This window comes from Ruegeria sp. R8_1, from assembly GCF_017743815.1.
In the GTDB taxonomy this organism is placed as follows: Bacteria; Pseudomonadota; Alphaproteobacteria; order Rhodobacterales; family Rhodobacteraceae; genus Ruegeria; species Ruegeria lacuscaerulensis_A.
Genome location: NZ_JAGHRL010000004.1, coordinates 222,557 through 337,899, shown reverse-complemented (window position 1 = coordinate 337,899; position 115,343 = coordinate 222,557). Strand labels below are relative to the sequence as shown.

Annotated in this window: 109 protein-coding genes, 1 tRNA gene and 1 riboswitch (1 of these 111 cut by a window edge); of the genes, 67 read left to right on the top strand and 43 right to left on the bottom strand. The window is 58.0% G+C overall.

Annotated features, from left to right (window positions below):
* The 5 genes in view from J7380_RS11915 to trxA are tightly spaced (at most 60 nt apart) and all read left to right on the top strand, a layout consistent with a single transcriptional unit that may run on beyond the window.
* Positions 1-878, top strand: partial view of a phosphotransferase gene (locus tag J7380_RS11915; RefSeq protein WP_209196017.1) — the 3' portion only. It extends 127 nt beyond the left edge of the window; only the last 878 of its 1,005 coding nucleotides appear in the window; the start codon falls outside the window, past its left edge; it ends in the stop codon at positions 876-878.
* The gene (locus J7380_RS11910) at positions 875-1,561 is read left to right on the top strand and encodes a nucleotidyltransferase family protein (RefSeq protein WP_209196016.1); all 687 of its coding nucleotides are present in this window, start codon (positions 875-877) and stop codon (positions 1,559-1,561) included. Before J7380_RS11915 ends, J7380_RS11910 begins: the two co-directional genes overlap by 4 nt.
* The gene (gene addB / locus J7380_RS11905; protein ID WP_209196015.1) at positions 1,554-4,481 is read left to right on the top strand and encodes a double-strand break repair protein AddB; all 2,928 of its coding nucleotides are present in this window, start codon (positions 1,554-1,556) and stop codon (positions 4,479-4,481) included. The genes J7380_RS11910 and addB overlap by 8 nt, the downstream gene beginning before the upstream one ends.
* Positions 4,478-7,837, top strand: a complete 3,360-nt coding sequence (addA, locus tag J7380_RS11900; RefSeq protein WP_209196014.1) for a double-strand break repair helicase AddA — start codon at positions 4,478-4,480, stop codon at positions 7,835-7,837. Before addB ends, addA begins: the two co-directional genes overlap by 4 nt.
* A 60-nt stretch (positions 7,838-7,897) precedes the next feature.
* Entirely contained in the window at positions 7,898-8,218 is a 321-nt protein-coding gene (gene trxA / locus J7380_RS11895; RefSeq protein WP_209196013.1) for a thioredoxin, read from the top strand.
* Positions 8,219-8,915: 697 nt separating this feature from the next.
* Here the strand turns inward: trxA and J7380_RS11890 are convergent.
* On the bottom strand, positions 8,916-9,110 hold the full coding sequence (locus J7380_RS11890; protein WP_170355739.1) for a DUF1127 domain-containing protein: 195 nt from the start codon (positions 9,108-9,110) through the stop codon (positions 8,916-8,918).
* 197 nt (positions 9,111-9,307) lie between these two features.
* Between J7380_RS11890 and hslV the strand changes: the two genes are divergently transcribed.
* Positions 9,308-9,859 carry an ATP-dependent protease subunit HslV gene (gene hslV, locus J7380_RS11885; RefSeq protein ID WP_170755528.1) on the top strand — a complete coding sequence of 184 codons (552 nt, stop codon included), beginning with the start codon at positions 9,308-9,310 and terminating at the stop codon, positions 9,857-9,859.
* Positions 9,860-9,954: 95 nt separating this feature from the next.
* Here the strand turns inward: hslV and J7380_RS11880 are convergent, their stop codons facing one another.
* Positions 9,955-11,196, bottom strand: a complete 1,242-nt coding sequence (locus J7380_RS11880; protein WP_209196012.1) for an MFS transporter — start codon at positions 11,194-11,196, stop codon at positions 9,955-9,957.
* Between the two features lie 163 nt (positions 11,197-11,359).
* Between J7380_RS11880 and hslU the strand changes: the two genes are divergently transcribed.
* From hslU to J7380_RS11865, 3 genes are all read left to right on the top strand, one after another.
* Positions 11,360-12,667 carry an ATP-dependent protease ATPase subunit HslU gene (hslU, locus tag J7380_RS11875; RefSeq protein ID WP_209196011.1) on the top strand — a complete coding sequence of 436 codons (1,308 nt, stop codon included), beginning with the start codon at positions 11,360-11,362 and terminating at the stop codon, positions 12,665-12,667.
* A gap of 99 nt (positions 12,668-12,766) precedes the next feature.
* Positions 12,767-13,864 carry an alpha/beta fold hydrolase gene (locus J7380_RS11870; RefSeq protein WP_209196010.1) on the top strand — a complete coding sequence of 366 codons (1,098 nt, stop codon included), beginning with the start codon at positions 12,767-12,769 and terminating at the stop codon, positions 13,862-13,864.
* The gene (locus tag J7380_RS11865) at positions 13,861-15,081 is read left to right on the top strand and encodes an MFS transporter (RefSeq protein ID WP_209196009.1); all 1,221 of its coding nucleotides are present in this window, start codon (positions 13,861-13,863) and stop codon (positions 15,079-15,081) included. The genes J7380_RS11870 and J7380_RS11865 overlap by 4 nt, the downstream gene beginning before the upstream one ends.
* On the opposite strand, the gene J7380_RS11860 is transcribed toward J7380_RS11865, so the two are convergent.
* The 3 genes from J7380_RS11860 to J7380_RS11850 are packed head-to-tail and all read right to left on the bottom strand — an operon-like array spanning position 15,078 to position 17,355.
* Positions 15,078-15,665, bottom strand: a complete 588-nt coding sequence (locus J7380_RS11860; protein WP_209196008.1) for a Smr/MutS family protein — start codon at positions 15,663-15,665, stop codon at positions 15,078-15,080. The two genes, J7380_RS11865 and J7380_RS11860, sit on opposite strands and share 4 nt — an antisense overlap.
* On the bottom strand, positions 15,665-16,699 hold the full coding sequence (locus J7380_RS11855; RefSeq protein WP_209196006.1) for an MltA domain-containing protein: 1,035 nt from the start codon (positions 16,697-16,699) through the stop codon (positions 15,665-15,667). Before J7380_RS11855 ends, J7380_RS11860 begins: the two co-directional genes overlap by 1 nt.
* Positions 16,696-17,355, bottom strand: a complete 660-nt coding sequence (locus J7380_RS11850; protein WP_170355605.1) for a Tim44/TimA family putative adaptor protein — start codon at positions 17,353-17,355, stop codon at positions 16,696-16,698. Before J7380_RS11850 ends, J7380_RS11855 begins: the two co-directional genes overlap by 4 nt.
* Before the next feature lie 108 nt (positions 17,356-17,463).
* Between J7380_RS11850 and J7380_RS11845 the strand changes: the two genes are divergently transcribed.
* Together J7380_RS11845 and secB are read left to right on the top strand one after the other, a co-directional pair.
* Positions 17,464-17,952: an FxsA family protein gene (locus J7380_RS11845; RefSeq protein WP_170755521.1), complete on the top strand. Its 489-nt coding sequence runs from the start codon at positions 17,464-17,466 to the stop codon at positions 17,950-17,952.
* A 64-nt stretch (positions 17,953-18,016) separates the two neighbouring features.
* Positions 18,017-18,517 (top strand): protein-export chaperone SecB, encoded by a 501-nt coding sequence (gene secB, locus J7380_RS11840; RefSeq protein ID WP_170355607.1) that lies wholly within the window; start codon positions 18,017-18,019, stop codon positions 18,515-18,517.
* A 27-nt stretch (positions 18,518-18,544) separates the two neighbouring features.
* Here the strand turns inward: secB and dnaQ are convergent, their stop codons facing one another.
* From dnaQ to J7380_RS11820, 4 genes are read right to left on the bottom strand one after another with little or no spacing between them, the layout of a single operon-like run.
* A complete protein-coding gene (dnaQ, locus tag J7380_RS11835) occupies positions 18,545-19,267 on the bottom strand; it encodes a DNA polymerase III subunit epsilon (RefSeq protein ID WP_209196004.1) in 723 nt (240 codons plus the stop codon).
* The gene (gene coaE, locus J7380_RS11830; RefSeq protein ID WP_209196002.1) at positions 19,260-19,853 is read right to left on the bottom strand and encodes a dephospho-CoA kinase; all 594 of its coding nucleotides are present in this window, start codon (positions 19,851-19,853) and stop codon (positions 19,260-19,262) included. Before coaE ends, dnaQ begins: the two co-directional genes overlap by 8 nt.
* Positions 19,850-20,683: a shikimate dehydrogenase gene (locus J7380_RS11825; RefSeq protein WP_209195999.1), complete on the bottom strand. Its 834-nt coding sequence runs from the start codon at positions 20,681-20,683 to the stop codon at positions 19,850-19,852. The genes coaE and J7380_RS11825 overlap by 4 nt, the downstream gene beginning before the upstream one ends.
* A complete protein-coding gene (locus J7380_RS11820) occupies positions 20,680-21,279 on the bottom strand; it encodes a nucleoside triphosphate pyrophosphatase (RefSeq protein WP_209195997.1) in 600 nt (199 codons plus the stop codon). The genes J7380_RS11825 and J7380_RS11820 overlap by 4 nt, the downstream gene beginning before the upstream one ends.
* A 404-nt stretch (positions 21,280-21,683) precedes the next feature.
* On the opposite strand from J7380_RS11820, the gene J7380_RS11815 reads away from it, so the two are divergent.
* The 7 genes from J7380_RS11815 (at position 21,684) to J7380_RS11785 (ending at position 29,074) form a co-directional block, all read left to right on the top strand.
* Positions 21,684-22,133, top strand: a complete 450-nt coding sequence (locus J7380_RS11815; RefSeq protein WP_209195995.1) for a CopD family protein — start codon at positions 21,684-21,686, stop codon at positions 22,131-22,133.
* Between the two features lie 148 nt (positions 22,134-22,281).
* Positions 22,282-23,553: a transcription termination factor Rho gene (rho, locus tag J7380_RS11810; RefSeq protein ID WP_209195993.1), complete on the top strand. Its 1,272-nt coding sequence runs from the start codon at positions 22,282-22,284 to the stop codon at positions 23,551-23,553.
* 30 nt (positions 23,554-23,583) lie between these two features.
* Positions 23,584-24,870 (top strand): tRNA uridine-5-carboxymethylaminomethyl(34) synthesis GTPase MnmE, encoded by a 1,287-nt coding sequence (gene mnmE, locus J7380_RS11805; protein ID WP_209195991.1) that lies wholly within the window; start codon positions 23,584-23,586, stop codon positions 24,868-24,870.
* A 12-nt stretch (positions 24,871-24,882) separates the two neighbouring features.
* A complete protein-coding gene (gene mnmG, locus J7380_RS11800; protein ID WP_209195989.1) occupies positions 24,883-26,751 on the top strand; it encodes a tRNA uridine-5-carboxymethylaminomethyl(34) synthesis enzyme MnmG in 1,869 nt (622 codons plus the stop codon).
* The gene (rsmG, locus tag J7380_RS11795; protein WP_209195987.1) at positions 26,748-27,362 is read left to right on the top strand and encodes a 16S rRNA (guanine(527)-N(7))-methyltransferase RsmG; all 615 of its coding nucleotides are present in this window, start codon (positions 26,748-26,750) and stop codon (positions 27,360-27,362) included. The genes mnmG and rsmG overlap by 4 nt, the downstream gene beginning before the upstream one ends.
* A complete protein-coding gene (locus tag J7380_RS11790; RefSeq protein WP_209195985.1) occupies positions 27,355-28,158 on the top strand; it encodes an AAA family ATPase in 804 nt (267 codons plus the stop codon). Before rsmG ends, J7380_RS11790 begins: the two co-directional genes overlap by 8 nt.
* A gap of 19 nt (positions 28,159-28,177) precedes the next feature.
* Entirely contained in the window at positions 28,178-29,074 is an 897-nt protein-coding gene (locus tag J7380_RS11785) for a ParB/RepB/Spo0J family partition protein (RefSeq protein ID WP_209195983.1), read from the top strand.
* Here J7380_RS11785 and J7380_RS11780 read toward each other — a convergent pair.
* From J7380_RS11780 to rph, 4 genes are read right to left on the bottom strand one after another with little or no spacing between them, the layout of a single operon-like run.
* Positions 29,064-29,417 carry a YbaN family protein gene (locus J7380_RS11780; RefSeq protein WP_209195981.1) on the bottom strand — a complete coding sequence of 118 codons (354 nt, stop codon included), beginning with the start codon at positions 29,415-29,417 and terminating at the stop codon, positions 29,064-29,066. The genes J7380_RS11785 and J7380_RS11780 overlap by 11 nt on opposite strands.
* A 1-nt stretch (position 29,418) precedes the next feature.
* Positions 29,419-30,573: a radical SAM family heme chaperone HemW gene (gene hemW, locus J7380_RS11775; RefSeq protein WP_209195979.1), complete on the bottom strand. Its 1,155-nt coding sequence runs from the start codon at positions 30,571-30,573 to the stop codon at positions 29,419-29,421.
* Positions 30,563-31,177 carry an RdgB/HAM1 family non-canonical purine NTP pyrophosphatase gene (rdgB, locus tag J7380_RS11770; RefSeq protein WP_209195977.1) on the bottom strand — a complete coding sequence of 205 codons (615 nt, stop codon included), beginning with the start codon at positions 31,175-31,177 and terminating at the stop codon, positions 30,563-30,565. The genes hemW and rdgB overlap by 11 nt, the downstream gene beginning before the upstream one ends.
* The gene (gene rph, locus J7380_RS11765) at positions 31,174-31,887 is read right to left on the bottom strand and encodes a ribonuclease PH (RefSeq protein WP_209195975.1); all 714 of its coding nucleotides are present in this window, start codon (positions 31,885-31,887) and stop codon (positions 31,174-31,176) included. The genes rdgB and rph overlap by 4 nt, the downstream gene beginning before the upstream one ends.
* A 112-nt stretch (positions 31,888-31,999) precedes the next feature.
* On the opposite strand from rph, the gene hrcA reads away from it, so the two are divergent.
* Entirely contained in the window at positions 32,000-33,064 is a 1,065-nt protein-coding gene (hrcA, locus tag J7380_RS11760) for a heat-inducible transcriptional repressor HrcA (protein WP_209195973.1), read from the top strand.
* Positions 33,065-33,074: 10 nt separating this feature from the next.
* Positions 33,075-33,638, top strand: a complete 564-nt coding sequence (locus J7380_RS11755; RefSeq protein WP_209195971.1) for a nucleotide exchange factor GrpE — start codon at positions 33,075-33,077, stop codon at positions 33,636-33,638.
* Between the two features lie 28 nt (positions 33,639-33,666).
* Here the strand turns inward: J7380_RS11755 and mutS are convergent, their stop codons facing one another.
* Complete coding sequence (gene mutS, locus J7380_RS11750; RefSeq protein ID WP_209196086.1) at positions 33,667-36,282, bottom strand: DNA mismatch repair protein MutS; 2,616 nt, start codon at positions 36,280-36,282, stop codon at positions 33,667-33,669.
* 161 nt (positions 36,283-36,443) lie between these two features.
* Between mutS and J7380_RS11745 the strand changes: the two genes are divergently transcribed.
* Positions 36,444-38,708, top strand: a complete 2,265-nt coding sequence (locus tag J7380_RS11745) for an NADP-dependent malic enzyme (RefSeq protein WP_209195969.1) — start codon at positions 36,444-36,446, stop codon at positions 38,706-38,708.
* Positions 38,705-39,574, top strand: a complete 870-nt coding sequence (locus tag J7380_RS11740; protein ID WP_209195967.1) for a ribokinase — start codon at positions 38,705-38,707, stop codon at positions 39,572-39,574. Before J7380_RS11745 ends, J7380_RS11740 begins: the two co-directional genes overlap by 4 nt.
* Here the strand turns inward: J7380_RS11740 and msrA are convergent.
* The 5 genes from msrA to J7380_RS11715 form a co-directional block, all read right to left on the bottom strand.
* Entirely contained in the window at positions 39,571-40,242 is a 672-nt protein-coding gene (gene msrA / locus J7380_RS11735) for a peptide-methionine (S)-S-oxide reductase MsrA (RefSeq protein WP_209195965.1), read from the bottom strand. The genes J7380_RS11740 and msrA overlap by 4 nt on opposite strands.
* Before the next feature lie 88 nt (positions 40,243-40,330).
* The gene (locus tag J7380_RS11730) at positions 40,331-40,612 is read right to left on the bottom strand and encodes an SCP2 sterol-binding domain-containing protein (protein ID WP_170355627.1); all 282 of its coding nucleotides are present in this window, start codon (positions 40,610-40,612) and stop codon (positions 40,331-40,333) included.
* 114 nt (positions 40,613-40,726) lie between these two features.
* On the bottom strand, positions 40,727-41,770 hold the full coding sequence (locus J7380_RS11725; RefSeq protein ID WP_209195963.1) for a M48 family metallopeptidase: 1,044 nt from the start codon (positions 41,768-41,770) through the stop codon (positions 40,727-40,729).
* A gap of 3 nt (positions 41,771-41,773) precedes the next feature.
* The gene (locus J7380_RS11720) at positions 41,774-42,841 is read right to left on the bottom strand and encodes a YjgN family protein (RefSeq protein ID WP_209195961.1); all 1,068 of its coding nucleotides are present in this window, start codon (positions 42,839-42,841) and stop codon (positions 41,774-41,776) included.
* A 141-nt stretch (positions 42,842-42,982) separates the two neighbouring features.
* Entirely contained in the window at positions 42,983-44,206 is a 1,224-nt protein-coding gene (locus tag J7380_RS11715) for an argininosuccinate synthase (protein ID WP_209195959.1), read from the bottom strand.
* 141 nt (positions 44,207-44,347) lie between these two features.
* On the opposite strand from J7380_RS11715, the gene J7380_RS11710 reads away from it, so the two are divergent.
* The 3 genes from J7380_RS11710 (at position 44,348) to J7380_RS11700 (ending at position 47,354) form a co-directional block, all read left to right on the top strand.
* Positions 44,348-45,109, top strand: a complete 762-nt coding sequence (locus J7380_RS11710; protein WP_209195958.1) for a hypothetical protein — start codon at positions 44,348-44,350, stop codon at positions 45,107-45,109.
* 58 nt (positions 45,110-45,167) lie between these two features.
* Complete coding sequence (gene ilvA / locus J7380_RS11705) at positions 45,168-46,394, top strand: threonine ammonia-lyase IlvA (protein ID WP_209195956.1); 1,227 nt, start codon at positions 45,168-45,170, stop codon at positions 46,392-46,394.
* 81 nt (positions 46,395-46,475) lie between these two features.
* The gene (locus J7380_RS11700) at positions 46,476-47,354 is read left to right on the top strand and encodes a hypothetical protein (RefSeq protein ID WP_209195954.1); all 879 of its coding nucleotides are present in this window, start codon (positions 46,476-46,478) and stop codon (positions 47,352-47,354) included.
* Between the two features lie 2 nt (positions 47,355-47,356).
* Here the strand turns inward: J7380_RS11700 and J7380_RS11695 are convergent, their stop codons facing one another.
* Entirely contained in the window at positions 47,357-47,683 is a 327-nt protein-coding gene (locus J7380_RS11695; protein WP_170355634.1) for an Hpt domain-containing protein, read from the bottom strand.
* Between the two features lie 154 nt (positions 47,684-47,837).
* On the opposite strand from J7380_RS11695, the gene J7380_RS11690 reads away from it, so the two are divergent.
* Positions 47,838-49,109 (top strand): SpoIIE family protein phosphatase, encoded by a 1,272-nt coding sequence (locus tag J7380_RS11690; protein ID WP_209195952.1) that lies wholly within the window; start codon positions 47,838-47,840, stop codon positions 49,107-49,109.
* Here the strand turns inward: J7380_RS11690 and J7380_RS11685 are convergent.
* Complete coding sequence (locus tag J7380_RS11685) at positions 49,106-49,549, bottom strand: NUDIX hydrolase (RefSeq protein WP_209195950.1); 444 nt, start codon at positions 49,547-49,549, stop codon at positions 49,106-49,108. The genes J7380_RS11690 and J7380_RS11685 overlap by 4 nt on opposite strands.
* Positions 49,550-49,625: 76 nt before the next feature.
* Between J7380_RS11685 and J7380_RS11680 the strand changes: the two genes are divergently transcribed.
* The 8 genes from J7380_RS11680 (at position 49,626) to J7380_RS11645 (ending at position 58,860) form a co-directional block, all read left to right on the top strand.
* A complete protein-coding gene (locus J7380_RS11680; protein ID WP_170355637.1) occupies positions 49,626-50,603 on the top strand; it encodes an Hsp33 family molecular chaperone HslO in 978 nt (325 codons plus the stop codon).
* Entirely contained in the window at positions 50,593-51,192 is a 600-nt protein-coding gene (locus tag J7380_RS11675; protein ID WP_209195949.1) for a CoA pyrophosphatase, read from the top strand. Before J7380_RS11680 ends, J7380_RS11675 begins: the two co-directional genes overlap by 11 nt.
* A complete protein-coding gene (locus J7380_RS11670; protein ID WP_209195947.1) occupies positions 51,189-52,343 on the top strand; it encodes a CCA tRNA nucleotidyltransferase in 1,155 nt (384 codons plus the stop codon). Before J7380_RS11675 ends, J7380_RS11670 begins: the two co-directional genes overlap by 4 nt.
* Positions 52,344-52,534: 191 nt before the next feature.
* On the top strand, positions 52,535-54,373 hold the full coding sequence (locus J7380_RS11665; protein ID WP_209195945.1) for an ABC transporter ATP-binding protein: 1,839 nt from the start codon (positions 52,535-52,537) through the stop codon (positions 54,371-54,373).
* The gene (locus J7380_RS11660; RefSeq protein ID WP_209195943.1) at positions 54,370-56,202 is read left to right on the top strand and encodes an ABC transporter ATP-binding protein; all 1,833 of its coding nucleotides are present in this window, start codon (positions 54,370-54,372) and stop codon (positions 56,200-56,202) included. The genes J7380_RS11665 and J7380_RS11660 overlap by 4 nt, the downstream gene beginning before the upstream one ends.
* Before the next feature lie 48 nt (positions 56,203-56,250).
* Positions 56,251-57,474, top strand: coding sequence for a methyltransferase (locus tag J7380_RS11655; protein WP_209195941.1), 1,224 nt, complete (start codon positions 56,251-56,253; stop codon positions 57,472-57,474).
* A gap of 20 nt (positions 57,475-57,494) precedes the next feature.
* On the top strand, positions 57,495-58,280 hold the full coding sequence (locus J7380_RS11650) for an ion transporter (protein WP_209195939.1): 786 nt from the start codon (positions 57,495-57,497) through the stop codon (positions 58,278-58,280).
* A gap of 61 nt (positions 58,281-58,341) precedes the next feature.
* Entirely contained in the window at positions 58,342-58,860 is a 519-nt protein-coding gene (locus J7380_RS11645; protein WP_209195937.1) for a L,D-transpeptidase family protein, read from the top strand.
* On the opposite strand, the gene J7380_RS11640 is transcribed toward J7380_RS11645, so the two are convergent.
* The 7 genes from J7380_RS11640 to cysQ form a co-directional block, all read right to left on the bottom strand.
* A complete protein-coding gene (locus tag J7380_RS11640; protein WP_209195935.1) occupies positions 58,844-60,289 on the bottom strand; it encodes a nodulation protein NodH in 1,446 nt (481 codons plus the stop codon). The two genes, J7380_RS11645 and J7380_RS11640, sit on opposite strands and share 17 nt — an antisense overlap.
* Before the next feature lie 6 nt (positions 60,290-60,295).
* A complete protein-coding gene (locus J7380_RS11635) occupies positions 60,296-61,996 on the bottom strand; it encodes a beta-1,6-N-acetylglucosaminyltransferase (protein ID WP_209195933.1) in 1,701 nt (566 codons plus the stop codon).
* Positions 61,993-62,979, bottom strand: a complete 987-nt coding sequence (locus tag J7380_RS11630; RefSeq protein ID WP_209195932.1) for a glycosyltransferase family 2 protein — start codon at positions 62,977-62,979, stop codon at positions 61,993-61,995. The genes J7380_RS11635 and J7380_RS11630 overlap by 4 nt, the downstream gene beginning before the upstream one ends.
* A gap of 136 nt (positions 62,980-63,115) precedes the next feature.
* Complete coding sequence (locus tag J7380_RS11625; RefSeq protein WP_209195930.1) at positions 63,116-64,183, bottom strand: glycosyltransferase family 2 protein; 1,068 nt, start codon at positions 64,181-64,183, stop codon at positions 63,116-63,118.
* Between the two features lie 7 nt (positions 64,184-64,190).
* Complete coding sequence (gene galE, locus J7380_RS11620) at positions 64,191-65,174, bottom strand: UDP-glucose 4-epimerase GalE (RefSeq protein ID WP_209195928.1); 984 nt, start codon at positions 65,172-65,174, stop codon at positions 64,191-64,193.
* Positions 65,175-65,244: 70 nt separating this feature from the next.
* A complete protein-coding gene (locus J7380_RS11615) occupies positions 65,245-66,045 on the bottom strand; it encodes a manno-octulosonate cytidylyltransferase (protein ID WP_209195926.1) in 801 nt (266 codons plus the stop codon).
* On the bottom strand, positions 66,045-66,842 hold the full coding sequence (cysQ, locus tag J7380_RS11610; protein ID WP_209195924.1) for a 3'(2'),5'-bisphosphate nucleotidase CysQ: 798 nt from the start codon (positions 66,840-66,842) through the stop codon (positions 66,045-66,047). Before cysQ ends, J7380_RS11615 begins: the two co-directional genes overlap by 1 nt.
* A 122-nt stretch (positions 66,843-66,964) precedes the next feature.
* Between cysQ and J7380_RS11605 the strand changes: the two genes are divergently transcribed.
* Entirely contained in the window at positions 66,965-67,792 is an 828-nt protein-coding gene (locus J7380_RS11605; protein WP_209195922.1) for an ABC transporter permease, read from the top strand.
* Here the strand turns inward: J7380_RS11605 and J7380_RS11600 are convergent.
* The gene (locus tag J7380_RS11600; protein ID WP_209195920.1) at positions 67,789-68,391 is read right to left on the bottom strand and encodes an alpha-ketoglutarate-dependent dioxygenase AlkB; all 603 of its coding nucleotides are present in this window, start codon (positions 68,389-68,391) and stop codon (positions 67,789-67,791) included. The genes J7380_RS11605 and J7380_RS11600 overlap by 4 nt on opposite strands.
* 213 nt (positions 68,392-68,604) lie before the next feature.
* Here J7380_RS11600 and dnaK point away from each other — a divergent pair, with 213 nt between their 5' ends.
* The 13 genes from dnaK to radC all read left to right on the top strand — a co-directional run bounded on the left by dnaK (position 68,605) and on the right by radC (position 80,207).
* A complete protein-coding gene (dnaK, locus tag J7380_RS11595) occupies positions 68,605-70,512 on the top strand; it encodes a molecular chaperone DnaK (RefSeq protein ID WP_209195918.1) in 1,908 nt (635 codons plus the stop codon).
* A gap of 74 nt (positions 70,513-70,586) precedes the next feature.
* Positions 70,587-71,735 carry a molecular chaperone DnaJ gene (dnaJ, locus tag J7380_RS11590; RefSeq protein WP_170786125.1) on the top strand — a complete coding sequence of 383 codons (1,149 nt, stop codon included), beginning with the start codon at positions 70,587-70,589 and terminating at the stop codon, positions 71,733-71,735.
* A 173-nt stretch (positions 71,736-71,908) separates the two neighbouring features.
* A riboswitch (TPP riboswitch) is annotated at positions 71,909-72,015 on the top strand.
* Positions 72,016-72,061: 46 nt separating this feature from the next.
* Complete coding sequence (thiD, locus tag J7380_RS11585; RefSeq protein ID WP_209195916.1) at positions 72,062-72,865, top strand: bifunctional hydroxymethylpyrimidine kinase/phosphomethylpyrimidine kinase; 804 nt, start codon at positions 72,062-72,064, stop codon at positions 72,863-72,865.
* A complete protein-coding gene (locus tag J7380_RS11580; protein WP_209195914.1) occupies positions 72,862-73,839 on the top strand; it encodes an FAD-dependent oxidoreductase in 978 nt (325 codons plus the stop codon). The genes thiD and J7380_RS11580 overlap by 4 nt, the downstream gene beginning before the upstream one ends.
* Positions 73,823-74,017, top strand: coding sequence for a sulfur carrier protein ThiS (gene thiS, locus J7380_RS11575; protein ID WP_209195913.1), 195 nt, complete (start codon positions 73,823-73,825; stop codon positions 74,015-74,017). The genes J7380_RS11580 and thiS overlap by 17 nt, the downstream gene beginning before the upstream one ends.
* Positions 74,018-74,019: 2 nt before the next feature.
* Positions 74,020-74,784, top strand: coding sequence for a thiazole synthase (locus tag J7380_RS11570; RefSeq protein WP_209195911.1), 765 nt, complete (start codon positions 74,020-74,022; stop codon positions 74,782-74,784).
* Positions 74,781-75,377, top strand: coding sequence for a thiamine phosphate synthase (locus tag J7380_RS11565; protein WP_209195909.1), 597 nt, complete (start codon positions 74,781-74,783; stop codon positions 75,375-75,377). Before J7380_RS11570 ends, J7380_RS11565 begins: the two co-directional genes overlap by 4 nt.
* The gene (locus J7380_RS11560; RefSeq protein WP_209195907.1) at positions 75,374-76,339 is read left to right on the top strand and encodes a HesA/MoeB/ThiF family protein; all 966 of its coding nucleotides are present in this window, start codon (positions 75,374-75,376) and stop codon (positions 76,337-76,339) included. The genes J7380_RS11565 and J7380_RS11560 overlap by 4 nt, the downstream gene beginning before the upstream one ends.
* Positions 76,340-76,356: 17 nt before the next feature.
* Positions 76,357-77,292, top strand: coding sequence for an ABC transporter substrate-binding protein (locus J7380_RS11555; protein ID WP_209195905.1), 936 nt, complete (start codon positions 76,357-76,359; stop codon positions 77,290-77,292).
* The gene (gene tenA / locus J7380_RS11550) at positions 77,289-77,963 is read left to right on the top strand and encodes a thiaminase II (RefSeq protein ID WP_247742511.1); all 675 of its coding nucleotides are present in this window, start codon (positions 77,289-77,291) and stop codon (positions 77,961-77,963) included. The genes J7380_RS11555 and tenA overlap by 4 nt, the downstream gene beginning before the upstream one ends.
* Positions 77,960-78,685, top strand: a complete 726-nt coding sequence (locus J7380_RS11545; protein ID WP_209195903.1) for an ABC transporter ATP-binding protein — start codon at positions 77,960-77,962, stop codon at positions 78,683-78,685. The genes tenA and J7380_RS11545 overlap by 4 nt, the downstream gene beginning before the upstream one ends.
* Complete coding sequence (locus tag J7380_RS11540; protein WP_209195901.1) at positions 78,682-79,416, top strand: ABC transporter permease; 735 nt, start codon at positions 78,682-78,684, stop codon at positions 79,414-79,416. Before J7380_RS11545 ends, J7380_RS11540 begins: the two co-directional genes overlap by 4 nt.
* 35 nt (positions 79,417-79,451) lie before the next feature.
* The gene (gene radC, locus J7380_RS11535; protein WP_170355664.1) at positions 79,452-80,207 is read left to right on the top strand and encodes a DNA repair protein RadC; all 756 of its coding nucleotides are present in this window, start codon (positions 79,452-79,454) and stop codon (positions 80,205-80,207) included.
* A 3-nt stretch (positions 80,208-80,210) separates the two neighbouring features.
* On the opposite strand, the gene J7380_RS11530 is transcribed toward radC, so the two are convergent.
* The 3 genes from J7380_RS11530 to secA all read right to left on the bottom strand — a co-directional run bounded on the left by J7380_RS11530 (position 80,211) and on the right by secA (position 85,529).
* Positions 80,211-81,767 carry a phosphate ABC transporter substrate-binding/OmpA family protein gene (locus J7380_RS11530; RefSeq protein ID WP_209195900.1) on the bottom strand — a complete coding sequence of 519 codons (1,557 nt, stop codon included), beginning with the start codon at positions 81,765-81,767 and terminating at the stop codon, positions 80,211-80,213.
* A gap of 24 nt (positions 81,768-81,791) precedes the next feature.
* Positions 81,792-82,712: a hypothetical protein gene (locus tag J7380_RS11525; RefSeq protein WP_209195898.1), complete on the bottom strand. Its 921-nt coding sequence runs from the start codon at positions 82,710-82,712 to the stop codon at positions 81,792-81,794.
* Between the two features lie 99 nt (positions 82,713-82,811).
* The gene (gene secA / locus J7380_RS11520; RefSeq protein WP_209195896.1) at positions 82,812-85,529 is read right to left on the bottom strand and encodes a preprotein translocase subunit SecA; all 2,718 of its coding nucleotides are present in this window, start codon (positions 85,527-85,529) and stop codon (positions 82,812-82,814) included.
* 176 nt (positions 85,530-85,705) lie between these two features.
* Between secA and J7380_RS11515 the strand changes: the two genes are divergently transcribed.
* The 14 genes from J7380_RS11515 to J7380_RS11450 all read left to right on the top strand — a co-directional run bounded on the left by J7380_RS11515 (position 85,706) and on the right by J7380_RS11450 (position 99,783).
* Positions 85,706-86,554 (top strand): peptidylprolyl isomerase, encoded by an 849-nt coding sequence (locus J7380_RS11515; RefSeq protein WP_209195895.1) that lies wholly within the window; start codon positions 85,706-85,708, stop codon positions 86,552-86,554.
* 5 nt (positions 86,555-86,559) lie between these two features.
* Entirely contained in the window at positions 86,560-87,786 is a 1,227-nt protein-coding gene (gene argJ / locus J7380_RS11510) for a bifunctional glutamate N-acetyltransferase/amino-acid acetyltransferase ArgJ (RefSeq protein WP_209195893.1), read from the top strand.
* Positions 87,783-88,181, top strand: a complete 399-nt coding sequence (gene mutT, locus J7380_RS11505) for an 8-oxo-dGTP diphosphatase MutT (RefSeq protein WP_209195891.1) — start codon at positions 87,783-87,785, stop codon at positions 88,179-88,181. The genes argJ and mutT overlap by 4 nt, the downstream gene beginning before the upstream one ends.
* Positions 88,182-88,260: 79 nt before the next feature.
* Complete coding sequence (locus J7380_RS11500; protein WP_209195889.1) at positions 88,261-88,629, top strand: nuclear transport factor 2 family protein; 369 nt, start codon at positions 88,261-88,263, stop codon at positions 88,627-88,629.
* A gap of 245 nt (positions 88,630-88,874) precedes the next feature.
* Positions 88,875-90,818 (top strand): AMP-binding protein, encoded by a 1,944-nt coding sequence (locus J7380_RS11495; RefSeq protein WP_209196084.1) that lies wholly within the window; start codon positions 88,875-88,877, stop codon positions 90,816-90,818.
* Between the two features lie 79 nt (positions 90,819-90,897).
* Positions 90,898-91,716 carry an ABC transporter ATP-binding protein gene (locus J7380_RS11490; protein WP_209195887.1) on the top strand — a complete coding sequence of 273 codons (819 nt, stop codon included), beginning with the start codon at positions 90,898-90,900 and terminating at the stop codon, positions 91,714-91,716.
* 29 nt (positions 91,717-91,745) lie between these two features.
* The gene (locus J7380_RS11485; protein WP_209195885.1) at positions 91,746-92,732 is read left to right on the top strand and encodes a branched-chain amino acid ABC transporter permease; all 987 of its coding nucleotides are present in this window, start codon (positions 91,746-91,748) and stop codon (positions 92,730-92,732) included.
* Positions 92,733-92,735: 3 nt separating this feature from the next.
* The gene (locus J7380_RS11480; protein WP_170355673.1) at positions 92,736-92,993 is read left to right on the top strand and encodes a hypothetical protein; all 258 of its coding nucleotides are present in this window, start codon (positions 92,736-92,738) and stop codon (positions 92,991-92,993) included.
* A 3-nt stretch (positions 92,994-92,996) separates the two neighbouring features.
* The gene (locus J7380_RS11475; RefSeq protein ID WP_209195883.1) at positions 92,997-94,073 is read left to right on the top strand and encodes a branched-chain amino acid ABC transporter permease; all 1,077 of its coding nucleotides are present in this window, start codon (positions 92,997-92,999) and stop codon (positions 94,071-94,073) included.
* A 75-nt stretch (positions 94,074-94,148) separates the two neighbouring features.
* Positions 94,149-95,429, top strand: coding sequence for an ABC transporter substrate-binding protein (locus J7380_RS11470; RefSeq protein WP_209195881.1), 1,281 nt, complete (start codon positions 94,149-94,151; stop codon positions 95,427-95,429).
* 73 nt (positions 95,430-95,502) lie between these two features.
* Positions 95,503-96,336 carry an ABC transporter ATP-binding protein gene (locus J7380_RS11465; RefSeq protein WP_170755462.1) on the top strand — a complete coding sequence of 278 codons (834 nt, stop codon included), beginning with the start codon at positions 95,503-95,505 and terminating at the stop codon, positions 96,334-96,336.
* Between the two features lie 19 nt (positions 96,337-96,355).
* A complete protein-coding gene (locus tag J7380_RS11460) occupies positions 96,356-97,573 on the top strand; it encodes a phenylacetate--CoA ligase family protein (protein WP_209195879.1) in 1,218 nt (405 codons plus the stop codon).
* A 119-nt stretch (positions 97,574-97,692) separates the two neighbouring features.
* The gene (locus tag J7380_RS11455; RefSeq protein ID WP_209195877.1) at positions 97,693-99,360 is read left to right on the top strand and encodes an iron ABC transporter permease; all 1,668 of its coding nucleotides are present in this window, start codon (positions 97,693-97,695) and stop codon (positions 99,358-99,360) included.
* A gap of 72 nt (positions 99,361-99,432) precedes the next feature.
* A complete protein-coding gene (locus J7380_RS11450) occupies positions 99,433-99,783 on the top strand; it encodes a DUF2794 domain-containing protein (protein WP_209195876.1) in 351 nt (116 codons plus the stop codon).
* On the opposite strand, the gene J7380_RS11445 is transcribed toward J7380_RS11450, so the two are convergent.
* The 3 genes from J7380_RS11445 to J7380_RS11435 all read right to left on the bottom strand — a co-directional run bounded on the left by J7380_RS11445 (position 99,780) and on the right by J7380_RS11435 (position 102,343).
* The gene (locus J7380_RS11445; protein WP_209195874.1) at positions 99,780-100,517 is read right to left on the bottom strand and encodes an NlpC/P60 family protein; all 738 of its coding nucleotides are present in this window, start codon (positions 100,515-100,517) and stop codon (positions 99,780-99,782) included. The two genes, J7380_RS11450 and J7380_RS11445, sit on opposite strands and share 4 nt — an antisense overlap.
* The gene (locus J7380_RS11440) at positions 100,514-101,896 is read right to left on the bottom strand and encodes a leucyl aminopeptidase family protein (RefSeq protein ID WP_209195872.1); all 1,383 of its coding nucleotides are present in this window, start codon (positions 101,894-101,896) and stop codon (positions 100,514-100,516) included. Before J7380_RS11440 ends, J7380_RS11445 begins: the two co-directional genes overlap by 4 nt.
* Before the next feature lie 63 nt (positions 101,897-101,959).
* Positions 101,960-102,343: a hypothetical protein gene (locus tag J7380_RS11435; protein WP_170355747.1), complete on the bottom strand. Its 384-nt coding sequence runs from the start codon at positions 102,341-102,343 to the stop codon at positions 101,960-101,962.
* Between the two features lie 150 nt (positions 102,344-102,493).
* On the opposite strand from J7380_RS11435, the gene J7380_RS11430 reads away from it, so the two are divergent.
* On the top strand, positions 102,494-103,144 hold the full coding sequence (locus J7380_RS11430) for a carbonic anhydrase (RefSeq protein WP_209195870.1): 651 nt from the start codon (positions 102,494-102,496) through the stop codon (positions 103,142-103,144).
* 63 nt (positions 103,145-103,207) lie between these two features.
* On the opposite strand, the gene J7380_RS11425 is transcribed toward J7380_RS11430, so the two are convergent.
* The 4 genes from J7380_RS11425 to J7380_RS11410 form a co-directional block, all read right to left on the bottom strand.
* On the bottom strand, positions 103,208-104,824 hold the full coding sequence (locus J7380_RS11425) for a DUF4139 domain-containing protein (protein WP_209195869.1): 1,617 nt from the start codon (positions 104,822-104,824) through the stop codon (positions 103,208-103,210).
* 123 nt (positions 104,825-104,947) lie between these two features.
* Positions 104,948-105,970, bottom strand: coding sequence for an aspartate-semialdehyde dehydrogenase (locus J7380_RS11420; RefSeq protein ID WP_170355683.1), 1,023 nt, complete (start codon positions 105,968-105,970; stop codon positions 104,948-104,950).
* Between the two features lie 114 nt (positions 105,971-106,084).
* Positions 106,085-107,122, bottom strand: a complete 1,038-nt coding sequence (locus tag J7380_RS11415; protein WP_209195867.1) for a glycosyltransferase family 4 protein — start codon at positions 107,120-107,122, stop codon at positions 106,085-106,087.
* A 17-nt stretch (positions 107,123-107,139) separates the two neighbouring features.
* The gene (locus J7380_RS11410) at positions 107,140-108,312 is read right to left on the bottom strand and encodes an MFS transporter (RefSeq protein ID WP_209195865.1); all 1,173 of its coding nucleotides are present in this window, start codon (positions 108,310-108,312) and stop codon (positions 107,140-107,142) included.
* A gap of 141 nt (positions 108,313-108,453) precedes the next feature.
* Here J7380_RS11410 and J7380_RS11405 point away from each other — a divergent pair, with 141 nt between their 5' ends.
* The gene (locus J7380_RS11405) at positions 108,454-109,596 is read left to right on the top strand and encodes a DUF3095 domain-containing protein (protein WP_209195863.1); all 1,143 of its coding nucleotides are present in this window, start codon (positions 108,454-108,456) and stop codon (positions 109,594-109,596) included.
* A gap of 3 nt (positions 109,597-109,599) precedes the next feature.
* Here J7380_RS11405 and J7380_RS11400 read toward each other — a convergent pair whose 3' ends face one another.
* Entirely contained in the window at positions 109,600-110,370 is a 771-nt protein-coding gene (locus tag J7380_RS11400) for an HpcH/HpaI aldolase/citrate lyase family protein (RefSeq protein ID WP_209195861.1), read from the bottom strand.
* A gap of 176 nt (positions 110,371-110,546) precedes the next feature.
* On the opposite strand from J7380_RS11400, the gene hpaR reads away from it, so the two are divergent.
* Together hpaR and J7380_RS11390 are read left to right on the top strand one after the other, a co-directional pair.
* On the top strand, positions 110,547-110,981 hold the full coding sequence (gene hpaR, locus J7380_RS11395; protein WP_209195859.1) for a homoprotocatechuate degradation operon regulator HpaR: 435 nt from the start codon (positions 110,547-110,549) through the stop codon (positions 110,979-110,981).
* A gap of 410 nt (positions 110,982-111,391) precedes the next feature.
* The gene (locus J7380_RS11390) at positions 111,392-112,090 is read left to right on the top strand and encodes a fumarylacetoacetate hydrolase family protein (protein WP_209195858.1); all 699 of its coding nucleotides are present in this window, start codon (positions 111,392-111,394) and stop codon (positions 112,088-112,090) included.
* Between the two features lie 3 nt (positions 112,091-112,093).
* Here the strand turns inward: J7380_RS11390 and J7380_RS11385 are convergent, their stop codons facing one another.
* A complete protein-coding gene (locus tag J7380_RS11385) occupies positions 112,094-113,305 on the bottom strand; it encodes a crosslink repair DNA glycosylase YcaQ family protein (protein ID WP_209195857.1) in 1,212 nt (403 codons plus the stop codon).
* 4 nt (positions 113,306-113,309) lie between these two features.
* Positions 113,310-114,335 carry a LacI family DNA-binding transcriptional regulator gene (locus tag J7380_RS11380; RefSeq protein ID WP_209195855.1) on the bottom strand — a complete coding sequence of 342 codons (1,026 nt, stop codon included), beginning with the start codon at positions 114,333-114,335 and terminating at the stop codon, positions 113,310-113,312.
* Positions 114,336-114,449: 114 nt separating this feature from the next.
* Between J7380_RS11380 and J7380_RS11375 the strand changes: the two genes are divergently transcribed.
* A tRNA-Arg gene (locus J7380_RS11375) sits at positions 114,450-114,526 on the top strand.
* A 185-nt stretch (positions 114,527-114,711) separates the two neighbouring features.
* On the opposite strand, the gene J7380_RS11370 is transcribed toward J7380_RS11375, so the two are convergent.
* Positions 114,712-115,343, bottom strand: a 632-nt coding sequence (locus J7380_RS11370; protein ID WP_209195854.1) for a hypothetical protein, incomplete at its 5' end; no start/stop codon positions are given.

The following is a 115,343-nucleotide window of genomic DNA, read 5'->3' as shown; positions in this document are numbered from 1 at the left end:
GCAAGACAGCGGTTTTGATGGACTCGCCACCGGGTCAAGCTGAGCCCGTTGAAGCATTTGTCCGAATGGCAAACCATTTGCGATCCATCGGCCTTAGCGCGCCCGAAATTTATGCCGAAGATACCGAATATGGCTTTTTGTTGCTTGAGGATTTGGGCGACGATCTATTCGCGCGCGTGCTGCGGCGATCTCCGGCGATGGAACGTGAATTCTATGAGGCAGCCACAGACGTTTTGATCACCCTGCATAAGGCACCGACGCTTTCACTGCCATCCTATGGCCCATCCTTGATGACGGAACTGGCCGCACTGTCGTTCACCAAATACGCCCAGTCGATTCAAGGGTCGCACGACGAGGACGCACGGGATCGGTTCGAACATCGGTTTGCAGATATCCTGCACCGGGAAACTGCGGGAACAAAAGTTGTTGTCCAAAGAGATTATCACGCTGAAAACCTGATTTGGTTGCCTGAACGCGACGGCGTTGCCCGCGTTGGGTTGCTGGACTTTCAGACGGCCATGCTGGGCCATCCCGCTTATGATCTGGTCTCGCTTTTGCAAGATGTGCGCCGGGATGTAGCACCTGGGACCGAAATGCGGATGGTTAACAGGTATATTCAGACAACCGGAGTGAACGACCACGATTTCCGCACCGCATATGCCGTTCTGGGAGCGCAACGAAACCTGCGTATTCTCGGTGTATTTGCCCGATTGGCGACGGAATATGGAAAACCGCAATATGTCGACCTGATCCCCGCGACATGGACGCATTTGATGCGCGATCTGGAACATCCCGCGTTGGTCACTGTGTCCGATCTGTTGCGTGACGGGCTGCCTGCACCGACGCCTGAAAACCTTGCAAAGCTCAGACAGTCATGACTGAAACGCCTGATGCCATCATGCTGTTTGCTGCCGGGTTCGGAACTCGTATGGGTGCGCTGACCAAGAATCGGCCGAAACCTCTGGTGGAATGCGCAGGCCGCCCGCTGATTGACCACGCGCTTGATCTGGTCAACGACCTTGATCCAATTCGTAAGGTCGCCAACCTGCATTACCTGCCAGATCAGCTTGAGGCTCATCTTGCCCCCAAGGGTGTTTTGCTGTCCCATGAACAACCCGAAATTCTTGAAACAGGGGGAGGATTGCGCGCAGCATTACCTTTGTTAGGGTCTAGTACTGTATTCACACTGAATTCAGATGCGATCTGGTCGGGGCCAAATCCACTTAGGATGCTGCGGGATGCTTGGGATCCCCAAAAGATGGATGCGCTATTGATGTGCATACCCACAGACCAAGCCGTCGGACATGCGGGTCAGGGTGATTTCACCGCAGACTACGACGGTCGCATAACGCGCGGCCCGGGGCTGATTTATGGTGGCGCGCAGATCATGAAGACCGATGGATTGGCCGCTATCCCGGACACAGCGTTTTCGTTGAATGTTTTGTGGGACCGAATGCATCAGAACGGTCGGTTGTTTGGCCTGACATATCCCGGGCGCTGGTGCGATGTGGGCCGTCCCGAAGGGATCGCTCTGGCTGAAAGGATGTTGGCGGATGTTTGACCCCAGCGGTCTACCCCGTGTATTTGCCGTTCCCCCCGGCACGGATTTTCCGGCCGCTTTGGTGAAAGGGTTGCGCGACCGCAGCAAGGACTATCCGCCCGAGGAATTGGCCAAGGTGCAGCTGGTGGTAAACACAAGGCGAATGGCCCGACGTGTGCGTGAGTTGTTCGACCAAGGGCCAGCCTGCCTTCTGCCGCGTTTGTCCTTAGTCACGGACTTGGGCGAAAGCGTTGACCTGGCTAGCGTTCCGCCAGCTATTCCGGCGCTACGCAGGCGGTTGGAGCTGACACAGCTGGTCTCAAAACTGCTGGACCAACAACCTGATCTGGCGGCGCGATCTTCGCTGTTCGATTTGTCCGACAGTCTGGCCGCATTGATCGACGAAATGCAGGGCGAGGGTGTGTCGCCCGAGGCAATCGGACAGCTGGATGTCAGCGACTTGTCTGGCCATTGGGCACGCGCGCAGGCCTTTATTGGGATCGCAGATCAATTCATCGACGCAGGGCCCGATGCGCTGGACGCGCAGGCCCGGCAGCGCATCGTCGTCGAAAACCTTATTGCGCAGTGGCGGGGCGCACCTCCGCGACATCCGGTCATTCTGGCAGGGTCGACCGGATCACGCGGCACCACACTGATGCTGATGGAGGCGGTGGCGCGCCTTCCACAGGGTGCTTTGATCCTGCCGGGGTACGACTTCGATCAGCCTGATCACGTCTGGCGGGGGTTGGACGATGCCCTGACTTCGGAAGATCACCCGCAATACCGATTTCACAAATTGATAACTCAGCTTGATCTCAGGCCCGATCAAGTCACGCCGTGGACACCTGATACTCCTCCGTCACCCGCGCGTAACCGGTTGGTTTCCCTAGCATTACGCCCAGCACCGATCACGGATGCCTGGATGTCCGAAGGGCCCAAGCTGACGGATTTGGACGGCGCGACGAAAGACCTGACCCTGGTTGAGGCACAATCGCCGCGGGACGAGGCGCTGGCCATTGCCCTACGCTTGCGGCAAGCGGCCGAGACAGGTCAGACCGCTGCTCTGATCACGCCAGATCGGATGCTGACCCGTCAGGTCTCGGCCGCGCTGGATCGTTGGAACATTCTGCCAGACGACAGCGCAGGTCTGCCGCTGCAGCTTTCACCACCGGGGCGATTCCTGCGCCATGTGGCCGGATTGTTTGCGCGACGGCTGGATGGCGAGGCCCTGCTGACACTGCTAAAACATCCCCTTTGCCACGATGGTGGCGATCGCGGTACGCATCTGCTGCACACACGCGATCTGGAGCTTGACCTGCGGCGGCATGGGCCTCCGTTCCCGGACAGCCGCAGCCTGACCGCGTTTGCGATCCGCAAAGAGGTGCCGGATGATTGGGTGCGTTGGGTGTCGCATCACTTTTGCGACCAACAGGTGACAACAGATCTGCCACTATCGGACTGGGTCATCCGGTTGCGCGATCTGGCCGAAGCGATTTCAGCCGGAAATACCGGGGGTCCCGGTACGCTTTGGGACAAGAACGCAGGGCAAAAGGCTTTGTCGGTTCTGACAGCACTTACAGAAGAAGCTGGTCATGGTGGTCCGATGACGGCGCATGACTTTGCGGATTTGCTGGGTGCATTGCTGTCAGGCGAAGAGGTCCGGGACCGCGACGCACCGCATCCCCATATCATGATTTGGGGAACACTCGAGGCACGAGTACAGGGCGCAGATCTACTTATCCTTGGTGGCTTGAACGAAGGCAGTTGGCCCGAGGCCCCAAGCCCTGATCCCTGGCTGAACCGCCAGATGCGCGCCAAGGCCGGGTTGTTGTTACCCGAACGGCGGATTGGTCTGTCGGCGCATGATTTCCAACAGGCCATCGGCGCGCCCGAGGTCTGGCTGACCCGTGCCACCCGATCCGATGATGCCGAAACCGTACCGTCGCGCTGGTTGAACCGCATGACGAACCTGTTGCAGGGCTTACCAGAGCAGGGGGGTCGCGCCGCCCTTTCCGCCATGCGCGGGCGCGGGCAGAAATGGCTGAACTGGTCGGAACAACTTGAAATCGCGCCCGAAATTCCGGCGGCATCGCGCCCGTCTCCGCGCCCTCCGGTCACGTCGCGCCCGCGTCGCCTGAGCGTGACCGAGATCAAGCGCCTGATACGGGACCCTTATGCGATTTACGCCAAACATGTGCTGCGGCTGCGGCCTCTGGACCCGTTGGTGCAGGCCCCCGATGCGTTATTGCGTGGCATCGTGATCCACGAGATTCTGGAACATTTCGTCAAGGACAGCGTACTGGACACCGCACTGCTGACCCGCGAAACCTTTCTGAAACGCGCCGAAACCCTGCTGGGTCAACATGTGGCTTGGCCCACCGCCCGCAAATTGTGGCTGGCTCGGCTGGAGCGGATCGCCGATGATTTCTTACGCGCCGAAACCGCCCGGCGCAGCGATGGCGGGCCCGTGGCGTTTGAGGCCGCTATGAAGCTGGTGCTAGAGCCGCTGAATTTCACCATCGCAGGCCGCGCCGACCGGATCGACCTGAACAGCCGGGGCGCGCTGCGGCTGGTGGATTACAAAACCGGGATGCCTCCGACCGAAAGCCAGCAGTCCAAGTTTGACAAGCAATTGCTGATCGAAGCCGCCATGGCCGAGCAGGGCGGGATCGAAGGGTTTGACCCGCTGCCCGTGGCCGAAGCCGTGTTTATCGGCATGGGCGGCAGCTATAAAGAAGTGCCCGCGCCCTTGGCCAAGGAACCGACCGACAAGGTGTTGGCCGAGTTAAAAGAGCTGATTTCTGCTTATTTAGAGCCTGACCAGGGCTTCTCATCCCGCCGGATGCTGCACAAGGACACCGACATTGGCGATTACGATCACCTGGCCCGGTTCGGCGAATGGGACCGCACCGCAGACACCAAGCCCGAGGATCTGACATGAGCGCCCGCAACGACGCGACCGAGCGGCAGGTACAGGCTGCGCGGCCCGATGCCTCGACCTGGCTGGCGGCAAATGCGGGCTCGGGCAAAACGCGGGTTCTGACCGACAGGGTGGCGCGGTTACTGCTGGACGGGGTGCAGCCGCAGCACATCCTGTGCCTGACCTACACCAAGGCCGCCGCCAGTGAAATGCAGAACCGGCTGTTCAAACGGCTGGGCGAATGGGCGATGCTGGGTGACGCTGCGCTGCTGGCGCAACTGACCGATCTGGGCGTCCCCGGCCGGATTGATCCCGACCGTCTGGCGCAAGCCCGCACGCTGTTTGCCCGCGCGATTGAAACGCCGGGCGGGCTGAAAATCCAGACGATCCACTCCTTCTGCGCGTCGCTGCTGCGGCGATTCCCGCTTGAGGCCGGGGTCAGCCCGCAATTCGCTGAGATGGAAGACCGCGCCGCCGCCCTGCTGCGCGAGGAGATTGTCGAGGATTTTGCTGAAGGCCCGCAGGCCGCTCTGATCGAGGATGTGGCCCGGTTCGTCACCGATACCGGGTTCGACAATCTGACCGCCGCGATCACCCACAAGCGCAACCTGTTTGCGCAGCCTTTGGGCTGGGCTGATCTGCTGGACCGGTTCGACCTGCCCGATGGGTTCGACGAAGACGCCCTGACTGCGCGCGTGTTTCTGGGCGGTGAGGTCGACCTGATCCGCGCGATCCTGCCTGCGCTAACGGAAAGCGGCGGCAACAACGCCAAAGCGGCGACAAAACTGGCCGCGTTCACCGACCCGCGGATCAGCAGCCTGCCCATCTTGGAAAGCGTGTTTCTGACCGGAAAGGCCGCCAAAGAACCCTTTGCCGCCAAGATCAACGCGTTCCCGACCAAAGCCCTGCGCGAAGGCGCATTGGCCGGGCAGATGCCACAGCTTGAGGCGCTGATGCTGCGCATTGAGGCCGCGCGGGAACAGCGGCTGGCACTGGTGGCCGCGCGCAAGACCCATGTGCTGCACCGGTTCGCCTCTGCCTTTCTGCCGGAATATGAGCGCCGCAAGCAGCTGCGCGGCTGGCTGGATTTCGACGACCTGATCCTGCGCGCACGGCAAGTGCTGAACGACCCGGCGGTTGCCGAATGGGTGCTTTACCGGCTGGATGGCGGCATCGACCACATTCTGGTGGACGAGGCGCAGGACACCAGCCCCGACCAATGGGACGTGGTCGAGAAACTGGCGCAGGAATTCACCAGCGGCGAGGGGGCAAGGTCCGGGGTCGAGCGCACGATCTTCGTGGTCGGCGACAAGAAACAGTCGATCTATTCCTTCCAGGGCGCAGACCCCGCCGCCTTTGACCAGATGCAGCAGGAATTCGGGCGGCGGTTGATCAATTCAGGCTCTAAACTTGAGAGTTTGGAGCTGGAATATTCCTTCCGCTCATCCAGCGCGATCCTGTCTTTGGTCAATATCCTGTTTGAAGGCCATGCCGAGGCCGGGTTTCAGGACAAGGCCCTGCACCGCGCGTTCAAGACCAGCCTGCCGGGGCGGGTCGATCTGTGGCCGGTGGTTGAAAAGGTCGAGGACGAAGAAGACGGCGACTGGACCGATCCTGTTGATCGCCCCGGCGCGCGGCATCACACGGTCATTCTGGCGGAAAAGGTGGCGCACTCGATCAAGGAGATGATCGACCGGGGCGAAACGATCCCCGAGGATGGCGACACCCCCGGCGCATTCGTGCGGCGTAAGGTGCAACCGGGCGATTTCCTGATCCTTGTGCAGCGCCGATCCGACCTGTTTGCCGAGATCATCCGCGCCTGTAAGGCCGCCAATCTGCCCATCGCCGGGGCTGACCGGCTGAAGGTCGGGGCGGAACTGGCGGTGAAAGATCTGGCCGCGCTGCTCAGCTTTCTGGCCACGCCCGAAGACAGCCTGTCGCTGGCCACTGTGCTGAAATCACCGTTATTCGGGTGGAGCGAGCAGCAGCTATTCGATCTGGCACACCGGCGGTCCGAGCAGTTCCTATGGGCGGCGCTGCGCCATAGGGCCGAGGAATTTCCCGAAACGCTTGAGATTCTGAATGACCTGCGCGGCCAAATCGACTTTCTGCGCCCCTATGACCTGATCGAACGCATCCTGACCCGCCATGACGGACGGCGCAAATTGCTGGGTCGTCTGGGGGCCGAGGCCGAGGATGGCATCAATGCGCTGCTGTCGCAGGCGCTGGCTTATGAGCGCACGGATATTCCCAGCCTGACCGGCTTTCTGGTCTGGATGCAAACCGACGATCTGGAGATCAAACGGCAGATGAGCGGCGTCGGCAACATGATCCGGGTGATGACGGTGCATGGGTCCAAGGGGCTTGAGGCTCCGATCGTGATCCTGCCCGATACCGGCAAACGTCAGGCCCCCCGCGATGCCGAGATCATGGTGGGCGAGGGGGTACCGCTTTGGAAAGTACCTGCCGATGCCTCACCGTCTTTGATCGCACAGGCCCGGTCTGAGGCCCGCGCGCGCGAAGAGAATGAACGACTGCGGTTGCTTTATGTGGCTCTGACACGGGCAGAAAAGTGGCTGATCGTCGGGGCTGCGGGCGATGTCGGCAAGGATGGCACCAGCTGGTATCAGATGGTCGCGGCGGCAATGGCGCGGGCAGGGGCCACGCAACTGCCGGGCGCGGAAACTCTGCGCCTGTCGCATGGGAATTGGGACGCGCTGCCGCTTGTCGAAGAGGAACAGGCCGAAACCACGCAGACTGATCTGCCCGCAATGTTTGAATCCCCCGCCGCGCCGCCTTTGCCGCAGTCCGAGACGCTCAGCCCTTCTAATCTGGGTGGAGCCAAGGCGCTGCCCGGTGATGCGGGGCAGGATGAAGAGGCCGCCAAACTCAGGGGCACCCGCCTGCATCTGTTGCTGGAACACCTGCCCAGCGCACCACATCAGGACTGGCCGCAGCTTTGCGCCAGAGTACTTCCCGATATGCAAGACATCGAACGCAACGATCTGCTGGCGGAGGCAAAGGCTGTTCTGACCTCGGACCACTTGCAGCCTGTCTTTGCGGAAAACACGCTGGCCGAAGTTCCTGTTAGCGCAGATCTGGGCGGTCAACGAATGCATGGGGTGATTGACCGGCTGATCGTAACCGAAACTGAGGTACAGGTGATTGATTTTAAATCAAACGCTACCGTTCCAGAAGCCCCGACTGCTTGCCCCGAGGGTCTTTTGCGGCAGATGGGAGCTTATGCGCAAGCGATGGCTCAAATCTATCCCGACCGACAAGTGAAAACCGCCATCCTATGGACCCGTACCGCGCAGTTGATGTGGTTGCCACACGAACTTGTGACCCAAGCACTGACCCGCGCCCAGATACCTTGACCTCGGGATACCCCGTGCCTAGGTTCTGAAGCCAAGCATTCCCCATTCAGGAGACAGAATATGTCGACCGTAGCCGTAACCGACGATACCTTTGACGCCGAAGTCAAGAATTCCGACATCCCTGTTGTTGTCGACTTCTGGGCCGAATGGTGTGGCCCCTGTAAGCAAATCGGCCCCGCTCTGGAAGAGCTGGCAGCCGAATATGGCGGCAAGGTGAAAATCGCCAAAGTGGACGTGGACAGCAACCCGAACTCGGCCGCCGCCATGGGCGTGCGCGGCATCCCGGCGCTGTTCATCTTCAAGGACGGTCAGGTTGTATCGAACCGTGCAGGCGCGGCCCCCAAAGCAGCCCTGCAAAGCTGGATCGACGAAGCCATCTGATCCGGCCGGAGTGACGAATGACAAAGGCGTCCCGGTTTTGGGGCGCCTTTTTTGTTGAAGTGCATCGATTGGCAATTCGTCCAAAAACTATTTGACAGACAACTAAACATGGAGTCTAAAAGTAATTGCAAATCCTGATTCGCAATGCGTTTCAGAAAAAGAGCGTCACGTCAATGTTTGATGTGGCGCTTTTTTGGTTTGATAAATGTGTGTCAAATATCACCGTTTTTTCTAGCCAATTCCACAACATGTAGTGGTTTAATCAAAATGTCTGTTGACTCGCGGAATATGGCACAATTATGTTCGTGTTGCCTACATGCACTGTAGGTGGAGACGTGTTGCGAATCAGGATTTGCACCCTTGCCACGCGTCTCCTCACTTAAAATAAGGAGACTGGTCATGAACTATCAGACCACAAAAAAACCTATTGGAACAACTGCGCGTACAGGAGAGAGGTGCCCAGAAAGCGGGGTATGGAAATCGATGGACTCACCATCGACCACCGCACCTATCGCGAAGGGCAACGTGATGCCTCCGCACAATCGTAAGGCAGTTACCTGGAAACTTATCCAACACGCGTAAATAACTCCAAAAGGAAAAGGTGTCCGCTTGCGGGCGCCTTTTTTTGTCAACGTAATACCAAAAAGAAAAAGCCGCCCAGGTTTGAGCGGCTTGTCCAAAACGGTTGCGGTGCGGATCAGAATTTTTCGATATCCGCACGGCACAAACCGACATCGTCCAGCTGGGTGTCGGAGAGTTCCCACAACAGCTTGCGTGTCTTGCGGGATTCATTCCACGCCAGTGCCTTTTCATAGGTTCCGAAGAACGCGTCCACTACATGCAGGATGGTAGCTGCTCCGAGCGGCGCATGGATATTTGCGGTGGTTGCCATTTGCGCATTCCTTGTAACTGAAACAGCCGACCCTTCGTCGGTTGTGAGGCTCATGTAGGATCAAAGCCCGAGTCTCACAATTGCTAGTCCGGTAACCCCGAATTGCATTGGTTGCATATCTTTTGGGCAGTTTGTGAACTGTTGCGCTGCGGGCGGGTCCGGCCCATATAGGGTGCCAGCGAATTACGGAGGCCCCAATGGCAGACAGCGATTTTCCCGGTTGGCACGGCACGACAATTATTGGCGTCAAGAAAGGCGGCCAAGTGGTGATTGCCGGGGATGGGCAGGTCAGTCTGGGCCAGACCGTGATCAAAGGCACCGCCCGCAAGGTGCGCCGCCTGTCCCCCGGTGGGTTCGAGGTTGTGGCTGGTTTCGCCGGATCAACAGCCGATGCATTCACTCTGCTGGAACGTCTGGAAGCCAAGCTTGAGGCAACGCCGGGCCAACTGGCCCGCGCCTCGGTCGAGCTGGCGAAAGACTGGCGCACCGACAAATACCTTCAAAAGCTTGAGGCGATGCTGATCGTCACCGACGGCAAAGACCTTTTGGTGATCACCGGGGCAGGGGACGTGCTAGAGCCCGAACACAACGTCGCCGCCATCGGGTCGGGTGGCAATTTCGCATTGGCCGCCGCCCGCGCGATGATGGACAGTGACAAAAACGCCGAAACCGTGGCGCGCGAGGCGATGGCCATTGCCGCCGATATCTGCGTCTACACCAACGGCAATCTGACGGTCGAGGAAATCTAAGACGTTCTGCGTTTAGCTCAAAAAATGCATCTAAATGCGCGTTCGACCGTAGGGAGAGGCAGCGTATTTCGATTCAAATCAAACGCAAAACTGTCTCAGGCCAATAGCGCCTTGATCTCTTTCCCTTTCCAGCGGCGGTGCATGCCGATCAGGCCCAGTATCGCCGCGACGATGACGATATAGTAGGGCACGCGGATATCGATGCTCATCAATCCGCCGCCGATCAGAGACATGATCCCTCCGGCCAGGCAGAAGACGGCTGTCGTCACGCCCATGACCCAGCCCTGATCGGTTTCGCTGACACTTGCTGAAAATAAGCCCAGTAAAGTCGGATAAGATACTCCGAAGAAGAAATAGAAAAAGAACACCGGCACGTAACTGAGAACACCGCTGGGGCTAAAGGCGAAACCAAAGCCACAGATCACCATTGTGATCAGCGAGACATAAATGATCTGATGCTTGCTGAACCTTTGTTGTGCTGGTTTCACCAGAAAGGTGCTGGAAAAGGCCAGGGCAAAGCCGATGACGACCATGGCCATGCTCCCTCCGATGACGCCATAGCCAAAGCGACTGGTCAGATAATTGTCGACGAACACATAGAAGGTGACGTTGGCGATCATGAAGAAGGAATAGACTGGCAGGATCTTCAGGACCATCGGATGCCCGCGCACCGCAATCAGGCTGTCGGTAATATCGCGGGGGCGAAACACGAAAGCAGTCCGCTCGGTCCTTGTGTCTTTGAAAAAGGTCATCACCATAAAGATGGCGATCAACACCAGAACAAACGCACCGTAGAACGGCATCTTGAGCGTGGCATAGCTGCCCAGCAGCGTGGCGTCGGATAGAACGGCGCCGATGATAGGCCCACCGACCAGACCAAAGCTGACGCCGGTGACGATGTACCCCATGTTGCGGTCCCGGTCGGCGGCGTCCGTGCTGCCATCAATCATCGCCGCCTGTGCGATGGGTTGGTTTCCGGCCGTGAACCCAGTGATTGACCGCCCGATGATCAGCAACAGCAGGCTGTTCAAATAAAGCGAGGCGATCGTCAGCGCATACCCCACAAGCGCCCCACCCAGACAAACCAGTAGCGCGTTCTTGCGTCCGATCGAGTCCGAGACCTTGGACACATAAACCACCCCCAGAAACCACGACAGAAAGAAGCACCCGATCACCAGACCGTAGTAGAAATGCCGCCGTCCCATCGGTGTACTTTCGGGCAGAAAACTGGACGAAGTCTCCATGATCAGCGAGTTGATGATCGGAAAGACCAGACCCTGACCCAGCAAGTCCACAAACACCACAAACAGCAGGGTGATCTTGGCAATTTTCGTCATTTTCAAGCTCCTGACCTTCAGGCCACCGTAACAGAATGGGCGCGTTTCACCTATGGAAAGCAATTGCAAACACGATAGGGCGTTGCTAACCAACGCTGCCGCTGTTGTTTTCACCTGTGCGGTGACTACGTAAGCCAAACCGCTGATCGAAAGGACTGCACCCGTGACCGACCTGACCCCGCGCGAGATTGTCTCGGAACTGGACCGTTTCATTATCGGTCAGAAGGATGCCAAACGCGCGGTCGCTGTGGCGCTGCGCAACCGCTGGCGGCGCAAGCAGCTGGCCGATGACATCCGGGACGAGGTTTATCCCAAGAACATCCTGATGATCGGACCCACCGGAGTCGGCAAGACCGAGATCAGCCGCCGTCTGGCGAAACTGGCCCGCGCACCCTTTATCAAGGTCGAGGCCACCAAGTTTACCGAGGTCGGTTACGTCGGCCGCGACGTCGAACAGATCATCCGCGATCTGGCCGATGCGGCGATCATCCAGACACGCGAGTATATGCGCGAGGATGTGAAAGCGCGCGCCTATCAAGCCGCCGAAGACCGTGTGATCGAAGCCATCGCTGGGGAAGACGCCCGCGAAGGCACGCGCGAGATGTTCCGCAAAAAACTTAAAGCCGGAGAGCTGGATGACACGGTGATCGAACTGGAGCTGGCCGACAGTTCAAACCCGATGCCGATGTTTGACCTGCCCGGTCAGCCCGGCAGCCAGATGGGGATGATGAATCTGGGTGATATCTTCGGCAAGGCGTTCGGCGGGCGCACCGTCAAAAAACGCATGACCGTGGCCGAAAGCTATGACGCGCTGATCGGGGAAGAGGCCGACAAGCTGCTGGACGATGAAACCGTCAACCGCGTGGCGTTGGAGTCAGTCGAACAGAACGGCATCGTCTTTCTGGATGAGATCGATAAGGTTTGCGCCCGCTCGGATGCGCGCGGCGGCGATGTCAGCCGCGAGGGGGTGCAGCGCGACCTGCTGCCGCTGATCGAGGGCACCACCGTATCCACCAAACATGGCCCGGTGAAAACTGACCACATTCTGTTCATCGCGTCTGGCGCGTTCCATATCGCCAAACCGTCGGATCTGTTGCCCGAATTGCAGGGGCGTCTGCCGATCCGTGTGGAACTGCGCGCGCTCACCGAAGAGGATTTTGTCCGCATCCTGACCGAGACCGACAACGCCCTGACCCGCCAATACACCGCGCTGATGGGCACCGAAAAGGTGACGGTCAGTTTCACCGATGACGGCATCGCCGCTTTGGCCAAGATCGCGGCGGATGTGAACCAAAGCGTCGAAAATATCGGCGCGCGTCGGCTTTATACGGTGATGGAACGCGTGTTCGAGGAACTCTCGTTCACAGCACCCGATCAGGCCGGAGTGGAAATCACTGTGAATGCGCAATTTGTCGACGACAATCTGGGCGAATTGACCAAATCCACCGATCTCAGCCGTTACGTTCTGTAACGCACCCGGCTGATTTTTGCCGCCTGTGCCAACCTGCCTCGCTGGACGTGGGGCGGGAATGCGTTAGCCTAGGGCCAAACCTCTAAAGGGCCGTTCCCCGTGCTGCGTTACCTTCTGATTATTCTGACCGCGACGTCTCTGACCGCCTGCGTGGATCGCACCGTGTCCAAAACTGTGCCATCTGCGCTGAGCGTCGGCACGGCCGAGACCATTTTTGCCACCACCACCCGCGCGCGCGAAGTGGATGGATCATATGGGTTCAAACGCGGTGAGACACTGCAATTTCTGGAAATGACGGTCTCTATCCCGCCCAACCACACGCCGGGAACGCTGGATTTTTCTTACGCCAATCCAAACCCTGAAAAACAGTTTGTCATGGCCGGGGTCGAGGAATTGCAGGGGCCCAAAGACATGAAATCACGCCTCAAAGGCGCAGATGAGGTGTCGATATTTATTCATGGGTACAACACCACCCAGGCAGAAACGGCCTTTCGTGCCGCTCAGCTTAGTCACGATCTGAACATCCCCGGCGCGACAATGGTCTATTCCTGGCCCAGTCAGGCCACGGGATATGGCTATGCCTATGATCTGGACAGTATGCTGTTTGCCCGCGACGGGCTGGAAAAAACCGTCCGCCACCTGAAATCCATGGGTGTCAAACGCGTGGTTTTGGTGGCGCATTCCATGGGCACCGCCCTGACGATGGAGATGATGCGACAGGCCGAGCTGCGCGAGCCCGGATGGTCCAAGCGCAACATTGAGGGGGTTGTTCTGATCGCGCCAGATCTGGATGTAGATCTGTTCCGGTCCCAGATGGACGTCATCAAGACCCCGCCTGACCCCTTCATCGTCATCGTTTCACAAAAAGACAAGCTACTGAGCATCTCGGCCCGGCTGCGCGGCACCACAAAGGGCGAACGGCTGGGCAATATCAGCTCGACCGACGCGCTGGCCGAATACAAGATCAGCATTCTGGACACGACGGCCTTTAATGACGACGCAGAATCCTCGCATTTCGTGGCTGCAACCTCGCCTGCATTGCTTGCGATTATCGGGTCGGCCCGCCGGGTCAGCAATACATTTGGCACCGAACAGCGGGGCATCGACGTGATTGCCCCAGCAAGCGTCCGCAACCCGACCGGCGCAACCGAGATCGTTCTGACCGAAACAGGACAAGCGCAGGTCAGCTCTCCGTGACGCAGTTTCAGGCTGCCCGGTTTCTACGTGACAACGGGGCGTGGTTGGGTGCGGGCGTGGTTCTGACATTCCTGTCCAGTTTCGGTCAGACCTTTTTCATTTCGGTTTTTTCGGGTGAGATTCGTACCGCCTATGGGTTGAGCCATGGGGCGTGGGGTGGGTTGTATTCGCTGGGCACCACAGTTTCCGCCGTCGTCATGATCTGGGCCGGGGGTTTGACGGATATCTTCCGTGTGCGTGTGCTGGGCCCTGCAGTTCTGGCCGGTTTGGCGCTGGCAGCATTGGCCATGGCGCTCAATAGCATGTTGTTCCTGTTGCCGGTCGTAATCTTTCTGCTGCGCTTGTTTGGTCAAGGCATGAGCACCCATCTGGCCATGGTCGCAATGGCGCGCTGGTTCACCGCGACGCGGGGCAAGGCGCTGTCAATCGCCTCGGTCGGATTCGCAGTGGGCGAAGCATTGCTGCCAGTGATCTTTGTGGCCGCGATGGTGTTTTTAGACTGGCGATTGCTATGGGTGATGTCCGCCGTAGTGATACTTTTGGGAATCCCGGTCCTATTGCTTCTGCTGCGGAAAGAACGAACCCCGCAAAGCCTTGCCACCGAGTATTCCTCGGTCGGTATGCAAGGGCGCCACTGGACCCGGAGGCAAGCACTCATGAACCCGCTTTTCTGGTTCATGACCCCTGCAATACTGGGACCATCCGCCTTCATCACTGCGTTCTTCTTTCATCAAGTGCACCTGGCCGAAATCAAAAACTGGCAACATATTGAACTTGTGGCCCTGTTTCCGGTCTATACCGGGGTTTCGCTGCTTTCGATGTTTGCAGCGGGTTGGGCCTTGGACAAATGGGGCACTGCGCTGATGATGCCGTTTTACCAATTACCTATGGCAATTGGATTCATGATCGTCTCGGCCACAGATACACTGGGAGGAGCGGCACTGGCATTGATCTTTCTGGCCCTGACCGTCGGGGCAAACAGTGCCCTGCCCAGTGCTTTCTGGGCCGAGTTTTATGGAACCCGCCATATTGGTGCGATCAAGGCGATGGCCACGGCGGTCATGGTATTGGGTTCAGCGATCGGTCCCGGTTTGACAGGAGTTCTGATTGACCAAGGTATGGCACTGGACAATCAGTTCTTATGGATCGGTGTTTTCTTTATTGCCGTTAGCGCGTTGGTCTGGATCGGAATTACACGCGCTGTTCGCGCGCTTTAGCGCGTACGCCGCAAATAGACGTAATACGCGCCATCACCGCCATGACTGATATGCGCAGGAGTAACCTGCAAAACTGCCTGCGCCAGTGGCGGGATCGACAGCCAATGCGGCACTTGATTGCGTAGAACTCCGCGCGGGGTGGGAATGGGACCGGGTTCATCCCGATCCTTGCCTTTACCGGTCACCACCAGAACCAGACGTTTGCCCTGTGCCTGCGCGGTCAGCACAAATCGGACAAGAGCAGGATGGGCCGTGTCCATGCGCATTCCATGAAGGTCCAGCTTGCCCTCTGGCTTGATCTTGCCGCGCTTCATGCGGCCAAATGCCTTGGTGTCCATCTGCACCGGGCTAGCCCGCAGCCGATCCGTGACAGAGGGCTGCAGCGAATTGCGCGATGGCTTGGCTGGCGCTGTTTGGCCAAGCTCGAACGGGTCGACCCGCGCTTTGGGCGTTTTGGTCGGCTTGGGCTTGGGCAGTTGGGTCGGATGTACGGATTGTGGCAACTCGGGATGCATCCGTTCAGCCTGTTTGGCAACTTTGCGCCATAGCTCAATCTCGTCCTCGGTCAGTTTGCGCCGGGTCATCAGAACGCATCCGGCAACAGCGCATAGGCGCGCTGGATTGGCAGCAAAACAACCATGCGCCCCGAATCCTTAAGACGACCAGCAGCGCGGCCGGCCTCGTCCCCGGTTCCAAAGAAGATATCTGCTCGTTGCGCGCCTTTGATTGCGGCCCCGGTATCCTGTGCAATCATCAAGCGGCGCAGAGGATCTTTGCCGTCCTTTTCGACCCAGACCGGTGCGCCCAGCGGCGTATAGGCGGGGTCAGCGGCAATACTGCGCATGGTCGTGACAGACCGGTTCATTGCGCCCAACGGCCCAAACTCGGGTGCAACGCGCGTAACCTCTCGGAAAAACACGTAAGAGGGGTTGTGAAACAGCAGTTCGGCACCTGCCTCGGGGTTTTTGCGGACCCAAGATTTGATCATCTGCGCACTGACCTGATGCGCATCCAATGCACCTTGTCGGATCAGCTCTTTCCCGATCGAACGATACGGATGACCGTTCGCCCCGCCATAGCCCACGCGCAATCCACCACCATCGGGCAGACGAATACGCCCCGAGCCTTGGATCTGCAAAAAAAACAGCTCGACCGGGTCATCTACCCATGCGATCTCAAGCCCGCGGCCGTTCATTGCCTCGCCTGTCAGTATATCGCGGCGGCTCAACCAAGGTCCATCGGCCCGTGCCTCGGGGGGCATTTTGTAGATCGGGTATTTGTACCGTTCGGTCCGCGTGCGAGAGCCATCCAGTTCGGGTTCAAAATACCCCGTGAACAGCGCATCATCGCCGTCCTCGACCAGAACGGGGCGAAAGAACAGTTCAAAAAAGGAACGTGCAGCATCCGCCTGGTAGGTGCGGGCGACAGCACACAGGGCGCGCCAGTCCGGATCTTCCAGATCACCACATGTGTTCAAGAAAACTGAAAGGGCCGCACCGTGGTCATCGGCGGTCCAGCCATCAAGATCGTCAAATGACAGAATGGAACGCGTCGCCTCGGCGCTGGCAGAGGTTGCCATCACAGCCCCCAGCAAAAACGACCGAAGCGCAGCAATCATGCGTCCGTGGCAACAAGCAGCCAGTTTGGATCGTCCGAGCCCATGACGCGGGCAAAGGTCCAGCTGTCCTTTTGGCGTTTGACGGTGTTGGGGTTGCCTTCGATGATATCCCCGCCGCGATCCCGCACGACCGAGGTCAGTTCACCCACAAATCGCATGGTGATTTCGGCCTCGTTAGTGTCCTTGTCGAACTTCACATCAGCCAGGGCGGTTTCCCGCACACCGATAAACTCGGCCTCGATGGTCAGACCCTGATCTTCGCGAGAGGCGACCACCGAAACAAATGTGTCAAACACTTCTTCGGACAAGAAGGGCTGGATTTCATCCAGATTGCCCTTTTCGAACCCCATGACGATCATCTCATAAGCACCGCGCGCGCCTTGGACGAATTCGCTGACTGAAAAGCCGGGCTCAATCCGTTTCATCGCGGCCAGGGATTGGGCCTGCTCGCTGTCTTCGGCGACGTGGTCGGTGATGTCGTGATCCGGGCCACCTTCGATCACCTCGAAGTCTCGGCGCGATTTATGCGCTTCCGGCTGCTGTTGAACGGGGGGCTTTTCAAAACCCTCACGCGTCCCCAGCACGCTTTTTAGGCGTAGGATCAGGAAAACGGCAATTCCGGCCAGGACCAGCAACTGGATCATCGGTTCGTTCATTTCATCCTCTTTATCAGACCGCAGCTTTGTATACGCGGCCTCATGCCACTATGTAGGTGACAGTTCGGGACAAGTCTACTGCCCGACCTGTAGTAAAGGATAACGCTTATGTATCTGTTTCTGGCATTTTTGCTGGTTCCGATCATCGAAATCGCCCTGTTCATTCAGGTCGGAGGTCTGATTGGCCTGTGGCCCACGCTTGCAATTGTCGTTGTGACCGCTGTTATGGGTACTGCTTTGGTCAGGACACAAGGTCGCATGGCGCTGGCAAATCTGCAGCGTTCCTTTGCCGACCTTGACGACCCGACCGAGCCGTTAGCCCACGGAGCGATGATCCTGCTGTCCGGTGTGTTGCTTCTGACGCCAGGCTTTTTCACCGACGCGGTCGGATTTGCCCTTCTTATTCCGGGGGTTCGCGTCGCTGTATTTCGATACCTGAAATCAAAAGTGCAGATCACTCAATTTCAGATGGGCACAGGCACGCAGTTTCGCGGTGGCCCCAACCCATCGGGTGATGACGTGATTGATGGAGAATACACCGAAGTTCAACCCCGTCGGGACCCATCAAAACCATCGAAATGGGTGGATGGCCCGTGACCTGCATTGAGGTGCCGCGCCCAACTTGCTAAGCAATGGCGGATTTTAGTTTCGGAGTAGACCCATGGCCGAAGAAGACGCCAAAGAAAACACCGCAGCCGCACCGGCTGCACCTCAGATTCAAATGCGCGTTCTGGGACAATTCATTCGTGATCTGTCTTTTGAAAACGTGATGGCCCAAAAGGGTGTGTCGGGCGACGTGCAGCCCGAGATTTCTGTTCAGGTCAATCTTGACGCTAAAAAGCGTCAGGTCGAGCATCAGTATGAGGTCTCGGTTAAGCTGAACCTCAAGTCCAAAGCCAAGGGGATGGAAGACGTCCTGTTCCTGTGCGAGATTGACTATTGTGGTCTGTTCCATGTGGAAGGCGTGGCCGAGGATCAGCTGCACCCCTTCCTGATGATCGAATGTCCCCGGATGCTGTTCCCGTTCCTGCGCCGTATTGTCAGCGACGTAACACGCGACGGTGGATATCCCCCGGTCAATCTGGACAACATCGACTTTGTAGCTTTGTACCGGAATGAGCTGATGCGCCGTCAGGCCGAGGCGCAGAAAGCAGAAGCCTAAACAATCTGACCCGCGCCGGGGACACCTTCAGGCGCGGGTCCACAGGGCGTTTTCGCCCAGTTTTTCAACAAAACCTTCATGCGCCGCGCGCTCTTCTTCCGTGATCCTTGAAGCCAACGGCGTCGGACGGGCTGTGGGCCGCCATTCCTCACCCCCGGCTGCTGTTGCCGCCGCCGAAGTCGACAGACCGAAATCCGGCTGTCGTCCGCCGATCAGTTCAAGATACACCTCGGCCAGGATCTCTGAATCCAAAAGCGCGCCGTGCAGCGTTCGGTTCGAATTGTCGATATTGAACCGCCGGCACAGCGCATCCAGAGTCGCAGGCGAGCCGGGGAATTTCTTGCGCGCCATAGCCAGCGTATCCAGCGCCTGTGCCATAGGCAGGGTCGGCAAACCCATCCATTTAAGTTCGGCGTTCAGGAATTTCATGTCGAACGAGGCGTTGTGGATCACCAACCGCGAATCCCGCACGAAATCCAGAAACCCCTGACCAACCTTTGCGAAAACCGGCTTATCCTTCAGCGTGACCTCGCCTTTTTCCGGCGGGCGTGGGTTATCCAGCAGGTCCGGGCCGATACCATGCACGCCAAACGCCTCTTCTGGCATCCCGCGTTCGGGGTTGATATAGACATGATAGGTCTCGCCCGTGGCCATGTGGTTCCACAGCTCAACCGCGCCGATCTCGACGATCCGGTCACCGCTTTCAGGGTCAAAGCCCGTGGTTTCGGTATCCAGTACAATTTCACGCATCTGCCAGCCCCGCCCGTATTCGCCTGACCACATCCTGCACCTGCGCGCGGGCGTGGTCCAGACTGTCCGTCTCGATCACATAGTCCGACCGAGCGCATTTTTCTTCATTGGGCATCTGTTTGGCACGAATCTGTTCGAACTGCGCCTCGGTCATCGTGCCGCGCGCCATCACGCGACGCTTTTGTTCATCGGCTGGGATCGACACGCAGGCGATGGCGTCCATCGCAGCGTCTCCACCGGTTTCGAACAGCAAGGGAATGTCGAAAACCAGAATATCCGCCGTGGCGTTCGCCCGAAACGACGCACGGTCTGCAGCGACCAGAGGGTGCACGATACCTTCGATCTGTTTCAGCGCAGCCGGGTCATTTCCGATGATTTGTTTCAACGCCTCCCGGCTGACTGCGCCGTCAACGATTGCGGTCGGGAAAGCTGCGTGCATTGGGTCAACAGCAGCTCCACCCTTTGAATAGAGTCTATGTACGGCCGCATCGGCATCCCACAGCGCGCAGCCTTCATCGACAAACATCTGCGCCGTCGTGCTTTTGCCCATTCCGATCGAGCCCGTCAGGCCCAACGCGAAACTCATGACAAAACAGCCGCACGCAGGTCCAAATTGACCTCGGGGCGGACGCCGAACCAGCTTTCGAAACCCGGCACCGCCTGATGCAGCAACATGCCTAGGCCGTCGACAGTGGTGCAGCCGGCCTCTTCGGCGGTTTTCAACAGATGGGTTTTCAACGGTGCGTAGACCAGATCCGTAACAACCGCACCGGGCTGCAATCCGTCCAGCGGCACACGCAGTTCGGGCTGTCCTTGCATCCCCAAAGAACTGGTGTTGACCACCAATTCTGCATCCTCGATCACATTTCCAGCCTGAACCCAATCGACAACCTTGATGCTGGGCCCAAATTCATCGCGCAAGGTCTCGGCCCGTTCACGGGTACGGTTGGTCAGCAAAACCTCGGGCACCTCTGCGTCAACCAAAGCCTGAAGCACCGCCCGCGCGGCACCGCCCGCCCCGAACACAACCGCAGGTCCGCCCGACGGGGACCAATCCGGCGCACCGCTGCGCAGGTTCTCAAGAAACCCGTAGCCATCGGTGTTGTCTGCGTGAATCCGGCCATCTTTCTGGAACACCAGCGTATTTGCCGCGCCGATCTTGCGTGCCCGGTCCGAAACCTCGTCGGCCAGTCGCAGCGCAACCTCTTTATGTGGAACAGTGACATTTGTTCCCACGAACCCAGCCTTGGGCAATGCGCGCAACACATCCTGCAAGTCTTCCGGGGCCACATCCATCGGCACGTAGTGACCCGGCAGCCCATAAGTCTTCAACCAATGTCCATGCAACTGAGGCGACTTCGAATGCGCGACCGGGTGCCCTATCACCCCGGCCAAAGGAATTTTTGTCTTGCTCATTGATCAATCACCCCTTTGACAGCCAGGTAGTTCAGCAGCTCTAATAGAGGCATACCCAAAACGTTAAAATAATCTCCGTCAATGGTGGCGAACAAGCGCGCGCCCTCTTCTTCAAGCTTATAGGCCCCGACCGCATGGCGGATACTCTCCCAGTTGCGGTCGATATAGTCGCGCAGATACGCATCCGAGCTCATCCGCATCCGCAGGCGAACCTGACCCACATGCCGCCAGATCGGCTCGCCATCCTGATAGATCACGGCCGCCGACAACAACATATGCCGTTTCCCCCGCATGGCCCTCAGCTGCGCCAGCGCGTCGTCAGGCGTTTGCGGTTTCGATAAAAGCTGACCGTCGAAGTCCAGCACTTGATCGCATCCCAACACCATCGCGCCGGGATGTTTGTCGCTGACCTTACGGGCCTTCATCTCGGCCAGCGCATCGGCAATGTCGCGCGGGCTGGCACCTTCAGCCAACAAGGCGCGTTTCATCGTCTCTTCGTCTACGCGCGCGACTTGGACGGTAAACGGCACGCCAGCGTTCTGCAAAAGCTGCGCGCGAATGGATGACCCCGAGGCCAAGATGATGGGGACAGACATGTGGAAAACCCCGTGTGCAAATCGTTGAGCGTTCTAGAATGGTTTGTATGGTTTTCAGGTTGACACGCAAGCCCGGTGTTTTCGACTGAAACTTCCCCGAGTCGCCCAAATCCTGTCCATCCGGGACAAGGATAAGTTTGTCGAATGGTATAACCCGAGTTTTCTTAATTATCCAAAGAGTTATCCCCAGAAATACACATTCAATTATAGTTTAAGCCACTGTTTTTTATAAAGATTGTTTTTATTCAACAGAATCACCTTGTTCAGGCTGAATTCTATCCACTTGGGGAAAACACATGTGTAAAAAAGTAATCCACGGAATTTATCCTCCCTACAAAACCATCTTCCTTTTTCTTTTCTTATTTTTTTATTAGGGAAGATCCCAAGCAACGCCCGGAGCCAAAATGACTGATCTGCTTTTCACGATTTACCCATGGGTGAAGGCATTACATATCATGGCGGTGATCTCATGGATGGCTGGCTTGTTCTATCTGCCAAGATTGTTCGTCTATCACGTCGAAAAAGCACAATCGGTTGAGGGTGCGGAACCCATCTTCTTTGAAATGGAAGAAAAGCTGCTGCGTGTGATCATGCGCCCTGCGATGATCGTGTCGTGGGTGTGCGGGTTGATCATGGTGGTCACGCCGGGCATTGTTGGTTGGGATTTCGCGTGGCCCTGGGTTAAAGGCGCAGGCGTCATTGGGATGACCGGATTTCACCATTGGCTGATGGCACGGCGCAAAGACTTCCTTGAGGGGCGAAATAAGCTCACTGGGCGGCAGTACCGCATGATGAATGAGGTTCCGACCATTCTGATGGTTGCCATCGTTCTGGCGGTCATTCTGAAGTTCTGAGGGCACATTTGCGCCTAAGGGTCAGACGGGCGGTTTGACTCCGCTAAAGGTCACGCTTATGTAGGGATCAACACGCCCGTCCGGGCGGCGTATCTTCCGTACTGAAATCCCACTTCGTGCCGCACTGTCAGCGGTGAAGGTTTGTATCATGTCTACTGAATCCCTGAATCTGGCCGATCTGAAAGCCAAAAGCCCCAAAGACCTTCTGGCCATGGCCGAAGAGCTGGAGATCGAAAACGCCTCGACCATGCGCAAGGGCGAGATGATGTTCCAGATCCTGCGCGAACGCGCGGATGAGGGTTGGACCGTTGGCGGCGACGGCGTGCTGGAAGTGCTGCAGGACGGCTTTGGTTTCCTCCGCTCGCCCGAGGCAAACTATCTGCCGGGTCCCGACGACATCTATGTCTCGCCCGACATGATCCGCCTGCATTCGCTGCGTACCGGTGACACCGTTGAAGGTGAGATCAAAGCCCCCGATGACAACGAACGCTATTTTGCGCTGACCAAGGTCACGAAGATCAACTTTGAAGACCCCGAGAAAGCCAAGCACAAAATCCTGTTCGACAACCTGACGCCTCTGTACCCCGAGGAACGTCTGAAGATGGAGATCGAAGATCCCACCATCAAGGACAAATCGGCCCGTGTGATTGATCTGGTGGCACCTATCGGGAAGGGGCAGCGGTCGCTGATCGTGGCGCCTCCGCGGACGGGTAAGACGGTGATCCTGCAGAATATCGCGCATTCGATCGAACAGAACCACCCGGAATGCTATCTGATCGTCCTGCTGATCGACGAACGCCCCGAAGAGGTGACGGACATGCAGCGTTCGGTAAAGGGTGAGGTCGTGTCCTCAACCTTTGATGAACCGGCGACGCGCCATGTGGCCGTTTCGGAAATGGTGATCGAAAAGGCCAAGCGTTTGGTCGAGCACAAACGAGATGTTGTGATCCTTCTGGACTCGATCACAAGACTTGGTAGGGCATTTAACACGGTCGTCCCGTCCTCGGGCAAGGTTCTGACCGGTGGTGTGGATGCCAACGCGCTGCAACGGCCCAAGCGGTTCTTCGGTGCGGCCCGGAACATCGAAGAGGGCGGTTCGCTGACCATCATCGCCACCGCGCTGATCGACACCGGCAGCCGCATGGACGAGGTGATCTTTGAAGAATTCAAAGGCACCGGTAACTCGGAAATCGTGCTGGATCGCAAGATCGCCGACAAGCGCGTGTTCCCCGCCATCGACATCCTCAAATCCGGCACCCGGAAAGAGGACCTGCTGGTCGACAAGGGCGATCTGGCCAAGACATTTGTTCTGCGCCGAATCCTCAACCCGATGGGCACGACCGATGCAATCGAATTCCTGCTGTCCAAGTTGAAACAGACGAAGACAAATGGCGAGTTCTTCGATTCAATGAATACCTGACACAGGTCTTAACCAACGCGAGGCCTTCGAATGGATACGATATTCGCCTTGGCCAGCGCACAAGGCAAAGCCGGGGTGGCGGTGATCCGCCTCTCGGGGCCCATGGCACATTCTGCGGCTGCAGACTTGACGGGCGGAGATTTACAGCCGCGAGGGATGAAGCTGCGGACCTTGAGGGCACCAGATGGGTCACGTCTGGATGATGGGCTGGTTTTGACATTTCAGGCACCAGCCAGTTTCACTGGCGAGGACGTGGCAGAGCTGCAAATACATGGCAGTACCGCCGCGGTGAATGCCGTCATGCGTTGCCTGTCGGATACAAACGGTCTGCGCCTGGCAGAACCCGGAGAATTCACCCGCCGCGCGCTTGAGAATGGTAAGATGGATCTGACCCAGGTCGAGGGGTTGGCCGATCTCATTGATGCGGAAACAGAAGCGCAGCGCAAGCAGGCGCAGGTAGTACTTGCAGGTGGACTAGGAACGCTTGCGGAAAGATGGCGTCGTGATTTGATCAGAGCGGCCTCATTGTTGGAGGCCGTGATTGACTTTGCCGACGAAGAGGTTCCAACAGACGTAACTCCTGAAGTCCGTTCTTTGATCTCTGGTGTTGTTACGGATTTGCAGCATCAAGCCGAAGGTGTCCGGATTGCGGAACGTATCAGATCTGGTTTTGAAGTGGCTATAGTAGGTCTTCCAAATGCAGGTAAGTCGACTTTGCTAAACGCATTAGCAGGTCGCGAAGCGGCAATCACTTCGGAATACGCCGGAACTACCCGAGACGTTATTGAAGTAAGGATGGACTTGGATGGACTTCCGGTTACCTTGCTGGATACAGCGGGCCTTCGGCAGACTGAGGATCACGTTGAAAATCTGGGAATCGAGCTTGCCAGGAAACGGGCGGAAACAGCTGATCTTAGAGTTTTCCTTGCCGAAGATCCAGAATCATTGGGTATCTCTATGCAAAAGGGGGATATCCATGTTTTGCCGAAATCTGATCTTCGCAGTGTATCAGATGGTGGAGTATCGGGGATAACAGGTCAGGGCGTGGATAGACTAGTCTCCGATATATCGGGGGTACTTGGTCAACGGACCACTAGTTCTGGTATTGCAACACGGGAGCGGCATCGTGTTGCGCTGGTGAATGCTCAGACCTTCTTGATCGCTGCGATGTCGTTTCTTGAATCAGGCCCCGACATGTATGATATCGTGGCTGAGGAGTTGCGCAGTTCAATTCGGGCGCTTGAGGCGTTGGTTGGCAGAATAGGCGTGGAAGACTTGTTGGATGAGATCTTTTCAAGTTTTTGCCTGGGTAAGTAAGGAGTGTTTCACGTGAAACATTCAGATTTCGATGTTGTAGTTATTGGTGCAGGCCATGCTGGAACAGAGGCTGCTCATGCTGCGGCACGGATGGGCGCTAACACTGCTCTGGTGACACTGTCTGCGTCTGATATCGGTGTTATGTCATGCAACCCAGCTATTGGAGGTCTGGGTAAAGGGCATCTTGTTCGAGAAATCGACGCCTTGGATGGCGTCATGGGCCGTGTCGCCGATGCGGCAGGAATTCAGTTTCGTTTGCTGAATCGCCGAAAAGGCCCAGCGGTACAAGGGCCCAGAACACAAGCAGACCGAGCTTTGTACCGATCTGCAATGCAGAAAGAAACACAAGCACAACCTAACCTCACCGTAGTTATTGGTGAAGTCGTGGACTTTTTAATGTCCGGCAACAAGGTTGTCGGCATAAAGCTCTCGGATGAGTCCGAATTACGCGCCGCTGCAGTGATCTTGACCTCAGGTACATTCCTGCGGGGAATTATTCATATAGGAGATGTTTCCAGACCTGGTGGTCGAATGGGTGACAGACCATCGGTTAAACTGGCTGAGAGACTGGATAGCTTCGAACTTCCATTAGGTCGGCTTAAGACTGGAACGCCGCCACGGCTGGATGGTCGCACTATTGATTGGTCTGGTCTGGAGCGTCAGGACGGTGATGACGTTCCTACGTTATTCTCATTTTTGTCCAAGACCGTCCAAGCGCCTCAGATTTCCTGCGGTATAACACATACCAACTCACGAACGCATGAGATTATCGAGCAAAACCTGTCGCGATCAGCGATGTATGGTGGGCATATTGACGGGATTGGTCCTCGGTATTGTCCATCTATAGAAGACAAGGTCGTTAGGTTTGCAGACAAGGACTCTCATCAAATTTTCCTTGAGCCCGAAGGTGTGAATGACCACACTATCTATCCCAACGGAATCTCCACCTCTTTGCCCGAAGATGTTCAATTGGAATATGTTCGGTCGATTAAGGGCTTAGAAAACGCAGAGATTCTTCAACCCGGGTACGCAATTGAATATGACTACGTCGATCCGCGTGTACTGACGTCATCACTGGCACTTCCCGAAGTGCCGGGACTATTCCTTGCTGGTCAAATCAATGGAACAACAGGTTATGAAGAGGCTGCGGCCCAAGGATTGGTTGCGGGCTTAAATGCTGCTTTGTCGGCATTTGATAGGGGCCCCGTCCATTTCACACGTTCTGACAGTTATATCGGCGTTATGATAGATGACCTGACAACGCGTGGCGTTGCTGAACCGTATCGAATGTTCACGTCTCGGGCTGAATTCCGCTTGTCTTTGCGTGCTGACAATGCCGATCAACGTTTAACGCCGATTGGTTTGGATTTAGGCTGTGTGAAATCTGTTCGCAGAATCTCATTTAATGAGAAGATGGAAAAGCTTATCTCTGCAAAAGCTAAGTTGATGGAGCGCAGTTTTACGCCAAAGGAAATCCGATCTGCTGGTATCAATGTCAACCAAGACGGTAACCGCAGGGATGGTATGGCTATTCTAGCATTCCCAGATGTTTCGTTCGAAGGTTTACTTCCCCTAGTTCCTGCTTTGGAAGCCGTCGACCAAGACATACGCCTTCAGGTAGAGCGCGACGCCTTGTACGCGAACTATATAGAACGTCAGAAAAAAGATGTTGAGGCGATGAAGCGGGATGAGTCTTACGAGATTCCGCAGGATTTTGACTTTTTTGCTTTGGAAGGGCTGTCTTCTGAGATGAAGCAGAAACTATCCAGTGCCAGACCTGAAAATATCGCTCAGGCCGGACGCGTAGAAGGCGTAACGCCCGCAGCATTGACTTTGGTCTTGGCAAGACTTCGGCGGAACCAAAAGGTGCGAAAAGCATGATCGGGGCGATTTTCGAAGGTCTGGATGTTTCACGTGAAACATTGGAACGGCTGACGACATATGTTGACTTGGTAAATCGCTGGAATCCCAAAATAAATCTTGTCTCTCGCAACAGTCTTAATGAAATTTGGGTTAGGCACATTAAGGACTCGGTTCAGGTTTATCGGTGTGCAGATACCTTCGACAATTGGGCTGACTTGGGTAGCGGAGGAGGTTTTCCAGGTATGGTCTGCGCTTTGATGGCGGTAGAAGAGAACCCTAATGCAGAGTTTACGTTTGTCGAAAGCGATCAAAGGAAATCGGCGTTTCTAAGGAATGTTGCGCGCGAATGTGGTGCCAATTGTAAGATCATATCTAAGCGAATCGAAACAGTTGGCCCTTTGAATGCGCAAGTTTTGTCAGCCCGTGCACTAGCGGATTTGAAGACGCTTTTATCCTATTGTGACAGGCATTTGAGCGAGTCTGGTGTGGCGTTGTTGCCGAAAGGCGAAAACTGGAAAAAAGAATTGGACGACGCTCGGGAAGAATGGAATTTCCAAGCCGACCCGATTACAAGTTTAACAGAACCCCAAGCCGTTATCCTTAAGATTAAAGGAGTTTCACGTGGTTGACCTGTCTCGCCCCACCGGCCCCAGAATTATTGCGGTTGCCAATCAAAAAGGTGGGGTAGGGAAGACAACAACTGCGATCAACCTCGCAGCGGGATTAGCCGAGGCAGGGTGCAATGTCCTGGTTGTCGATCTGGATCCCCAAGGCAACGCCTCAACCGGGCTTGGTGTTGAAGACCGGGATTGGACAACTTACGACCTTATTCTGGACGACGCTCCGCTAGAGGCAGTTATCCAAGAGACAGAAATTGGGGGACTCTACGTCATTCCGGCCACAGTGGATCTGAGTTCGGCGGATATTGAGCTTATTTCAAACGAGAAGCGCAGCTATCTGTTGCACGACGCGTTGCGACAGACGGCGATCGACAAGTTTGAATTTGATTTTGTGTTGATCGACTGCCCACCGTCACTGAACTTGCTGACTGTGAATGCTATGGTTGCCTCGCATTCTATCCTTGTTCCTTTGCAAAGCGAGTTCTTCGCCCTAGAAGGTTTGTCACAACTGATGTTGACGATCCGAGAGGTACGACAAACGGCGAATCCAGACCTCAGAATCGAAGGTGTTGTGTTGACCATGTATGACAACCGCAACAACTTGTCCCGTCAGGTCGAAAAGGACGCGCGTGACAATCTGGGTGAGATGGTATTTAAAACCAAGATACCTAGAAATGTTCGGGTCAGTGAGGCTCCGTCTTATGCGTTGCCTGTATTGCAATATGACTCCGGCTCTTTAGGAGCGATGGCATACCGTCATTTGGCGCGGGAAGTCATTCATAAAAACAAAAAAGCCGCTGCATAAGCGGTAAGAGGAGGGTCACGTGGCCGCAAAAAAAGCAAAACCCCGAGGTTTGGGCCGCGGATTGTCCGCTTTGATGGCCGATGTGACACAAGAACCCGAAGGTCGCTCTGTATCCGAGCCGCGTCGTCCGGACATGACAGTGCCAATCGAAAAGCTGCACGCGAATCCTAATCAGCCACGTAGAACATTCTCGCGCGAGCAACTGGATGAACTTGCGGCTTCAGTCAAAGAAAAGGGCATTATTCAGCCGCTGATCGTGCGCGAGATCTCGGAAGGTGACTATGAAATCGTCGCGGGCGAACGGCGATGGCGCGCTGCTCAGATGGCACAATTGCACAATATACCGGTGATCGTCCGGGATTTCGACGATACTGAGGTTCTTGAAGTCGCCATTATTGAAAACATCCAGCGCGCCGACTTGAACGCCGTGGAAGAGGCGGCGGGTTACAAACAGCTTATGGATAGCTTTGGTCATACGCAGGAGAAGCTCGCCGAAGCGCTGGGTAAAAGCCGCAGTCACATAGCGAATCTATTAAGACTTTTGTCTTTGCCAATGGACGTTCAGCATTTCGTCGTTGAGGGGAAGCTTTCTGGCGGACATGCGCGGGCTTTGGTGACGGCTGAAAACCCGACCGATCTGGCCAAAACCGTCATTCGAGATGGTCTTTCGGTGCGTGCAACTGAGGCTTTGGTAAAAAAGCAGCACCAACCCGAGGCTGAAAAACCTGCGCCACGATCACGGAATTTGGATGCGGGCAAGGACGCCGACACGCGCGCGCTTGAAAAAGACCTGTCTGCCATTCTAGCAATGAAGGTTGTGATCAACCATAAAGCCGGAACCGAGACGGGACAGGTCGTTTTGACATATGAGAATCTGGATCAATTGGATGATCTGTGCGCCAAACTTAGCCGTTAGGCCGGGTCCAGATAAAAGTTAGCACACCGCCCAGAACGACGGCTTGAATCGCCAATACGTAAATGGGCACCGCGATCAGAACAGAAATTCCAAAGACGGCGGCGATTGACACTGTGGCCGCTCTTTTTGCGGCGGGTCGAATGGCGCCAGAGCTCTGCCAATCCTGGATCAATGGTCCAAACGTACGATGCGTGATTAGCCAGTGGTGCAGGCGTGAAGACGAGCGCGCGAAGAAGAACGCCGCCAACAGTAGGAACGGCACCGTGGGCAGAAGGGGCAGCACAATGCCGATCACGGCAAGCGCGACGCAAATCAAACCCAAAGCTGCCCAGAGATACTGCATGTTACCCCAACAATTCTCGAATGACGGCGTTTAGAACTGCGCGTCCATCTTTGGTTGCGCGAAGCCGGTTATCATGCAGTTCGATCATCCCAAGTTCGCAGAGATGTTGCAGTTTTTCTTGTGGCAGAGGTTGCTTGGACAGAGCACCAAATCGATCAATATCTAGTCCTTCGTCAATCCTAATACCCATCATAAGGTATTCACTTGCCTGATCTTGCAGAGTTAAGGCAGCTCGTTCTTTCTCGCCTGATCCCGCAGATGCAGCTTTCAGCCAAGCATTCGGCGATAGGTATGTTTCGGTGGCCCATTTTGTTCCGTTTGCGGTTACTCGTCCATGTGCTCCGGGGCCGATGCCGACATAATCGCCATAACGCCAGTAAATCAGATTGTGTTGCGACTCTGACCCCGGTCGGGCGTGGTTCGAAACCTCATAGGCGGGCAGGCCGTGGGTCTCACAAATCTCTTGCGTGGAAAGATACATGTCAGCGGCGTGGTCATCCTCGGGCAGGCCGCGCAGCTTGCCCACCGCGTAACGGTCGCCGAAGGCAGTGCCTTCCTCGATCGTCAGTTGGTACAGTGACAGATGATCAACGGCCATCGACAGGGCTTCGGTTAGTTCCGCGCGCCAATCGTCCAGCGTTTGATGCTGGCGGGCATAGATCAGATCGAAACTGACACGCTCAAAGCAATTCCGGGCGATATCAAAGGCGGCGCGGGCTTCGGCCACCGTATGGATACGGCCCAGACGGCGCAGGTCATCATCGTTCAGCGCTTGTACCCCCATCGAGATCCGGTTCACGCCGGCATCACGATAGGCAGCGAAGCGCCCCGCCTCGACCGAGCCGGGATTGGCCTCAAGTGTGATTTCCATGTCATTGGCGGGGCGCCACAAGGCGCGGGCCTCATCGATCACAGCGGCGACGGTGTCGGGGTCCATCAGAGATGGGGTGCCGCCACCGAAGAAGATCGTGTTCAGGACGCGATCGGGCGTTTCGGTGGCCGAGCGGCGCAATTCGGCCAGATATGCCTCAAGCCATTGTTTTTGATGGATATTACGCGATACGTGGCTGTTGAAATCGCAATAGGGGCATTTGGCCTCGCAAAAGGGCCAATGCACGTACAGGCCAAAGCCCCCGTTGCGCCAATCATCCGCCAAAGCAGCCCTTCACGAACATCTCCACCGCTCGGCCGCGATGGCTGATCTTGTTCTTTTCCCAGCGATCCATTTCCGCAAAGGTAATGTCATAGCCGTCGGGGACAAACATCGGATCATAGCCGAACCCGCCTTCGCCACGAATGGGCCAGACCAGATGGCCGGGGGCGATGCCCTCGAACACTTCATCATGACCGTCGGGCCAGGCCAACACCAGCGTGCTGCGGAACTGCGCGGTGCGGGGATGCGGGGCGTTTTTGGCTTCCAGCTCAGTATGCGCGCGGGTCATGGCCATCAGGAAATCGCGGCCATTGCCGGTTTCGGCCCAATCGGCGGTGTAAACGCCCGGCGCGCCGTTCAGCGCGTCGATGGTGATCCCGGAATCGTCCGACAGAGCAGGCAGGCCGGTCGCCTTGGCCGCGGCATGCGCCTTGATCCGGGCATTGCCGACGAACGTGTCCTCGGTCTCTTCCGGTTCGGGCAGGTTCATGTCGCCCGCGCCAATGACGGTCACGCCAAAGGGTTCGAGCAGATGCGCCATCTCCTCAAGCTTGCCTTTGTTATGCGTGGCAAACAGCAGCCTGTCGCTGTCGAACTTGCGGGTCATGCGGTGGCGGCCTTTTGCGCGGCGGCCAGTTCGCCCACACCTTTTTCGGCCAGATCCATCAGTTGATCCATCTGTGCGCGGCTGAAGACCGAGCCTTCGGCGCTCATCTGCACTTCGATCAGTTTACCCGAGCCGGTCATGATGAAGTTACCATCGACTCCGGCTTCGCTGTCTTCGGGGTAGTCCAGATCCAGAACCGGCTGACCGGCGTAGATGCCGCAAGACACTGCCGCAACAGGGTCTATCAAGGGGTCAGAGATCACATCGCCCGCTTTCATCAGCTTGTTCACAGCCAGACGCAGCGCGACCCAACCGCCGGTGATCGAGGCGCAGCGGGTACCGCCATCGGCCTGGATCACATCGCAGTCGACGGTGATCTGACGCTCACCCAAGGCAACCCGGTCAACACCGGCGCGCAGGGCGCGGCCGATCAGGCGCTGGATTTCCACGGTGCGACCACCTTGCTTGCCCGAGGCCGCCTCACGCCGCATCCGGGTGTTGGTTGCACGGGGCAGCATCCCGTATTCCGCCGTTACCCAACCCAGGCCCGAGCCTTTGATGAAAGGCGGCACGCGGTCCTCGATCGTGGCGGTACACAGCACATGGGTGTCGCCCATCTTGATCAGGCAGGACCCTTCGGCATGTTTCGTGAAACCTGTCTCGATGGAAACAGCGCGCATTTCGTCTAGATTACGTCCTGAGGGTCGCATGAAAAATCCTTTGTTTGCTGGCTTTGGGATACCGCCCCGTGGCGTTACGATGCAACCCCGATTGACCTTTCATTTGCCTGCGATTTAATGACGGACCAGCAGGGGGCCGCCGATGAGCGAAGCAAGCAAAATTCTGAATGAGATGAACGACCGATCGCGTGAGGTGTTCCGGTTGATCGTCGAAAGCTATCTGGACAGCGGTGAGCCGGTGGGCAGCCGCACCCTGACCCGTACCCTGTCGGAAAAGGTCAGCGCCGCGACGGTGCGCAATGTGATGCAGGATCTGGAGTTTCTGGGCCTGCTGGACAGCCCGCATGTGTCTGCGGGGCGGATTCCGACGCAGCAGGGGCTGCGAATGTTTGTCGATGGGCTGCTTGAGGTCGGCGATCTGGGCGCTGATGACCGGCAGAAGCTGGATGAAACATTAGGCTCTAACGCGGGTGATGTTGGCGGAATGCTGGACCGGGTGGGATCGGCCCTGTCACACGTGACACAAGGCGCATCACTGGTGCTGACGCCCAAGCATGAGGCCGAGATCAAGCATATCGAGTTCGTCTCGCTGGGCCATGACCGGGCTTTGGTGGTGCTGGTTTTTTCGGACGGGCACGTGGAAAACCGCCTGTTCACGCCACCGCCGGGGCAGACGCCCAGTTCCATGCGTGAGGCGGCGAATTTCCTCAATGCGCTGATTGAGGGGCGGACAATCAGCGAAGTGCGCAAGCAAATGCTGTCTCAGATCGACGCGCGTAAACAGGAAATTGATGTGCTGGCGCGCGACATGGTCGAAAGTGGAATCGCGGCCTGGGACGGGGACGGGGGCGACTCAGCCCGTTTGATTGTGCGTGGGCGGGCGAATCTGCTGCATGATCCGGGTCAGGAGGAAGAGCTGGAGCGCATTCGCACCCTGTTTGACGATCTGGAACGTAAGCGTGACATCGCCGAATTCCTTGAATTGACCGAAGATGGCGAGGGTGTGCGCATTTTTATCGGCTCTGAGAACAAACTTTTCTCACTTTCGGGTTCCTCTTTGGTGGTGTCTCCATATATGAACGCTGATCGTAAGATAATCGGTGCGGTCGGGGTTATTGGACCCACGCGACTGAACTATGGACGGATCGTGCCGATCGTGGATTATACGGCGCAACTGGTCGGCAAGCTGATTTCCGACCGGAGCTAGAGGGTAAGAGATGGCAGAGCCCAAGAACGAAGATTTTCTGGACGATATCGCAGCCGCCGAGGCCGAAGAGCTGGCGGAAGAAATTGCAGAGTTCAGTGACGAGGCATTGGAACTGGACGAACTGCGCGCCGAGCGGGACGAGTACAAAGACCGGTTCATGCGCGCGCTGGCCGATGCCGAAAACGCGCGCAAGCGGGGCGACAAGGCGCGCCGTGATGCGGAACAATATGGTGGGTCCAAACTGGCCCGTGACATGCTGCCGGTTTACGACAACATGAAACGCGCGCTTGAGGCCGCGACCGATGAGCAGAAAGAGGTTGCCGCCGGTCTGATCGAAGGTGTTGAGCTGACCATGCGTGCGCTAACGAATGTGTTCCAGAAACACGGGATCGAGGTGATTACGCCTCAGGTCGGTGATCGATTTGATCCGAATGTGCATGAGGCGATGTTTGAGGCCCCCGTGCCGGGCACCAAGGCGGGCGACATCATTCAGGTGTCCGCGGAAGGGTTCATGCTGCATGACCGTCTGCTGCGCCCGGCGCAGGTTGGGGTTTCGTCGACGCCTGCAAGCTAAGCGGTTGCAGAGTTCTGGTAAGGGGCGGTCAGGATTTGGCCGCCTCTTTCAGTTTGTAGATCAGGTCGAGCGCCTCGCGCGGGGTCAACTCGTCCGGCAGGATGTCGTCCAGCATATCTGTGACGGGCGATGTTTTAGGCGCGGGCGGCGGAGGTGGCGGCGCGGCTGAGAACAGAGGCAGGTCGTCGATCAACGTCTTTTGTTTGCCGCCTTCGCGTTCTGTTTTCTCCAGTTGATCCAGAACGACACGGGCGCGGTCGACCACGGATGCGGGCAGCCCGGCAAGTTGCGCGACCTGCACGCCATAGGATCGGTCGGCGGCGCCTTTGTGGACCTCGTGCAGGAAGATGACCTCACCTTCCCATTCCTTGACGGCGACAGTGGCGTTGTCGACGCCCTCTAGCTTGCCGGCCAGCGCGGTCAGTTCGTGGTAATGGGTGGCAAACAGCGCGCGGCATTGGTTGGCGGCGTGCAGGTGTTCCAGCGTGGCCCAGGCAATTGAAAGCCCGTCATAGGTGGCCGTTCCGCGCCCGATTTCATCCAGAATAACCAGCGCGCGGTCGTCGGCCTGATTGAGAATGGCGGCGGTTTCGACCATCTCGACCATAAAGGTCGAACGGCCACGGGCCAGATCGTCCGAGGCTCCGACCCGGCTGAACAATTGGCTGACCACGCCGACATGGGCCTGTTCGGCCGGGACATAGCTGCCCATTTGCGCCAGCAGGGCGATCAGGGCGTTCTGGCGCAGAAAGGTTGATTTACCGGCCATGTTGGGACCGGTTAGCAGCCAGATCGCGGCCCCCTGATCGGCGCTCAGATCGCAGTCATTGGCGATGAAGGCATCGCCGGATTGCTGGCGCAGCGCGTGTTCCACGACCGGATGGCGACCGCCTTGCACGTTGAACGCGCGCGAGCTGTCGACCTGTGGACGGCACCAGTTTTCACCCTGCGCCAGATCGGCCAGCGCGGTGGTCAAGTCCAGCTCGGCCAGCCCACGCGCGGCTTGGTTGAGGCGGGCGGCAAGGGCCAGAATATCGCCGGAAAGCCTTTGATAGAGCCGCTTTTCGATCTCAAGCGCCAGATTTCCGGCGTTCAGGATGCGGGTTTCGATCTCGGACAGTTCGACGGTCGTAAACCGCACCTGATTGGCGGTGGTCTGACGGTGGATATAGGTCTCACTAAACGGTGGGTTCAGCATTTTTTCGGCATGGGTGGCCGTGGTTTCGATGAAATAGCCCAGCACGTTGTTGTGCTTGATCTTCAGCGAGGTGATGCCAGTGTGCTCTGCGTATTTCTGCTGGAACCCGGCAATGACGGAACGGCCTTCGTCGCGCAGGGTGCGGGCTTCGTCCAATTCGGGGTCAAAGCCGGGCGCGATGAAGCCACCGTCGCGGGCCAGAAGAGGCGGTTCGGCGACCAATGCTTCGTCCAGCAGGTTCAACAGATCGTCGAACCCCACGAGGTTCTGCAATGCGGTCGAGAGCAGGACGGGCAGATCCTGCGCTTCGCAGATTTCGGCAATCGCGGCGGCTTGGGTCAGGCCATTGCGAATGGCAGCCAGATCGCGCGGCCCGCCTCGGTCCAGCGACAGGCGCGACAGAGCGCGGTCCAGATCGGGGGTTTTGCGCAGGGCTTCGCGCAGGTCCGAGGCGATCAGGCTGTCCTCAGCGGCGAAACTCACCGCATCAAGCCGCGCATGGATCACGTCCAGATTGCGGGACGGGCTGGACAGGCGCTGCTCCAGCAGTCGCGCGCCGCCCGGCGTCACTGTGCGGTCAACTACAGACAACAGTGATCCGGCGCGCCCACCTGACAGGGATCGTGTGAGTTCTAGATTGCGGCGCGTGGCGGCGTCGATCTGCACCACGCGATCCTCGGATTCCTTCAGCGGTGTTTGCAGCAGAGGCAGTTTGCCCTTTTGCGTGATCTCAAGATAGTCGATCAGCGCGCCCATAGCCGAAACTTCGGCCCGGCCAAACGACCCGAAGGCATCCAAAGCGCCCACGTGAAACAGCCCACATATGCGTTTTTCTGCCGCTGTGCTGTCGAAACTGGCGCGTCCGATGGGCGTGAGCGAAATGCCCAGATCCCGTACCGTCTCGTTCAACGCCTGTTCCATCCCGTCGCCGACGATCAGCTCGGACGGGGCCAGCCGCGCCAGTTCGGGGCTTAAGCGCACAGATGTCAAAGGCATCACGTGAAACGCGCCGGTGGAAATATCGGCCCAGGCCAAAGCAGCCTCATCCCGAACCTCGGCATAGGCGGCCAGAAAGTTGTGACGGCGGGCTTCCAGCAGGGCGTCCTCGGTCAGTGTGCCCGGGGTGACCAGACGCACAACATCGCGCCGCACCACCGATTTAGAGCCTCTTTTCTTTGCTTCAGCCGGGCTTTCCATCTGCTCGCACACGGCCACGCGAAAGCCCTTGCGGATCAGGGTCAGCAGATAGCCCTCGGCCGAATGCACCGGCACGCCGCACATGGGGATATCCTCGCCATTATGCTTGCCGCGCTTGGTCAGGGCGATGTCCAACGCCTCGGCGGCGTTTACCGCATCTTCGAAAAACATCTCGTAGAAATCGCCCATGCGGTAGAACAGCAGGGCGTCTGAATGGGCCTCTTTGATCTCAAGATATTGCGCCATCATCGGCGTGACTGTGGACAAAAGCGGCCCCCTTTTGGCGTCTTCCGGGCGCGACCTTACAAATCCCCCAACCGTGACGAAAGGTGAAAACGTATTGTCGTTGAGGCGCAGCCCCGCCTGCGTTATGACGCATAAGCCCCGAAGTCATGGAAACGACCGATAAGATGCCCAAAACGAAGATCACAAAAGAAGAGGCGCTGGCCTTTCACCTGGACCCCACCCCCGGCAAGTGGGAGGTGCAAGCCACCGTTCCCATGACCACGCAGCGCGATCTGTCGCTGGCCTATAGCCCCGGCGTCGCGGTCCCCTGTGAAGCCATCGCCGAAGCGCCCGAGACGGCCTATGACTATACCAACAAGGGCAATCTGGTGGCTGTGATCTCGAACGGGACTGCGGTTCTGGGTCTTGGCAATCTGGGCGCTCTGGGGTCGAAACCGGTGATGGAGGGGAAATCCGTCCTGTTCAAACGGTTCGCCGATGTGAATTCGATCGATATTGAGCTGGACACTGAGGACCCGGATGAATTCTGCCGGGCGGTGAAACTGATGGGGCCGACCTTTGGTGGCATCAACCTCGAAGACATCAAGGCGCCCGAGTGCTTCATCATCGAACAGCGCCTGAAGGAAGAGATGGATATCCCCGTCTTCCACGACGATCAGCACGGCACGGCGGTGATCTGTGCGGCGGGTCTGCTGAACGCGCTGCATATCTCGGGCAAAAAGATCGAGGATGTGAAGATCGTTCTGAACGGTGCCGGTGCGGCGGGGATTGCCTGTATCGAACTGCTCAAATCGATGGGCGCGAAACACGACAATTGCATCGTCTGCGACACCAAGGGCGTGATCTATCAGGGCCGGACCGAGGGTATGAACCAGTGGAAATCGGCCCACGCGATCACCACGGATCTGCGCACGCTGGAAGAGGCGATGAAGGGTGCCGACGTTTTCCTGGGCGTGTCGGTCAAAGGGGCGGTTACGCAGGAGATGGTTGCCAGTATGGCCGACAATCCGGTCATCTTTGCCATGGCCAACCCCGACCCCGAGATTACTCCGGAAGAGGCGCATGAGGTTCGCGTGGACGCCATCGTCGCCACCGGCCGCAGCGATTACCCCAACCAAGTGAACAACGTGTTGGGCTTTCCCTACCTGTTCCGCGGTGCGCTGGATATCCACGCCCGCGCCATCAATGATGAGATGAAGATCGCCTGCGCCCATGCGCTGGCCAATCTGGCGCGTGAGGATGTGCCGGATGAGGTCGCCATGGCCTATGGCAAGTCGCTGACCTTCGGGCGTGACTATATCATCCCCACGCCGTTCGATCCGCGCCTGATCCACCGCATTCCGCCCGCCGTTGCCAAGGCCGGGATGGATACCGGGGCCGCGCGCCGTCCCATCATCGACATGGACGCCTATGAGCTCAGCCTGAAATCCCGCATGGATCCGACGGCCAGCATTCTGCGCGGTTTGAACGCACGGGCGCGTCAGGCGCAAAGCCGGATGATCTTTGCCGAGGGCGACGACCCCCGCGTGTTGCGCGCTGCGGTGACTTATCAGCGCTCGGGCTTTGGCAAGGCGCTGGTTGTGGGTCGCCAGGATGACGTCAAGCAAAAGCTGGAAGAGGCTGGGTTGGGCGATGCTGTGCGCGAGCTTGAGGTGGTGAATGCCGCCAATACCATGCACCTCGATACCTATACCGATTTTCTGTATAAACGCCTGCAGCGTAAAGGTTTCGACAACAAAGATGTCTACCGTCTGGCGGCGCGTGACCGCCACGTGTTTTCCTCGCTGATGCTGGCCCACGGCCATGCGGATGGTCTGGTGACTGGCGCCACGCGTAAATCAGCGCATGTACTGGACCGTATCAACCATGTGTTCGATGCTGACGCCGCGCATGGCGCGGCGGGGGTAACGGCGCTTTTGTATAAAGGGCGGATCGTTTTGATTGGCGATACACTGGTCCATGAGTGGCCGGATGAGAATGATCTGGCCAATATTGCCGAGCGCTCGGCTGCTGTGGCGCGTCATATGGGGCTTGAACCACGCGTGGCCTTCGTCAGCTTCTCGACCTTTGGGTATCCGGTGTCGGAACGTGCTGAAAAGATGCATCGCGCCCCGGCCGTTCTTGACCAGCGCGGCGTGGATTTCGAGTATGAGGGCGAGATGACCGTCGATGTGGCCCTGAATGTGGATCAGCAGGCGGCCTATCCGTTCCAGCGTCTGACGGGTCCGGCCAATATCCTGATTGTGCCTGCGCGGCACTCGGCCTCGATCTCGACCAAGCTGATGCAAGAGATGGGCGGCGCGACCGTGATTGGCCCGATCCTGTCGGGTGTCGATAAGCCGATTCAGATCTGCTCGACCGTCTCGACCGCGAATGACATCCTGAACATGGCCATTCTGGCCTCGTGCGACATTTCGGGTAAACCATGACGATCTGGAACCTCGGTTCGATCAATGCGGATATGATCTATGACGTGCCGCATCTGCCCGGACCGGGGGAAACGCTCTCGGCCAGCCGTCTGGACCGGTTTCTGGGCGGCAAGGGTGCGAATACGTCCGTGGCCTCGGCCCGGGCTGGCGCACGGATTGCGCATATCGGCGCCGTTGGTGTTGATGGGCGCTGGGCGCGGGATCGATTGACCGAGTATGGTGTTGATACGCGCTACATAGCTCAGGTGGACGTGCCCACGGGCCACGCCATCATCGCTGTGGATGCGCAGGGTGAGAACAATATCATCCTGTTTCAGGGCTCGAACCACGCGATTTCTCAGGATCAACTGGGGCAGGCGCTGTCATCCGCGTTGCAAGGCGATCTGTTGGTGATGCAGAACGAAACCAACCTGCAGGTTGAGGCGGCGAAAATGGGCCGCGAGTTGGGTCTGACGGTCTGTTATGCTGCTGCTCCGTTTCAGGCAGAGTCCGTTCAGGCGGTGCTGCCATATCTGGATTTCCTGATCCTCAACGCGGTCGAGGCCGAGCAGTTGCACGAGGCCACTGGTCAATCTGTAACGGACCTTCAGATTGAGCATGTGATTGTCACATTGGGGGCCGAAGGCGCGCGGTATTATCATCGCGGAGAAGCCTCGGACTTCCCGGCTCATAAGGTACAGGCTGTGGATACCACCGGAGCAGGCGACACCTTTACCGGCTATGTTCTGGCGGGGATGGATCGCGGAATGCCGATGGCGCAGGCGATTTCACAAGCAAATCGTGCCGCGGCCCTGATGGTCACGCGGCACGGTACGGCAGATGTAATCCCCGACCTCAAAGAGGTCAGGGAAGCGCGGTTCGATTAAGACCCGGCAAAGGGTGCGTCGCCACCCCAAAGCTGTTTGACGCGGGCGTCGCGGCCACAGGCGTTGCGATAAGCCTTATAGGCATTCTTCTGACGCTTGGGTCCAAAGCGGGTGAAGACCAGCTTGTCGCCTTTGTAGTAATCCTGATGGTATTCATCCGCCGGATAGAATGCGCCTTCCTGCAGGATGGGCGTTACAACCGTCTGCCCCAATGCGCGCTGGGCGTCGGCCTTTGCGGCCTCGGCCACGGCCTTTTCGCCGGCGCCGGAGACGAAAATCGCCGTGCGATAGCTGTTTCCACGATCGCAGAACTGACCGCCGGCATCCGTTGGATCGACCGAACGGAAAAACATGTTCAGCAGGGTTTCACGGGAAACGCGAGCCGGGTCGAACGTAATCTGGACGGCCTCATAATGGCCGGTGCCGCCCTTGGACACCTGATCATATGTGGGGTTGGCAGCTTTGCCGCCGGTAAAGCCCGAAACCGCTTCGATCACACCGGGGACGGATTCGAAATCGGATTCGACGCACCAGAAACACCCTCCGGCAACGGTCAGGGTCTCGGTTCCTGCTGCGGGCGCGGGGGCGGCACGCAGCAAGGCCGCGATCGTAATCAAAGCAAAAAGAAGCGTCGGTTTGACGTAGTCGAGATAAGCGATGCGTGTCATGGCAGGTCTCCTTCTGATAGAAACTTGCCTTCTCTTTTTGATCCGTGCAATCGCCTGACATCGTTTGTCACGCGCTGGTGAGACGAGTTTATCCCAGCAATTGCCCCAACTTCATCGCGACGCCCATGTTTCCCGAAATCTTGAGCTTACCCAGGGCAACTCCCGTCATCGGGTTCAATTTGCCCGTGAGCAGTTTGGTCAGGTTGCTTTGCGAGATTTTGATGGTGCAGTCCGTATCCTGATCCTGTGTCGTGGCCTGATTGTCGGCCAGAACAATCACGCCATCGGACCCGCAATCGAATTTGAGAGAGCCCTCAAAGCTCTTGCCTGCGAGGTTCTTTTGAATTCCGTCCGCGATCTCTTGCAACATGATATCCTCTTTCCCTGTTCGCGGGACCGTAAAGAGCCAATGGCTTTATCCGCAAGCTTGACCAAAGGACAACTTACGTAACGGTGAAGAAAGCTCTGACCCTAGGCACAACGGCTAGTGGCGGTGGTTTAGCTCTCTGAGGTTATCCTGCCGTTCCTGGAACCCCGGATGGGTGCTGAACCAATCGGTACCGTGATCTCCGAACTCGGTCTCGAGAATATCGAAAAACTCGGACAACCCATTCGGGTCAAAGCCTGACCGGGCGGCCAGATCGACTCCGTATCGGTCAGCAGACAATTCATGCTGGCGCGAGTAGGACAGGGACAGGATCAGATTACCCTCTAGCAGAACTTCTTCAAGGATGGGGCCAGTATCCCCGGCCATCATTCCGATCAGGACAAATGTCCCAAGCGACCGATACAGCTGGGTCAAACCGTGCTGTTCAGCGACATGCCCGATTTCATGACCCAGCACACCTGCCATTGCGTCCACCGAGATCAGCTTTACCAGCTCATCGGTCACGACGATGGTTCCGTTGGGCAAGGCAAACGCGTTTGGGCCAATTCCTGGCAGGCGCCTAAATTGCAGATCGTAGGCAAAGTCTTGCGCCTCGGGTCCCATGGTGGTCAAAAGACGGTCGAAACTGTTCTGAACCTGTTCCTGTTGGTCCGGACTCAGGGTGCTGGGTTTCGCCAGGACTTTGTCTATTGCTTGCAAGGTGCTGGCATCGATGGCCGATACAAGCGGTGGTGGCGTCATCCAGACAGCCAGTGCGACCAGCACGGTCAACCCATATTTCCATATACCCCAGGCGGCAAACAGACAGGCGATCGAGACCAGAATAAGCCGAGGGTGAAAGCGTTCAGTATGGTGCAGCCAGGATCCACTGCTATCGGAAATCAAGTGTTCCAGCGCGGCATGTCTGGTGGTCAGAAACAGGGTGCCATCTGGAAAATTCACCCTGCGTTCGGTCGACCCCACGCGGGATTCGATATCCAGCTCATTCGGGGCGCAGCGTGTTTGTATCTGCCCGTCTCCGTCGATCAACCAGACGGTATTGGATCCAACAGCCAGACGCGCATGGATTTCGCGTGAGCTGAGTGGTGGATAGGCGCGCCCTTCAACGGGCGCGCTGATATTATCGGGCAGATCTTGCAACGGTCAGACCGCGATACCGATGTCAAAGCCTTCGATGTCACCATAGGCATCACCAATGGCACTGACATTGGCCGTGACACCTCCGACGAATTCGTCCAGCGAACCCGAGGGGATAAAGGTGGTATGATTGGCCAGATACCGCGCCCGGCGAACATGCGCCCATGGCAACATCAGACCAAGGGTCACAGCAATGACGACCGCATTTGAAACAGAAATCCACAGCAGGCGCAGTGCGTTCACATCCGAATGGAACCTGTGACCGTCGCCCAGAATGGCGTAGTTGTAAACCGTATTGCGCACCATGGCGCGATAGATGATCGAGGCCGGGACAAAGACCGCGAAAAGAAGCAACAAGATCAGGATAACGTCGATCGCGGCGGCGACGTCCTCGGGCTTTTCGTTGATCGCGGCAAGGGTTTCTACGAAATTTACGTTTAAGCCAACCACAGCGATTGCAATGATGATGGTTCCCAGCGCCCAGGCCATCGCCGCCAGTGCGGCCTTGTAAAATGGCCCGACGGGGCTGTCGAAGGACATTGCGGTTGCACCAAATTTGTGACCGTTCACGTGAAACCTCTGGACGGATCGCGTGACGAAGGGCCATGTCGTATAAAGAGTCAGCGCGGCGATGATCGGGTACAGGAAGTAATTGGCCGCCGCCGATCCCCATGTGCCTTGAAAGTCGAACCGAACATTCGACCAGCTGGAGACACGTGCCTGAAACCGTAGTGAGCGGACCAGCAGATATGGAATCACGAAGATCAGCCCCAATATCATCACAAGGTTCACAATCGGGATTGCGCCGAGAACGGAGTAAATCACGATACCTGCAACGACGATAATCCGTCCGAACAGAATCTGAAGGCCGGTTGCGTGATAGTCAAAGCTGCGCCCCGCCACATAGGTGTTTTGATAAAAGTATTTCTTGGTCCGAACCTTTGCCCACGCGCTATAAATTCCGAACGTGATAAGCGACAACAGCAGGTTGACGATCCAGATCCCGAAATACTCGCTGGCCGAGCCTCGGAACTCGAATTCGCTTGTGGTGCCTTGTGGGAGATTTACCTGCATTTCAGCCTCAAAAGAATGGATAGAAAAAAGGGCCGATCCCACAAAGGAACCGACCCGCTTTGTCTGGACATTCAAAAAGGCGATTATACGGCAGAGTTGCGACCGCAAAGCCCTATTCAACTCTTTGGTGCAGTGATGTCGCTATTTCAGGCGTTTGTCTCGTGCTGCCAGCAGTTTCAGGCGCAGTGCGTTTAACTGGATAAAGCCCGCTGCATCGGTCTGATCATAGGCACCGGCATCTTCCTCAAACGTCACATGCGCTTCGGAATACAGCGAGTGATCCGACCAGCGGCCCACGGTCGAGGCCAGACCCTTGTACAGTTTCACGCGGACGGTGCCGGTGACATGTTCTTGCGATTTGTCGATGGCGGCCTGCAGCATCTCACGCTCGGGCGAGTACCAAAAGCCGTTATAGATCAGCTCGGCATATTGCGGCATCAGCTGATCCTTCAGATGCATCGCGCCGCGATCCATAGTGATGGATTCGATACCGCGATGCGCTTCCAGAAGGATGGTGCCGCCGGGGGTTTCGTAGATACCACGGGATTTCATACCAACGAACCGGCCTTCGACCAGGTCCAGACGGCCAATGCCGTGCTTGCCGCCATATTCGTTCAGCTTGGTCAGGATGGTGGCGGGGCTCATCGCCTCGCCATTGATGCTGACCGCGTCGCCTTTTTCAAAGCCGATTTCGATGAATTCTGGCTGATCAGGCGCATCCTCGGGGTGGACGGTGCGCTGATAGACGTAATCGGGCGCCATATCGGCGGGGTCTTCCAGAACCTTGCCCTCGGACGAGGTGTGCAGCAGGTTGGCATCGACCGAGAACGGAGCCTCGCCGCGTTTGTCCTTGGCAATCGGAATCTGGTTCTGTTCGGCAAATTCCAGCAGCTTGGTCCGGCTGGTCAGATCCCATTCGCGCCAGGGCGCAATGACTTTGATTTCGGGGTTCAGCGCATAGGCGGCCAGTTCGAACCGCACCTGATCGTTGCCCTTGCCGGTCGCGCCATGCGCCACGGCGTCGGCCCCGGTTTCGGCTGCGATCTCAACCAGACGCTTCGAGATCAGAGGCCGCGCGATGGACGTGCCCAGCAGGTACAGCCCTTCATATACCGCATTGGCGCGGAACATGGGGAAGACGAAATCGCGCACGAATTCCTCACGGATGTCTTCGATATAGATGTTCTCGGGCTTGATCCCCAGCAGCTCGGCCTTTTGGCGGGCGGGTTCCAGTTCCTCTCCCTGACCCAGATCAGCGGTGAAGGTGACGACCTCACAGCCATACTCGGTCTGCAACCATTTCAGAATGATCGAGGTATCAAGGCCACCGGAATAGGCCAGAACAACTTTCTTGGGCGCGGACATCTGACTTCCCTTTATGCGTAGAACGACTGGCCCCTAACGGGTTTTGAAAGCGGGGGCAAGTTATCTGCGTTGACGGGCTGCCTGATTTCGGGTGAAACATTCGCATATAAAACACGAAATGGTTGAGAGGGCAGTTTTCGGATGTTGGGTTGGAAGATTTTTGTGCACTCGGTGCGGATGGTTTTTGGAAATTTTAAGCAAGCGCTTCAGATCACGCTGGGTCCGTCATTGATTGCAACGGCGCTGACGATTGCCCTGTTTTTTCTAATCGACATCCCGTGGGACCAGTTGGACGCCAGTACCGGGGCGTTTCCTTCGACCGCAGCCAATGTTTCGTTCGCGATTTTGGTGGTCTGTGTTGCAATCATCTTTGTGCTGACGATGTTCTGGATCGCTGTGTCGTGGCACCGTTTTATCCTGCTGACCGAATATCCCAGCGGAATATTCCCGGCATTCCGGTTCGATAGAATCCTCGCCTACCTTGGGCGCATTCTTTTGCTTGGACTTCTGATGGGGGTCGCGTTTCTGCCGATGAGTGTCCTTCTGTTGGCAACCGGCGGTGGCGCGTTCTCAGCCGCTGTAATGGTCGTATATGCCATCTTTCTGATAGTCGCTTTCTACCGCCTGTCCGTTATCCTGCCAGCCGCAGCGCTTGGTGAGCCGTTAAGCCTTTCGAACGCATGGGGTAGTACCTCAAGTGCAGGCGGAGCGATTATTGTGCTTTTGGTCGTGAACGCCCTGTTCCAATTTTTGGTACAGATGGTTTTTACGCTGCTGGCCATTATTCCGATCTTGGGGATTCTGCTAACGCTGCTATTCTCAATGCTGGTATTGCCGCTGATCAACGTCAGTATTCTTACAACCATGTATGGCGTCTTCATCGAAAAACGCGAACTCGATTGACGCCCGTACACATATGTATTCCTTGCTCTTTTAGTCAGGATAGGCCACTGAGCGGGTCATGAGTGATTTCATGACCCGCGCCCGCGCTGCCGAACAGGCGATGCGCTCTGTGTTTCCGGCAACGCCGCTACAGCGCAATGCCCATCTGTCTGACCGATATGGCGCGGATATCTGGCTGAAACGCGAAGATCTCAGCCCGGTGCGGTCGTATAAAATTCGCGGCGCGTTCAACGCGATGCGTAAGCAGCAGGGACAAGACCTGTTCGTCTGTGCCAGCGCGGGCAATCACGCGCAGGGTGTGGCGTTCATGTGTAAACATCTGGACGTGCGCGGGGTGATCTTCATGCCGGTGACGACGCCGCAGCAAAAAATCCAGAAAACCCGCATCTTCGGTGGCGACAATGTCGAAATCCACCTGACCGGCGACTATTTCGACGACACTCTGGCTGCGGCACAAGCGTGGTGCGCCGATCAGGGAGGCCATTTCCTGTCGCCGTTCGACGATGAGGACGTGATTGAGGGGCAGGCTTCATTGGCCGTCGAGATCGAAGAACAGCTGGGCCATCTGCCCGATCACGTTATCCTGCCGGTGGGCGGGGGTGGGATGTCCTCGGGCGTGGCGACGTGGTTCGGGGATCGCACTCATTGTCTGTTTGTGGAACCCAAGGGTGGTGCTTGCCTGCATGCGGCGATGGCGGCGGGGCATCCGGTGGCGCTGAACCATGTGGACAATTTCGTCGACGGGGCGGCGGTGGGTAAGATCGGGGCGAAACCGTTTGCTCTGCTGAAAGACCGCCACCTGTCCGACGTACATGTCCTGTCCGAGGACCGCATCTGTACCACCATGATCGAGATGCTAAATGTCGAGGGCATCGTGCTGGAACCCGCCGGTGCGCTGGCGATCGAGGCGCTGGGCGATATCCAAAGTTTTATCCGCGGCAAGACTGTAGTCTGTGTTACATCCGGTGGGAACTTCGATTTCGAACGCCTGCCCGAGGTCAAAGAACGGGCGCAGCGCTATTCGGGTGTGAAAAAGTATTTCATCCTGCGCCTGCCGCAGCGTCCCGGAGCTTTGAAAGAATTTCTGAATATCCTCGGCCCCGAGGATGACATCGCCCGGTTTGAATACATGAAAAAATCGGCGCGCAATTTCGGCTCGGTCCTGATCGGGATAGAAACCCGCAAGCCCGAGAATTTCGCCCGCTTGTTTGCGCATCTGGACGAAGCCGGATTCACCTATACCGACATCACCGAAGACGAAACGCTTGCACAGTTCGTGATCTGACGGCGCATTTGTCGACCGACTTGTTTGCACTTGGAAATTCGCCTAGGCACGAGCGAGCGAACAAGACTGGAAAGTGCACAGATGAAGCCGCTTGCAGCAGTGACCATGGTATGGCGCGACTATTGGTATCTTGAGAAATGGGTCGCCTACTACTCGGCCCAGCTTGGGCCCGAGAACGTCTATATTCTGTCGCACGGAGCTGATCCTGAAATCGATCGGATCGGCGAGGGCTGTAATGTGATTGCGATTTTGCGCGATGGTTTGCACCAAACGTTTGAATATGCCCGTTGGCGAATGCTGTCGGATTTTTCAGCCATGCTGACTCAGTTCTACAGCCGAGTGATTGTTTCGGATTGTGATGAAGTGCTGCTGACCGCCGATGGATCGGACTTGCTAGACTATGAATTCGCATTTGATGAAAACACCGCTGGCGCTGTCGGATTCAATTTGGTCACTTTGCAGGACGATGATGAAGATATGTTGTTCAAAGGCGAAAAGTTCAGTCTATTCGAGGTTCCCTATTCGAAACCTTGTATCGTCCAGCGCCGAGCCGCTTTTGGAACGGGCGGGCATGGCGTGACAAACGACACATTCCGCCTGCTGCCGGGTCTGCTCAACCTGCACTTTCATTATGGAAATCTGCAAGAGTTGCATCGACGCCAAGAGGAAAGGTCGCCGCTTGTGAACCAATCCATGGCGGACGGCGTCAAGATCGCCAGCACACCAGGGCAATCTGTCGGTATCGTGGGCTGGCGTCGGCGCTCACGCCGTTTCCGGCGTCTGGTAAAAGAGCTTGCACGCACACAGGAATTGCCGATGGAAGAATGTGTCGAACTAAGCCGACAAGAGGCCACCCGAACGCTAAAGACAATGGCCGACGGATATTTCACCCACGACCGGTCGCTTGAGGTAACTTTGCGGAAATTCCGTTTTCCCGAGGGCTTTCCGATCAAACTGTAAGGCTACGAGATCTTCCCCAGATCGGACTTGAATTCCGCAGCTGATGCCTCAAACACCTGAACGATACTATCGAGGTCTACAGACTTGCTGTTCCCCTGTGCGGAATGCCTTTCACCGTCTTGGCAAAGCTTTGCCAATGATTGGAATCCCAGGCTGAGTGCGCTGCCTTTCAGAAAATGCAGGTTTTGGTCAAAACTTACCCGATGGGTGTCGGTGCGAAGGCGGCCAATTACTTCTTGTACTTCATCAAGAAAAATATTCACCACTTCGTCAAACTCGCTTGCGCCGACCTCATCCCTAAGCTGTTTGACTCTGGCCCAGTCGATCATGCCGCAAGCTCCGCAATAACTGTTGTCTGCTTGCTTAGCCCGCCCAAGGTAAAGGTTGGGTTAAGCGGGTTCAGTATTGCCTTTCACCGGTTGTTAAACCGCTGCGCTATAGGTTGAGCAGAATTAGGTAGGCGCCCCATCGCAGAGGACTCACGTGGCAGAGGTCAGTCGCAAAGACATCAGGTCAGAGCTGGATTTTGGAGCGATCCAAAAGGTGCTTGTCGTTGATGACAGCCGCCTGCAACGACGCATTCTTGTGGCGTCTCTGAAGAAATGGGGGTTCGAAGTTTTCGAGGCCGACAATGGTGAAGCGGCCATCGAGATCTGCGCAAACACACCGCCTGATCTGGTGCTCAGCGACTGGGTCATGCCGGGGATGAGTGGGTTGGAATTTTGTCGGGCCTTCCGCGCGTTGGACTGCGATCAATACAGCTATTTCATCCTGCTGACGTCAAAAAGCGAAAAGCAGGAAGTGGCGCGGGGTCTGGATGCGGGGGCCGACGACTTCCTGATCAAACCGCTTGAGGCGGATGAACTGCGCGCGCGCATTTCAGCGGGCGCCCGCATTCTGGATATGCAGCGTGAACTGTCCGAGAAAAACCGTATGATCGAAACCGCGCTGGAAGAGTTGCGCGTGGCGCATGACGCCATCGATAAGGATCTGATGCAGGCGCGCAAGATTCAGGAATCTCTGGTGCCGGAACTGACCAGGGAATTCGGCAAGTCGCGGGTCAGTTTGTTGTTGAAACCTTGCGGGCATATCGGCGGCGACTTGGTCGGTATGTTTTCGCCCGGCGTGAACCGGCTGGGATTTTACAGCATTGATGTCTCGGGCCACGGTATAACCTCGGCCATGATGACGGCGCGGTTGGGGGGGTATCTGTCCAGCAACCACTTTGATCAGAACGTTGCGATGGAAAAGCGATTTGACAAATTCTATGCGCTGCTGCCGCCGGAACAGGTGGCCGAGATGTTGAATTCTCGACTAATGGCGGATGCGGGTGTCGAAGAATATTTCACGATGGTTTACGCGATTGTCGATTTACGCAACGGGCATCTTAAGATGGTTCAGGCTGGGCATCCCCATCCGCTCATGCTGCGGGCCGACGGAACCACCGAATTTCTGGGCGAAGGCGGTTTGCCAATCGGCCTGCTGCCGGATGTCAAATTCCAGCGTACTGAGACCTATATGCAGCCGGGCGACAAACTGCTGCTGTATTCAGATGGCTTTACCGAATGCAGTATTGCTGATGGTGGTTTGCTTGAGGAAGAGGGGCTGCGGGACCTTGCGCTGAACTGCGTGCCCGAGCGATGTGGGACAGAGTTTCTGGATGATATGTTCTGGCGGCTGACCCAGAAGATGGTGCCCAACACCGGAATGGACGACGATGTGTCCGCAGTTTTCTTTGAATACAGCGGAACCTAAAGGCCCTGTAAATGTAGCTTGGCGAAGTGGCGGTCGCCCGCATTGCCCAACATCTGCGCAGCGTCCGCGCAGTCCATCCATAGCGCCTCGTGAAACGGCTCGGTCGGGGGGCTGATGCGGCGCACGGGTCGGGCGCGGTAGATCAGGCAGATTTTCTCGGCCCAGAGGTCGTATTCGGGCATGAAGGTAAAGCGCCGAAACGCGCCTACGCGACGCGGCGCGGCGATCAGCCAGCCGGTTTCCTCGAAGACTTCGCGATGCAGGGCGGTGATCGGTGATTCGCCCGGGTCAATACCGCCTCCGGGCAGTTGCAGATCGGGGCCGGGCTGCAACTGGCAGGTCAGCAACAGGCTGCCGCCGCGCGGTAACAGAGCATAAACTCCGACACGTCTGATGTATTTCTGCCCCGATTGCGGGGTTTCACCGAACCGTCTGATCATGTATGGCCCCTTACAACCCGAAAACTTCGACCTATATGCTGGCGGTATGCCAATCTGTGGCGTGTAAGGAAACCCCATGTCTCTTGGAACCAAAATCGCGTGGGACGACACCGTCCTGCCCTTTCAACTTGATCTGTCGGATATGCGCGGCCGCGTCGCGCGGCTGGACGGGGTGCTGGATGGCATCCTGAAACAGCATGACTACCCCGAAAAGGTCGAGGCTCTGGTGGCCGAGATGGCCCTGCTGACCGCGCTGATCGGCCAGACCGTTGCTCTGCGCTGGAAACTGTCGCTTCAGGTGCAGTCCAAGGGCGCGGTGCGCATGATAGCCACTGATTACTATGCCCCCACGCAAGAGGGCGAACCGGCCCGCATCCGTGCCTATGCCAGTTTCGACCGTGATAAGCTGACCGATGCCGCCCCCTTTGATCAGGTGGGTGAGGGGTATTTTGCCATCCTCATCGACCAGGGCGAGGGCACGCAGCCATATCAGGGCATCACCCCGCTGGCGGGTGGTTCGCTCAGTGCTTGTGCCGAGGCGTATTTCGCGCAATCCGAACAGTTGCCGACGCGGTTCTCGCTCAGCTTTGGCAAATCGACCGAGCCTGGCGTCGGTGAACATTGGCGCGCGGGCGGGATCATGTTGCAGCACATGCCCAAAGCCTCGCCCTTTGCCGCATCGGGTGAAGGCAGCGGTGAGATTCTGACGGCCAATGATCTGGTCGACGGGGACGAAGGTGAAAACTGGGGCCGCGTGAACATCCTGCTGGATACGGTCGAAGATCTCGAGCTGATCGGCCCCTCAATCGCGCCCACCGACCTGCTGATCCGCCTGTTTCACGAGGAACAGCCGCGTGTCTATGACGCGCAGCCAGTGCAATTCGGCTGCACCTGTTCCGAGGATCGTGTGCGTCAAAGCCTGTCGATCTACTCGGCGCGCGACATTGAAAAGATGACGACACCCGAGGGCGACGTGACCGCAGATTGCCAGTTCTGCGGCGCGCATTACGTGCTGGATCCGGCCTCTGTCGGTTTTGATGCGGATGAGGCCTGATCCCACCGAACAGCTGCGGGCGGCGCTGCGCCGCCCCGGCCCGGGGTCCAGCGATTTCGACCTGAACCCCGACACGGTGCTGCCCGAGGGGCGCAAGCTGCGCCCGGCCGGTGTGCTAGTGCCGATCTCAATCGCAAGCGATGAGCCTTGCCTGATCCTGACGAAACGGTCCTCGGCGCTGAAACATCATCCGGGCCAGATCGCCTTTCCCGGCGGCAAACAGGACGAAGGCGACGCGGATGTGACCGCCGCCGCCCTGCGTGAGGCGCAGGAGGAAATCGGCCTGCCCAGCGACGTTCCGCAGGTTTTGGGCCATCTGCCGCCGCATGAAACCGTCACCGCGTTCACTGTGACGCCGGTTGTGGCAATCCTGCGGGAACCCTTCCCGATCACCCCCGAGCCGGGCGAGGTGGACGAGGTGTTCTCGGTTCCTCTGACACATGTGCTTGATCCGGCGAATTATGTTGTTGAATCGCGCCGCTGGGGTGGCCACAAACGGTATTATTATGCAGTGCCGTTCGGTCCTTATTATATCTGGGGCGCGACGGCCCGGATGTTGCGGGGATTGGCCGCGCGGATGAACGAATGACACAAATCTCGGACGGTTGGGTCACGGACCCGGCAACGCAAAAATTGTGCGCAGCCCTGACGGATGCCGGGGCACAGGCGCTGTTTGTAGGTGGTTGCGTGCGCAATGCGCTGTTGAAGGCACCGGTTTCGGATATCGACATCGCAACGGATGCGCGCCCCGAACGGGTGATGGAGCTGACGCAGGCCGCCGGCCTCAGGGCCATTCCCACCGGGATCGAACATGGCACTATCACCGTGGTCAGCCATGGCGTCCCGCATGAGATCACCACCTTTCGCCGCGATGTAGAGACCGACGGCCGCCGCGCCGTTGTGGCCTTTGCCGACACGATCGAAGAAGACGCCGCGCGCCGCGACTTCACCATGAACGCGCTATACGCCCGGCCCGATGGCACCGTTTTGGATCCGCTGAACGGTTTGCCGGACCTGCAGGCGCGGCGGGTGCGCTTCATCGGCACCGCCGAAAACCGCATTCGCGAGGACTACCTGCGCTCGCTGCGCTTTTTCCGGTTTCATGCGTGGTACGGCGATATGGAAGCGGGTTTCGACGCAGATGCACTGGCTGCGATTGCTGCCAATTTGGACGGGTTGTCCGGCTTGTCCCGCGAAAGGGTCGGGGCCGAGATGTTGAAGTTGCTTGGCGCGCCTGATCCTGCGCCCTCGGTCGCGGCGATGCGGCAGGCGGGGGTGTTGGCGCAGGTGCTGCCGGGGGCCGAGGATCGCGCGCTTGCCCCACTGGTCGCGTTGGAAGAACAGGCCGGGACCGCGCCTGACCCGATCCGCCGCCTGGCTTCCATAGCAACGCCGGAGATCGCCAAAACCCTGCGCCTTAGCAAGGCGCAGCTGCAACGCCTGACCCGGATGCGGGATGAGGCCACGGCCACCACCAGCATTGCCGAGCTGGGCTTTCGCTATGGCGAAGAAGGCGGGATGCACGAAACCCTGCTGCGTTGCGCCTTGCTGGAACAGCCCTGGTCCGAGGGGATGCGCCAAGACCTGCGCGCCGGGGCGGCCGCCGATTTCCCGGTTCAGGCGACTGATCTGATCCCCGATTTCACCGGTCCCGCGCTGGGCAAGAAGCTGGCCGAGCTTGAGGCCCGCTGGATCGCATCTGGCTTTGCCCTCACCCGCAGAGATCTGCTGGGCGGGTAGGCGAGGTCTCAAAAAGGGATGACAAGTCGAAAGGTTTGTGGTTACGTGCGGCTGTCACATGAATGGAGGGATGCGAATGTATTACGGGATCTGGTTCGGCTAAAGCCGGAACACTTTGACCCGTAGGGGTGGTGTTCTGGCGCCATCTGTCTTCGCATGACCTGTTATCTGCTCAATCTGGAGCATCCTCCATGTTTCGCTATTTCGAAAACCTTGTTGATCCTTTTGTCGCCTATCAGGAAACCAACACACCACCCACGCGGCTGTGGCCGTTCATGTTGGAATACACGCGGCCGTTTTATCGCCTGTTCGTTTGGGCTGCGCTGATCTCGATTATCGTAGCCGGTGTCGAAGTCGGGCTGATCTACTATATGGGCCGCGTTGTTGACCTGCTGTCCGGGTCCCCGGCCGAGGTCTGGCAGGCCCACGGCACCGAATTGATCCTGATGGCCGTCTTCGTGTTGTTGCTGCGCCCGCTACTGCACGTGGTGGACGTACTTTTACTAAACAACGCGATTTTGCCCAATATAGGCACTGTTTTTCGTTGGCGCGCGCACAAACATGTGCTGCGGCAGTCTGTGGGCTGGTTCGAGAATGATTTCGCGGGCCGGATCGCCAACCGCATAATGCAGACCCCCCCTGCGGCGGGTGAGGCGGTGTTTCAGGTCTTTGACGCAATCTCGTTCTCGCTGGCCTATCTGGTTGGTGCTGCGATCCTGTTGATGGCAGCTGATCCGCGTTTGCTTTTACCGCTGCTGATTTGGTTTGCGCTCTACGCGATACTCGTACGCTGGACGGTGGCGCGTGTTGGCCCTGCGTCGCAGGCGGCCTCTGATGCACGCTCGGCTGTCACAGGGCGAGTAGTGGACAGCTATACCAATATCCATTCGGTCAAAATGTTCGCCCATGACGCGCAGGAACTCGACTATGCCCGCGAAGCGATCGAGGAAACCCGCCGCACCTTCCAGATCGAGATGCGGATTTTCACCATCATGGATGCGGTTCTGGTCACGTTGAACGGGCTGCTGATCGTGGGCGTTGTTGGTTGGGCGATTGCGTTGTGGATGCAGGGCAGCGCCTCAGTGGGGGTGGTTGCGGCGGCCACCGCTTTGACTCTGCGGTTGAATGCGATGACCGGCTGGATCATGTGGGCGCTGACCAGTTTCTTTCGCCAGCTTGGTGTTGTGGCCGAGGGGATGGAGACCATTGCTCAACCCATTGACCTGCTGGATGCGCCGGGTGCCGAACCCTTGCAGCTGAGCAACGGTCAGATCGACATTTGCGATCTGTCGCATCACTACGGGCGCAAAACCGGGGGGCTGGACCACATCAATCTGACGATCCAGCCGGGCGAAAAGATCGGCCTCATCGGGCGGTCCGGCGCTGGGAAATCGACTCTGGTAAAGCTGCTTTTGCGATTTTACGACGTCGAACAAGGGGCGATCCTGATCGACGGCCAGAACATCGCGCAGGTCACGCAGGACAGTTTGCGCAGCCATATCGGCATGGTGCAACAGGACAGCGCGCTGCTGCATCGCTCGGTCCGGGACAATATCCTTTATGGCCGCCCCGACGCGACCGAAGAGCAGATGATCGCCGCTGCCAAACAGGCCGAAGCGCATGAGTTCATCCTGGATCTGCAAGACCCTCAGGGGCGCACCGGCTATGACGCGCATGTGGGTGAACGCGGTGTAAAACTGTCGGGCGGGCAGCGGCAGCGGGTGACGCTGGCGCGGGTCATTCTGAAAAACGCGCCGATTTTGCTGTTGGATGAGGCGACCTCTGCCCTAGATTCCGAGGTCGAAGCCTCAATTCAGGACACGCTTTACGGCATGATGCAGGGAAAAACCGTGATCGCCATCGCCCACCGGCTCAGCACAATTGCTCAGATGGACCGCATTCTGGTCATGGATGGCGGCCGGATCGTCGAACAGGGCGGCCATGCTGAACTGCTGGCCAGTAGGGGGCTTTACGCGCAGTTCTGGGCGCGGCAATCTGGCGGCTTTCTGAACCCCGAGGCTGCGGAATGAAGCTTGCCGACCTGATCAACCCGTTCAAAAACACCGAAACGCCCCCGCCGCAAACGCTGGGGGCGTTCATTCGCTGGTGCCTGTCGGGTGCGTGGCCGATGATCTTTGTGGCCGCAGCCTTTTCGGCCACCGCCGGCGCGATGGAGGCAGGCACGGCGTGGATGCTGGGTCTGGTGATCGATCTGACTGCGGAAAACGGGCCCGAGGGCATTCTGAGCGGCCCCGCGCTGTGGACGATCCTTGGGGTGGCGGCGTTTTTCATGCTGCTGCGTCCGGTGTTTTTCGGGCTGTCGGCTTTTTCGAACAACTACATCGTCATGCCCAACATTCCGCCGCTGGTTCTGGCCAAGCTGAACCGGTGGACGCTGGGCCAGTCTGTCACCTATTTCGATGATGATTTCGCGGGCCGCATCGCGCAGAAACAGATGCAGACCTCGAACGCGCTGGCCTCGGTCGTGTCGGAAACGATCAGCGCGATTGTGTTTGCGCTGGCCTCGCTTGTGGGCTCTTTGCTTTTGTTAGGGTCTATTCATCCGCTGGTGATCCTGCCGTTTGCCGCGTGGCTGGTGGTATATTTCCTGCTGATCCGCTGGTATCTGCCGCGCATCCGCGTGCGGTCGGCGGCACGGGCCGGGGCGCGGGCGATGGTGTCGGGGCAAGTGGTCGACACGATAACCAATATCAAAACCGTGAAGCTCTTTGCCCATTCTGCGTTCGAGGATCAGGCCGCCCGAAACGCGATGGTCGATCTGCGGCAAAAGATGCTGGCCTTCGGCAAGCTGTCGGCCAGTTTCCGGTTGATCCTGATGGTGCTGGCCGGGGTTTTGCCGGTTCTGCTGTTGGGCGTCACGCTGATGCTGTGGCGCAATGGGATCGCGACGGCCGGGGATATCGTGGCGGCGGGCGCGGTGTCGATCCGGATATCGCAGATGACCGGCTGGGTCAGTTTCACGCTGATGGGCCTTTACGCCAATGTGGGCGAGGTCGAGAACGGCATGAACACGCTGGCCAGGCGCGACCGGGTCGAGGATGCGCCGAACGCGATCGCCCTGCGCGTGCCCGAAGGCCGGATCGCCTTTGACCATGTCAGCTTTGCCTATGGCCGCGATGTGGGCGGCGTGTCGGATGTGGATATGACCGTTCACGCGGGCGAGAAACTGGGCATTGTCGGCGCATCCGGCGCGGGTAAGTCGACCTTGGTCTCGCTGCTACTCAGGCTCTATGACGGAGAAAAAGGCGCGATTTTGATTGATGGGCAGGATATCAGTCAGGTCACGCAGGACAGCCTGCGCAGTCAAATCGGCATGGTCACGCAGGAAACTGCGATGTTCAACCGATCCGCGCGCGAGAATATTCTGTACGGTCGCCCCGACGCGTCCGAGGAGGATATGATCGCCGCCGCCCAAAAGGCCGAAGCGCATGAGTTCATCCTGTCCCTGCAGGACGCCCATGGCCGCAAAGGATATGACGCGCATCTGGGTGAGCGGGGCGTGAAATTGTCGGGTGGGCAACGGCAGAGGATCGCTCTGGCCCGCGCTATCCTCAAGGACGCGCCGATTCTGGTGTTGGATGAGGCGACGTCGGCATTGGATTCCGAGGTCGAGGCGTCAATTCAAACCGCCCTGCACCGGGTGATGCAGGGCAAGACCGTGCTGGCAATCGCGCACCGCCTGTCCACGCTCAGCGAGATGGACCGGATCGTGGTTCTGGATCAGGGCCGGATCGTGGAAACCGGCACCCATGAGGCCCTGTTGGAGCAAGGCGGTCTCTATGCCCGGTTCTGGCATCGCCAGTCCGGTGGGTTCATTCAGGCAGAGGCGGCAGAATAAGGGCCCAAAGGGCTTTTGTTGCGCGCAAAGCCCCGGTATCAGGCCCCCATGACGCAGCAATTCACCATAATCCGCCTTGGTCATCAGGGCGATGGCATCGCCGATGGCCCTGTCTACGCCCCGCGCACCCTTCCGGGAGAGGTGGTCAGCGGCACGGTGGACGGTCAGTTTTTGCAAGATATCCGGGTCGAAACCCCCTCGGACCAACGTGTCAAGGCGCCGTGCCGTCACTACAAGGCGTGCGGCGGGTGTCAGCTGCAGCACGCGTCAGACGATTTTGTCGCTGGGTGGAAAGTGGATGTGGTGCGCAACGCGCTGGCCGCGCAGGGGCTCGATGCCCCGATGCGGCCCCTTCACACCTCGCCCGAGCGGTCACGCCGTCGAGCCACCGTCGCCGTGCGGCGGACGAAAAAGGGCACCCTGGCCGGGTTTCATGGCCGCGCTTCGAATACGATCACTGAAATTCCCGACTGTCACCTGCTGGACCCCGCCCTGATCGCCGCGATTCCCGTGGCCGAAGCGCTGGCCCTGCTGGGCGGCAGCCGCAAGGGTGTGTTGTCTGTCACCCTGACCCTGTCCGAAGGAGGGCTGGACGTGGCCGTCAAAGGCGGCAAACCGCTGGACGGCCCGCTGGAACTGGCCCTGGCGCAAGCGACCGAGAAACACGGTCTTGCCCGCCTCAGCTGGGACGGTGAAGTCATCGCCATGCGCCAGCCCCCCGTTCAACACTTCGGCAAGGCGGCGGTCGTCCCACCCCCTGGCGCGTTTCTGCAAGCCACAAAAGACGGAGAACAGGCTCTGTTACAGGCGGTTTCGCAGGCCACGCAGGGGGCGAAGCGGATTGTTGACCTGTTTGCGGGCAGCGGAACCTTCTCTCTGCCGCTGGCCGAGACCGCCGAAGTGCATGCCGTTGAAGGCGAGGCCGCCATGACCGATGCGCTGGATCAGGGCTGGCGGCGGGCGCAGGGCCTTAAGAAAGTCACCACCGAAGCACGCGACCTGTTCCGCCGCCCTTTGATGCCGGATGAGCTGAAATCCTATGACGCCGTGGTCATCGACCCGCCCCGCGCCGGGGCCGAGGCGCAAACGGCTGAGCTGGCGCAGGCCAAACGTCCGGTGATTGCCTATGTTTCGTGCAACCCGGTCACCTTTGCCCGCGACGCAAAGACGCTGGTTAACTCAGGATACACCGTTGAATGGGTACAGGTGGTTGACCAATTTCGATGGTCGTCCCACACCGAACTTGCCGCCCGGTTCACCCTGAACCCCTGACCGCACAGGAGACCATCCCAATGGGGATCACTCAGCGCCTGCTGACCATCATCGAAGCACCATGGTTTGGGAAATTCATCACCGGGGTCATCCTTTTCAATGCGGTGCTTTTGGGGATGGAGACCTCACCCACGTTGATGGAGGCTGCGGGCCCCCTGATCGTGGCTCTGGATAAGTTGTGTCTTGCGATCTTTGTGGCTGAGATCGCGATGAAGCTGGTCGCAACGGGCCGCAGGTTTTTTACAAGCGGCTGGAATATCTTCGATTTCATCATCGTGGGCATCGCTCTTGTCCCCAGTGCGGGTGCCCTGTCGGTGCTGCGGGCCCTGCGAATTCTGCGGGTGTTGCGGGTAATATCCGTCGCGCCGCGCCTGCGCCGAGTGGTAGAAGGCTTCATCTCGGCGCTGCCGGGCATGGCCAGTGTGTTCCTACTGATGGCGATCCTGTTTTATATCGGGGCCGTGATCTCGACCAAACTGTTTTCCTACACCTTCCCCGAGTGGTTCGGTGATCTGGGTCTGTCGGCCTATACGTTGTTCCAGATCATGACGCTGGAAAGCTGGTCGATGGGTATCGTCCGTCCGGTGATGGAGGTGTACCCCTATGCCTGGATGTTCTTTGTGCCCTTCATCATGGTGACGACATTCGCCGTTGTGAACCTGCTGGTCGGTCTGATCGTGAATTCGATGCAGGATGCCCACCATGCCGAGGATGAGGTTAAAACCGACGCCTACCGCGATGAGGTTCTGGAGCGGCTGGAAAGCATTGAGCGCCGTTTAATTGAGCACTCGGACATCAAAAAGTGATTTCAGTTTTTGCCGATTCTGGCATAATCCTTGAAAAAAACAGAGCAGCAGGCAGTGAAACATGGATCGTCGAGCATTTGGAATGGGTGCTGTAGCAACGCTGGGCCTTTCGGCCTGCGCGTCGGCCAGCCCAAGATTTCTGACCTATGACGGGCCCGAGGTCACCTCATTAGTGATCAACAAGGGTGCACGTAAACTTTATCTTCTTCATAACGAACATGTCCTGAAGGAATACAAGGTCGACCTTGGCTTTGCTCCGCAGGGCACCAAGACCAAGCGCGGCGACGGACGCACGCCGGAAGGCACGTATCTGATTGATCGCCGCAATCCCAACAGCCGTTATCACCTTTCACTGGGTATTTCCTATCCCAACTCGCAGGATGTGGCTCGGGCCAAGGCGGCTGGCGTTGATCCTGGCGGAGACATCTTTATCCACGGCCAACCCAACAAGCGCGCCGAGCGTAAACGGGCAAAGAAAACAGAAGACTGGACGGCGGGTTGCATCGCGGTCACTAACGATGAGATCGAAGAGATCTATGCGATGGTGAACCGCGGCACGACTATCACGTTGCGCCCATAGCCGGTTTCCATCCTCCGAACCCGAATTGCATATAGTCGCGCTGGTAGACATCCTCTGCCAGCGCTTCGAGTGTTTCGTCGTAAATTTCGGCCAATGTGAATGGCGCGTCATCGGGGGCTGTATCCGGCTTGGGCGGGGCCTCATGACCCATCTCTCGCACCAGGTCAGGAAGCGCTTTGGTCATTTCATCTTCGCGTAAGATCAGATCGGGCAGAGCGAACGACGCCATCCCCTCAAGGACTTGTGCCTGACTGCACCAGACGCCATCCACTCGAACAGGGGTCTGTCCGGCAAGGTTTTGGCGCAGAAACACCAGAAACGCGCTGAACGCTTCTTGGTGTTGATCCAGTGAATAGGTTTCAGCGCGCACTTGTCCCGGGATCGGGATTTTGAACCGGTTGCGCAGTATGTTGCGTATCTTCAGATAGGCGCCAGGTTCAGTACTGAGGATGTACCTGCAAAACACCGAATGTGCGCGGGCCAAAGGATGGCGCACAACAGTGAACTTACGATGCCCTGTGTTGGACTGAAGCCAGTGCCGGGTTTGCTTGCGGTTCTGGTTCGTCAACAGATCCTCGGGTGATACCCCGTCGAGCTTGGCCAACCACGCCTTAACCCGATCCTCGACACCTCCGCGAACTGGCAAATACATCACTGGCGTGTTCGGTGCTGCAACGTAATTGGCGACAGCCGGACCTCTTCGAGGTTCAAAATTGGGTGTGCGATGCAGATTGAAATAGTCCAGCCCGTGCAGGGATTGCTCGGTCTCGTCAGGGTTGGTGACTTTGGCCAGAGGCGGCTCGGGGTTTTGCGGCTTGAGCGTGTCGTCGATCCGGGACAAGCGACTTTCCACACCTAACCACTTGGCCAGACCGTTCAGTGTTTCAAGACGATGCAGGTCATCATACGAGATGTAGAAGGCTGTTTGGCCGCTTGCCTGCAAATGGTTCAGCAAAAACAGCTGAAAATCCTGCTGCTGGTCCAGATAGTCCCTAAAGCTGTGAGGATCGAATTCAACCTGAGCTTCGCGCCGGCGTTTTACGTTCTTTAACTGCCATTGCTTGGTTTCCCGCGCTATCTGCAGGGAAATGAAACTGTCCAATGGATTGCGCGTCAGGATGATCTTGGCGCAACGGGGATCGCTCAAAACAGGCTCTAACACACGGGAATCATGCCCTTGGAAAAAACGAAACCCGTTCATTTCGCCGGGTGCACTCCTGATTGCTTCCAACAGGCGTGACGGGTCGGCATCCCGTTCGTCCAACGAAATGTCCAAAAGCGTGTCCGATTTAACGCGTCCGATGAAATGTGGATTGAACGCCTCGCCATGGCTTGTGACACCATCCAGTGCGTTCAGGTTCGCCTCGAGCAGGTTGGAGCCGGTGCGCATGGCGGCAAGGATGACAAAATAGTCGAAACGGGGCTGCATAAGTGGTCACTGCACCAGATAGGGTTTGTGATAGGGTCTTGTCCGTTTGCCGAACACATCATCGGCAGGAAAATCGCCCATCAGGTAAGGGTGCATTCCTTGGTTTTTTAGGTTCTGCAGAAACTGTCCGAAGCCGCTCAGGTCAACCATCGTTGGCGCGGTCGTCAGGTGGGCTTGGGTCTGCATTCCAATTTCGTCTGCCACAGTTTGCAGGGGTTCCATGGGGGATTCGACGAATTCAGCCAGTGACCACGTTCGTACCCGCGCTTTGGTCCAGACCGAGTTCAGAACCTCGAGCTGCTTGGTTTCGATCTGCTGAAGGCGCGCGGCCTCGCATCTGATGTCCGAAAAATTCATGTTTGACCGAAACAGGGGCACGGCCCAAGCCCCGGTCACGACGGAAATCTGCGCATTCCTGTCGCGGGCCAAAAACCAATTAAGCGACTGCGTGTCGCGAGGCCCGTATTGAAAACACTGCCGCTCGCCGCGCGTGTTCCAGATCAGATTGGACAGGAAGGCGGTTGGGTTATAATCCCGCAAAGTCGCGCAGTCGCTGAGTGCGCCATTCGAGATCGTCTCACCCCCCGAAAACTGGGCACGTTCCGGGGCAAAGAGATGGCCATGGACGCGTGCACCAGTCGTATCCGTCAGCCAGCTTTCAAAATCGTCGAACAGTTCCGTAAAGCCCTGAAACACTGAGTAGGGAAAACACGTCAGGCCGTTTTCGCTGCCATGCCGGGGAAAGCGGCTTTGCATGTACAAACCATCCCGCCCGCGCGTGCGACGCTCGACCGCTTTGGAAAACACTCGGTCGATCTTGCCGGGGTTCGGCTCAGCCGGAGTGACTGCGCTGCTCTGTTTGGTCAGAAAGGTCTGATACAAGCGGTCGGCATTGCACCAGATCTTGCGGGCCACAAAACAATCGGACCGCCGTAAAAGCTGTAAATGGTCGTCGTAGAATATATGCGGACGACCTTGGAAATCGAACTTGGACAAGGTCAGTGACCGGCTTTCAATATGTGTGGAATACAACCGGGCGAGTGTTTGGAAATAGCTTTCGTCCGGAATCCACACCCTCCGGAAATAGCGATCATACACCTTGCGTTTGGGGTCTTGCAGAATTGCGGACAGGGTCTGGCGTGTCAGACACCACCATTGGCTACCCATATGCGGAACGAGCCCCTCGGGAATGCTGCGACGCATTCCCAGTGCACGTTGCAATTTGACATAGGCATCAAACAGTTTGCGATGCCTGCGCCACGAAAACGGAAATCGCAGCGTAAAGCGTTCCTGATCCAGGCCACCAATTGTCCAGCTTACGTCTGCCGTGGTTGCGCTTTCGATGAAGTCCACTCTGGGGCGTTGCGCCAGGTACTCGATCAGTTCAGGTACTGGTCGCAAAGGTAGGCAAGCGCCGGAGGACAGGTAAACATGGTGAACGTCTGGGAACGCGTCCAGCATCAGTTCGGCCCCTGCCTGCGACGCCTCAACAAGGCCCCAACTGCCCCACGGGCATTTGTGACGTCTGGAGAACCGGATAAGTGGATTGTCATCACAAGAGGCCACAAAATCCGAAAAGACCTGATCTGACACGTTCTGATCCACGTGGATCACGACGGGACAGCCTGACGCCGTCCAATGCCGCGCAACCTGCTCGGCCCGGTGCAGAGCCGTGTGTACCAGCATGACGACGCCCAGATTGCTCATGCCCAGTTTCCTTTGGACATAAGGCCCAGAACCTCAAGCTGTCGCCAGTTGATGTACTTCTCGGACCACGTGCACCAAAAGACTGGCTGCTCGTCCAGGCCCTGCGCATAAGCCTGATATTCCCCGGATTTGCGATAATGCTGGCGACGGCCCATTTCTTCGCGGGCTTTTTCGCCCAGCGTGTTGATCAGTTTGGCATGCAGCAGCGCGCCGCTGGCCTTTTCGCCGCCCCATTCGTCATAGACCTGGTTCAACCCTCGTGGCAGCAGCGAATGAGTCGAGCTGACATAAGCATAGCGACGATCCCATTTAACCAGCGGAATTTTGTTAAGCGCTGGTGCTTTTGACGGGGTGTCGCGAAAGAATACCCGTGCTCGTGGCCCACCTTGTATCCACAGATTTCCGTATTCCGGGTTCCGGGTGATCATGTAATTGCCGGAATCGAACCAACGAGCGACTTCGAACGGATCCTGCCCTTCGGTATAAACCTGTGCATCGACCGGGCCACGCGGGTACATATCCAGCAGCATCGTGCCAAAGCTGCGAACGGCGCATCCGTCCAGCCAATCTGTCAGTGCCCGCAGAGGCCGCGTGTCGCAAAACGGGTAAATGAAGAACTCATCAGGGTCCACGGTCAGAACCCAGTGCCCATGGGCATATTTGCGCAAAAGGTAGTTCGACCAATCTATCCCGAAGGTCGCGCGCCGATAGCTAGCGTTTGTATGCCAGACCGAAACATCCGGCTGCGCGGCCAGAAACTCGGCCGTGCCATCGTCACTGTCATTGTCCACGAAAAGAAAATGGTTCACACCCAGCTTACGATAATATTCCAGAAAATAAGGAAGGCGGATTTTTTCATTCCGCACCACGCTCATCAGTAGGGTGTCGCGACGTTTGATCTTGCCAGTGTTGTTCGAGACGGTCGAAAGCTCGCGTCGTTTTCGAACGCAGCGCAAAATACGGCGCTTGCGCCGCAGTCTCATTCGGTAAGAATCCAACAGGCTCACGTGACTGCCCAACCTTCTGATTTACGCGAGCATCCCCGGGGCCTGGATGTGCCAGAGTGGTGCCGGGTGATTGTCGAGTTATGCCATTTTTTCATGTATCAAAGCAATGCATTTACAAGTCGTTAGCCCCAGTGGCGGTTTCCCACTCAATCAGACCCATCAGTTTGGCTTGCTGCAGCGTCTTCCAACCCGTGTAGCGTGCGGATTGAGAGGTCCAGAGGGTCGGGCGATCGGCTATCCCGTCATAGTAGTCACCAAATTGATCCGGATCGTGGAAATGCTGTCGGCGGGTTTTTTCGGACTGCGATTTTTCGACGATCTCGGGCAGGAATTTCGTATGCAGCAATACCCCGGATGGGGTCCGGCCATTCGGCCCGTTGTAGGTGGCATTCAAGTCTCGGGGTAATGCGGAATGGCACGAGTTTACAAAGGCATACCGCCGCGACCAACGTATCAGTGGAATCTTGTTCAGGGTTGGGGATCGATCCGGCTTATCTGAAAAGAACATGCGCTCCCGCACACCGCCTTGCACCCATAGATTACCTAAAGGCGATTGCCTTCGTGATCTGTAAGGCGCCGGATCGAACCAGCCAAGCAGGTCGGTTGGGTCGGTTTCAGAGTTATAAGGTTCGGCACCCAACGGACCTTTGGGGTACAGGTCCAGCATCAAAGCACCAAAAGCGCGTTGTCCCCTTGCGTCCAGCCATGCGGTCAGGTCGTGCAAGGTCCGGGTGTCGTAGTCAGGATAGACAAGCAGTTCGTCGGCATCCACCATCAAGGTCCAGTGCCCGTGACCATAGCGCATCTGCAACCATGTCAGCCAATCCAAGCCGAAGCGCGACGCACGATAGCTGGCCTGCGTTTGCCATAGTGAAACATCCGGTTGGTCGCGCAGCAGCTCGACCGAGCCGTCATCGCTGCCATTGTCCACGATCAGAAAGTGGTCAACACCCAGCGCGCGATAATGGCGCAGGAACCAGGGCAGACGGGTGATCTCGTTGCGCAGAGTGGTAAAGGCCAAAATGGTGTCTTTTCCGATCCCTGCGGTCCGGTTTGCCAGGGCCGTCAGGTCGTGGCGACTGCGAAAGGATCGCCACAACAGCCGCCTGCGTTTCAGCCGCAACCGATACTTCTGCGTCCAACTGATGGGCGGAAGGTTATCGCGTGCGGGATCGGTCACCAAAAGCTCATTTCTCGTAATTGCCGTTCTGGTGCCAACGCCAGGCGTCGCCAATCATAGTCTCTAACGTTGACCTTTCCGGCGACCAGCCCAGTTCCTCCCCGGCCCGGACGGACCCTGAAACCAGCTTGGTGCAGTCTCCAGCCCGGCGTGGGCCGACGGAATAGGGCACCTCGCGGTTGGTGACGGCTTTGGAGTGGCCGATCACCTCCATCACCGAAAAACCCGACCCGGTGCCCAGATTGAACACCCGGCTGCCCTTGCCCTGTTCCAGCCAGTTCAGCCCCAGCACATGCGCATCCACCAGATCGCAGACATGCACGTAGTCGCGGATACATGTCCCGTCGGGCGTGTCATAATCGGTTCCAAACACCGTCAGCCCGTCGCGCTTGCCGTCAATGGCATCCAGCATCAAAGGGATCAGGTGGGTCTCGGGGCGGTGGAATTCGCCCACTTGGCCCTCGGGGTCCGCACCGGCCACGTTGAAATAGCGGAAAATCACGTGGTTCAGCCCATGCGCGGCCTCGAAATCACGCAGGATATCCTCGATCGCCCGTTTTGAGGCCCCATAGGCGTTCAGCGGCAATTGCGCGGTGTCTTCATCCAGAACCACATTGTCATGTTCGCCATAGGTGGCGCAGGTCGATGAGAATACAAAGTTCCGGCACCCCGCAGCGACCGTGGCCTCGATCAGGTTGAGCGAGCCGGTGACGTTGTTGGTCCAGTATTTGCCGGGCTCGGACATCGCCTCACCCACCTGGCTGAGGGCGGCGAAATGCATCACGGCGGCGGGTTGGTATTTGGCAAAAACCTCATCCAGCCGGGCGCGGTCCAGCAGGTCGCCCTGTTCGAATGGGCCGAACTTCACCGCGTCCTGCCAACCGGTGATCAGGTTGTCATAGGTCACAGGTGTATAGCCTGCCTGCGCCAGCGCCTTGCAGGCATGCGATCCAATATATCCGGCCCCGCCGGTGACAAGAATATGTGTCAATTCAGTATCCAGTTTTCTAAACCGGGCGTATTTAGTTCCTGTTGGATAAACACGCCGGCGTCAGTTTTATTCAATCCAAGCCCATCTCGGCCATCATCTGTTCCAGCTTGGGCACGTCCTGGGGGTTGTTCAGCTCCCAGAACTGGCGGCCTTTGGCCTCAACCTCGACGCACAGAACTTTGCGGCCGTTCTCCATGAAGCGCAGCTGTTCCAGACCTTCCAGCTGCTCCAGAGGGCCCGTGGGCCAAGTGGGATAAGCGGCCAGCGCATCGGGGCGATAGGCATAGACGCCCACATGGTGAAACACCGGCGTGTCGTCCGTGCCCGCATAGGTCTGCGCGGTATAGGGCACCACCTCTTTCGAGAAATAGAGCGCGCTGTGATCGGCGGCGAAAACGGCGGTGGTGCCGCCAACCCGCCCGTGTTTGCGGTCGTTCAGCAGGCTGTTGAGCGCATCGCCATCGCAGCGCAGCACCGGCGTGGCCACACCTGCATCGGGTGCGGCGCGCAGGCCCGCAATCAGGTCTTCGACAAACCAATGCGGCGTCAGGGGCGCGTCGCCCTGCAGATTGACCACAATGTCAAAGCCCGCGCCCAGATTGGCATGGGTTTCGGCGCAACGTTCGGTTCCGTTCTGGCAAGTGTCCGAGGTCATCACGACCTCGGCCCCGAACGCCTCAGAGGCTTCGCGGATACGGTCGTCATCGGTGGCGACAACCACCTTGTCGACGCCCGACACCGAACAGGCCGCGCGCCACGAGCGTTCGATCAGCGTCATCGCTTTGCCGCTGGCTCCGGTCAGCGGCACCAGCGGTTTGCCCGGATAGCGGGTCGAGGCGTAGCGGGCGGGAATGGCGATCAGAACGGACATCAGGCCTCCTTCAGCTCAACACCCGGAGCGTAGGCGATGAAGAACGGGTTTGCATAGCCGTCCTTGCCATAGGTCAGGGGGGAATGATCGTCGAACCGCACCACTTTACCGCCCGCACCGGCCAGAACGGCGTGGCCCGCGGCAGTGTCCCATTCCATCGTGCGGCCGACGCGGGGATAGAGGTCTGCTTCGCCCGTGGCAACCAGACAGAACTTGAGCGACGAACCTGCGCTTTTGCTGTCTTTGACCTGATACTTGTTGATGTAATCCTCGGTCGCCTGATCCCGGTGCGACTTCGATGCCACGATCATCAACGCCGAATTGTCTGGTTTAGAGACTGATATCGGCGACACATCCCCCGCTTGCGCCTTGTCCAACGTGCCGGTTTCCTCGACCGATTGGCCATCCGGTTGGGTGTAGAACATACGCCCTTTAGCGGGTGCATAGACAACGCCGCGCGTCGGTACGCCATTCTCGACCAAAGCGATGTTTACCGTGAAATCGCCGCGCCGGTTGATGAATTCCTTGGTCCCGTCCAGCGGGTCAACGATCAGGAAGGTTTCGCCTTTCTCCGAATGCGAGGCGGCCTGTTCCTCGGTCACCAGCAGGATGTCGGGGAATGCGGCGCGCAATTCGGCCGAAATCAGAGCGTCTGCAGCCTCATCCGCTTCGGTCACGGGGCTGGCATCGGATTTGACTTTGACGTCGAAATCATCTGCCTCATAAATCTCCATGATCTTGTCGCCAGCTTCCAAGGCGAGGCGTCGAATGACGGGGATGAGGGCGTCGTAGGTCACAACAATGCTCCGTTCCAGTGATTTGTTGATCGAAAATCCTGACGGCCTTATGATGCGCCGGTTACGGAACGGCAAGAAATTCGTGGCAGATTGCAGGCGATTCAGCGGGAAAGAGTGCGTACGTGTTTTATTTTGAGCGAAATAAATCGCTGGTGGGCGGTGCCTTTACCACACTTGAGCTGATCTATCATGCGGTCGTGCGCAGCATCCGCTCGCAGCGGTCGAATGCTGTGCTGGCCGTGATTATGAACATTGTGCAAATTCTTGCGCTGGTCACGGTGTTCTATCTGATCATGACCTTGGTCGGTAAAATTACGGGTGTTGCGAAAATTCGCGGTAACCCGATCCTGTTTTTGCTGTCCGGGGTATTTCTGTTTCTGACCCATGTGAAATCTGTCAGCGGTGTGTCTGGGGTTTCAACGGGCAACAATCCGATGATGTTGCATTCTCCGATGAACATGATGGTGTCGCTTTTGGCCGCGGCCTTTGGGACATTATATACTCAGCTCGTTTCGATCCTGGTGATCCTGTTTGTATATCACGTCGCGATCGAACCGCTTGAGGTGCAAGATCCGGGCGGTGCTTTCTACATGCTTGTTTTGGCATGGTTCACGGGATGCGCTGTAGGCGTTGTTTTCATGGCGCTGAAGCCTTGGTTGCCAACTTTTGTGTCCATTTCCTCGACCGTGTACCGGCGTATGAACATGATTTTCTCGGGCAAGATGTTTGTAGCAAACAGTTTGGGAGGGTTTACTTTATTGACGTTCATCTGGAACCCGCTGTTTCACATTATTGACCAGTGCCGCGGGTTTGTGTTTCGCAACTACTTTCCGCGCAACACAAGTTGGGAGTACCCGCTGTGGGTCGGTCTTGTCTTGCTGCTGATCGGGCTGCTGGGCATTTTCTTTACGCGCCAGCATATCTCGCAAAGCTGGGGTGCCCGCAGTTAACGTGCAACACGCAAAGTCAGATTGATCCGCCCCCCTTTGGGCAGCAACCGGGATGAACCGAACCTAATTCGGTCTATGCCATGATAGGCCAGGCGCGCAGGTCCGCCCATGATTACGACATCACCCGAGTTCAGCCAGATCGACTCGGTCTTGCCGCCGCGGGTGGTATTGCCTATGCGAAACAGCGCGTCATCACCCAGCGAGACAGACAGAACGGGCCATGAAAAATCCGCCTCGTCCTTGTCCTGATGAAGCCCCATGCGCGTTCCTTCGCCGTAGTAGTTGATCAGGCAGCAATCGGGATCGCGTTCGGATGATGCGAGGTCCCGCCAGATATCAAGGATCGGGTCGGGGATAGCAGGCCATGACATGCCTTTAGGGTGCAGATCCTGATACCGATATCCCGCTTTATCTGATACCCATCCCAAAGATCCGGCGGATGTCATCCGTACTGACATTTCCTTGCCCGAAGCCGTAGTTGGTCGAAACAATGGTGCAGATTTCAGAATCGGCCGCAGCAGATCGACCAGTTGCGCCTGAGCGGGCCCGTCCAGATAAGCTTTTCTGATATCGAAATCGCGCAAAAGCAGCCGTGCCATCCAAGATTCCCCAATCCTTGCCAAAACCTTGCGAAAAAGGCCACAGATTCCCGAAAACCTGTGATTTACACCGCTTGCAGGCTTTTGGTCTCGCCCTTATATACGCCGGGACGCGTGATGGTGTAGGGCCATTGCGCAATTGAGATCGAGGCAGGGATGCCATAACGGGTCCCGGCCTCGGGACATCGCCTTGAAGAGAAAGGGATCGAACATATGAGTAAAGTAATCGGGATTGACCTGGGAACCACCAACTCGTGCGTGGCCATCATGGACGGCTCGCAGCCGAAGGTCATCGAAAACGCCGAAGGGGCGCGGACCACGCCCTCGATCGTCGCCTTCACCGAAGATGAGCGACTGGTCGGTCAGCCTGCAAAACGTCAGGCGGTCACCAACCCCGACAACACGATCTTTGGCGTCAAGCGTCTGATCGGTCGTCGCGTGGATGATGCCGAAGTCGAAAAAGACAAGAAAATGGTGCCGTATGCCATCGTGAATGGCGGTAACGGCGACGCGTGGGTGGAAGCCCGCGGTGAGAAGTACTCCCCAAGCCAGATCTCGGCCTTCACTCTGGGCAAGATGAAGGAAACCGCAGAAAGCTATCTGGGTGAGGAAGTCACGCAAGCGGTCATCACCGTTCCCGCCTATTTCAACGACGCTCAGCGTCAGGCCACCAAAGACGCCGGTAAAATCGCCGGTCTGGAAGTGCTGCGGATCATCAACGAACCGACAGCTGCTGCTCTGGCCTATGGTCTGGATAAAGAAGAAACCCAAACCATCGCGGTCTATGACCTTGGTGGCGGTACCTTCGACGTGACCATTCTGGAAATCGACGACGGCCTGTTCGAAGTTAAATCGACCAACGGCGACACCTTCCTGGGTGGTGAAGACTTTGACATGCGCATCGTCAACTACCTGGCCGATGAGTTCAAAAAGGAACACGGTGTCGACTTGTCGAGTGACAAGATGGCCCTGCAGCGTCTGAAAGAAGCCGCTGAGAAAGCCAAGATCGAGCTGTCCTCGACCTCGCAAACCGAAATCAACCAGCCGTTCATCTCGATGGGCGCCAACGGTCAGCCGCTGCACATGGTCATGAAACTGACCCGTGCCAAGCTGGAATCGCTGGTTAGCGACCTGATCAAGAAATCGATGAAGCCTTGCGCCGCTGCTCTGAAAGACGCCGGTCTGTCGGCTGGCGACGTGGATGAGGTTGTTCTGGTCGGCGGTATGACCCGGATGCCGAAAGTGATCGAAGAGGTCACCAAGTTCTTCGGAAAAGAGCCCCACAAGGGCGTGAACCCGGACGAAGTTGTTGCCATGGGCGCCGCCATTCAGGCCGGTGTTCTGCAGGGCGACGTCAAAGACGTAGTTCTGCTGGACGTGACTCCGCTGTCGCTGGGCATCGAGACGCTGGGTGGTGTGTTCACCCGCCTGATCGACCGTAACACGACCATTCCGACGAAAAAGTCTCAGGTCTTCTCGACCGCCGAAGACAATCAGAACGCCGTAACCATCCGCGTTTTCCAGGGTGAGCGTGAAATGGCTGCGGACAACAAGATCTTGGGTCAGTTCAACCTCGAAGACATCCCACCCGCGCCGCGCGGTATGCCTCAGATCGAGGTGACGTTTGACATCGACGCCAACGGCATTGTCTCGGTTTCGGCCAAAGACAAAGGCACCGGCAAAGAGCAGAAGATCACCATCCAAGCCTCGGGTGGTCTGTCCGATGCGGATATCGAAAAGATGGTCAAGGATGCCGAGGAAAACGCCGAGGCCGACAAGGAACGCCGCGAGCTGGTGGACGCCAAGAACCAGGCGGAAAGCCTTATCCACTCGACCGAAAAGTCGATGGAAGAGCATTCCGACAAGGTCGACCCGACTACTATCGAAGCCATCGAGCTGGCGATTGCCGCGTTGAAGGACGAGCTGGAAACTGAAAACGCCGACAAGATCAAGTCGGGCATCCAGAATGTCACCGAAGCCGCAATGAAACTGGGCGAAGCCATCTACAAGGCGCAAGCTGAAGATGGCGAAGAAGAGCCTGCCGCAGCCGATGCCGCGCCGGGCGATGATGACATTGTCGACGCCGAGTTCGAAGATCTGGACGACGACAAACGTAACTAACGGCTCACAGGGCCAATGCGGGCCGGTCCGTTCTCCGGGCCGGCCTATTTACGTTGAGGCAGAAGGACATACTGATGTCAAAACGCGACTATTACGATGTGCTCGGCGTAGCCAAGGGCGCATCGGCGGATGAGATCAAAAAAGGTTTTCGCAAGAAAGCCAAAGAACTGCATCCCGACCGCAACAAAGACAACCCGGATGCCGAAGCGCAGTTCAAAGAGGCCAATGAGGCTTATGATGTCTTGCGCGATGCCGAGAAAAAGGCCGCTTATGATCGCTTTGGTCATGCGGCGTTTGAAAATGGCATGGGCGGTGGCGGCCGTCCTGGTGGCGGTTTCGGTCAGGGCGATTTCTCAAGCGCGTTCTCGGACGTGTTCGACGACCTATTCGGCGATTTCATGGGTGGCCAACGTGGCGGAGGCGGTGGACGTCGCGCCGCGCGCGGCTCGGACCTGCGCTATAACCTGCGCGTGACGCTGGAAGAGGCGTTCTCGGGTCTTCAAAAAACCATCAACGTGCCTGCCGCTGTGGCCTGTTCGGCCTGTGACGGCTCCGGTGCGGAAGGTGGCGTAGAACCCACGACCTGCCCCACCTGTTCGGGCATGGGCAAAGTTCGCGCCCAGCAGGGTTTCTTTACGGTAGAGCGCACCTGTCCGACATGTTCGGGTCTGGGTCAGATCATCAAGAACCCCTGTAAATCCTGTGGCGGTGCGGGTCGCGTGGAAAAAGAACGCGCCCTGTCGGTCAATATTCCGGCTGGTGTCGAAACCGGTACGCGCATTCGCCTGGCGGGCGAGGGTGAGGCTGGAATGCGGGGTGGCCCTCCGGGCGATCTGTACATTTTTGTCGAGGTATCGGACCACAAGCTGTTCGAACGTGACAGCGTGAACCTCTATTGTCGCGTGCCGGTCAGCATGGCCAAAGCAGCGCTGGGCGGTTCGATCGAAGTCCCCACCATCGACGGCGGGCGCGGTCGCGTGCAAATCCCGGCAGGTAGCCAGTCTGGTCGTCAAATGCGCTTGCGCGGTAAAGGTATGCCGGCTTTGCGCGGCGGAGGTGTAGGCGACATGTTCATTGAACTTGCAGTGGAAACGCCGGTGAATCTGACAAGCCGTCAGAAGGAGCTGTTGAAAGAGTTCGACGACTTAGGTGAAGACAACCACCCAGAGTCCAAAAGCTTTTTCTCATCCGTCAAATCTTTCTGGGATGGAATGAAGGGCTGAAAAGCCGGGTAGGGGGCTCTGCCCCCGCCGCCCGTTCCGGGCGACTCCCCCGGGATATTTTTAGACAGATGAAGCACGGAATCCGCTCTTCAACTGGCCATAAATATCCCGGAGCGCGAGGCAGAGCCTCGCAAAATCCTCTTGATTATTTCTCGCGTGCCTGAAATGTTCCGCACCAACCGTTGGGGTGCCTCATACAAGGGGCTGAGAGGTGCTATTGCATCAACCCATCGAACCTGATCCGGGCAATACCGGCGGAGGGAACGGTCGCCAAATTATGGACGTTTTCTACGCCACGATTGCCCAAGATTATCTGGAGCAACGATATGTCGTCTATTGCCTTAACGATAGCGGGTTCGGACAGTGGAGGGGGAGCCGGCATTCAAGCCGACCTCAAGGCCATGTCTGCTCTTGGGGCGTATGGCGCCAGCGTGATCACGGCGATCACGGCGCAGAACACGCGGGCAGTGACGGCTGTTCACGGTGTTCCGTTGGATGTGATTGCAGCACAAATTGAGGCCGTGCTTAGCGATCTGGATGTCGGGGCGATCAAGATCGGGATGCTGGCAACTCCAGAAATAATCCGAACCGTGGCTGACCGTATCACCGGGTTCGGCGGTCCGATTGTGCTCGACCCGGTCATGATCGCCAAATCGGGTGATTCCTTGCTGGCTGAGGACGCGGTGCAGACATTGCGTGACGTGTTGGTGCCGTGTGCTTCAGTCCTGACGCCGAACTTGCCCGAGGCCGCATGTTTACTGGGCTTGTCGGACGCGGAGACTACAGAACAGATGATCGAACAGGGGCTTGCGCTATGCGGCCTTGGGGCTCAGACCGTATTGATGAAGGGGGGGCATGGAAGGGGTGACGTCTGTCATGATCTTTTGATAGATCGGACGGGCTTGATCGCTGAATTCTCGGCCCCCCGCCGTCAAACCAAAAATACGCATGGCACCGGGTGCACGTTGTCTTCTTCGGTTGCGGCGGGATTGGCGAAGGGGTTGTCAGTTCCCGACGCAGTCGCGCAGGCGCACGAATACCTGCAGGGCGCGATTGCACAAGCAGATCGTTTGAACATTGGGCATGGTCATGGGCCGGTGCATCATTTCCATCAGGTTTGGCCTGCGTGACGATCTGGTCGGTCATAGGTTCAGGCGTGGCTGGTCTGGCTGTGGCCAGTGAAATGGTCTCGCGCGGGGCACAAGTGCAGGTTTTTGATCCCGGCGGGCCACCCGGAGCGCATGGTTGTTCTTGGTGGGCCGGTGGGATGCTGGCCCCATGGTGCGAGTATGAAAATGCTGAAGAGCCAGTGATGCGTTTGGGGCAGACCGCGTTGGATTGGTGGGCCGCGCGGACTCAGGTGCAGCGGTGTGGGACGTTGGTTGTGGCCAATCCGCGTGACCTGCCTGACTTGCGGCGATTTGCGCGCAGGACGGAAGCATTCGTCGAAGTCGATCAATCTGAAATCGCTGAGTTAGAGCCTGATTTACATGATTTCACCAAGGGTCTGCACTTTGCGCAAGAGGCACATCTTGATCCGCGTCAAGCGCTGCATGACCTGTATCGTCACTTACAGGATCAGGGCGTTGTGTTTCACCGCAAACTCGCGCCTTCGCGGTTGGAAAACGCGATTGACTGCCGGGGGCTGCACGCGCGCGAGGTCTTGTATGATCTGCGAGGTGTGAAGGGTGAGATGTTGGTGATCCGCTGCCCCGAGGTCACTCTGACCCGGCCGGTGCGGTTGCTGCATCCCCGGATGCCACTTTACATCGTTCCGCGTGGTGATGGCGTCTACATGCTGGGTGCGACGATGATCGAGAGCGAGGACAGCAGCCGCATCACCGCGCGGTCTATGCTGGAACTGCTCAGCGCCGCTTATGCGTTGAATCCGGCCTTCGGCGAGGCCGAGGTGCTGGAGATTGGTGTCGATCTACGTCCTGCTTTCCCGGACAACCTGCCGCGCATTCGGCGATTGGGGCATACGATCTATGCCAACGGCCTTTACCGCCACGGCTATCTACTGGCCCCGGCGCTGGCGCAGGGCGTGGCCGATCTGGCGCTTGAAAACAAACATTCGGAGATGGTCGATGAAGATCGTGCTTAATGGCGAGACCCGAGAAATAACGGCTCTGACGCTGGCGGAAATGTTGGTTGAATGCGGATTCTCGGGCCGGGTCGCAACGGCGGTGAACGAGGAATTCGTGCCATCAAGCCTGCGCATCGCGCATAAACTGGCCGACGGCGACCGGGTCGAGGTCGTCGCGCCGATGCAGGGGGGCTGAGGATGAAGACGTTCTACGGCACCGAATTGCCGAATCCTCTGATGCTGGGAACGGCGCAATATCCAAGCCCCGCCATTCTGGAGCAGGCGTTTCGCGAAAGCGCGGCCGGGGTGGCCACCGTGTCGCTGCGGCGCGAATCCGGGGCCGGTCAGACCTTTTGGCAGATGATCCGCGATCTGGACGTGCATGTTCTGCCAAACACCGCCGGGTGTCACACGGTCAAAGAGGCTGTGACCACCGCCCATATGGCGCGCGAAGTGTTCGATACCAAATGGATCAAGCTGGAACTGATCGGCCACACGGACAGCCTGCAACCGGATGTGTTCCAACTGGTCGAGGCCGCGCGCATTCTGACCGAGGATGGGTTTCAGGTTTTTCCCTACACAACCGACGATCTGATTGTGGGCGAACGCTTGCTGGCCGCAGGGTGTGAGGTGCTGATGCCCTGGGGCGCGCCGATTGGGTCGGGGCGCGGATTGAACAACGAATATGCTTTGCGGGCGATGCGGGCGGAATTCCCGGATGTGCCGTTGGTGATTGATGCTGGCATTGGCCTGCCCAGCCACGCCGCGCGCGCGATGGAGCTGGGTTATGACGCCGTTTTGCTGAACACCGCAGTTGCACGGGCGGGCGATCCGGCGGCGATGGCACGGGCCATGATGCAGGCGACCCTTGCCGGGCAACTGGCCCATCAGGCCGACCCGATTGATGCGCGCGATATGGCCGAACCCTCGACCCCCGTGATCGGAAAGGCGTTTCTGTCATGAGCCTCGACCGGTTTTACCCGATCTTTGATCACTCGGACTGGCTGCGGCGGATGCTGCCATTGGGTGTCAAACTGGTGCAGCTGCGCGTCAAGGATCAGCCCCTTGCAGTGGTGCGCGAACAGATTGCCCTGTCATGCGATCTGTGCCGCCAGCATGGCGCGGTGCTTGTGGTCAACGACTATTGGCAGGCCGCGATTGATCTGGGGTGTGACTGGATTCACCTGGGGCAGGAGGATCTGGACGACGCCGATCTGAAAGCCATCCGCAAGGCGGGCCTCAAGCTGGGTGTCTCCACACACGATGATGATGAGCTTGAACGGGTGCTGGCCATGGACCCGGATTATGTCGCTCTGGGTCCGGTCTATCCGACCATCCTGAAAAAGATGAAATGGCATCAGCAGGGCTTGCCACGTGTCACCGAATGGAAGGCGCGGGTGGGCGATATCCCTCTGGTCGGGATCGGCGGGATGAGCGTCGAACGTGCGCCGGGTGTGCTGCAGGCGGGCGCGGATATCGTCTCGGTCGTGACAGATATCACCCTGAAGACGGACCCCGAAGCGCGCGTTCGCGAATGGATCGAGGTCACGCGATGAGCCGCTACGCCCGCCAAACCATCCTGCCTGAGGTGGGGGCAGAGGGACAGGCGCGTCTGTCCTCGGCGCATGTGTTGGTTGTGGGGGCAGGAGGGCTAGCGGCTCCGGTCCTGCCCTTGTTGGCCGGGGCTGGGGTCGGGCGGATCACGGTGATGGACGGGGATACAGTCGATCTGTCCAACCTGCATCGCCAGACTTTGTTTACGCAGGCGGATTGTGGGCGCCCCAAGGCTGATGTGGCGGCTGAGCGCTGCCGGAGCTTGAATGATGAGATTGACGTTGAGGCGCTGAAACAGGTTCTAACAAACGAAAATGCGCCCAATATGGTCGCGCAGGCTGATGTGATCCTGGATTGTGCGGATAGCTATGCGGCCAGCTATATCCTGTCCGATACTTGTTTGGCGCAGGGCAAGCCGCTGATCAGCGCCTCGGTGCTGGGGCTATCGGGCTATGTTGGTGGGTTCTGCGGAGGGGCGCCCTCGCTGCGCGCAGTGTTCCCTGACGCGCCTGATAGCGTGGCCAGCTGCGCTACGGCCGGCGTTTTAGGTCCGGTTGTTGGAACAATTGGCGCGATGCAGGCGCAGATGGCGCTGAACCTGATCCTTGGGATCGCGCCCTCGCCCTTGGGGCAGATGGTTCAATACGACGCCCGCACCCTGCGCACCAGCGCCTTCCGGTTCGACACCGCGACCGAGCCCAATAGTTGTTTTCGGTTCGTCTCGGCCAGCCAACTCAGCCCGGATGACCAGATTGTTGAACTCCGCGATGAGGCCGAAGCCGCACTCCCAGCGCATCCGAACGCGCAGCGTATTGCGCCTGATAGATTGCAAGAAATAGACCCTAAACAAGGTAAAAGACTGGCCCTTTGCTGCGCCTCCGGCCTGCGGGCATGGCGCGCCGCTGAACAGATTCAACCGAATTGGCCGGGCGAGATTGTGCTCGTCGCGGCCTCGACCTCGTAAAGAAGGATACGCGAGATATGAAAAAGCTGATCACCGCCATTGCCCTGCTGGCCGCGGCACCTGCCTGGGCCGAGGACAAGATGACCGTTCTGCTGGACTGGTTCATCAATCCCGACCATGGCCCCATCATCGTGGCGCAGGAAAATGGCTATTTCGCCGAGCAGGGGCTTGACGTTGAAATCGTCCCGCCCGCCGATCCTTCTGCCCCGCCGCGTCTGGTGGCAGCAGGTCAAGCTGAACTGGCGGTTTCGTACCAGCCGCAGCTGCACCTCCAAATCCACGAAGGGCTGCCGCTAAAACGTGTCGGCACGCTGGTTGCGACCCCGCTGAACTGCCTGCTGGTGCTGGAGGACGGTCCGATCAAATCCTTAGCCGACCTGAAGGGGAAAAAGATCGGCTTCTCGGTCGCGGGCGTGGAAGAGGCCATTCTGACCGCCATGCTGAACGCCCATGATGTGGCGCTGGACGATATCGAATTGATCAACGTGAACTTCTCGCTGTCGCCATCGCTGATGACCGGGCAGGTGGATGCGGTGATCGGCGCGTTCCGCAATTTCGAACTGAACCAAATGGATATCGAAGGTGTCGCGGGTCGCTGCTTTTACATCGAGGAAGAAGGCGTACCGCCCTATGATGAGCTGATCTACGTGGCCAACCCCGAAACCATGGATGCCGACATGATCGCGCGTTTTCTGGCCGCGACCGAGAAAGCCACGCAGTACATCGTCAACAACCCCGAAAAAAGCTGGGAGATTTTCGCGGCCACCTCGCCCGAGCTGCAGGATGAGCTGAACGCCCGTGCATGGGTCGACACGCTGCCCCGCTTTGCCTTGCGTCCGGCTGGTTTTGACGCTGGTCGGTACGCGCGGTTCGAGGCGTTTCTGAAAGACAGCGGCATGATCGACAGTACCAACCCGGTCAGTGACATCACCATTGACGTAACCGCGCAATGAGCGGCTACGGCAAAGCCTTCGCGCTGATGCGCGATGCGGCGCAAGACCCGTGGCGGGATTATACCCGCCACGCCTTTGTCGAAGGGATGAAGGACGGCACGCTGCCGCGTGAGGCGTTCCTGCACTATCTGCGGCAGGATTACGTGTTCCTGATCCATTTCAGCCGCGCCTGGGCGCTGGCCGTGGTGAAATCGGAAACGCATTCGGAAATGCTGACGGCAGTGGGCACGGTTAATGCTCTGGTCGCCGAAGAAATGCAGCTGCATATCGGCATCTGCGAAGCGGCCGGGATTTCGCAGGAGGAGCTGTTCGCGACCCCCGAGCGGGCCGAGAATCTGGCCTATACGCGGTTCGTGCTAGAGGCCGGGTATAGTGGAGACTTGCTCGACTTGCTGGCGGCCCTTGCGCCTTGCGTGATGGGTTATGGTGAGATCGGCACGCGGCTGGCTGCTGAGGCGACATCCGAGACCTATCGCGATTGGATCAACACCTATGCCGGTGAGGACTACCAAGGCGCATGTCAAGCGGTCGGAGAATTGCTGGATCAGGCTCTAACGCGGCGTATTGGGGCAGATTTCGAAGCCTCACCGCGTTGGGATCGACTGTGTCAGACCTTCCGTACTGCGACCGAGCTTGAGGTCAATTTCTGGCAAATGGGCCTGACCCCGTGACCCAAGCGCCTGATCTGACCATCAGTGGCTCGGCCACAATCGACGGCGCGCCCTTGTTCGCGCCGTTGACCCTGACCCTTGGGGCGGGGCAGTGGACTTGTCTGTTGGGCGGATCGGGTGTGGGGAAAACCACCGTTCTGCGCTTGATTGCTGGATTGGAGACGGGCGCGGATTTCAAAGGGCAGATCACAGCCAGCGACACGCAGCCAGTGCCAAGCCGCGTCGCTTACATGGCGCAGGACGACCTGCTGCTGCCTTGGGCGACGGTGGCGCAGAATGTTTCTCTGGGTGCGCGTCTGCGGGGCGAGAAACCTGATCTCGCGCGCCGGGATCGCCTGATCGAACGAATGCGCTTGCAGGATCATCTAACCAAGAAACCCGGCGAATTGTCGGGCGGTCAGCGTCAGCGCGTGGCCTTGGCGCGCACCTTGATGGAGGACCGGCCCATCGTGCTGTTGGATGAGCCGTTCTCGGCCCTCGACGCCCGAACCCGCGCCGATATGCAGGATCTGGCGGCCGAGGCGCTGGCCGGGCGCACCGTGTTGCTGGTGACGCATGATCCCGCCGAAGCCGCGCGTTTGGGTCAATCCATTGTGGTGATGACCGCGCAAGGGTTGACGCCCTGCGAGCCACCTTCGGCCCCGGCCCCGCGCCATGTGGATGACCTGGAAACACTGGAGACTCAGGGCGCGTTGTTGCGGTTGTTGAGAGAGGCGGCATGAAGATTCTGTCCGCTCTTGCCGCAACTGTCTTCGCCGTGGCCGTCTGGCAGGCGATTGTCAGCCTGACGGGCCTGCCGAAATTCATCCTGCCCGGTCCGGCACTGGTGGCCGAGACATGGTGGCAGAACCGCTGGGTGATTGCCGAACATACGTGGATTACAGCGGTAGAGGTGGTGATCGGCTTGGCTTTCGGCACAGCTCTCGGCGTGATCACCGCGCTTCAATTGGCCAATTCGCGGGCAGCGCGTGTGTTGGTGCAGCCGATGCTGGTCTTCACACAGGCGCTGCCGGTCTTTGCGCTAGCCCCGCTGCTGACCCTGTGGCTGGGCTATGGGCTGTGGTCCAAAGTGGCGATGGCGGTCCTGATCATCTATTTCCCCATCACCTCGTCCTTTTTTGACGGGTTGATGCGCACGCCGCCGGGCTATCTGGATCTTGCCCGGACCATGCAGGCCAGCCCGCGCGCGGTGTTGTGGCATATCCGCATTCCGGCGGCGCTGCCCTCGCTGGCCTCGGGGATGCGGCTGGCAGCGGTTTATGCGCCCATTGGGGCCGTGATTGGCGAATGGGTGGGCTCATCCCAGGGCTTGGGCTATCTGATGCTGCTGGCCAATGGGCGCGCCAAGACTGATCTGATGTTTGCCGCAATGCTGACTTTGGGCGTGTTTTCCATCCTGTTGCATATGATCATCCGCCGCGCCACGGCGCGCATGGCAGGTGAAGCGCGTTAACATTTTGGAAACCGATTCGGCGTCAGGGTTGGAACATGACCAAGGACGCCTTTGCCGAAGCCCCGATGCTGTTTGAAACGGATGAAGCGCCCGCGCAGCCGCTGCCAAGTGGTCGATTGCCCTCCTATATCAAAGACCATCGCAAGCGGCTGCGCGAAAGGTTCATGTCGGGCGGGTCCGCCGCAATGCCGGATTATGAGTTGTTGGAACTGGTGCTGTTCCGGTCCATCCCCAGGCAGGACGTGAAACCTCTGGCGCGGGCGCTGATGGATACGTTTGGGGATTTCAACCGCGTGCTGACCGCGCCCGAAGAACGGCTGCGTCAGATCAAGGGCGTGGGTGATACGGTGATCACCGATCTGAAAATCCTTGAGGCTTGCGCCCATCGCATGGCCCGCGCGCGGGTGATGCAACGGCACGTGATCTCGGGCTGGGATGCGTTGCTGGACTATTGTCACACCACAATGGCCCATCGCGAGACCGAGCAGTTCCGGGTGTTCTATCTGGACCGCAAGAACGTGCTGATCGCGGATGAAGAACAAGCCAAGGGCACAGTTGATCATGTGCCGGTCTATCCGCGGGAGGTGGCGAAACGGGCGCTGGAGCTGAACGCCTCGGCGCTTATTCTGGTGCACAACCATCCGTCGGGCGATCCGACGCCCTCGCAGTCGGATATCGACATGACCAACCGGATTCAGGATGCATGTCTGGCGCTTGGCCTGACTCTGCATGACCATCTGATTATCGGAAAATCAAACGAACTGAGTTTTCGTTCGGAAGGTTACTTGTAAAGGCTATTCGACCCACACTTCGACCCGGCGATTGATTTTGCGACCCCATTCAGTGTCGTCACAGGCCATGGGCATCGCCTCGCCAAAGCCATCAACTTCAAGCGTCACGCTGTCTGCGATTTTGGTTTCAACCGCATCAAGCACCGCGTTTCGGACGGTTTTCGCCCTCAGTTCGGCGATCCGGGCGTTTGCGGCGGCGGCGCCGTCTCCGTCACTGAATCCGACAAAGGTCAGTGTTCGCCCATCAAACTTGCCGGATTCCAAAAGCTGGGCCAGATGGAGCAGGTTCGATCTGGATTGTGCGTCCGGTCGGGACGAGCCTGCCTCGAACCGAAACGACAAGGACAAACGGGATCGCGGCCGTAATGTTTCGACCATCCGTTGCAATTCGTCCAGACCGACTTCCGAGGCGCCAGATGCCACAGCGTTTGCCAACCGATCACCCTGCGCGCTAAGAGGCAGCAACTCGGGCGATTGATCCACGAAACCTGCATTCCGGATCACATCCTGAGCTTCGGCACCTTGGATATAGGCCAGAAACTGTCGTCCAATTCGCGGCAACCGACGATTGGGCAGATACAGGAACATTGGCGCGGTCAGAGGGTAATCCTCGGTTTTGATAGATTGCCGCGTGGCTGCCAACGCATGACCACAGCCGCCGGTCAGGGCCAACGCGCGGGCCGCACCGGCCTCGGCCTGGCTGGCGATCCCGATTGCAAACGGATCTTTGGCAACAGCCCGCGCCATTGCAGTGCTGCGTTTGTGTCGGATAACCGTGTCGGCAAGCGTAACGTCTGCGGGTTGCAAAAGCTGTTTTTCAACACCTTGAGTCAAACCTGAGCCAACCTCGGGCATATGAACAGAAATTGGCGCATCGGGACCACCGAGTGCGACCCAGTTGTCGATCTGGCCGGACAGAACCTGAACCAGCTGCCCCAAGGATATCTGTCCCACAGGATTGTCGGTGGCCACGATCGGCACCAGTGCGTCTAATGCAATGACGCGCGCACGTCGACTATGCTGAAGGTCCCCCAGTCCGGCGTCCTGCGCGGCCTCTTGTTCCTGAGAGGTGATCTCACGCAGGGCCATCACGATGTCGGTTTCATTTTCAATGAAATCCGAAAACCCGCGGGCTGTAGTAGCGGGGTCAAAATAAAACCGACCAAGCGGTGCCTCACGATCAGTTGTTTTCAACTCATAGTAAAATCGGCCTGAGGATTCCCGAATAGGCGCAGCCGACAACCCTTCTTGCCGGGCAAAGCCGATGATCAATTCGGGCAAGATTTTTTCCGCCATGACCGATGCACCGGAAAAGCGCAGCTCGGCGACGAAATCCGTGAGGCTGGGGCAGGCAGGCCCGGCACATGTGACGCCTGAGCCGTCTACGGTCAGCTCTCCGAACTGCGTATCCACGCGATAGAATTCACCGTCAAATCCCAACAGGTTACCCACGACCTCGACCTTGCCGTCATGTGAGGTAAGAGAGATATCCTGCGCCGATGCATTCAGGGTATATATCGCCGAAAACAGTGCGGCCACCGCCACACGATAGAAAGTCATCAAAAGCCCGAGCCTGCCTGCGTTTTATTTGGCCGCGATTGTCAGGTCTTCGAGCAGATTATTCAACACCAGAAACTCGCCAGACTGGCCGCAATCAGGCAGAGTCAGCGACAAATCGCGTGACCGCAGACGACGGTCGCCGCGTAACTCCAGCGATTGCAGGGCCAGTTCCTGACCGCAGTTCTCGGCGGTCACTTCGGCCTCGACGGACAGGGCAATCGAACCGGATTGGGCGGATTGGCCAGCCGGGTAGGAATACACCTGAATATTTTTGGCATCGCCCATCCCGGTATGCCCCAGATGTACGACTTTGCCGATTCCCTGGGTTTCAGGATCGGCTGAGACATGCCCCTTGCCGCCATAGCTGGCACCGAATTCCAGAGCATGAATCTGAAGATCGGTCTGCCCTGTCCATTGTAGGGCGACTCGGTTGTAGTGCGCGATCTCTGGAATATGAGTCGTGGCAACCGTTCCTTGTTGATCCTCTGTCGAGATCAGAAAGATCGCGTATTCCGACAAGGCTGGAACAGTTAGGTCTGTCTTGCCGTTCTTGTCAGTCTTTTGGGTGACAGTCAGACCCCTGTGGTGGACATCGATGCGCGAATTGCTGTGGCAGGGGGCAATGACGCTTAGATGTGCGGCGGCACCGGGAACGGCAACCGCGCGTGCGCTGATGGCACAATCGCTGTTGTCCGCGATCGATTGCGGGGTCGTGACCACGCGTCGTTGAGAGTGCGGTTCGCTGGCGTCATTACCGGAAGGAGCCGAGGAGGTCAGAACGATATGCTCAAGCCCGGCGATCCCGACACTCTGATACGAGGCCGAGTTTGCAGCGACCTGCGTGCCTTGCGGCTGCGCAGGTGTTCCATTCTGCATTAAGTAACCGATGGCGAGGGCGCATGCGACTGTTCCCCCGGTGGTCACGTAGTTCTTGATTACAAACAAAACACCCTCCCCAGTTGAAGGAGCGAGTCGGATGTTTAAGCCGAAACACGGCCAATATGTGGCCGTGGCGCGGACTCATTGTGACTGAACCCGGTTAAATCAGGTCAGTCTGCCGTGGCAGTGTTTGAACTTTTTACCCGATCCGCAGGGGCAGCGGTCATTGCGTGACGGGTTACCCCATGTGTTGGGATCGTTTTCATCAAATCCGGGGAGCGGATCGCCTGAGGCTTCGGCCTCGGCCACTGCTTCGGCCTGTTCGGTTGCTTGGTCGACAGCTTGCTGCGCCTGCGCCTGTTGCGCCTGCATCTGTGCCAGCATCTCGCGCTGTTCTTCTTCGGTCAGCGGGCGCACGCGTGACAATTGTTGCGTCACGGTTTCGCGAAGACTGTCCAACATGCTTTCGAACAGCTGGAAGCTCTCGTTCTTGTATTCGTTCAGCGGATCACGCTGGGCATAGCCCCGGAACCCAACGACCGAGCGCAGATGTTCCAGTGTCAGCAGATGCTCGCGCCATTTGCCGTCGATGGTGTTCAGCAGAACCTGCTTTTCGATGTTGCGCATGTTTTCGGGGCCAAAGGCGGCGGCCTTTTGCGCCATCATCTCATCTGCGGCGTTAACTAGACGCTCGCGCACCTGTTCATCGTCCACGCCTTCCTCGGCGGCCCAATCCTGTACGGGCGCGTCGATGGTCAACTTGTCCTTGATCGCCTCATGCAGACCGTCGGTGTCCCACTGATCGGCATAGGTTTTGGGCGGCATGTATTCGTCGATCAGGTCGTCGATCACCTGCTCGCGCATGTCCGAGACGATCTCGGAAAGGTCATCCGCAGACATGATCTCGCGTCGTTGGCTGAACACCACTTTTCGTTGGTCGTTCATCACATCGTCAAACTTCAGGACGTTCTTGCGCATGTCAAAGTTGCGACCTTCGACCTTGGATTGGGCGCGCTCCAGCGACTTGTTCACCCAGGGGTGGACAATCGCTTCGCCCTCTTTCATGCCCAGCGTGGTCAGAACCTTGTCCAACCGCTCAGAGCCGAAAATGCGCATCAGATCGTCTTCGAGGCTGAGGTAGAACACGGTGCGGCCCGGATCGCCTTGACGGCCCGAGCGTCCGCGCAGCTGGTTGTCGATGCGACGGCTTTCGTGACGTTCCGAGGCCATCACGTAAAGACCACCGGCGGCCAGAACCTTTTCCTTCTCAGTGGCGTGGTTCGCTTCTTCGGCGGTGCGCAGCTCGGCTGGGTCGGCCTCGGGGTTTTCGGCCAGTGCCTTCAGCACCTTCATTTCAACATTGCCGCCCAACTGGATGTCGGTTCCGCGACCGGCCATGTTGGTGGCGATGGTCACTGCACCCAGACGGCCCGCATCGGCGACGATCTGCGCCTCTTGTTCATGCTGGCGGGCGTTCAGCACGTTATGTTCGATGCCTTCTTTCTGCAGCATCTGGCTGAGCAGTTCGGATTTCTCGATCGAGGTAGTGCCCAGAAGAACCGGTTGCCCCTTCTCCTGCGCCTCTTTCGTCTGCTCGATCATGGCACCATATTTTTCTATAGCGGTGCGATAGACCTGATCATCTTCATCCACGCGGGCAATCGGCTTGTTGGTCGGCACTTCGACCACGCCCAGACCATAGATTTCTTGGAATTCTTCGGCCTCGGTCAGGGCGGTGCCGGTCATGCCGCCCAGCTTGTCATACAGGCGGAAATAGTTCTGGAAGGTCACGCTGGCCAGCGTCACGTTCTCGGGCTGGATCGGAACGCCTTCTTTGGCTTCGATGGCCTGATGCAGACCCTCGGACAGGCGGCGACCCGCCATCATACGGCCGGTAAACTCGTCGATCAGGACCACGTTATTGTCACGAACAATATAATCCTTGTCGCGCTGAAACAGCTTATGCGCGCGCAGACCCTGGTTCACATGGTGCACCACAGTCGTGCTTTCGGGATCATAAAGCGAATGGCCTTCGGGGATCAGCCCATTGGCGATAAGTTGCTGTTCCAGAAACTCATTGCCCTCATCGGTGAAGGTCACGTTGCGCGATTTTTCGTCCAGCGTGAAATGATCATCGGTCAGCGAAGGGATCAGCGCGTCAATCGCGGTATACAGGTCAGATCGGTCCTGAGACGGCCCTGAGATAATCAGCGGTGTCCGCGCTTCGTCGATCAGGATCGAGTCGACCTCGTCCACAATCGCGAAGTTGTGGTATTTCTGGTAGATCTCGGCAAGGTCCGATTTCATGTTGTCGCGCAGATAATCAAAGCCCAACTCATTGTTGGTGGCATAGGTGATATCGCACCCATAAGCGGCTTTTTTATCGGCGTCAGGTTGCCCCGACCAGATCACGCCGGTTGTCATGCCAACCGCGGCGAACACCTTGCCCATCCATTCCGAGTCGCGCTTGGCCAGGTATTCGTTCACCGTGACCACATGCACGCCCTTGCCGGTCAGTGCGTTCAGATAGGCTGGGAAAGTGGCGACCAGGGTTTTGCCCTCACCCGTCTTCATTTCCGAGATATTGCCTTGATGCAGGAAGGTGCCGCCCATCAGCTGCACGTCAAACGCCCGCAGACCCAGCGCGCGCTTCGCGCCCTCGCGCACATTGGCAAAGGCTTCGGGCAGCAAATTGTCCAGGCTTTCACCATCCAGCGCGCGTTTGCGCAGTTCGGCGGTCTTTTCAATCAGACCTTCATCGGTGAGCTTTTCGTACTCGGGCTCCAGTGCGTTGATCTTTTCGATCAGGGGGCGGGTCGCCTTGATCTTGCGGTCGTTCGGTGTTCCGAACACCTTTTTGGCGAGCGTTCCGAGTCCCAGCATGTTCACTCCAGCGGATCTGTTCTTGTCTTGGTTGCGACAGGCTTGCCCACCTTGCGCGCAACCCATAGATACGGGGGGTGAAAGGCGGCCCTGTCCAAGGCTTCAAAGCGATGTAAGCGGCAGGTTCCACAGTGTCAACGCTGCGCCCCGTCGCGGCAAAGAAATAGGATGATTCCATGCCCAAAGGCCTCACTTTTCTGCCATCGCTGGCCCTGACCGCCATGATGGCCCTGCCGCTGGCCGCCGAAACCAAGCCTGACGCCAGTACCGTAGTCGCCCGCGTGAACGGAGATGAGATCACTTTGGGTCACGTTATTGCCACTGTAGCGACCCTTCCGGCGAATTATCAGCAAATTGAAGACGACGTCTTGTATGACTTCATCATCGAACAGTTGATCCAGCAGCAGCTGTTGGGTCAGCAACAGGACGAGCTGACCAAGCTGAACGCGCTGGCGCTGGCGAATGAAACCCGCTCGTTGCTGGCTGTTCAGACTGTGAACGCTTTGATCGGCGATCTGGTCACCGACGAGGCGATTCAGTCCGCCTATGACGCACGGTTTGCCGAATTCGAAGGTGAAGATGAGTTCAACGCCAGCCATATACTTGTCGAAACCGAAGAAGAAGCCAACGAGATCAAGTCGCAACTGGATGACGGTGCGGATTTCGCGGAACTCGCCAAAGAAAAATCGACCGGTCCCTCTGGCCCGAATGGGGGCGAGCTGGGTTGGTTCGGAAAAGGGCGGATGGTTCCGGAATTCGAGACAGCCGTCATAGGATTGGACAAAGAACAAGTTTCTGATCCGGTGCAGACTCAGTTCGGTTGGCACGTGATCATCCTGAACGACAAACGCAAAACCGAAGCACCCGAGTTGGACGCTGTGCGGGAAGAACTGGCTCAGACCTTGCAGAACGAAGCGATTCAGGCCCGCATTGATGAGCTGACGCAAAGCGCTCAGATCGACCGCCCTGAAATCGAGGGCATGACCCCCGGTATCGTTCGTCAGCTGGACCTGATTCAGGAGTAAGCCCGTTGGCCACGATTACCAAAGTGTCCCCGCTGGCTCCGGCGGCATTTCCCGACCTGCCCGCGATTGATGGCGTGCGCTTTGCCACCGTTGAGGCTGGCGTGCGCTACCAGGGGCGCACCGATGTGATGCTGGCGGTGCTGGACCCCGGCACCTCGGTGGCGGGGGTGTTTACGCGATCCGCCACCCGCGCAGCCCCGGTGCTGGATTGTCAGGACAAGATCGGCGGGGCCAGCGATGGCCCGGCGGCCATTCTCGTGAACTCGGGCAATGCCAATGCGTTCACCGGGCATTACGGTCAGACCTCGGTGGCCGAAGTTACGCAGGCCGTGTCCAAAGCCACCGGCGTCGCGGTCGAGCGGGTGTTCACCTCGTCGACCGGCGTGATTGGCGAACCGCTGCCCCATGAAAAGATCGTGTCACATCTTGAGGCGCTTAAGGCGGGCCTCAGTCGTCACGCGATCGAAGACGCCGCGCGGGCGATCATGACGACCGACACCTTCCCTAAGGGGACGTCTGCGCAGGTTGAGATTGATGGCAAAACAGTCTCTATTGCGGGGATTGCCAAGGGCTCAGGCATGATCGCGCCGGATATGGCGACGATGTTGGTCTATATCTTTACCGACGCGCAGGTCGAACAATCGGCGCTGCAGTCGATGCTGGGCGCGCAGACGGATCGCACCTTCAACTGCATCACGGTGGACAGCGATACCTCGACCTCGGACACGCTGCTGCTGTGCGCCACGGGGGCCTCGGGTGTGGATGCCACCGGCAACGCGGCGTTTGCGCAGGCGCTTGAAACTGTGATGCTGGAGCTTGCGCAGCAGGTGGTGCGCGACGGTGAAGGCGCCACGAAATTCGTAGAAATTCGTGTGACTGGCGCCGCCTCGGATGCCGACGCCAAGGTACATGGGCTGGCGATTGCCAACTCACCGCTGGTGAAAACAGCGATTGCGGGCGAAGACCCGAACTGGGGTCGCGTGGTCATGGCTATCGGCAAATCCGGAGCAGCCGCCGACCGCGACCTGCTGAGTATCTCTTTCGGTGACATCCTTGTGGCCGAGAAAGGCTGGGTCAGCCCCGATTACCGCGAGGAAGATGCCGCCGCCTACATGAAAGGTCAGGATTTGGTGATCACGGTCGATCTAGGGCTGGGCGAGGGCGCATCCACCGTCTGGACCTGCGATCTGACCCACGGATATATCGAAATCAACGCGGATTATCGTTCATGAAGACCGTTTTGGTGTCGGCCGTCGCGCTGATCGACGTCGAAGGCCGGGTGCTGTTGGCGCAGCGCCCCGAAGGTAAATCCATGGCCGGTCTGTGGGAGTTCCCGGGCGGCAAGGTCGAATCCGGCGAAACCCCCGAGGTCGCCCTGATCCGCGAGTTGGAGGAGGAACTGGGCATCAACACCTGGGCCTCCTGCCTTGCGCCCCTGACCTTCGCCAGCCACAGCTATGACGATTTCCATCTGTTGATGCCGTTGTTTGCATGCCGCAAGTGGGAGGGGATTCCGCAGTCCAAGGAAGGGCAGGCGCTGAAATGGGTGCGCGCGAATGAACTGCGGAATTATCCGATGCCTGCGGCAGACGTGCCGTTGATCCCGATTTTACGGGATTGGTTGTAGCACCAACTGTTCATGCAGTTGTAATGGCTAGGATTTCGGCTGATATTCGTCCCTAACATTATTTTGGACGAACGATTTGATGAAGCTATCAATTGAAGACAAGGCTGCACTCGAACAATTAGAAGAATCCTTGTGGACAGCTGAAACCCGTTTCGATCCAAAACTAATGGATCAGACTTTTGATATTTATTTTGTGGAGTTTGGTCGATCTGGTCGCCGCTATGAGAAAAGCGATATGCTTATGGATGCGAATTCAGATACTTCAATCGGAGCGACGCTTCCTCTTTCCGACTACTCGGTAGAGTTGGTTGCACCTGATGTAGCCTTGGCAACCTACACAAGTGAGTTAAGGCAAGGTGATAGCTGTGAACGTGCTCGCCGCTCATCATTATGGATAAAAGTTGAGGGTTGCTGGAGACTTCGCTTTCACCAAGGAACGCCCTGCTAGGTGTGGGTGCTTCCGCCAATTGTGCGTATTGCACGTTCCGTACAAGGCGAAACACGTCCCTCGTCTCTGTTACAATTCGTAAGAATTGAGAAAACATCAGGCAAAACTTGACGCTGATCGTTCTCATGTCTCTTAATCGGGGCATTGGCGTTCGGGCATGACCCGGACCCGCCAGTTCCGGCCCGGGGAGGGGTCGGATGGGGAGGAGAAAAAGATTGGCTCAGACGCAGTCGGGCGCGGAGGGGATGGTATCTCTTCCGGCGCTGTTACATCGCAATGCGACGCAGTTCGGGGATGCCCCGGCCTATCGGGAAAAGGAATTCGGGATCTGGCAATGCTGGAGCTGGGCCGAGGCCGCCGCTGAAATCCGCAAGCTGGCGTTGGGGTTTCTGGAAATCGGCGTTGAACAGGGCGACCACATTGCCGTCATAGGCCGCAATCGCCCGGCGCATTACTGGTCGATGGTCGCCGCGCAGATGGTGGGGGCGGTGCCGGTGCCGCTGTATCAGGACTCGGTCGCGGAAGAGATGGCCTATGTTCTGGAACACTGCGGTGCGAAGTTCGTCGTCTGTGGCGATCAGGAGCAGGTCGACAAGGTCATCGAGATTCAGCAGGGGCTGCATCAGGTCAAGCATATCCTCTACACCGACAAAAGGGGCATGCGGAAATACGACCACTCCCAGATGAACGCACTGGACGACATCATGGCCGAGGGCAGCGCCGGTCACGCGCGGTTTGACGCGGAACTGGACAAGCGCATCGCGGCGATCACCTATGACGATACCTGCGTGATGCTCTATACCTCAGGCACGACGGGCAAGCCCAAGGGTGTGGTTCTGTCGAATCGCAATGTGATCGAAAGCGCCAAGAACTCGGCCGAGTTCGACCATCTGACCCGCAACGAAGATATTCTGTCCTACCTGCCGATGGCCTGGGTGGGCGATTTCATCTTTTCCATCGGTCAGGCCTATTGGTGCGGGTTCTGCGTGAACTGCCCCGAAAGCGCCGACACGATGATGACCGACCTGCGCGAGATCGGGCCGACCTATTTCTTTGCCCCGCCGCGCGTGTTTGAGACGCAGTTGACCAATGTGATGATCCGGATGGAGGATGCGGGCAAGCTGAAGAAGCGCATGTTCCGTCACTTCATGGATCACGCCAAAAAAGTCGGCGGCCTTCTGCTGGACGGAAAACCGGTCGGCGCCATGGACCGGATGAAATACGCGCTGGGCAATATGCTGGTTTACGGTCCGCTCAAAGATACTCTGGGCTATGGGCGATTCCGCGTCGGCTATACGGCGGGTGAGGCGATCGGGCCTGAGATTTTTGATTTCTACCGCTCGTTGGGGATCAATCTGAAGCAGCTATATGGTCAGACCGAGGCGACCGTTTTCATCACTGTGCAGCCTGATGGCGAGGTGCGCGCGGATACGGTTGGTGTGCCCGCGCCGGATGTCGAGTTGAAGATCGATGACAAGGGCGAGATTCATTATCGCTCGCCGGGTGTGTTTGTCGAGTATTACAATAACCCGGACTCGACTGCCTCGACCAAGGATGCCGAGGGTTGGGTGGCTACGGGCGATGCCGGGTTCATCGAGGAAGGGTCCGGCCATCTGCGGATCATCGACCGTGCCAAGGACGTGGGCAAAATGGCCGACGGGTCGATGTTTGCGCCGAAATATGTCGAGAACAAGCTGAAGTTCTATCCCGATATTCTGGAGGTTGTACTGTTTGGTAACGGCAAGGATCGTTGCGTGGCCTTTATCAATATCGACCTGACGGCGGTGGGTAACTGGGCCGAGCGCAACAATGTGGCCTATGGATCCTATCAGGAACTGACCAGTCATCCCCGCGTGCTAGAGACGATCAAGTCGCATGTGGAAGAGGTCAACAAGTCGGTTGCCGCAGATGAGATGCTGTCGGGCTGCCAGGTGCATCGCTTTGTGGTTCTGCACAAAGAGTTGGATGCCGATGATGGTGAGATGACCCGGACCCGCAAGGTGCGCCGCAGGTTTGTGGAAGAGAAATTCCAAGACATCATTGATGCGCTTTATGACGGATCGCCAAGTGTGTCGACCACGACCGAAGTGACCTATGAGGACGGGCGGAAGGGGTCGATCTCGGCCACGCTGGAAATCGTCGACGCTCCGGTTGTTGCTGCGGCCTCGCACAAGGTTGCGGCGGAATGAGGGCCGTTCGAGCGCCGCTCGACCTTGCGGTCATCGCCCCGCCCGCCGTCCCGTTTTTTCGCAGCTCAGGGAGGGTCTGATGCTGGATAGTTCCGATGGATATGTCACCGAAGACGGCCGCAAGATCGGCGGTGTGGTGATGGAGATGAAGAACATCACCCTGCGCTTTGGCGGTGTGGTGGCGATCAAAGATATCTCGTTCGACATTCGCGAGGGTGAGATCCGGGCCATCATCGGGCCGAATGGGGCGGGCAAGTCCTCTATGTTGAACGTGATCTCGGGGTTCTATGTGCCGCAGGAAGGTGAGGTTTGGTTTCACGGATCAAAGCGCCCGCAGATGCGACCCTTTGAGGTGGCGCAGCAGGGCATCGCGCGGACGTTCCAGAACATTGCTCTGTTCGAAGGCATGAGCGTTTTGGACAATGTGATGACCGGGCGTTTGGGCTTCATGAAGACCAACATTTTCCAGCAGGCGTGGTGGAAGGGCAAAGCCGAGGCGGAAGAGACGGAAAACCGCGAGGCGGTCGAGAAGATCATCGATTTCCTGGAAATCCAGCACATCCGCAAAACACCTGTGTCCCGCCTGCCGTACGGGCTGAAGAAACGGGTCGAACTGGCGCGGGCCTTGGCAGCGGAGCCCAAGCTGCTGCTGCTGGATGAACCGATGGCGGGCATGAACGTTGAAGAGAAAGAGGACATGAGCCGCTTTGTTCTGGACGTGAATGATGAGTTTGGCACCACGATTGCGCTGATCGAACACGACATGGGTGTTGTGATGGATCTGAGCGACCGCGTGGTGGTGATGGATTATGGCCGCAAGATCGGTGACGGCACACCCGATGAGGTGCGCAACAATCAAGAGGTCATCGACGCCTATCTGGGGGTGAGCCATGACTAGACATCTGACAGACATGAGAGGGGGCGGACATGCCTGATCAGTTGGTATTCGCGATGGAGGTCATCCTGAATGGCCTGATGGCCGGGGTCCTTTATGCTCTGGTCGCGCTGGGCTTTGTGCTGATCTACAAGGCTTCGGGGATTTTCAACTATGCTCAAGGGGTTATGGCGCTGTTTGCGGCGATGACTCTGGTGGGCATCATGAACGGGCAGGTGCCGTTTGCGCATCTGATCAACGCCACCTTCGGCACGCATATCCATCACTTCGGCTGGAACGTGCCTGCGCTGCTGGCGATTATTCTGACTATGGCGGTGATGGTGTTGCTGGCCTGGGCGGTGCAGCGCTTTGTGATGCGCCATCTGGTGGGGCAGGAGCCGATCATTCTGTTCATGGCAACGATCGGCCTGGCTTATCTGCTGGAAGGTGTAGCCGATCTGATGTGGGGCTCTGAAATCAAGACGCTGGATGTGGGCCTGCCGCAGGGCATCAACCTGTGGATTGATGAGAGCACGTTCAACATCTTTGGCTACGGCTTCTTCATCGACAATCTGGACATTGTTGCAACCGTGATCGCGGCATTGCTGGTGGCGGCGCTGGTGGCGTTCAGCCAGTACACCAAGCAAGGGCGTGCGATGCGCGCGGTGGCCGATGACCATCAGGCGGCGCTGTCGGTCGGGATCTCGTTGAACTTCATCTGGGTGATGGTCTGGTCAGTGGCCGGTTTTGTGGCCCTTGTCGCGGGCATTATGTGGGGCACGAAATCGGGCGTTCAGTTCTCGCTGAGCCTGATCGCGCTCAAGGCGCTACCGGTTCTGATGTTGGGCGGCTTCACCTCGATCCCCGGCGCCATCGTTGGCGGCCTGATCATTGGTGTGGGCGAAAAACTGTTTGAGTTTGCCATCGGTCCGATGGTGGGCGGGGCGACCGAGAACTGGTTTGCCTATGTGCTGGCGCTGATCTTCCTGGTTTTCCGGCCGCAGGGTCTGTTCGGCGAAAAGATCATCGAGAGGGTGTAGGGCATGACCAAACTGATCGCCATCACCAATGTCATTGCCTGGGCCGGGTTCTGGGCGTTTGGATATATCGCTCTGACGTCGGACGACCTGTCGGACGGGCAAGTGACAATCGCAGCTATTCTGGCTTTTGCCGGTCTGGTCATGGGTGTTCTGGCCTATTTGAAACTTGTGCGCGCGTCAGAGGCGAGCGGCTACGCCAAGGGATCGAACCAACTGGATGCTGCGGCCCGGAACCGGGCGCAGGAACAATGGGGAAAGTAAGACATGTTCTATCGTGAGGCAGGGGACTTCAAAGTCTCTTACGTGGATGACAGCCAGACCTTTCCGATCAAGTTCGACCGGTATCGGTACTATGTGGTGCTGGCGGTGGCGTTTGGGATCATCCCGTTTATCATCAACGACTATTGGGCAAATGCGCTGCTGCTGCCGTTTCTGATCTATGCGATTGCGGCGATCGGACTGAACATTCTGGTGGGCTATTGCGGGCAGGTTTCGCTGGGCACCGGCGGGTTCATGGCTGTAGGGGCCTATGCTTGCTATAAGCTGATGACGGCCTTCCCGGATGTCAGCATGTTCATCCATGTCATCCTTGCCGGAGGTATCACCGCGTTGGTCGGTGTGCTGTTTGGCCTTCCAAGCCTTAGGATCAAAGGGTTCTATCTGGCCGTGGCAACGCTGGCAGCGCAGTTCTTCCTTGTCTGGCTGTTTAACCGCGTGCCGTGGTTTTACAACTACTCAGCCTCGGGCCAGATCAACGCGCCCGAACGGGATGTGTTTGGCATCATCATCACAGGTCCGAATGCACCAGCCTGGGCCACCTACCTGTTTTGCCTGATCTTCCTGACAGTCTGTGCCGTGATTGCCCGTAACCTGACGCGCGGTACCACTGGGCGAAAATGGATGGCGATCCGCGATATGGACATCGCTGCCGAGATCATCGGCGTGAACCCCCTGCGGGCAAAGTTGACAGCCTTTGCCGTCAGTTCGTTCTTTGTGGGCGTCTCGGGTGCGCTGTTCTTTGCGGTCTATCTGGGCGCGGTCGAGGTCGGCGAAGTGTTTGGCATCCAGAAATCGTTCCTGGTGCTGTTCATGATCATTATCGGCGGGCTGGGCTCGATCTTCGGGTCTTTCGCGGGGGCTGCGTTCCTTGTTCTGCTGCCAGTTGTGCTGAAGGTCGTCGGTGCGGACATGCTGGGTTGGCCCACCGATATCGTGGCGCATTTGAATCTCGTCATCGTGGGCGGACTGATCATCATGTTCCTGATCCTTGAACCACATGGTCTGGCGCAACTGTGGCGCGTGGCGAAAGAAAAACTGAGACTCTGGCCATTCCCGCACTAGCGGGTCGGCCCAATCACATAACGGGTGGTACACGCCCGAGCCCACCATCGGACAAACCAAGGGAGGAGACACCCGATGAAATTGAAACTGGCAACTATGGCGCTGGGCGCTGTAATGGCGGCAGGTCCGGTTATGGCCGACCTCGTCTTTCCGTCGCTTAGTTATCGTACCGGGCCATATGCGGCGGGCGGTATCCCGTTTGCGGATGGCTATGCCGACTATTTCACGCTGCTGAATGAACGCGATGGCGGGATCGGAGGAGTTCCGGCCAGGGTGATCGAATGCGAAACCGGCTATAACACTGAAAAAGGTGTGGAATGCTATGAATCGACCAAGGGCGAAGGCTCGTTGGTGTATCAGCCGCTTTCGACCGGCATTACCTATCAGCTGATCCCCAAGACCACCGCAGATGGCATTCCGATGCACACGATGGGTTACGGGCGTACTTCGGCCAAGAACGGTGACGTGTTCAGCCATACCTTCAACTATCCTGCGAACTACTGGGATGGGGCCTCGGGTGCGATCAACTATCTGTTGGAGTCGAACAACGGCGACCTGAGCGGCAAGAAAATCGCGTTGGTCTACCATAACTCGGCCTATGGTAAGGAGCCGATCCGCACGCTGGAAGAGCTGTCGGCAAAGCACGGGTTCGAACTGGTTGCTCTGCCCGTTGACCACCCAGGTCAGGAGCAGAAGTCGCAGTGGCTGCAAATCCGCCGCGATCGTCCCGACTTCGTCCTGATGTGGGGCTGGGGTGTGATGAACCAGGTCGCAGTTCAGGAAGCTGCCAACATCCGCTACCCGATGGAAAACTTCATCGGTATCTGGTGGTCGGGTTCCGAGAATGACGTGCTGCCTGCGGGTGAAGCCGCCAACGGCTACAAGGCACTGACCTTCCACAACGTGGGCACCGATTTCCCGGTCTTTGACGACCTGCAGAAATATGTGGTCGACGCCGGTAAGGCTGCCGGTGCGGGCGATCAGGTAGGTACGGTTCTGTATAACCGCGGTCTCTATGCCGCTATGTTGGCCGCCGAAGCTGCCAAGAAAGCGCAGGAAATCCACGGCACTGGCGACATTACCCCTGCGATGATGCGCGACGGCATGGAAGCGCTGGAAATCACCGAAGCCAAGATGACCGAACTGGGTCTGCCCAACTTTGGTCCAGCCTTCTCGGTCTCGTGCGAAAACCACGGCGGGGACGCTTTGGTTGGCGTGACCCAATGGGACGCGGCCAGCAAGACCTGGAGCTTGATTTCAGAGTTCAAGGCCACCGATGGCGACGTGATCGGCCCGCTGATCAACGAAGACTCGAGCGCTTATGCGACCGAGAACAAAATCGACGGACGTTGCTGATCCGATCTTCTGAAAAACGGGGTGGCGCATTGACGCCGCCCCGACCCCAACACAAGCCTGAGGACACGCACTGATGCTGGATGCGGCTCAAAACACCGAAGTGCAGGCTGAAACCCTGCTTGAGGTCAACAATATCGAGGTGATCTACAACCACGTGATCCTCGTTTTGAAGGGCGTCAGCCTGACCGTGCCCAAGGGCGGGATAACCGCTTTGCTGGGCGGCAATGGGGCGGGCAAGACGACAACGCTCAAGGCGGTGTCGAACCTGCTGCATTCGGAACGGGGCGAGGTCACGAAAGGGACGATCAAGTATCGCGGGACCAGCGTGCACGAAAGCGATCCGGCGGATTTGGTTGAAAAGGGCGTCATCCAGGTGATGGAGGGCCGCCATTGTTTTGAACACCTCACGGTCGAGGAAAACCTGCTGACTGGAGCTTATACCCGCAAAGACGGTGCGGCTGCGATCCAGAAAGACCTTGAGCTTGTCTATTCCTATTTCCCACGGCTGGCCGAACGCCGCAAATCCCAAGCCGGATATACTTCGGGCGGTGAGCAACAGATGGTCGCCATGGGGCGCGCATTGATGTCGCGGCCCGAGACGATCCTGTTGGACGAGCCCTCGATGGGTCTGGCCCCGCAGCTGGTCGAAGAGATTTTCGGCATCGTGAAAGACCTGAACGAGAAAGAGGGTGTGTCCTTCCTGCTGGCCGAACAGAACACCAACGTGGCGCTGCGGTTTGCGCATTACGGCTATATCCTGGAATCGGGCCGCGTTGTGATGGATGGCCCGGCGGCGGAACTGCGCGAAAACCCGGACGTGAAGGAATTCTATTTGGGCATGTCTGATGAAGGCCGCAAAAGCTTCCGCGATGTGCGGTCCTATCGCCGCCGCAAGAGGTGGCTGTAAGCGGATGGAGGATCTGGCGATGACCTATTTCGACGCACTCGAAACCCGATCAGCCGATAAACGCGCAGCGGATCAGTCCGAAGCGCTGCAAAAACAACTTGTGCGGGCTCTGTCTGCGCCGGGTTTCCAAACGCATCTGGCAGATGTGGAGACAGATGGTGTCGCATCGGTTGAGGACTTGCCCAAACTACCGGTTCTGCGCAAATCAGACTTGGCGCAGGCACAGGCTGCACGTCCTCCGTTCGGGGGGTTCACCGTCAAACCCGCACGGCATTTCCACCATGTGTTTCAATCTCCGGGCCCGATCTACGAACCGGGCAGCACCGATCCCGACTGGTGGCGCATGGGCCGATTCCTGCACGCTGCTGGTGTGGGGCCGGGCGATATCGTTCAGAATTGCTTTGGCTATCACCTGACGCCCGCGGGCATGATCTTTGAAAGCGGCGCGCGCGCAGTCGGGGCGGCTGTTCTGCCCGCAGGCACCGGCCAGACCGAGCTGCAGGTGACGGCGGCGCGCGATGTAGGCTGTACGGCCTATGCCGGGACGCCGGACTATCTGAAGGTCATTCTGGACAAGGCGGATGAGATGGGCGTCCAGCTTCATTTCACCACTGCCGTTGTAGGGGGCGGGGCCTTGTTCCCGTCACTGCGGCAGGAATACGCGGATCGTGGGATTTCCTGTCTGCAATGCTATGCCACTGCCGATCTGGGTAACATCGCCTATGAGAGCCCCGCCATGGAGGGGATGATCATCGACGAACATGTCATTGTCGAGATCGTGACCCCCGGCACCGGAACCCCGGTGGCAGAGGGTGAAGTGGGTGAGGTCGTCGTGACTTCGCTAAACCCCGACTATCCGCTGATCCGTTTCGCGACAGGCGATCTATCGGCGATCATGCCCGGCCAGTCATCTTGCGGGCGCACCAATGCACGGATCAAGGGCTGGATGGGCCGCGCCGATCAGACCACCAAGATCAAGGGTATGTTTGTGCGCCCCGAACAGGTGGCCGCGCTGGTCGATAAACATGCCGAGATCGTCAAAGCCCGGGTCATTGCTGCCCGCCAGGGTGAGATGGATATGATGACCGTTCAGATCGAAAGCCCGGGTGGCGATGACATGGCCTATGCCAAATCGGTTGTCGAGCTGCTGAAACTGAAGGGCGCGATCGAGGTCGTCGCGCCGGGATCACTGCCTAAGGACGGGCTGGTGATCGAGGATCAGCGCGTTTACGAATGACGCCAAGCAGGTCTGCGGCAGTATGTGCCGCAGATTTGTATCCCTGCCTACTGGTGTTTCCGACCGTTTTGGTCGATTAAAGACGAAACCTGCGCCTTAGCCAGTAAAAAGCCGGGATCATGGCCGACGTCGAATTCTCAGAACACGGAACGCGCAACCGCGGCGCGTTGGGCACCCGGTTGGTGGCGACCGTCGCCTGTCTGGTGGCGGCGGCCTGTCTGCTGCCTATGCTGGCCGTCGTTCTGGCGGCGGTGACGGGCGGGACGGACACGATCTCTCACCTGATGGAAACGGTCTTGCCGGGCTATGCGCTGACCACTGCGGTGCTGGTTGTTTTGGTGGCGATAGGGACGTTTTCCATTGGTGTCGGTGCGGCATGGCTGGTGACGATGACCCGTTTTCCCGGCGTGAGGTTTCTGGAAATCGCGCTGGTGCTGCCGCTGGCCTTTCCGGCCTATGTTCTGGCCTATGCCTATACGTTCATTCTGGACCACCCCGGTATCGTCCAAACGACCCTGCGCGACATAACCGGCTGGGGTCCGCGTGATTACTGGTTCCCCGAGATCCGCTCGACCGAGGGTGCAGCGGCAATGCTGATCCTCGTGCTTTATCCTTATGTCTATCTGCTGGCCCGCGCGGCATTTCTGCAGCAAAGCGCCAGTGCGTTTCTGGCTGCACGTGCGCTGGGCAAAAGCCCGTGGCTGGCCTTCTGGCACGTTTCGTTGCCAATGGCGCGCCCGGCGATCGCCGGCGGCGTGTTGCTGGCCATCATGGAGACCATCGCCGATTTCGGCACCGTCGCCTATTTCGGCGTGCAGACCTTTGCCACCGGCATCTACACCAGCTGGTTTTCCATCGGAGACCGTGCTGCCGCCGCGCAACTGGCGTTGTGCCTTCTGGGCTTTGCGCTGGTCATGGCAGTGGCCGAGCGGATGCAACGCGGCAAAGCGAAATATTATCAGGCGGGCAAAAGCCATGCATCGCTGCCCTCGGCCCATTTAAAGGGGTGGCAGGCGGCGGCGGCGTTAACGCTGTGTATCATCCCGGTGTTGCTGGGGTTCCTGCTGCCTGTGTTCATCCTGGTTCAGATGGGGATGGAATCGGAACAAAACCTGCTGTCGCGGCGCTATATCGGCTTCATCCAGAACTCGCTGACTTTGGCGGGCACGGCCGCGGTGATCACCGTGTTTGCGGCGATTTGCGTGGGCTTCTTTCAGCGCCTGCGTCCGGGTCGGAGTTCTGCCACGGCGGGCTATCTCGCACGGCTGGGCTATGCGGTGCCCGGAGGCGTGATAGCTGTGGGCCTAATGGTGCCTTTTGCCAGTTTTGACAACGCGCTGGATGCGTGGATGCGGCAGACTTTCGATATCTCGACCGGGTTGCTTGTCACTGGCTCGATCTGGCTGCTGGTTGCAGCCTATATGGTTCGGTTTCTGGCCGCTGCGCTAAGTGCCTATGAGGGCGGTCAAAGCACAGTCCACGCCAATATGGACGCGGCCTCTCGGTCCTTGGGGCAAAGTCCTCTGGGCACGTTGCGCCGCGTGCACCTGCCGATTCTGACACCATCGCTGCTGACCGCGTTGCTGATCGTGTTTGTGGACGTGATGAAAGAGCTGCCCGCGACCCTGATCATGCGCCCGTTCAACTTTGACACACTGGCGGTGCAAGCCTATCGGCTGGCCTCGGACGAACGGCTTGAGGGGGCTGCGGTGCCGTCTCTGGTTATTCTGGCTGTGGGGCTGTTGCCGGTTATTCTGATCTGCCGGCAAGTGGGGCGCAGACGCTAGGTCGCTTCAAAATTACCACACCCTGTCGTGCGTGGGCTTGATTCAGGCGCGTTTTCCGGCAAGGCTTAGTGTATGAACATGCAGCCTCCTAGCCGGTTCTCTGGTAACTCGGCCCAGATGCCCGTCGCCTTCAACCGCCACGAGATGTCCCATATCCTGTCCGTCTATGGCCGGATGGTTGCCGCCGGAGAATGGCGGGACTACGGCATTTCCAACCTGCGCGACATGGCAGTGTTTTCCATCTTTCGCCGCACGGCTGAACATCCGATCTATCGGGTCGAAAAGCACCCGCGCCTGCGGCAAAAACAGGGGATGTATTCGGTGGTCGGCATGGATGGCCGTATCCTGAAGCGCGGCCATGATCTGCGCACCGTGCTACGGGTATTGGAACGCAAGCTGATCCGTTCGGTTGACCTTGATTAGAGCCTTTTATGGCTGGTCACAGGCCCGTCACCCTGATCCTTGATACGCGCGATCGCCTGCGTCATCGGCTCGAACGTCACATCCATGTGGAATGCGTTGGCGTGTAGAAGCATGTCCTCAGCGTAAACCCACGCAACATGGCCCTTCCAGAACAATAGATCACCGCGTTGAGGCGGAGTTCCGTCTGGCAAAGTTTGCCCGACCGCGCCTTCCTGATCTCTGCTATCACCCGGGCAAGGCATCCCGCAGGCCAGCAATCCGGCCTGCACAAGGCCCGAGCAATCCAGCCCGTTCCGGCTGTTGCCGCCCCACAGATACGGTGTGCCCAGAAACAGCTCGGCCACGGCGACCGGGTCGGTCAGGGTCACGCCGATGGGTTTGGCGTGAACGGCGGGAATGAAACCAAGCTCGGTTTCCAGAAACCCGTTCACTTCGGATTTAGAGGCAATCCGGCTGCCGAAACTCAGCGACGCGGTGTCCGGGCTTTTCATATCCGTTTGGGTATAAGCATGTGTGGCGGGGGCAGTGATCCAATGGGTTGCGGGGGTGTCCGGGCCTAGCTGGTCCGACCGGACCCAGCCCGGATAACCATCCTTGTCCGATGTGATCTGGCTCCAACCATCTGATGTATCAGTGACCGCGACGGTGTCCCCGTACAAAAGTTGCCGATCCCGGGGACCATCTGGGCTGCGCATCAGATCAACAATTGGCTGTATTATGCGGTGTTGGGTCATAGGTCCAGCATCTCGGGCAGGGCGGTCAAAAGGGCACGTGGGCCTTGGCCCAGCCCGCCCTTGCTGCGTCCGGGTTCTTTGCTGCGCTGCCACGAATAGATGTCGAAGTGCATATAGGGACTGTCGCCCGCAAAACGGCGCAGGAACAGAGCGGCGGTGATCGACCCGGCAAATCCACCCGCAGGGGCGTTGTCCAGATCGGCGATGCCGGGTTCGATCATGGCTTCGTAAGGCTCATGGAAAGGCATCCGCCAGACCGGGTCGGCTGCTGCGCGCGCCGCGCGGGTCAGGGCGTCGGCAGCCTTGTCGCTGTCGGTATAGAAGGGCGCCAGATCAGCACCAACCGCCACACGCGCCGCGCCGGTCAGTGTCGCCATCGAGATCACTAGGTCAGGTTGCCCCTCATCCGCCAGCGTCAGCGCGTCTGCCAGAACAAGACGCCCTTCGGCATCGGTATTATTGATCTCGACCGTAAGGCCCTTGCGCGAGGTCAGGATATCGCCGGGTCGGAATGCATTCCCGGCCACCGAATTCTCAACCGCTGGGATCAGGACACGCAGTTGCAACGGCAGGTTCAGCGCCATGATCATCCGCGCCAGCCCCAATACATTGGCCGCCCCGCCCATATCCTTTTTCATCAATCCCATTGATGCACCGGGTTTAAGGTTCAACCCGCCGGTATCAAAACAGACACCCTTACCGACCAGAGTCAGTTTCGGTCCCGCGTTACCCCAGTTCATCTCGATCAGACGAGGAGCCTGCGCGGCCGCACGACCCACCGTGTGGATCATGGGAAAACTCTGGCCCAACAGATCATCGCCCGCAATCACCGAACAAGATGCGCCGAATTCCTGCGCCAGCGCTTCAGATGCGGCCTGCAAGTGATCCGGCCCCATATCTGATGCAGGCGTGTTGACGAGATCGCGGATCAATGCCTCGGCCTTGGCAATAATCTCCAACCGGGTGGTATCCACGCCGTCCGGGGCGATAAGGCGGGCCTTGGCAGCGGATTGGCTGGCATAGCGGTCAAAACTATACCCCGTCAGCAACCATCCCAGGCATTCGGTTTCAACCACGTCGTCTGGCAGGCCCGAAGCGATGTGATACGTGCCCTTGGGCAAAGCTTCGGCAGCGGCGGCCAGCGGGAACCGTTTGCGTGCGCGACCGGCAGGCTTGCCATAGCCCGCCAGCGCCATGGACGGCGCACCGTCTGGGTTGGGAATCAACAGGGTTTGACCCAAACCAGCGGTAAAGCCGCTGTTTTCGACCCAAGCCCTCACAGCGTCCGACTGATCCGCCAGCCAGCTTTCGAGCTGGGGCTGCGCGATCACGTGCAATGGCAGGGACGGGTCAGAGGCGGAGGCAAAGGACAGGTTCATGGGGATCTCAACTGGTTCGATTTGCGCCCAGCCTATCCGTCCACGATCCGTCCGCAAGCCCCGTCAGACCGAAAGATCCTGCTGGTCCCATATAACGGTCAGTGATTTCTCACCCACGCGGATCAGGCGCGACAGTGTTGCGCCGGTGGCGACGGCATCGCCGACATCCACGTTATGCGCCACATCACCCGCTACGCGCGCCAGCGCAGTCATGCCGACCTGTTCGGAAATCGCCACCAGGGATCGCGCACATTTGCGCAAGCTGGTCCAATCACGCCGCCGCCAGTAGCGTTCGCAATTCGACAAGCGCACGGCCAATTCCTCGACCGTGCGGCACAGCACGTCCAGTGCATTCTGATCACCCAGTTGCCCGCAAAGACCATTCAACTGGTCCGGATCCAGACGGACGGATTCCTTGTGTTCAAGTGTGACTATCTTTTCCACCACATTTACCCCAATTCTAAACGCCCCCACGGCGTGGATTGACTGTTGCGCGGAATTCCTTTGCAAAACCTTGCTGCGCACAGGGATAATGGCTCGAATTTTCGGCGAATTCAGGTTACAGCACTCGTCAGACACAAGACTAAGGACATAAAAATGGATCGCGCCAAACCTTTGCCGAACTATCTGGTCAAGCGATATCACGGCTGGAAAGCTACGACGTATTCGGAAAATCAGGTCTGGTACCGGCGTCTTGCCACCGAAGGACAGCGCCCGCGCGCCATGGTCATTTCCTGCTGTGACAGCCGGGTGCACGTGACTTCGATTTTCGGGGCCGATCAGGGTGAGTTTTTCATTCACCGAAATATTGCCAATCTGGTTCCACCCTATGCCCCGGACGGAGACCACCACGGCACCAGCGCAGCAATCGAATACGCTGTAACTGCATTGAAAGTAGCGCATCTGATCGTTCTGGGCCATTCGCAATGTGGCGGCGTTCAGGGCTGTATCGACATGTGCAAAGGACAGGCCCCGCAGCTTGAAGCGAAAGATAGCTTTGTGGGGCGTTGGATGGATATCCTAAAGCCGAAATATGATCTGGTGGCCGATGTCGAAGACAGCACGGAACAGGCCCGACAATTCGAGCGCCACGCGGTTGTCGCCTCGCTGGAAAACCTGCTGACCTTCCCCTTCATTGCCTCGGCTGTCGAGGACGGATCACTGAGCCTGCACGGGCTGTGGACCGATATCGGAGAGGGCGGGCTGCAATGCTATGACCCGCATGAAAAGAAGTTCGTGGTTGTTTGACCATAAGTAAGTTCGCTGCGATCGGAAGGGCCGATCAGGCCCTTCTTGAAACGCAGTTACTCATCACCTCAGAACCATTCCTTCGGGCCAGCTGAGCTTGGTTTCGATCTCAACGGTTTCGGTCTGGCCGGGCGCAAGCTCCATTTCCCATGCCAGAATACCGCGCCGGTTGTCGACATTCTCATCGGTCGGCTTGGGGGTCGCGGTCCATTCGATCTTAAGATCATCCTGTTCGGAATATGGAACACTGTCGAGCAACCGCAGGGGCCACGTCTCATCCGAGAGGTTTTCAACAAGAATTTGCGCACGTTCGGCGCGTTCGTTCGAGCGTGCAATCAAACCGACATCACCACTGCGCCGACCCAGAACCTGCCGCCGCAAGGTGAGCGCGTATAGAGGGCCAAATCCCAGCTCTACCTCTTCGCCGGGGCCGATATCAGGGCTGGAGTCGACCGCGACCAGAACACCGTCGACCTGCCACCGTGCGTAGTCAGATGAAAACAGGTTTTGCGAATAAGGGTTCGTAAACCGCGCGGTCCGATAGGCTGTGGTATCCCGGCTGGGATTTGCCAGGGCAAACACTTCCGCAGGTTGGGACATGCTGTCCAGTTCCAGCTCGGCGACCCCATATCCGCTGGAAATCGAGATCGGTACAGGCAGTGTATAGGTCGTGCCTGTCCCTTGAATTGAGGCGGCGCTCGGGGACCAGCTAGTCCCTGTTTCTTCGACAATAACCGGGGCTTCTACAACCGGTTCTTCCAGCGCTTTGGGCTTTTCACGAATCGAGCGGCGTTTGGCCCTAATCCTTGACGCGGCGTTTTGCTCGTCGGGTTGCAGTGTGGAGACACTTAGCGTGATGTCGTTCCAGTCCTCGCCGGTCATTTGACCCACCAGAACGCTGCGATTGATTTGTACCTCCGGGGCATTTCCGGTCTTCAGGTCAAAAACATAAGCCGGTTGCCAAGATGCGGTTTCATAACTGAGATACGACAGCGACAATGTTCCTTTTGTATCTTCTTCGGCGTCAACATCGACGGCGATAAAGATCCGTTCATCTGCTTCGGGCAAAAGGGCGGCCAGATCAGCGTGCGCCGTTTCCAACTCGGCCTCAAGCTCGGTCAGTTGGGTTTCTGTTTCGCGGGCCTCAAGTTCTGCCGCCAGCGCAGTGTTTTCGGCCTCAAGGGTTTCCTCGCCAACCATGCGGGCAATGTTGCGCAGGTTTTCAGGATCCGATCCGGCCAAACCTACGTTACGCCCCAGATTGGACAGGAACGTAATCGAGTGATCGGCAGCTTGGGCTTTCAATCGGGCGGTTTCGGCCTGATCCTGAACCGATTGAATTCGCGTTTCTATGTCTTTGATGCGGTCTTCTACCTGTTTGACGGCGTCGCCGACGTATTCACGCCAGGGCACGTCTTCGAAACGTGAAATAAGGGCCGTTTGGGTTAACCCATCGGCGCGGAACTGCATGGCCGCGATTTGGAGGCCTATGTCATCGCTTACCGGCGTGCCTAACAGGATCAGACGATGAGTGCCCGCCGGAACGTCGAACTCAGCTGTTCGGGTGATCAGGGCGCTGTCCGGGTAAACGGTCACGGCGCTGACATCTGTATCAAGGGTAAAGGTTTCGGCGGACAGGATTGTTGGCACAAGGGCCAACAAATAGAACACTGGTTTCATAATCACTCGCGGAAATAAAATTGCAAACTACCGTATTGGTTGCAATTGAACCGCAGTACATCAAGTCAAAATAAAAAGAGCCGCCCAAAAGGCGGCCCTTCATATCGGTTCAAGTAAGCGAATTCAGCCCTTTTTCAGAACCTCACGGCCCAGCAGTTCGGCGATCTGCACCGCGTTCAGGGCTGCACCTTTGCGCAGGTTGTCGGACACACACCACAGGTTGATGCCGTTTTCCACGGTCGAGTCCTGACGGATGCGGCTGATGAAGGTGGCGAAATCGCCCGCGCATTCGATGGGCGAGACATAGCCACCAGCCTCGCGCTTGTCGATCACCATGATGCCCGGTGCTTCGCGCAGGATATCGCGGGCCTCATCCTCGTCGAGGAATTCCTCGAACTCGATATTCACGGCCTCGGAGTGGCCGACGAATACGGGAACGCGGACGCAGGTGGCTGTGACCTTGATCGACGGATCGACGATCTTCTTGGTTTCCACAACCATCTTCCATTCTTCCTTGGTCGAGCCGTCTTCCATGAAGACGTCGATCTGCGGGATGACGTTAAAGGCGATCTGTTTCTGGAACTTCTTGGGCTCCACTTCGGTGGTGGGGTTATAGACCGCTTTGGTCTGATCCCACAGCTCATCCATGCCCTCTTTGCCCGCGCCCGAGACCGACTGATAGGTCGAGACGACAACGCGCTTGATCTTGGCGCGGTCATGCAGCGGCTTCAGCGCGACAACCATCTGAGCGGTCGAGCAGTTGGGGTTGGCGATGATGTTCTTGTTTTTGTAGTCGTGGATCGCCTGCGGGTTACATTCCGGCACGATCAGCGGGATATCGGGGTCGTAGCGATAGAGCGACGAGTTGTCGATCACCACACAACCCGCTGCGGCCGCCTTGGGCGCGTAGACTTTGGTTGCGTCCGAGCCGATGGCAAACAGCGCCATGTCCCAACCGGTGAAATCAAAGGTATCGATGTCCTGGGTGGTCAGTGTCTTGTCGCCAAAGCTTACTTCGGTGCCCAGCGAACGACGGCTTGCCAGCACGGCAAGTTCATCGACGGGGAACTGGCGTTCTGCCAGAATGTTCAGCATTTCGCGGCCCACGTTACCCGTGGCGCCGGCGACAACGACGCGATAGCCCATTTCATGTCTCCAAAGTTAAGGACGCGCGTTCATAGCTGCGTTGCGGCAAAGAAAAAAGAGTTTTCGGTGCAGATTTTGCTGCGTCACAGCGATTTGACGCAGCAAGACACGGTTTTACGGTGCATCCAGCAGGGATCGATAGACTTTGACGATGGCCTCCGCCTCGCCCTCGATTCGGAAATTCTGTTCGACGTGCTTGCGCGCCGCCTGTCCGGCGGCGGCCATTTTCGCCGGATCGCTCAGCATGTCGCGCAGGGCACCGGCCAATGCGTCGGCATTGTCCTTTTCCACCAGACGGCCCGTTTCACCATCTTTGATCTGCGCGCTGAATGCGCCGACGCCGTGGCAGGCAATGGCCGGAACGCCCGAGGCCATCGCCTCGAGCGGGGTCAGGCCGAACCCTTCGTGGCGGGCAGGGGCCACAAACAGGTCCAGCGCGCGGTAGGTTTCGACGATCTCTTCCCACGGGCGTTCGCCCAGAAACCGCACCCGGTCGGCCAGCCCGGCCTGTTCCAGCTTGGCCTCTTGTTCGCGCTGAAAGCCCTCGAACTCGGTTGTTGCGTTGCCGGTAAAGACGATCTGCGCATCCGGAAAATCGGGCAGCACCTGAATCGCCGCATCCACCAGCAGGTCGACGCCCTTTTGCGGGCGAATGCGCCCGAAACAGCCGATCAGCGTGCCCGAGGGCAGGCCCAGCTTGGCGCGCAGGGCGGCCTTGTCGGGTTCAGGGTGGAAAATCTGTGTGTCGACCCCGTGCATGATCACCGTCGCCGGGTGTTGCAGGAACGAAGCTGCCTGCGGCGTCGTCGCAATCAGCGCATCCATTTTCGATATCAGCCATTTAGTGAACCCCGAATGATCGCGCTGCGCCGCCGAGGTGAACAGCAGCTTATAGTTGCGCCGAAACACTGTGCGCAACACAAGGCCCATCAACATCTCGGTATTGCGGCGGGCGTGCCAGACGATGGGAGAGCGATTGGGTAAAACCAGGGTCTTTAACAGGCGAATATGCGGAATATCCTCGGGCAGCCCCGGCCCTGTGGCGCGGATATTGATCATCTTGACCTGAATAGGCAGCAACCGGATCACTGTCGTTGTAACACCGGACAGGCTGTGCTTCAGGTTTGGCGCAAGAACCTGGATATCCGGCATGGGGGCCTCCTGTCGGGTCAGTCAGTGCTGTCGCGGCTGAAAAGATAGATTATGCAGCCAAGTGTCAGAGCTACGGCGAAAAAGCCGAATATCGCTGTGTAAGGTGCAGAGGGGCTGATGTCTACCGTGGCTGCATGGACGCGGCCGGTGACGAATTGGGCAAGGCCGACGCCTCCGATCCCGAACAGGTTCAACAGGGTCACGCCTCGGCCCACTAGGTGTGGAGGAACAAAGGCGCGGCCATGGGCCATGATGACCGGAAAGCTGGCTCCGGTGAACCCGATGACCGAGATCAGAACCACCGACAACCAGACCGCATTGTCGATCCACAGACACAACAAAGTCAGGCCGACCACGCCCAGAGCATTGCCGCCAAAGATTACCCATTTTCGAGTCCCCAGAATCCGGTCAAGTGGCCCGTAGACGAATGTACCCGCAATCATCGACGCACCCATGATCAGAGTGGCGGTTCCGATCTGCGTGGTGCTGAGGGCGAAAACATCGTTGAGATACGGCCCGGCCCAAAGCCCGCGGGTCGCGGCCGACGGCGCATAGGCCACCAACATCAACGGCAGGATCGCCCAAAGTGCCGGTTGTTTCAACAGATCCAGAACCGATCCCTTGTGGTCGGTTTCAACGCGTTTGGGATCATGAACTGTGAACAGGATGCCGATGGCGATCGCGCCTGAAAACAGGGCCAATGTGACCATAGTGGCCCGCCAGCCCATCAGCTCAACCGCCAACGCCGTGGGGTATGAGGCAACCAGATTGCCGACTGATCCCAAACCCAGCATCAGAGCAGCCAAAGTGGCGAAACGGGCTGGGGGGTATTCACGGGCGAAAATAAAGTACGATGCCATCAGGATCGGCGAGCATCCCACTCCGATCAGTCCCATTGCCACGGCGATATGAAATGGCGTGCTTGCAAGGGCAAAGATCAGCGCGCCGCCAGCGCCGCCGACCAGCAGCAATACAGTCGAGGTCAGTCGGGGGCCAACACGATCCAACGCCCATCCGACGGGCAGCTGCATGGCGGCGAAGATCAGGAACCAAAGACCCGATGCAAAGGCAAGGTCTTCGGGTGTGGCGCCGATATCCCGGCCCAGATCAACGCTGAGAACCGCCAGAAAAGCGCGAAAAAACTGGCTGAGCACATAGCCCAGGCACAACACGACCAAACCTGCTTTCATGAAATGACTCTCTCCCCCGCGGCTAACCGGCTATGCTTGGCACGGCAGGAGTCCGCACACAAGGATGTGTGTAATGACGATTTCGCGGGACAGGTGCCACAATCGGGCTATGTTCAGGGATAATTTCGACAAGAGGTTATTATGAAGGACGCTCAGGTCGCGTTTTACGACAGCCTGCCCTTGCTGCGGGACTTTACCCGTTTGGCCGACCCTCAGCGGTTTTCGGCCATTCCCAGTGACTGGGTTGTTGGTGTTGCGGACATTGTCGACTCGACCGGGCAGATCGCGCAGGGACGCTACAAAACGGTCAATACCGTCGGGGCAGCGGTTATTTCAGCGATGATCAACGCCATGCGCGGGCGCGAGTTTCCGTATGTGTTCGGTGGTGACGGCGCAGGCTTTGCTGTGCCGGCCAGTGCGGCCGAAGCGGCTGGCGAGGTTCTGGCCGCCATGAGGCGCTGGGCGCAGGAAGAGTTTTCCATTCCGCTGCGCGCAGCATTGGTGACGGTGGCCGAAATCCGCACGGCGGGCAAAGACCTGCGCGTCGCCCGTTTCGCACCATCGGACGGGGTCGACTATGCAATGTTCTCGGGCGGGGGGCTTGCTTGGGCGGAAACGCAGATGAAGGCCGGTCACTTTATGGTGCCCGAAGCCGACCCCGGTGTGCGCCCTGATCTAACCGGTCTGTCCTGTCGGTGGTCCAACGTTAAGGCGCAGCATGGGCAGATCGTGTCGCTGGTCGTGGAACCCACGCCGCACGCCACCGAGGCGGATTTTGCCGACCTCGCCCAATCGGTTCTGTCTGCAGCCGAAGGGTTGGAGCGCGCGGGTCACCCGGTACCGGAAAACGGCCCACCGATCGGATGGCCACCACCTGGTCTGAGCATTGATGCCCATGTCTCGCGCGCCGGAGGCAGCGTCTTTGGTCAAATGCTCAAACTGTTGGTACAGAATTTGCTGATCGCATTACTGTTTCGGTCCGGCAAACGGCTGGGTAACTTTGAGCCGGACCATTATAAACGGATGGTCAGCCGGAATGCAGATTATCGAAAGTTCGACGACGGGCTCAAAATGACGCTGGATTGCGATCCTGCGACGTTGGCGCAAATTCAGATGATGCTGGAACAAGCGCGCGGGCGCGGCAAGGTGCGTTACGGCTTGCATGCACAGGACGAGGCAATGATGACCTGTTTTGTGCCGTCAGCTACCCGCGATGACCACGTGCATTTCGTTGATGGCGCGTCAGGTGGCTATGCGCAGGCCGCTGCGGCGATGCAGAGCTGATCGTTACCGGGTCTTCCACTTCGTCGCCAATGCGCGCGCCGCCTGCGTCAGGATCATGACGTCGATTCCAACAGCCAGAAATTGTGCGCCCATCTCAAGGTAGCTTTGTGTCGCCTCTTCATGAGTGCCCAGAATTCCGGGGGCCTTGCCGGCTTTTTTGATTCGGCTGATTGCGTCGGCAATCGTTTCGCGAACCTCAGGCGCCGCGCTGTTGCCCTGGTATCCCATATCCGTCGACAAGTCCGCTGGACCGATAAAAACACCATCGACGCCATCGACTTTCAAAATATCATCAAGCGCGGCGATACCGGCACGGTTTTCGACCTGAACCAATAGGCAGACTTGCGCATCTGCTGTCTGGATGTAATCGGAGAACGATCCGTACCCGGTCGCCCGCGCGGCGCCGGCACCGACGCCGCGGACCCCTTCGGGTGGATAGCGACACGCGCGCACCAATTCGCGCGCTTGATCGGCGCTGTTGACCATGGGAACCAAAATTGTTTGGGCCCCGGCGTCCAGGACCATTTTGATCAGCGCTGTGTCTCCGACGGGAACCCGAACAACGGGATGTGTGGGACTGGCCGACAAGGCCATAATCTGGTCACGAACCGAGCGGATATCGTTGGGCGCATGCTCTCCGTCGATTACCAGCCAGTCGAAGCCAGCGGTTCCCATGATTTCAGCGGTGACGCTTTCGGCGAAGCTGGTCCAGCAGCCGATCAAGCGATCTCCATTGGCCAGAGCTTCTTTGAATGTGTTTACAGGGGCTGGCATCGCGGGGCCTCCAAGGCGGTGGTGGAAACGCCTGACAGTGATGGCCATTCGGGGGAAAAGGTCAATCAGATTTGGCATTGGGTTCGAAGGTGTTGGGGCAAATCTGGACAACAACGCTCTGAATAAGGGGTTTTCCGCGCTGTTGCAGTCTTATTAGATTTCGGTCAAGATTCCGTATGACCAAAGACCTGCCATCGACATCCCGCTCGTTGCCGATTGCGTTGCTTCGGGCCCGCGAACGGGTCATGGGTCCTATTCGGAAGATGTTGGCAGACGCCGGCGTCACCGAGCAGCAATGGCGTGTGTTGCGTGTTCTGAACGAGGAAGGTCCGCAAGAGCCCACGGTGATTGCTGACCGGGCGTGTCTGTTGTTGCCCAGCCTGACACGGATTTTGCAAAAGCTCGAGGTTAAGGGACTGATCCGGCGCAGTGCCCATCCAATCGACAAGCGCCGACAGATTGTCGAGATCATGCCAGCGGGTGAGCAGATCATCCGCGACAATATCGACGTCACAGTCCGGCTGGCGGATGAGATAAAGTCGCAATTGGGCCCCAAAAGGCATGAGACGCTGCTGGACCTTCTGAACGATCTTTATGATCTCAAAACCTGAGAGGTTACTCTGCGCCCCGCCAGAGGCGGTGATTGGTGTCCCCTGGCGGGAGAGTCGGACTTAGACTTGTGTTTTGTGTCCGACCGACGCTTCAGAGGACCAGTCAACCTGAAATGAGGCGACATTGCGAAAGTTGCGACCCTTGGGGGGGCGGGCCACGACCGCGGTTCTCTGAACAGGTGCACCCGGTCTTTTGTGCAATCTGCCCTATCTTGGGGCTTTGGGCGGGCAAGTATGGTTTGGGTGCAATTCAACGTCTGTTTGTCGTCTGCAACCTTTGATTTAGTGCTTCGATCTGTCATTCCAAGATGTTGGGCTACAATGTAACCCGGGTCAGGTCGTCGCTTTGGCTTGTTCAGACCGGGTGTATCCTTAGGATGCGCCCAGTGCGTTGCAAGAAGGGGCCAAAGATGTCTGATACGTTGTTTTCCTTGCCAGACCCGATCGAGGTACCGATCCACGGGGAGTCGTCCTTTTACCCCGTCGGTCGAATTTTCTGTGTCGGACGCAATTATGCAGCCCATGCCGCGGAAATGGGCCACGAGGTTGACCGCGAAGCGCCGTTCTATTTCACCAAATCGGCAGCCAATGCCGTTCTGTCCGGTGCGACCGTGCCGTTTCCGCCCGGAACCGAGAATTTTCATCATGAGATGGAATTGGCAGTCGCGCTCGGAAAGCCCGTTTTCAAGGCCAAACCTGCCGAGGCCGCAGATGCAATCTACGCCTATGGCTGTGCTATGGACATGACCCGTCGGGATTTGCAGATCCGCGAGCGTAACAAGCAACGCCCTTGGGATCTGGGCAAAGACCTTGAAAATGGCACCGTTCTTGCCCCGCTGACGCGCGCCTCGGACTGGATGCCCGAGGATGACAAACGCATTTTTCTCAGCGTGAACGGCGACGTTAGGCAAGATGCGACCTTGCACGAACTGATCTGGAAGATTGATGAGATCATCAGTCACCTTTCCGGATATTATCATCTTCGACCCGGAGACATAATCCTGACCGGTACACCGGCCGGAGTGGGGGCGCTTGTGCCCGGAGACGTTCTTGAGGGTGGAATAGATGGGCTGCAGCCAATCTCTCTGACGCTGTCAGATCCTGAATAGCCTCTATTTAGGCTCTTTCAGCCAGTCCGTAGAAAACTCCACGCCATCCAGCCCTGCGAACCTGCGGACCCGGTCCAACTCCGAGGTCAAGCGACCTGTCCGCGCCGTGGACCATTTGACCGAGCGTTCTGGCCACACCGCACTGACTCGCAAAACGCCCCGATCGCGATGAGCCTTCATGTCGATCCGGCCAATAAGTCGGTCGCCCTCAAGCAGAGGGAAGACGTAGTACCCATAGGTGCGCTTCGCTTCGGGGACGAAGACTTCGATACGATAGTGAAATCCGAACAATCGCTCGGCCCGGTTTCGATCACGCAGCATAGGGTCAAAGGGGCTGAGCACGCGAATGCGACCCGGCGGGGCTACTTGGGGCTTGGTGTCGGCCAAGACCGGTTTTGAAACCAATTTGCGGGTCTGCCCATCCGCACATGTGATTTCGACTTCCTCAATTTCGCCCCGTCTTAGAGCCAGCTTTACCCATTCTCGCGCCTCCGCTGCGCTGACTGTGTCCCAGAATGCTGCCAGCTCACCGGACGTTGCGAACCCCAGCCTGTCGAGGGCTGCGTTACAAAGCCAATTCACTGTTTCCGGCGCATCAATATCTGAACCGTCGGGGCAAAGATGCGTGTCGATCACCCGTTCCGTCAGGTCGTATCGTTTTTGGAACCCGCGCCGTCCGACAACCGTCAACGCGCCAGATCGCCAGAGAAATTCAAGCGCGGTTTTTGAAGGATGCCAGTCCCACCACCCGCCCGAGCCCTTCTTTTCGTCCTTCCCGACATCGGACGACGATACAGGGCCATGATCACGAATATGGTTCAGAACGGTCTGGAACTGCTGTTCGAAGCCATCGCGTCGCCAATTCTTCCACCGGGATTTCAGCAGTTCAGCATCGCGTTGAAAGCGCAGATGCCAGTGTCGGTAGAATTCCATCGGAATAACGGCGGCATCATGGGTCCAGTGTTCGAACAGCGCGCGGTCACGTTCATAAAGGCGCTTTAGGTTTTGCGCGCGATAGCTGGGCCTGCGTGAGAACAGGATCATATCATGGGCTCGCGCGACCGTGTTGATACTGTCCAGTTGAACAAAACCCAGCCGTTGGATCAGATCCAGCAGCTCCGCCCCTTTGGCACCCCCTGAAGGCTGTTCCGCCAGCGCATGGCGGTCCATGAACAGCAATCGGGCTGTGCGATTGTCCAGCTTTTGAATAGCCACGGCGTCAGCGCCGTTTCAGCGTGTCACCATAGCTGATTTTCGGCGTCAGGGTAACGCGGGACTCCAATTCAGCCTCGGGATCGGCCAGTTGGGCGGCTATGATCTCGGCGGCTTTGCGCCCGATCTCAAGACGACAGGCATCCATCGTGGCCAGCTTGCGCGGCAGGCCTTGCAACAGTTCAACGTTGTTGAACCCGGCAAGACCAATCTGTCCGGGCACGTCGATGCCTTGCTCCAGCAGGTACAGCAGCCCTCCGGCACCAATCATATCATTGGAATAATACAGAAAATCCAGATCCGGAGAACGGTCCAGCATGGCTTGCGTCATCTCACGCCCCTTGGCCAGGGCTGACCCGCCGGAATAGAACTCGCGGTCTTCAATTTCGACACCATGTTTGCCCAGCACTTCGGTGAAGCCTTCGAACCGTTTGCGGGCGCGGTGATCCAGCGGCATCTTGGTGCCCATAAACCCGATATGTTCGTACCCCGCCTTCAGGATTGCCTGCGCCATCTCGCGTCCGGCGCGGCGGTGCGAAATGCCAACCATTGCATCCACGGGTTTGCCATCAGTATCCATGATCTCGACCACTGGAATCCCAGAGGAGTCCAGCATGGCACGCGCGGCCTCGGTATGTTCCAGCCCCGCGATGATCACACCTGATGGCCGCCACGAGAGCATCTCGTACAGTACCTTTTCCTCTTTCTCGGGAAGGTAGTCGGTAACGCCGACCACGGGCTGCAATTCGGTATCTTCCAATACCTGGTTGATGCCGGTCAGCACCTCGGGGAACACCATGTTCGAAAGTGAAGGGATGATCACCGCGACCAGATTAACCCGGCTTGAAGCCAGCGCGCCAGCGATCTTGTTGGGCACATATCCCAGTTCTTTAGCGGCAGCCAAAACGCGGGTGCGGGTGGCGTCCGACACATCACCGCGGTTGCGCAGAACCCGGCTGACCGTCATCTCGGACACCCCCGAGGCCTCAGAGACATCCCGAAGAGTGAGCGGGCGTTTGGTTTCTGTTGTCACGATGGCACCTGCGTCGTTGTTTTATGGGATGGTAGCGTGAACAGGACGCATTTTACAACTGCCCATCAAAGGTCATGACAACCTGAAAAATCCGGGGTACAGAGAGCTTTGCGCGGCCCCGTGGCTCAACTGGATAGAGCAGCCCCCTCCTAAGGGGCAGGTTGCAGGTTCGAATCCTGCCGGGGTCGCCAATTTACGAAACGTTTCTTTGTTGGCACTCACAGATCATGTGATGCAAATCACATTATCGATCTGCCAAAGCCAAGTGAACCGCGCTGGGAACGCATTGTCTGAGTAATTTGATGTTTTCTCGGGAGTGGCGTTGCAAAACACGAATTGCAACGCCATCTAGGCCCTACTTATAAGCCGGCGGCATTCAGAACAGAAAGACGTCGTCCTCATGCAAAAATAGCTCGATAGGGCTTCTTTCAATTTGGTCCCCGAGATCGGGCATCGCATCCCATAGGTTTTCGGCGCTCAAAATCACGTTTCCAGTAAGTTTGAGGAAGTGATCGCCATCAGCGGCGCTGCCTTCCACAGTTTCCGCATCTGCCGTTGAGAACGAGAACTGGAATTCGTCTTCTGCAGCGCCTTCCAAAAGCGGATTGATAACCCTTTCACTGACAGACGAAGTCAATCTTGGCAATCCTGTACCGGTTGTGCCGCTGCCATCGATATCGGCACCATAAAAGACTTCAACATCAGCGACATCAGGAATGCCGCCTCCGCCGACAAGCTCGCCCTGACTATTCAGGGTCCACTCATAAAACTCGCGGCTATCGTTTTCCCAAAGCACGCGGTAGCCGTTGCCCGTGGCTTCGGCGTGAATTGCGCTCCAGCCTGCGATGGTGTCTGGACCAACCACAGCGCCGTTCAGAAAAATTTCGGTGCTGCCGTTGATCAGGTACATGCCTTGGGTCGAGGATGACAGAGTCGTCGATCCATCGTCTTCGATCAGGGTGGTGAAATGACCAGTGGTTCCGTCGTTGTTGATATCCGCTCCGTAGA

Bases quoted from the DNA above. Each gene is read 5' to 3' on its own strand.
- J7380_RS11910 (WP_209196016.1), top strand. From the start codon at position 875: ATGACTGAAACGCCTGATGCCATCATGCTGTTTGCTGCCGGGTTCGGA.
- addB (WP_209196015.1), top strand. From the start codon at position 1,554: ATGTTTGACCCCAGCGGTCTACCCCGTGTATTTGCCGTTCCCCCCGGC.
- addA (WP_209196014.1), top strand. From the start codon at position 4,478: ATGAGCGCCCGCAACGACGCGACCGAGCGGCAGGTACAGGCTGCGCGG.
- trxA (WP_209196013.1), top strand. From the start codon at position 7,898: ATGTCGACCGTAGCCGTAACCGACGATACCTTTGACGCCGAAGTCAAG.
- J7380_RS11890 (WP_170355739.1), bottom strand. From the start codon at position 9,110: ATGGCAACCACCGCAAATATCCATGCGCCGCTCGGAGCAGCTACCATC.
- hslV (WP_170755528.1), top strand. From the start codon at position 9,308: ATGGCAGACAGCGATTTTCCCGGTTGGCACGGCACGACAATTATTGGC.
- J7380_RS11880 (WP_209196012.1), bottom strand. From the start codon at position 11,196: ATGACGAAAATTGCCAAGATCACCCTGCTGTTTGTGGTGTTTGTGGAC.
- J7380_RS11860 (WP_209196008.1), bottom strand. From the start codon at position 15,665: ATGACCCGGCGCAAACTGACCGAGGACGAGATTGAGCTATGGCGCAAA.
- J7380_RS11855 (WP_209196006.1), bottom strand. From the start codon at position 16,699: ATGATTGCTGCGCTTCGGTCGTTTTTGCTGGGGGCTGTGATGGCAACC.
- J7380_RS11850 (WP_170355605.1), bottom strand. From the start codon at position 17,355: ATGAACGAACCGATGATCCAGTTGCTGGTCCTGGCCGGAATTGCCGTT.
- J7380_RS11845 (WP_170755521.1), top strand. From the start codon at position 17,464: ATGTATCTGTTTCTGGCATTTTTGCTGGTTCCGATCATCGAAATCGCC.
- secB (WP_170355607.1), top strand. From the start codon at position 18,017: ATGGCCGAAGAAGACGCCAAAGAAAACACCGCAGCCGCACCGGCTGCA.
- dnaQ (WP_209196004.1), bottom strand. From the start codon at position 19,267: ATGCGTGAAATTGTACTGGATACCGAAACCACGGGCTTTGACCCTGAA.
- coaE (WP_209196002.1), bottom strand. From the start codon at position 19,853: ATGAGTTTCGCGTTGGGCCTGACGGGCTCGATCGGAATGGGCAAAAGC.
- J7380_RS11825 (WP_209195999.1), bottom strand. From the start codon at position 20,683: ATGAGCAAGACAAAAATTCCTTTGGCCGGGGTGATAGGGCACCCGGTC.
- J7380_RS11820 (WP_209195997.1), bottom strand. From the start codon at position 21,279: ATGTCTGTCCCCATCATCTTGGCCTCGGGGTCATCCATTCGCGCGCAG.
- J7380_RS11815 (WP_209195995.1), top strand. From the start codon at position 21,684: ATGACTGATCTGCTTTTCACGATTTACCCATGGGTGAAGGCATTACAT.
- rho (WP_209195993.1), top strand. From the start codon at position 22,282: ATGTCTACTGAATCCCTGAATCTGGCCGATCTGAAAGCCAAAAGCCCC.
- mnmE (WP_209195991.1), top strand. From the start codon at position 23,584: ATGGATACGATATTCGCCTTGGCCAGCGCACAAGGCAAAGCCGGGGTG.
- rsmG (WP_209195987.1), top strand. From the start codon at position 26,748: ATGATCGGGGCGATTTTCGAAGGTCTGGATGTTTCACGTGAAACATTG.
- J7380_RS11780 (WP_209195981.1), bottom strand. From the start codon at position 29,417: ATGCAGTATCTCTGGGCAGCTTTGGGTTTGATTTGCGTCGCGCTTGCC.
- rdgB (WP_209195977.1), bottom strand. From the start codon at position 31,177: ATGACCCGCAAGTTCGACAGCGACAGGCTGCTGTTTGCCACGCATAAC.
- rph (WP_209195975.1), bottom strand. From the start codon at position 31,887: ATGCGACCCTCAGGACGTAATCTAGACGAAATGCGCGCTGTTTCCATC.
- hrcA (WP_209195973.1), top strand. From the start codon at position 32,000: ATGAGCGAAGCAAGCAAAATTCTGAATGAGATGAACGACCGATCGCGT.
- J7380_RS11755 (WP_209195971.1), top strand. From the start codon at position 33,075: ATGGCAGAGCCCAAGAACGAAGATTTTCTGGACGATATCGCAGCCGCC.
- mutS (WP_209196086.1), bottom strand. From the start codon at position 36,282: ATGATGGCGCAATATCTTGAGATCAAAGAGGCCCATTCAGACGCCCTG.
- J7380_RS11745 (WP_209195969.1), top strand. From the start codon at position 36,444: ATGCCCAAAACGAAGATCACAAAAGAAGAGGCGCTGGCCTTTCACCTG.
- J7380_RS11740 (WP_209195967.1), top strand. From the start codon at position 38,705: ATGACGATCTGGAACCTCGGTTCGATCAATGCGGATATGATCTATGAC.
- msrA (WP_209195965.1), bottom strand. From the start codon at position 40,242: ATGACACGCATCGCTTATCTCGACTACGTCAAACCGACGCTTCTTTTT.
- J7380_RS11730 (WP_170355627.1), bottom strand. From the start codon at position 40,612: ATGTTGCAAGAGATCGCGGACGGAATTCAAAAGAACCTCGCAGGCAAG.
- J7380_RS11720 (WP_209195961.1), bottom strand. From the start codon at position 42,841: ATGCAGGTAAATCTCCCACAAGGCACCACAAGCGAATTCGAGTTCCGA.
- J7380_RS11715 (WP_209195959.1), bottom strand. From the start codon at position 44,206: ATGTCCGCGCCCAAGAAAGTTGTTCTGGCCTATTCCGGTGGCCTTGAT.
- J7380_RS11710 (WP_209195958.1), top strand. From the start codon at position 44,348: ATGTTGGGTTGGAAGATTTTTGTGCACTCGGTGCGGATGGTTTTTGGA.
- ilvA (WP_209195956.1), top strand. From the start codon at position 45,168: ATGAGTGATTTCATGACCCGCGCCCGCGCTGCCGAACAGGCGATGCGC.
- J7380_RS11700 (WP_209195954.1), top strand. From the start codon at position 46,476: ATGAAGCCGCTTGCAGCAGTGACCATGGTATGGCGCGACTATTGGTAT.
- J7380_RS11695 (WP_170355634.1), bottom strand. From the start codon at position 47,683: ATGATCGACTGGGCCAGAGTCAAACAGCTTAGGGATGAGGTCGGCGCA.
- J7380_RS11685 (WP_209195950.1), bottom strand. From the start codon at position 49,549: ATGATCAGACGGTTCGGTGAAACCCCGCAATCGGGGCAGAAATACATC.
- J7380_RS11680 (WP_170355637.1), top strand. From the start codon at position 49,626: ATGTCTCTTGGAACCAAAATCGCGTGGGACGACACCGTCCTGCCCTTT.
- J7380_RS11675 (WP_209195949.1), top strand. From the start codon at position 50,593: ATGAGGCCTGATCCCACCGAACAGCTGCGGGCGGCGCTGCGCCGCCCC.
- J7380_RS11670 (WP_209195947.1), top strand. From the start codon at position 51,189: ATGACACAAATCTCGGACGGTTGGGTCACGGACCCGGCAACGCAAAAA.
- J7380_RS11665 (WP_209195945.1), top strand. From the start codon at position 52,535: ATGTTTCGCTATTTCGAAAACCTTGTTGATCCTTTTGTCGCCTATCAG.
- J7380_RS11660 (WP_209195943.1), top strand. From the start codon at position 54,370: ATGAAGCTTGCCGACCTGATCAACCCGTTCAAAAACACCGAAACGCCC.
- J7380_RS11655 (WP_209195941.1), top strand. From the start codon at position 56,251: ATGACGCAGCAATTCACCATAATCCGCCTTGGTCATCAGGGCGATGGC.
- J7380_RS11650 (WP_209195939.1), top strand. From the start codon at position 57,495: ATGGGGATCACTCAGCGCCTGCTGACCATCATCGAAGCACCATGGTTT.
- J7380_RS11645 (WP_209195937.1), top strand. From the start codon at position 58,342: ATGGATCGTCGAGCATTTGGAATGGGTGCTGTAGCAACGCTGGGCCTT.
- J7380_RS11640 (WP_209195935.1), bottom strand. From the start codon at position 60,289: ATGCAGCCCCGTTTCGACTATTTTGTCATCCTTGCCGCCATGCGCACC.
- J7380_RS11635 (WP_209195933.1), bottom strand. From the start codon at position 61,996: ATGAGCAATCTGGGCGTCGTCATGCTGGTACACACGGCTCTGCACCGG.
- J7380_RS11630 (WP_209195932.1), bottom strand. From the start codon at position 62,979: ATGAGACTGCGGCGCAAGCGCCGTATTTTGCGCTGCGTTCGAAAACGA.
- J7380_RS11615 (WP_209195926.1), bottom strand. From the start codon at position 66,045: ATGTCCGTTCTGATCGCCATTCCCGCCCGCTACGCCTCGACCCGCTAT.
- J7380_RS11600 (WP_209195920.1), bottom strand. From the start codon at position 68,391: ATGGCACGGCTGCTTTTGCGCGATTTCGATATCAGAAAAGCTTATCTG.
- dnaK (WP_209195918.1), top strand. From the start codon at position 68,605: ATGAGTAAAGTAATCGGGATTGACCTGGGAACCACCAACTCGTGCGTG.
- dnaJ (WP_170786125.1), top strand. From the start codon at position 70,587: ATGTCAAAACGCGACTATTACGATGTGCTCGGCGTAGCCAAGGGCGCA.
- thiD (WP_209195916.1), top strand. From the start codon at position 72,062: ATGTCGTCTATTGCCTTAACGATAGCGGGTTCGGACAGTGGAGGGGGA.
- thiS (WP_209195913.1), top strand. From the start codon at position 73,823: ATGAAGATCGTGCTTAATGGCGAGACCCGAGAAATAACGGCTCTGACG.
- J7380_RS11570 (WP_209195911.1), top strand. From the start codon at position 74,020: ATGAAGACGTTCTACGGCACCGAATTGCCGAATCCTCTGATGCTGGGA.
- J7380_RS11565 (WP_209195909.1), top strand. From the start codon at position 74,781: ATGAGCCTCGACCGGTTTTACCCGATCTTTGATCACTCGGACTGGCTG.
- J7380_RS11560 (WP_209195907.1), top strand. From the start codon at position 75,374: ATGAGCCGCTACGCCCGCCAAACCATCCTGCCTGAGGTGGGGGCAGAG.
- J7380_RS11555 (WP_209195905.1), top strand. From the start codon at position 76,357: ATGAAAAAGCTGATCACCGCCATTGCCCTGCTGGCCGCGGCACCTGCC.
- tenA (WP_247742511.1), top strand. From the start codon at position 77,289: ATGAGCGGCTACGGCAAAGCCTTCGCGCTGATGCGCGATGCGGCGCAA.
- J7380_RS11540 (WP_209195901.1), top strand. From the start codon at position 78,682: ATGAAGATTCTGTCCGCTCTTGCCGCAACTGTCTTCGCCGTGGCCGTC.
- radC (WP_170355664.1), top strand. From the start codon at position 79,452: ATGACCAAGGACGCCTTTGCCGAAGCCCCGATGCTGTTTGAAACGGAT.
- J7380_RS11530 (WP_209195900.1), bottom strand. From the start codon at position 81,767: ATGACTTTCTATCGTGTGGCGGTGGCCGCACTGTTTTCGGCGATATAT.
- secA (WP_209195896.1), bottom strand. From the start codon at position 85,529: ATGCTGGGACTCGGAACGCTCGCCAAAAAGGTGTTCGGAACACCGAAC.
- J7380_RS11515 (WP_209195895.1), top strand. From the start codon at position 85,706: ATGCCCAAAGGCCTCACTTTTCTGCCATCGCTGGCCCTGACCGCCATG.
- mutT (WP_209195891.1), top strand. From the start codon at position 87,783: ATGAAGACCGTTTTGGTGTCGGCCGTCGCGCTGATCGACGTCGAAGGC.
- J7380_RS11500 (WP_209195889.1), top strand. From the start codon at position 88,261: ATGAAGCTATCAATTGAAGACAAGGCTGCACTCGAACAATTAGAAGAA.
- J7380_RS11495 (WP_209196084.1), top strand. From the start codon at position 88,875: ATGGTATCTCTTCCGGCGCTGTTACATCGCAATGCGACGCAGTTCGGG.
- J7380_RS11490 (WP_209195887.1), top strand. From the start codon at position 90,898: ATGCTGGATAGTTCCGATGGATATGTCACCGAAGACGGCCGCAAGATC.
- J7380_RS11485 (WP_209195885.1), top strand. From the start codon at position 91,746: ATGCCTGATCAGTTGGTATTCGCGATGGAGGTCATCCTGAATGGCCTG.
- J7380_RS11480 (WP_170355673.1), top strand. From the start codon at position 92,736: ATGACCAAACTGATCGCCATCACCAATGTCATTGCCTGGGCCGGGTTC.
- J7380_RS11475 (WP_209195883.1), top strand. From the start codon at position 92,997: ATGTTCTATCGTGAGGCAGGGGACTTCAAAGTCTCTTACGTGGATGAC.
- J7380_RS11470 (WP_209195881.1), top strand. From the start codon at position 94,149: ATGAAATTGAAACTGGCAACTATGGCGCTGGGCGCTGTAATGGCGGCA.
- J7380_RS11465 (WP_170755462.1), top strand. From the start codon at position 95,503: ATGCTGGATGCGGCTCAAAACACCGAAGTGCAGGCTGAAACCCTGCTT.
- J7380_RS11460 (WP_209195879.1), top strand. From the start codon at position 96,356: ATGACCTATTTCGACGCACTCGAAACCCGATCAGCCGATAAACGCGCA.
- J7380_RS11455 (WP_209195877.1), top strand. From the start codon at position 97,693: ATGGCCGACGTCGAATTCTCAGAACACGGAACGCGCAACCGCGGCGCG.
- J7380_RS11450 (WP_209195876.1), top strand. From the start codon at position 99,433: ATGAACATGCAGCCTCCTAGCCGGTTCTCTGGTAACTCGGCCCAGATG.
- J7380_RS11445 (WP_209195874.1), bottom strand. From the start codon at position 100,517: ATGACCCAACACCGCATAATACAGCCAATTGTTGATCTGATGCGCAGC.
- J7380_RS11440 (WP_209195872.1), bottom strand. From the start codon at position 101,896: ATGAACCTGTCCTTTGCCTCCGCCTCTGACCCGTCCCTGCCATTGCAC.
- J7380_RS11430 (WP_209195870.1), top strand. From the start codon at position 102,494: ATGGATCGCGCCAAACCTTTGCCGAACTATCTGGTCAAGCGATATCAC.
- J7380_RS11425 (WP_209195869.1), bottom strand. From the start codon at position 104,824: ATGAAACCAGTGTTCTATTTGTTGGCCCTTGTGCCAACAATCCTGTCC.
- J7380_RS11420 (WP_170355683.1), bottom strand. From the start codon at position 105,970: ATGGGCTATCGCGTCGTTGTCGCCGGCGCCACGGGTAACGTGGGCCGC.
- J7380_RS11415 (WP_209195867.1), bottom strand. From the start codon at position 107,122: ATGCCGGATATCCAGGTTCTTGCGCCAAACCTGAAGCACAGCCTGTCC.
- J7380_RS11410 (WP_209195865.1), bottom strand. From the start codon at position 108,312: ATGAAAGCAGGTTTGGTCGTGTTGTGCCTGGGCTATGTGCTCAGCCAG.
- J7380_RS11405 (WP_209195863.1), top strand. From the start codon at position 108,454: ATGAAGGACGCTCAGGTCGCGTTTTACGACAGCCTGCCCTTGCTGCGG.
- J7380_RS11400 (WP_209195861.1), bottom strand. From the start codon at position 110,370: ATGCCAGCCCCTGTAAACACATTCAAAGAAGCTCTGGCCAATGGAGAT.
- hpaR (WP_209195859.1), top strand. From the start codon at position 110,547: ATGACCAAAGACCTGCCATCGACATCCCGCTCGTTGCCGATTGCGTTG.
- J7380_RS11390 (WP_209195858.1), top strand. From the start codon at position 111,392: ATGTCTGATACGTTGTTTTCCTTGCCAGACCCGATCGAGGTACCGATC.